Origin of the sequence: Microbacterium dextranolyticum, from assembly GCF_016907295.1 — a bacterium.
Taxonomy (GTDB): domain Bacteria; phylum Actinomycetota; class Actinomycetes; order Actinomycetales; family Microbacteriaceae; genus Microbacterium; species Microbacterium dextranolyticum.
Genome location: NZ_JAFBBR010000001.1, coordinates 2,223,321 through 2,337,352 on the forward strand (window position 1 = coordinate 2,223,321; position 114,032 = coordinate 2,337,352).

At 70.5% G+C, this 114,032-nt stretch carries 101 protein-coding genes, 1 tRNA gene, 2 pseudogenes and 1 riboswitch (2 of these 105 cut by a window edge); of the genes and pseudogenes, 41 read left to right on the forward strand and 63 right to left on the reverse strand.

The window, feature by feature from the left end:
* The 3 genes in view from pstC to pstB are tightly spaced (at most 16 nt apart) and all read left to right on the forward strand, a layout consistent with a single transcriptional unit that may run on beyond the window.
* On the forward strand, positions 1 to 699 hold the 3' portion of the coding sequence (gene pstC / locus JOE64_RS10280) for a phosphate ABC transporter permease subunit PstC (RefSeq protein WP_204964164.1). It extends 303 nt beyond the left edge of the window; 699 of the gene's 1,002 nt are visible here — the last part of the coding sequence; the start codon falls outside the window, past its left edge; its stop codon occupies positions 697 to 699.
* A complete protein-coding gene (gene pstA / locus JOE64_RS10285; protein ID WP_204964165.1) occupies positions 696 to 1,793 on the forward strand; it encodes a phosphate ABC transporter permease PstA in 1,098 nt (365 codons plus the stop codon). Before pstC ends, pstA begins: the two co-directional genes overlap by 4 nt.
* A gap of 16 nt (positions 1,794 to 1,809) precedes the next feature.
* Complete coding sequence (gene pstB, locus JOE64_RS10290) at positions 1,810 to 2,589, forward strand: phosphate ABC transporter ATP-binding protein PstB (RefSeq protein ID WP_204964166.1); 780 nt, start codon at positions 1,810 to 1,812, stop codon at positions 2,587 to 2,589.
* Between the two features lie 205 nt (positions 2,590 to 2,794).
* Here the strand turns inward: pstB and JOE64_RS10295 are convergent, their stop codons facing one another.
* The 7 genes and pseudogenes from JOE64_RS10295 to JOE64_RS10325 all read right to left on the reverse strand — a co-directional run bounded on the left by JOE64_RS10295 (position 2,795) and on the right by JOE64_RS10325 (position 13,450).
* Positions 2,795 to 3,679: an aminodeoxychorismate lyase gene (locus tag JOE64_RS10295; RefSeq protein WP_204964167.1), complete on the reverse strand. Its 885-nt coding sequence runs from the start codon at positions 3,677 to 3,679 to the stop codon at positions 2,795 to 2,797.
* 291 nt (positions 3,680 to 3,970) lie between these two features.
* Positions 3,971 to 4,609 (reverse strand): DNA-directed RNA polymerase subunit beta, encoded by a 639-nt coding sequence (locus tag JOE64_RS10300; protein ID WP_204964168.1) that lies wholly within the window; start codon positions 4,607 to 4,609, stop codon positions 3,971 to 3,973.
* 265 nt (positions 4,610 to 4,874) lie between these two features.
* Positions 4,875 to 6,126, reverse strand: a pseudogene (locus JOE64_RS10305) (IS3 family transposase).
* A gap of 281 nt (positions 6,127 to 6,407) precedes the next feature.
* Positions 6,408 to 7,316: an endonuclease domain-containing protein gene (locus tag JOE64_RS10310; RefSeq protein WP_204964169.1), complete on the reverse strand. Its 909-nt coding sequence runs from the start codon at positions 7,314 to 7,316 to the stop codon at positions 6,408 to 6,410.
* 285 nt (positions 7,317 to 7,601) lie between these two features.
* Positions 7,602 to 8,630: a 6-phosphofructokinase gene (locus JOE64_RS10315; RefSeq protein ID WP_204964170.1), complete on the reverse strand. Its 1,029-nt coding sequence runs from the start codon at positions 8,628 to 8,630 to the stop codon at positions 7,602 to 7,604.
* 112 nt (positions 8,631 to 8,742) lie between these two features.
* A complete protein-coding gene (locus tag JOE64_RS10320; protein WP_204964171.1) occupies positions 8,743 to 10,902 on the reverse strand; it encodes a DEAD/DEAH box helicase in 2,160 nt (719 codons plus the stop codon).
* A gap of 265 nt (positions 10,903 to 11,167) precedes the next feature.
* The gene (locus tag JOE64_RS10325) at positions 11,168 to 13,450 is read right to left on the reverse strand and encodes a heavy metal translocating P-type ATPase (protein WP_204964172.1); all 2,283 of its coding nucleotides are present in this window, start codon (positions 13,448 to 13,450) and stop codon (positions 11,168 to 11,170) included.
* A 156-nt stretch (positions 13,451 to 13,606) separates the two neighbouring features.
* On the opposite strand from JOE64_RS10325, the gene deoC reads away from it, so the two are divergent.
* On the forward strand, positions 13,607 to 14,323 hold the full coding sequence (gene deoC / locus JOE64_RS10330; RefSeq protein WP_204964173.1) for a deoxyribose-phosphate aldolase: 717 nt from the start codon (positions 13,607 to 13,609) through the stop codon (positions 14,321 to 14,323).
* 7 nt (positions 14,324 to 14,330) lie between these two features.
* On the opposite strand, the gene JOE64_RS10335 is transcribed toward deoC, so the two are convergent.
* From JOE64_RS10335 to truB, 4 genes are all read right to left on the reverse strand, one after another.
* Positions 14,331 to 15,311: a bifunctional riboflavin kinase/FAD synthetase gene (locus JOE64_RS10335; protein ID WP_204964174.1), complete on the reverse strand. Its 981-nt coding sequence runs from the start codon at positions 15,309 to 15,311 to the stop codon at positions 14,331 to 14,333.
* On the reverse strand, positions 15,308 to 15,769 hold the full coding sequence (locus JOE64_RS10340; protein WP_372432903.1) for a hypothetical protein: 462 nt from the start codon (positions 15,767 to 15,769) through the stop codon (positions 15,308 to 15,310). The genes JOE64_RS10335 and JOE64_RS10340 overlap by 4 nt, the downstream gene beginning before the upstream one ends.
* 71 nt (positions 15,770 to 15,840) lie before the next feature.
* The gene (locus JOE64_RS10345; RefSeq protein WP_204964175.1) at positions 15,841 to 16,209 is read right to left on the reverse strand and encodes a hypothetical protein; all 369 of its coding nucleotides are present in this window, start codon (positions 16,207 to 16,209) and stop codon (positions 15,841 to 15,843) included.
* Positions 16,206 to 17,132, reverse strand: a complete 927-nt coding sequence (gene truB, locus JOE64_RS10350) for a tRNA pseudouridine(55) synthase TruB (RefSeq protein ID WP_271202459.1) — start codon at positions 17,130 to 17,132, stop codon at positions 16,206 to 16,208. The genes JOE64_RS10345 and truB overlap by 4 nt, the downstream gene beginning before the upstream one ends.
* Before the next feature lie 43 nt (positions 17,133 to 17,175).
* Here truB and JOE64_RS10355 point away from each other — a divergent pair, with 43 nt between their 5' ends.
* On the forward strand, positions 17,176 to 18,042 hold the full coding sequence (locus JOE64_RS10355; protein ID WP_204964176.1) for an iron-sulfur binding domain-containing protein: 867 nt from the start codon (positions 17,176 to 17,178) through the stop codon (positions 18,040 to 18,042).
* A gap of 71 nt (positions 18,043 to 18,113) precedes the next feature.
* On the forward strand, positions 18,114 to 18,578 hold the full coding sequence (locus JOE64_RS10360; RefSeq protein WP_204964177.1) for a flavodoxin family protein: 465 nt from the start codon (positions 18,114 to 18,116) through the stop codon (positions 18,576 to 18,578).
* 2 nt (positions 18,579 to 18,580) lie between these two features.
* Here the strand turns inward: JOE64_RS10360 and rbfA are convergent, their stop codons facing one another.
* From rbfA to nusA, 4 genes are all read right to left on the reverse strand, one after another.
* Positions 18,581 to 19,015, reverse strand: a complete 435-nt coding sequence (gene rbfA / locus JOE64_RS10365) for a 30S ribosome-binding factor RbfA (protein ID WP_204964178.1) — start codon at positions 19,013 to 19,015, stop codon at positions 18,581 to 18,583.
* Positions 19,016 to 19,160: 145 nt separating this feature from the next.
* A complete protein-coding gene (infB, locus tag JOE64_RS10370) occupies positions 19,161 to 21,962 on the reverse strand; it encodes a translation initiation factor IF-2 (protein WP_204964179.1) in 2,802 nt (933 codons plus the stop codon).
* 91 nt (positions 21,963 to 22,053) lie between these two features.
* Complete coding sequence (locus tag JOE64_RS10375; protein WP_204964180.1) at positions 22,054 to 22,305, reverse strand: YlxR family protein; 252 nt, start codon at positions 22,303 to 22,305, stop codon at positions 22,054 to 22,056.
* A 10-nt stretch (positions 22,306 to 22,315) separates the two neighbouring features.
* A complete protein-coding gene (nusA, locus tag JOE64_RS10380; protein ID WP_204964181.1) occupies positions 22,316 to 23,305 on the reverse strand; it encodes a transcription termination factor NusA in 990 nt (329 codons plus the stop codon).
* Positions 23,306 to 23,435: 130 nt separating this feature from the next.
* Here nusA and JOE64_RS10385 point away from each other — a divergent pair, with 130 nt between their 5' ends.
* On the forward strand, positions 23,436 to 24,038 hold the full coding sequence (locus tag JOE64_RS10385; RefSeq protein ID WP_204964182.1) for an acetate uptake transporter family protein: 603 nt from the start codon (positions 23,436 to 23,438) through the stop codon (positions 24,036 to 24,038).
* Between the two features lie 98 nt (positions 24,039 to 24,136).
* Positions 24,137 to 24,640 (forward strand): pyridoxamine 5'-phosphate oxidase family protein, encoded by a 504-nt coding sequence (locus JOE64_RS10390; RefSeq protein ID WP_204964183.1) that lies wholly within the window; start codon positions 24,137 to 24,139, stop codon positions 24,638 to 24,640.
* Positions 24,641 to 24,652: 12 nt separating this feature from the next.
* On the opposite strand, the gene JOE64_RS10395 is transcribed toward JOE64_RS10390, so the two are convergent.
* From JOE64_RS10395 to JOE64_RS10405, 3 genes are all read right to left on the reverse strand, one after another.
* Positions 24,653 to 25,708 carry an LOG family protein gene (locus JOE64_RS10395; protein ID WP_204964184.1) on the reverse strand — a complete coding sequence of 352 codons (1,056 nt, stop codon included), beginning with the start codon at positions 25,706 to 25,708 and terminating at the stop codon, positions 24,653 to 24,655.
* Between the two features lie 94 nt (positions 25,709 to 25,802).
* Positions 25,803 to 27,416 carry a cellulase family glycosylhydrolase gene (locus JOE64_RS10400; protein ID WP_204964185.1) on the reverse strand — a complete coding sequence of 538 codons (1,614 nt, stop codon included), beginning with the start codon at positions 27,414 to 27,416 and terminating at the stop codon, positions 25,803 to 25,805.
* Between the two features lie 130 nt (positions 27,417 to 27,546).
* Positions 27,547 to 29,313 (reverse strand): proline--tRNA ligase, encoded by a 1,767-nt coding sequence (locus JOE64_RS10405; protein ID WP_204964186.1) that lies wholly within the window; start codon positions 29,311 to 29,313, stop codon positions 27,547 to 27,549.
* A gap of 184 nt (positions 29,314 to 29,497) precedes the next feature.
* Between JOE64_RS10405 and JOE64_RS10410 the strand changes: the two genes are divergently transcribed.
* From JOE64_RS10410 to JOE64_RS10425, 4 genes are all read left to right on the forward strand, one after another.
* Entirely contained in the window at positions 29,498 to 31,093 is a 1,596-nt protein-coding gene (locus JOE64_RS10410; protein WP_204964187.1) for an isocitrate lyase, read from the forward strand.
* Between the two features lie 106 nt (positions 31,094 to 31,199).
* Positions 31,200 to 32,636, forward strand: coding sequence for an RNB domain-containing ribonuclease (locus tag JOE64_RS10415; RefSeq protein WP_271202587.1), 1,437 nt, complete (start codon positions 31,200 to 31,202; stop codon positions 32,634 to 32,636).
* Positions 32,637 to 32,711: 75 nt separating this feature from the next.
* On the forward strand, positions 32,712 to 33,395 hold the full coding sequence (locus JOE64_RS10420) for a GntR family transcriptional regulator (RefSeq protein WP_204964188.1): 684 nt from the start codon (positions 32,712 to 32,714) through the stop codon (positions 33,393 to 33,395).
* On the forward strand, positions 33,392 to 34,420 hold the full coding sequence (locus JOE64_RS10425; RefSeq protein WP_204964189.1) for a 1-aminocyclopropane-1-carboxylate deaminase: 1,029 nt from the start codon (positions 33,392 to 33,394) through the stop codon (positions 34,418 to 34,420). The genes JOE64_RS10420 and JOE64_RS10425 overlap by 4 nt, the downstream gene beginning before the upstream one ends.
* Positions 34,421 to 34,451: 31 nt before the next feature.
* Here JOE64_RS10425 and JOE64_RS10430 read toward each other — a convergent pair whose 3' ends face one another.
* Positions 34,452 to 35,543, reverse strand: coding sequence for a hypothetical protein (locus JOE64_RS10430; RefSeq protein ID WP_204965119.1), 1,092 nt, complete (start codon positions 35,541 to 35,543; stop codon positions 34,452 to 34,454).
* Between the two features lie 201 nt (positions 35,544 to 35,744).
* Between JOE64_RS10430 and treS the strand changes: the two genes are divergently transcribed.
* Positions 35,745 to 37,514, forward strand: coding sequence for a maltose alpha-D-glucosyltransferase (gene treS / locus JOE64_RS10435; protein WP_204964190.1), 1,770 nt, complete (start codon positions 35,745 to 35,747; stop codon positions 37,512 to 37,514).
* A 5-nt stretch (positions 37,515 to 37,519) separates the two neighbouring features.
* A complete protein-coding gene (locus JOE64_RS10440; protein WP_239532159.1) occupies positions 37,520 to 38,944 on the forward strand; it encodes a maltokinase N-terminal cap-like domain-containing protein in 1,425 nt (474 codons plus the stop codon).
* 39 nt (positions 38,945 to 38,983) lie between these two features.
* Here JOE64_RS10440 and ispG read toward each other — a convergent pair whose 3' ends face one another.
* Positions 38,984 to 40,114: a flavodoxin-dependent (E)-4-hydroxy-3-methylbut-2-enyl-diphosphate synthase gene (gene ispG, locus JOE64_RS10445; RefSeq protein ID WP_204965050.1), complete on the reverse strand. Its 1,131-nt coding sequence runs from the start codon at positions 40,112 to 40,114 to the stop codon at positions 38,984 to 38,986.
* A 242-nt stretch (positions 40,115 to 40,356) separates the two neighbouring features.
* On the opposite strand from ispG, the gene JOE64_RS10450 reads away from it, so the two are divergent.
* A complete protein-coding gene (locus JOE64_RS10450) occupies positions 40,357 to 42,300 on the forward strand; it encodes an anthranilate synthase family protein (protein ID WP_204964192.1) in 1,944 nt (647 codons plus the stop codon).
* Between the two features lie 36 nt (positions 42,301 to 42,336).
* Here the strand turns inward: JOE64_RS10450 and JOE64_RS10455 are convergent, their stop codons facing one another.
* Positions 42,337 to 43,719, reverse strand: coding sequence for a M50 family metallopeptidase (locus JOE64_RS10455; RefSeq protein WP_204964193.1), 1,383 nt, complete (start codon positions 43,717 to 43,719; stop codon positions 42,337 to 42,339).
* 118 nt (positions 43,720 to 43,837) lie between these two features.
* On the opposite strand from JOE64_RS10455, the gene JOE64_RS10460 reads away from it, so the two are divergent.
* From JOE64_RS10460 to pflA, 4 genes are all read left to right on the forward strand, one after another.
* The gene (locus tag JOE64_RS10460; protein WP_204964194.1) at positions 43,838 to 44,476 is read left to right on the forward strand and encodes a hypothetical protein; all 639 of its coding nucleotides are present in this window, start codon (positions 43,838 to 43,840) and stop codon (positions 44,474 to 44,476) included.
* 113 nt (positions 44,477 to 44,589) lie between these two features.
* Positions 44,590 to 45,300: a DUF1775 domain-containing protein gene (locus tag JOE64_RS10465; RefSeq protein ID WP_204964195.1), complete on the forward strand. Its 711-nt coding sequence runs from the start codon at positions 44,590 to 44,592 to the stop codon at positions 45,298 to 45,300.
* 176 nt (positions 45,301 to 45,476) lie between these two features.
* Entirely contained in the window at positions 45,477 to 47,738 is a 2,262-nt protein-coding gene (pflB, locus tag JOE64_RS10470; RefSeq protein WP_204964196.1) for a formate C-acetyltransferase, read from the forward strand.
* Between the two features lie 64 nt (positions 47,739 to 47,802).
* Complete coding sequence (gene pflA, locus JOE64_RS10475; protein WP_372432904.1) at positions 47,803 to 48,720, forward strand: pyruvate formate-lyase-activating protein; 918 nt, start codon at positions 47,803 to 47,805, stop codon at positions 48,718 to 48,720.
* A gap of 154 nt (positions 48,721 to 48,874) precedes the next feature.
* Here the strand turns inward: pflA and JOE64_RS10480 are convergent, their stop codons facing one another.
* A complete protein-coding gene (locus JOE64_RS10480) occupies positions 48,875 to 49,972 on the reverse strand; it encodes a 1-deoxy-D-xylulose-5-phosphate reductoisomerase (protein WP_204964198.1) in 1,098 nt (365 codons plus the stop codon).
* A 23-nt stretch (positions 49,973 to 49,995) separates the two neighbouring features.
* Complete coding sequence (locus JOE64_RS10485; RefSeq protein WP_204964199.1) at positions 49,996 to 50,970, reverse strand: FKBP-type peptidyl-prolyl cis-trans isomerase; 975 nt, start codon at positions 50,968 to 50,970, stop codon at positions 49,996 to 49,998.
* A 135-nt stretch (positions 50,971 to 51,105) separates the two neighbouring features.
* Here JOE64_RS10485 and JOE64_RS10490 point away from each other — a divergent pair, with 135 nt between their 5' ends.
* Positions 51,106 to 51,897 (forward strand): lysophospholipid acyltransferase family protein, encoded by a 792-nt coding sequence (locus JOE64_RS10490; RefSeq protein ID WP_271202586.1) that lies wholly within the window; start codon positions 51,106 to 51,108, stop codon positions 51,895 to 51,897.
* Positions 51,898 to 51,923: 26 nt separating this feature from the next.
* Here the strand turns inward: JOE64_RS10490 and JOE64_RS10495 are convergent, their stop codons facing one another.
* Positions 51,924 to 52,424, reverse strand: coding sequence for an OsmC family protein (locus JOE64_RS10495; protein ID WP_204964201.1), 501 nt, complete (start codon positions 52,422 to 52,424; stop codon positions 51,924 to 51,926).
* Positions 52,425 to 52,506: 82 nt separating this feature from the next.
* Here JOE64_RS10495 and JOE64_RS10500 point away from each other — a divergent pair, with 82 nt between their 5' ends.
* A complete protein-coding gene (locus JOE64_RS10500) occupies positions 52,507 to 53,535 on the forward strand; it encodes an asparaginase (RefSeq protein WP_271202585.1) in 1,029 nt (342 codons plus the stop codon).
* A gap of 79 nt (positions 53,536 to 53,614) precedes the next feature.
* Here JOE64_RS10500 and JOE64_RS10505 read toward each other — a convergent pair whose 3' ends face one another.
* The 3 genes from JOE64_RS10505 to JOE64_RS10515 form a co-directional block, all read right to left on the reverse strand.
* A complete protein-coding gene (locus tag JOE64_RS10505; RefSeq protein WP_239531745.1) occupies positions 53,615 to 56,536 on the reverse strand; it encodes an FtsK/SpoIIIE domain-containing protein in 2,922 nt (973 codons plus the stop codon).
* Positions 56,537 to 56,602: 66 nt separating this feature from the next.
* A complete protein-coding gene (locus JOE64_RS10510) occupies positions 56,603 to 57,400 on the reverse strand; it encodes a PP2C family protein-serine/threonine phosphatase (protein WP_204964203.1) in 798 nt (265 codons plus the stop codon).
* A 172-nt stretch (positions 57,401 to 57,572) separates the two neighbouring features.
* On the reverse strand, positions 57,573 to 58,409 hold the full coding sequence (locus tag JOE64_RS10515) for a large exoprotein (protein ID WP_204964204.1): 837 nt from the start codon (positions 58,407 to 58,409) through the stop codon (positions 57,573 to 57,575).
* A 161-nt stretch (positions 58,410 to 58,570) separates the two neighbouring features.
* On the opposite strand from JOE64_RS10515, the gene JOE64_RS10520 reads away from it, so the two are divergent.
* Entirely contained in the window at positions 58,571 to 59,047 is a 477-nt protein-coding gene (locus JOE64_RS10520; RefSeq protein WP_204964205.1) for a DUF4282 domain-containing protein, read from the forward strand.
* A gap of 66 nt (positions 59,048 to 59,113) precedes the next feature.
* Here JOE64_RS10520 and JOE64_RS10525 read toward each other — a convergent pair whose 3' ends face one another.
* The 13 genes from JOE64_RS10525 to prmC all read right to left on the reverse strand — a co-directional run bounded on the left by JOE64_RS10525 (position 59,114) and on the right by prmC (position 70,383).
* A complete protein-coding gene (locus tag JOE64_RS10525; RefSeq protein ID WP_204964206.1) occupies positions 59,114 to 59,863 on the reverse strand; it encodes a YaaA family protein in 750 nt (249 codons plus the stop codon).
* Between the two features lie 93 nt (positions 59,864 to 59,956).
* Complete coding sequence (locus JOE64_RS10530; protein WP_204964207.1) at positions 59,957 to 60,217, reverse strand: F0F1 ATP synthase subunit epsilon; 261 nt, start codon at positions 60,215 to 60,217, stop codon at positions 59,957 to 59,959.
* 1 nt (position 60,218) lies between these two features.
* The gene (atpD, locus tag JOE64_RS10535) at positions 60,219 to 61,673 is read right to left on the reverse strand and encodes a F0F1 ATP synthase subunit beta (RefSeq protein ID WP_204964208.1); all 1,455 of its coding nucleotides are present in this window, start codon (positions 61,671 to 61,673) and stop codon (positions 60,219 to 60,221) included.
* Positions 61,674 to 61,697: 24 nt separating this feature from the next.
* On the reverse strand, positions 61,698 to 62,612 hold the full coding sequence (locus JOE64_RS10540) for a F0F1 ATP synthase subunit gamma (protein WP_204964209.1): 915 nt from the start codon (positions 62,610 to 62,612) through the stop codon (positions 61,698 to 61,700).
* Positions 62,613 to 62,642: 30 nt separating this feature from the next.
* Positions 62,643 to 64,283 carry a F0F1 ATP synthase subunit alpha gene (atpA, locus tag JOE64_RS10545; RefSeq protein WP_204964210.1) on the reverse strand — a complete coding sequence of 547 codons (1,641 nt, stop codon included), beginning with the start codon at positions 64,281 to 64,283 and terminating at the stop codon, positions 62,643 to 62,645.
* Positions 64,284 to 64,298: 15 nt separating this feature from the next.
* Positions 64,299 to 65,087 carry a F0F1 ATP synthase subunit delta gene (locus JOE64_RS10550; RefSeq protein ID WP_204964211.1) on the reverse strand — a complete coding sequence of 263 codons (789 nt, stop codon included), beginning with the start codon at positions 65,085 to 65,087 and terminating at the stop codon, positions 64,299 to 64,301.
* Positions 65,087 to 65,629 (reverse strand): F0F1 ATP synthase subunit B, encoded by a 543-nt coding sequence (locus JOE64_RS10555; protein ID WP_204964212.1) that lies wholly within the window; start codon positions 65,627 to 65,629, stop codon positions 65,087 to 65,089. Before JOE64_RS10555 ends, JOE64_RS10550 begins: the two co-directional genes overlap by 1 nt.
* A gap of 30 nt (positions 65,630 to 65,659) precedes the next feature.
* Positions 65,660 to 65,893, reverse strand: coding sequence for an ATP synthase F0 subunit C (atpE, locus tag JOE64_RS10560; RefSeq protein ID WP_271202584.1), 234 nt, complete (start codon positions 65,891 to 65,893; stop codon positions 65,660 to 65,662).
* A gap of 49 nt (positions 65,894 to 65,942) precedes the next feature.
* On the reverse strand, positions 65,943 to 66,815 hold the full coding sequence (gene atpB, locus JOE64_RS10565; RefSeq protein WP_204964213.1) for a F0F1 ATP synthase subunit A: 873 nt from the start codon (positions 66,813 to 66,815) through the stop codon (positions 65,943 to 65,945).
* A 45-nt stretch (positions 66,816 to 66,860) separates the two neighbouring features.
* Positions 66,861 to 67,484 (reverse strand): Cg1360 family ATP-synthase-associated protein, encoded by a 624-nt coding sequence (locus JOE64_RS10570; protein WP_239531746.1) that lies wholly within the window; start codon positions 67,482 to 67,484, stop codon positions 66,861 to 66,863.
* Entirely contained in the window at positions 67,481 to 68,692 is a 1,212-nt protein-coding gene (locus tag JOE64_RS10575; RefSeq protein WP_204964214.1) for an MraY family glycosyltransferase, read from the reverse strand. The genes JOE64_RS10570 and JOE64_RS10575 overlap by 4 nt, the downstream gene beginning before the upstream one ends.
* The gene (locus tag JOE64_RS10580; protein WP_204964215.1) at positions 68,689 to 69,414 is read right to left on the reverse strand and encodes an L-threonylcarbamoyladenylate synthase; all 726 of its coding nucleotides are present in this window, start codon (positions 69,412 to 69,414) and stop codon (positions 68,689 to 68,691) included. Before JOE64_RS10580 ends, JOE64_RS10575 begins: the two co-directional genes overlap by 4 nt.
* 72 nt (positions 69,415 to 69,486) lie before the next feature.
* Positions 69,487 to 70,383: a peptide chain release factor N(5)-glutamine methyltransferase gene (gene prmC / locus JOE64_RS10585; RefSeq protein ID WP_204964216.1), complete on the reverse strand. Its 897-nt coding sequence runs from the start codon at positions 70,381 to 70,383 to the stop codon at positions 69,487 to 69,489.
* A gap of 123 nt (positions 70,384 to 70,506) precedes the next feature.
* On the opposite strand from prmC, the gene cysK reads away from it, so the two are divergent.
* Complete coding sequence (gene cysK, locus JOE64_RS10590) at positions 70,507 to 71,457, forward strand: cysteine synthase A (RefSeq protein ID WP_204964217.1); 951 nt, start codon at positions 70,507 to 70,509, stop codon at positions 71,455 to 71,457.
* A 139-nt stretch (positions 71,458 to 71,596) separates the two neighbouring features.
* Positions 71,597 to 72,148 carry a serine O-acetyltransferase EpsC gene (gene epsC, locus JOE64_RS10595; protein ID WP_204965052.1) on the forward strand — a complete coding sequence of 184 codons (552 nt, stop codon included), beginning with the start codon at positions 71,597 to 71,599 and terminating at the stop codon, positions 72,146 to 72,148.
* On the opposite strand, the gene JOE64_RS10600 is transcribed toward epsC, so the two are convergent.
* On the reverse strand, positions 72,139 to 72,690 hold the full coding sequence (locus tag JOE64_RS10600) for a TetR/AcrR family transcriptional regulator (protein WP_204964218.1): 552 nt from the start codon (positions 72,688 to 72,690) through the stop codon (positions 72,139 to 72,141). The genes epsC and JOE64_RS10600 overlap by 10 nt on opposite strands.
* 109 nt (positions 72,691 to 72,799) lie before the next feature.
* Between JOE64_RS10600 and JOE64_RS10610 the strand changes: the two are divergent.
* Positions 72,800 to 74,393: pseudogene (locus JOE64_RS10610) on the forward strand (amidohydrolase).
* Positions 74,394 to 74,411: 18 nt separating this feature from the next.
* On the opposite strand, the gene JOE64_RS10615 reads toward JOE64_RS10610, so the two are convergent.
* The 10 genes from JOE64_RS10615 to JOE64_RS10660 all read right to left on the reverse strand — a co-directional run bounded on the left by JOE64_RS10615 (position 74,412) and on the right by JOE64_RS10660 (position 87,035).
* The gene (locus JOE64_RS10615; RefSeq protein ID WP_204964221.1) at positions 74,412 to 74,813 is read right to left on the reverse strand and encodes a phage holin family protein; all 402 of its coding nucleotides are present in this window, start codon (positions 74,811 to 74,813) and stop codon (positions 74,412 to 74,414) included.
* Positions 74,814 to 74,847: 34 nt separating this feature from the next.
* Positions 74,848 to 75,930 (reverse strand): peptide chain release factor 1, encoded by a 1,083-nt coding sequence (prfA, locus tag JOE64_RS10620; protein ID WP_204964222.1) that lies wholly within the window; start codon positions 75,928 to 75,930, stop codon positions 74,848 to 74,850.
* Positions 75,931 to 75,940: 10 nt separating this feature from the next.
* Positions 75,941 to 78,124 (reverse strand): transcription termination factor Rho, encoded by a 2,184-nt coding sequence (gene rho, locus JOE64_RS10625; RefSeq protein ID WP_271202583.1) that lies wholly within the window; start codon positions 78,122 to 78,124, stop codon positions 75,941 to 75,943.
* 152 nt (positions 78,125 to 78,276) lie between these two features.
* Positions 78,277 to 79,224, reverse strand: coding sequence for a homoserine kinase (gene thrB, locus JOE64_RS10630; protein ID WP_204964224.1), 948 nt, complete (start codon positions 79,222 to 79,224; stop codon positions 78,277 to 78,279).
* Complete coding sequence (gene thrC, locus JOE64_RS10635; RefSeq protein ID WP_204964225.1) at positions 79,221 to 80,291, reverse strand: threonine synthase; 1,071 nt, start codon at positions 80,289 to 80,291, stop codon at positions 79,221 to 79,223. The genes thrB and thrC overlap by 4 nt, the downstream gene beginning before the upstream one ends.
* Positions 80,292 to 80,293: 2 nt before the next feature.
* Positions 80,294 to 81,601 (reverse strand): homoserine dehydrogenase, encoded by a 1,308-nt coding sequence (locus JOE64_RS10640; protein WP_204964226.1) that lies wholly within the window; start codon positions 81,599 to 81,601, stop codon positions 80,294 to 80,296.
* On the reverse strand, positions 81,598 to 83,025 hold the full coding sequence (gene lysA / locus JOE64_RS10645; RefSeq protein WP_204964227.1) for a diaminopimelate decarboxylase: 1,428 nt from the start codon (positions 83,023 to 83,025) through the stop codon (positions 81,598 to 81,600). The genes JOE64_RS10640 and lysA overlap by 4 nt, the downstream gene beginning before the upstream one ends.
* 131 nt (positions 83,026 to 83,156) lie before the next feature.
* The gene (locus tag JOE64_RS10650) at positions 83,157 to 83,930 is read right to left on the reverse strand and encodes an LmeA family phospholipid-binding protein (RefSeq protein ID WP_204964228.1); all 774 of its coding nucleotides are present in this window, start codon (positions 83,928 to 83,930) and stop codon (positions 83,157 to 83,159) included.
* Between the two features lies 1 nt (position 83,931).
* Positions 83,932 to 85,599 carry an arginine--tRNA ligase gene (locus JOE64_RS10655; RefSeq protein WP_204964229.1) on the reverse strand — a complete coding sequence of 556 codons (1,668 nt, stop codon included), beginning with the start codon at positions 85,597 to 85,599 and terminating at the stop codon, positions 83,932 to 83,934.
* 590 nt (positions 85,600 to 86,189) lie between these two features.
* The gene (locus JOE64_RS10660) at positions 86,190 to 87,035 is read right to left on the reverse strand and encodes a transglutaminase-like domain-containing protein (RefSeq protein WP_204964230.1); all 846 of its coding nucleotides are present in this window, start codon (positions 87,033 to 87,035) and stop codon (positions 86,190 to 86,192) included.
* A gap of 158 nt (positions 87,036 to 87,193) precedes the next feature.
* On the opposite strand from JOE64_RS10660, the gene JOE64_RS10665 reads away from it, so the two are divergent.
* From JOE64_RS10665 to JOE64_RS10675, 3 genes are all read left to right on the forward strand, one after another.
* Positions 87,194 to 87,266, forward strand: a tRNA-Arg gene (locus tag JOE64_RS10665).
* Positions 87,267 to 87,461: 195 nt separating this feature from the next.
* Entirely contained in the window at positions 87,462 to 87,668 is a 207-nt protein-coding gene (locus tag JOE64_RS10670; RefSeq protein WP_204965120.1) for a hypothetical protein, read from the forward strand.
* 100 nt (positions 87,669 to 87,768) lie between these two features.
* A complete protein-coding gene (locus JOE64_RS10675; protein WP_204964231.1) occupies positions 87,769 to 89,850 on the forward strand; it encodes a bifunctional lysylphosphatidylglycerol flippase/synthetase MprF in 2,082 nt (693 codons plus the stop codon).
* Between the two features lie 17 nt (positions 89,851 to 89,867).
* Here the strand turns inward: JOE64_RS10675 and JOE64_RS10680 are convergent, their stop codons facing one another.
* The 4 genes from JOE64_RS10680 to JOE64_RS10695 all read right to left on the reverse strand — a co-directional run bounded on the left by JOE64_RS10680 (position 89,868) and on the right by JOE64_RS10695 (position 93,269).
* Positions 89,868 to 90,188 carry a DMT family transporter gene (locus JOE64_RS10680; RefSeq protein WP_204964232.1) on the reverse strand — a complete coding sequence of 107 codons (321 nt, stop codon included), beginning with the start codon at positions 90,186 to 90,188 and terminating at the stop codon, positions 89,868 to 89,870.
* Between the two features lie 10 nt (positions 90,189 to 90,198).
* Positions 90,199 to 90,265, reverse strand: a riboswitch (guanidine-III (ykkC-III) riboswitch).
* A 66-nt stretch (positions 90,266 to 90,331) separates the two neighbouring features.
* A complete protein-coding gene (locus JOE64_RS10685) occupies positions 90,332 to 91,645 on the reverse strand; it encodes an MFS transporter (protein WP_204964233.1) in 1,314 nt (437 codons plus the stop codon).
* Positions 91,642 to 92,394, reverse strand: a complete 753-nt coding sequence (gene trmB, locus JOE64_RS10690; RefSeq protein WP_204964234.1) for a tRNA (guanosine(46)-N7)-methyltransferase TrmB — start codon at positions 92,392 to 92,394, stop codon at positions 91,642 to 91,644. Before trmB ends, JOE64_RS10685 begins: the two co-directional genes overlap by 4 nt.
* Positions 92,395 to 92,426: 32 nt before the next feature.
* On the reverse strand, positions 92,427 to 93,269 hold the full coding sequence (locus JOE64_RS10695) for a DUF3097 family protein (protein ID WP_204964235.1): 843 nt from the start codon (positions 93,267 to 93,269) through the stop codon (positions 92,427 to 92,429).
* A 226-nt stretch (positions 93,270 to 93,495) separates the two neighbouring features.
* Between JOE64_RS10695 and JOE64_RS14710 the strand changes: the two genes are divergently transcribed.
* The 4 genes from JOE64_RS14710 (at position 93,496) to JOE64_RS10715 (ending at position 97,828) form a co-directional block, all read left to right on the forward strand.
* Positions 93,496 to 95,520: a TPM domain-containing protein gene (locus JOE64_RS14710; protein WP_271202581.1), complete on the forward strand. Its 2,025-nt coding sequence runs from the start codon at positions 93,496 to 93,498 to the stop codon at positions 95,518 to 95,520.
* Between the two features lie 97 nt (positions 95,521 to 95,617).
* Positions 95,618 to 96,352 (forward strand): PspA/IM30 family protein, encoded by a 735-nt coding sequence (locus JOE64_RS10705; protein ID WP_204964237.1) that lies wholly within the window; start codon positions 95,618 to 95,620, stop codon positions 96,350 to 96,352.
* 148 nt (positions 96,353 to 96,500) lie between these two features.
* On the forward strand, positions 96,501 to 97,382 hold the full coding sequence (locus JOE64_RS10710) for an arginase family protein (RefSeq protein ID WP_204964238.1): 882 nt from the start codon (positions 96,501 to 96,503) through the stop codon (positions 97,380 to 97,382).
* Entirely contained in the window at positions 97,379 to 97,828 is a 450-nt protein-coding gene (locus JOE64_RS10715; RefSeq protein WP_204964239.1) for a Fe-S oxidoreductase, read from the forward strand. The genes JOE64_RS10710 and JOE64_RS10715 overlap by 4 nt, the downstream gene beginning before the upstream one ends.
* A gap of 21 nt (positions 97,829 to 97,849) precedes the next feature.
* Here the strand turns inward: JOE64_RS10715 and JOE64_RS10720 are convergent, their stop codons facing one another.
* From JOE64_RS10720 to JOE64_RS10730, 3 genes are read right to left on the reverse strand one after another with little or no spacing between them, the layout of a single operon-like run.
* Positions 97,850 to 98,335, reverse strand: a complete 486-nt coding sequence (locus JOE64_RS10720) for an SIP domain-containing protein (protein ID WP_204964240.1) — start codon at positions 98,333 to 98,335, stop codon at positions 97,850 to 97,852.
* A 39-nt stretch (positions 98,336 to 98,374) separates the two neighbouring features.
* Positions 98,375 to 99,112 carry a tyrosine-protein phosphatase gene (locus tag JOE64_RS10725; RefSeq protein ID WP_204964241.1) on the reverse strand — a complete coding sequence of 246 codons (738 nt, stop codon included), beginning with the start codon at positions 99,110 to 99,112 and terminating at the stop codon, positions 98,375 to 98,377.
* Positions 99,109 to 99,600, reverse strand: a complete 492-nt coding sequence (locus tag JOE64_RS10730; protein ID WP_204964242.1) for a carboxymuconolactone decarboxylase family protein — start codon at positions 99,598 to 99,600, stop codon at positions 99,109 to 99,111. Before JOE64_RS10730 ends, JOE64_RS10725 begins: the two co-directional genes overlap by 4 nt.
* 105 nt (positions 99,601 to 99,705) lie before the next feature.
* Here JOE64_RS10730 and JOE64_RS10735 point away from each other — a divergent pair, with 105 nt between their 5' ends.
* The 6 genes from JOE64_RS10735 (at position 99,706) to JOE64_RS10760 (ending at position 105,808) form a co-directional block, all read left to right on the forward strand.
* Complete coding sequence (locus tag JOE64_RS10735) at positions 99,706 to 100,626, forward strand: alpha/beta hydrolase (RefSeq protein WP_204964243.1); 921 nt, start codon at positions 99,706 to 99,708, stop codon at positions 100,624 to 100,626.
* A 131-nt stretch (positions 100,627 to 100,757) separates the two neighbouring features.
* Entirely contained in the window at positions 100,758 to 102,263 is a 1,506-nt protein-coding gene (locus JOE64_RS10740; protein ID WP_204964244.1) for an ABC transporter substrate-binding protein, read from the forward strand.
* Between the two features lie 17 nt (positions 102,264 to 102,280).
* A complete protein-coding gene (locus JOE64_RS10745; RefSeq protein ID WP_204964245.1) occupies positions 102,281 to 103,231 on the forward strand; it encodes an ABC transporter permease in 951 nt (316 codons plus the stop codon).
* Positions 103,228 to 104,193, forward strand: a complete 966-nt coding sequence (locus tag JOE64_RS10750; RefSeq protein WP_204964246.1) for an ABC transporter permease — start codon at positions 103,228 to 103,230, stop codon at positions 104,191 to 104,193. The genes JOE64_RS10745 and JOE64_RS10750 overlap by 4 nt, the downstream gene beginning before the upstream one ends.
* Positions 104,190 to 104,978: an ATP-binding cassette domain-containing protein gene (locus JOE64_RS10755; RefSeq protein ID WP_204964247.1), complete on the forward strand. Its 789-nt coding sequence runs from the start codon at positions 104,190 to 104,192 to the stop codon at positions 104,976 to 104,978. Before JOE64_RS10750 ends, JOE64_RS10755 begins: the two co-directional genes overlap by 4 nt.
* Entirely contained in the window at positions 104,975 to 105,808 is an 834-nt protein-coding gene (locus tag JOE64_RS10760) for an ABC transporter ATP-binding protein (protein ID WP_204964248.1), read from the forward strand. The genes JOE64_RS10755 and JOE64_RS10760 overlap by 4 nt, the downstream gene beginning before the upstream one ends.
* 16 nt (positions 105,809 to 105,824) lie before the next feature.
* Here the strand turns inward: JOE64_RS10760 and JOE64_RS10765 are convergent, their stop codons facing one another.
* Genes JOE64_RS10765 through JOE64_RS10775 form a run of 3 tightly spaced genes read right to left on the reverse strand, consistent with a single transcriptional unit; the run spans position 105,825 to position 107,681 of the window.
* Positions 105,825 to 106,448 (reverse strand): GNAT family N-acetyltransferase, encoded by a 624-nt coding sequence (locus tag JOE64_RS10765; protein ID WP_204964249.1) that lies wholly within the window; start codon positions 106,446 to 106,448, stop codon positions 105,825 to 105,827.
* A gap of 10 nt (positions 106,449 to 106,458) precedes the next feature.
* Positions 106,459 to 107,166, reverse strand: coding sequence for a uracil-DNA glycosylase (locus tag JOE64_RS10770; RefSeq protein WP_204964250.1), 708 nt, complete (start codon positions 107,164 to 107,166; stop codon positions 106,459 to 106,461).
* Positions 107,166 to 107,681: a phosphoribosyltransferase gene (locus tag JOE64_RS10775; protein WP_204964251.1), complete on the reverse strand. Its 516-nt coding sequence runs from the start codon at positions 107,679 to 107,681 to the stop codon at positions 107,166 to 107,168. Before JOE64_RS10775 ends, JOE64_RS10770 begins: the two co-directional genes overlap by 1 nt.
* A gap of 51 nt (positions 107,682 to 107,732) precedes the next feature.
* Here JOE64_RS10775 and JOE64_RS10780 point away from each other — a divergent pair, with 51 nt between their 5' ends.
* Positions 107,733 to 109,235 (forward strand): MFS transporter, encoded by a 1,503-nt coding sequence (locus JOE64_RS10780; RefSeq protein WP_204964252.1) that lies wholly within the window; start codon positions 107,733 to 107,735, stop codon positions 109,233 to 109,235.
* Between the two features lie 10 nt (positions 109,236 to 109,245).
* Here JOE64_RS10780 and JOE64_RS10785 read toward each other — a convergent pair whose 3' ends face one another.
* On the reverse strand, positions 109,246 to 110,055 hold the full coding sequence (locus JOE64_RS10785; protein WP_204964253.1) for an SDR family oxidoreductase: 810 nt from the start codon (positions 110,053 to 110,055) through the stop codon (positions 109,246 to 109,248).
* Positions 110,056 to 110,186: 131 nt separating this feature from the next.
* Here JOE64_RS10785 and JOE64_RS10790 point away from each other — a divergent pair, with 131 nt between their 5' ends.
* Together JOE64_RS10790 and metX are read left to right on the forward strand one after the other, a co-directional pair.
* Positions 110,187 to 111,509 carry a bifunctional o-acetylhomoserine/o-acetylserine sulfhydrylase gene (locus tag JOE64_RS10790; protein WP_204964254.1) on the forward strand — a complete coding sequence of 441 codons (1,323 nt, stop codon included), beginning with the start codon at positions 110,187 to 110,189 and terminating at the stop codon, positions 111,507 to 111,509.
* Positions 111,510 to 111,724: 215 nt separating this feature from the next.
* Entirely contained in the window at positions 111,725 to 112,927 is a 1,203-nt protein-coding gene (gene metX, locus JOE64_RS10795; RefSeq protein WP_204964255.1) for a homoserine O-acetyltransferase MetX, read from the forward strand.
* Positions 112,928 to 112,934: 7 nt separating this feature from the next.
* Here the strand turns inward: metX and JOE64_RS10800 are convergent, their stop codons facing one another.
* Positions 112,935 to 114,032, reverse strand: the 3' portion of a protein-coding gene (locus JOE64_RS10800) for an MFS transporter (RefSeq protein ID WP_239532173.1). 39 nt of this gene lie beyond the right edge of the window; 1,098 of the gene's 1,137 nt are visible here — the last part of the coding sequence; its start codon lies off the right edge, out of view — the gene reads right to left on this strand; it ends in the stop codon at positions 112,935 to 112,937.

Consider the following 114,032-nt stretch of genomic DNA (forward strand, 5'->3'; position numbering starts at 1 on the left):
GTCGCCATCGGCATCGCGCTGTTCATCTCGCACTACGCCCCGCGCCGCATCGCCGGCTTCCTCGGCTACATCATCGATCTGCTCGCTGCCGTGCCGTCGATCGTGTTCGGCCTCTGGGGCATCATCGTGATGCGCCCGCTGCTGCTGCCGCTCGCCCAGTTCCTCAACGAGTACCTCGGCTGGATCCCGCTGTTCCAGGGCCCCGTCTCCAGCACCGGCTCGACGATGCTGGCCGGCGGCGTGGTGCTCGCGGTCATGATCCTCCCGATCGTCACCTCGATCACCCGCGAGATCTTCCTGCAGACCCCGCGTCTGCACGAAGAGGCCGCCCTCGCCCTCGGCGCCACGCGCTGGGAGATGGTGCGCCTCGCGGTCATCCCCTACGCGCGCAGCGGTATGGTCTCGGCGACCCTGCTCGGCCTCGGCCGCGCCCTGGGTGAGACGATGGCGATCGCGCTCATCATCTCGCCGAGCCTGATCTTCTCGGTCGCCCTCCTCACGGACGGCTACAACTCGCAGACGATCGCGGCGAACATCGCCCTGAACTTCCCCATCGCCACCGACCTGCAGCGCTCGGCGCTCATCGGCACCGGTCTCATGCTGTTCGTGGTCTCGCTCGCGGTCAATATGCTCGCGCGCTACATCATCGCCGCGACCGGCCCCGGGGCCAAGGGCCGCAAGAAGGGAAAGCGCTCGTGACCGAGATCACCTCGCCCGCGCCGGCATCCACGTCCGCGCTGTCCCTCACCAGCGGTCAGCTTCCCCGCTACATCGAGCCCGTCGCCCTCGCTGCGGCGCTCGCGGTCATCGCGGCGCTGCAGCTGGTCCTCGGCGGCTTCAACGTCGCGACCTGGCTGGTCTTCGGCGCGGTGCTGTACCTCGTCGCGATCGGCGTCTTCTCAACGATCGTCGAGGGCCGCCGCAAGGCCACCGACCGCGTCATCCGCGGTCTCGTCACCGCCGCCTTCGTGCTGGCCGTGGCACCGCTCGTCTCGACGCTGTGGACCGTCGTCTCCAAGGGCATGTCGGTGCTCTCCTGGAACTTCGTCACGCAGGTCGGCGGCACGGCCTTCGACCCGAACACGCTCGCGGTCGTGTCGACGCCCGGAGCCCTCCAGGCGATCGTCGGCACGCTGATCATCACGGGAATCGCGGCCCTCATCTCGGTGCCGATCGGCATCCTCGCCGCGGTGTACCTGGTCGAGTACGCGCAGCCGAACAACCCGCTGCGCCGCGCGATCACCTTCCTCGTGGACGTGATGACGGGCATCCCCTCGATCGTCGCGGGTCTGTTCGCGTTCTCGCTGTTCGCGCTGATCGTCGGCCCGAAGGCGTTCAGCGGCTTCTCGGCCTCCATCGCCCTGTGCGTGCTGATGATCCCGATCGTGATCCGTTCCACCGAAGAGATGCTGCGGCTGGTCCCCGGCGATCTTCGCGAGGCATCCCTCGCCCTCGGCGTGCCCCGCTCGGTGACGATCATCAAGGTCGTGCTGCGCACCGCCGCCAGCGGCATCATCACCGGTGTCGTCCTGGCCGTCGCCCGCGTCGTCGGAGAGACCGCACCGATCTTCATCGCCGCCAGCTTCACCGACAACTTCAACGCCGACCCGTTCAACGGGCCGATGCAGACCCTCCCCGTGATGGCCTACACCGCCTACAGCTTCCCGGGGCAGGACATCGACGCCTCCCAGGCACAGGCGTGGGGCGCGGCCCTGCTCCTGGTCATCCTCGTCGTCATCTTCAACCTGATCGCCCGGATCGTCGCGATGGTCTTCGCGCCGAAGGCACGCTAAGCAAGGAAAGGCACCTGTGTCCAAGCGCATCGAAGTCGAGAACCTGAACGTCTACTACGGTGATTTCCTCGCCGTGGAGGGCGTCTCCATGGACATCGAGCCCCGTGCCGTCACGGCCTTCATCGGCCCGTCCGGCTGCGGCAAGTCCACGTTCCTGCGGACCCTCAACCGCATGCACGAAGTCATCCCCGGCGCCCACGTCAAGGGCAAGGTCCTCGTCGACGGCGACGACCTGTACGGCCCCGGCGTCGACCCGGTGCTCGTGCGTCGCCACGTCGGCATGGTCTTCCAGCGTCCGAACCCGTTCCCCACGATGTCGATCAAGGAGAACGTGCTGGCGGGCGTCAAGCTCAACAACAAGCGCATCTCCAAGAGCGACGCCGACGCGCTCGTCGAGCGGTCGCTGCAGGGCGCCAACCTCTGGAACGAGGTCAAGGACCGTCTCGACAAGCCGGGCGCCGGCCTCTCGGGCGGTCAGCAGCAGCGTCTGTGCATCGCGCGTGCGATCGCCGTCTCCCCCGACGTGCTGCTCATGGACGAGCCCTGCTCGGCCCTCGACCCGATCTCGACCTTCGCCATCGAGGAGCTGATCCAGGAGCTCAAGAGCGACTACACGATCGTGATCGTGACGCACAACATGCAGCAGGCCTCGCGCGTGTCCGACAAGACGGCGTTCTTCAACATCGCCGGTACGGGCAAGCCCGGAAAGCTCATCGAGTACAACGACACCAACGCGATCTTCACGACCCCGTCCGTGCAGGCGACCGAGGACTACGTCTCCGGCCGCTTCGGGTGACGCCCGACGCGACGAACGAGAACGCCGCCGGTCCGATCGGGCCGGCGGCGTTCTCGTTCGCGTTCGCGGTCGCGGTGAGGTCCGGAGGTGCGCTCGACCGTGTGGCGTCCGGGGATGGCGCTCCGTCGCGCACTGCTCGAGAGTGGTGCTCCTTCGCGCGGCGTCCTGCAGCGGCGCTCACTCGCGCGGTGAGCGGGCGTGGTACTCAGTCGCGCGGTGAGAGGAGGTAGCGGTTCATCTCCGCGGTCAGGACGACATCGTGCGGCACGGCGACGTCGTCGATCGCGACGATCGGCGCCGCCAAGCGCACGCTCGAGACCAGCCACGCCGCATCGGCATCCGCGAGATCAGCCGCCGCGATGACGCTGTACCCGGCCGTGTGGCCCTGGGCCTGGAGATACTCGAACAGGCTCAGCTGGGTCGTCCCGTGCAAGATGCCGGCGTTCGGCGCGGGAGTCAGGAAGGTATCGCCGTGCCGCACGATCAGGGTGGCCGTCGGTGCTTCGAGCACGAACCCGTCGCTCGTGATGAAGACAGCGTCATCGGCACCCCGGCTGCGGGCCTCGCGCAGCGCCGCCATGTTGACGGCGTATGAGAGCGTCTTGGCGCCGAGCAGCAGCCAGGGCGCGCGCGCCGGCACGTCGAGCGTGTAGCCGCGGTCGAGCGTGACCACGCGGATGCCGTCGGTGCGTGCTCGCGTGAAATCGGATGCCTCCGCCGCCGTCACCCATGCGGTCGGCGCCGGTCCGTGCTCGACTCCACGGCTGAGGATGAGCTTGATGACCGACTCCCCCGCGCCGCAGTGTTCGGCCGCGAAAAGCACTGCCGCGCGCCATTGGGCGAGGTTCGGCGCCGGCAGGTCGCAGATCCGCGCCGAGTGCGCGAGCCGCTGGAGGTGCGCCTCGACTTCCTGCGGGTGACCGTCGACCACACCGATGGACTCGAAGATGCCGTCACCGCGCTGCGTGCTGAGCTCGCCGACAGTCAGCGCGGGTGCGGCAGGATCGATCGCGGTGAAGGTGTCGGCGACATCCGTCCGCGTGTCGTCGTCCGATACGGGGTCGATCATGAGAGCGAAGCGCCAGGCCATGAGCCGAGCCTACGCCGCACGGCGGCGCGGTGAGCGGCTCGCGGGAATGCTGGCACGGTGCGCTCGGTTACACTGGAACAGCCGGGCCGCAGTAACCCCGGGCTCCATCTTTCGCCGCTCTGAGCGGCCTCGCGCCGAGAGGCGTTCTGCGGCCCGGCGCTTCTCTGTCCGGCCATCCGCCGGGCATCGTGGCATCCGCCCGAGTGCTCTTCGAGCCGCCCGAGCCGCCCGAGCGTGAACCTCCGCGTTCGCGCGTCGGCGTCTGCGGGGCGGGTCGCGGTCGGGGCGTGGTCAGGTCAGTGCATCGCGGCGCCACAGCGCGGCGCACGTGCTCAGCTCGGCGGCGTACGTATCGAGACGCAGCGCTCGGGTGGTGAACGCGGTGGCGCGTTCGGGCTCGGTCGCATCGTGATCCTCGGCGACGTCGAGCGCTCCCGCGGCCTCGACGCGGCAGAAGGATGCTGCGCGCTCCAACGCCACCGCGAAATCACCCGTGAACACGCCGCGCAGGATCTCGTCGACGAGCGCCATGAGCTCCTCGGGGCCGGCGGGCTGAGGTGCGCCCGCGACGACGACGTCGACGCCGTGTCGCAGTGCACGCCCCCGCTCGTACAGCAGGGCCGCGGTGCGGGCGTCGTCTCGCACCATCAGCTGCAGCAGGTAGAGACGCCACAGAGCGCCCGGAAGCGAGGATGCCGAGGCATGCGACCACAGCTCCGCGAGGGTGTCGATGCCGTGCGCATCGGTGAAGGTCACGAGCCGCTCGACGACGCCTTCCGACGGCTCGTCGCGCACCCGGGTGAGAAGGGCCGATGCGGTGGCGTGCGCCGCCCGCGACACTTCCGCGGGATCGGTCGAGCCGAACCGGCGATCGAATGTCGATGCCGGCCGCTGGACGGGTCGGTGGAAGTCGCGCCGCTCGTCGCTCATCCCTCCAGGGTACCGGCGCCCCGTGCCCGGCGGCCGCGCCCCGGCCCCTCGGCCCCGGCCCCTCGGCCCCGGCCCGTCGGCCCCGGCCCGTCGCCCCCGGCCCGTCGGCCCCGGCCCCTCGGCCCCGGCCCGTCGGCCGCATAACCTCGACCCCGTCGCCTGGCCCTGCGTCCCAGTTTCTGCTTTCGGTAAACCGTGTCCCACTTTCGGCAGACCGTGTCCCACTTTCGGCAAGCCATGTCCTGAATCGGCCTGACTTTTGTTCCTATCGGGAGCCTTGTCCGACAGGTGTCGGATTGGCTGATTCTTGGTCAGCGTAATACGCCTGTTCGACTTCGAGGGGGGTGCGCATGTCGAGCTCGCCGTGGAGTCGGGAGTTGTTCCACCACCACACCCATTCGAGGGTCGCGAGTTCGACCTGCTCGACTGTGCGCCAGGGTCCGCGCTGGCGGATGAGGGGTCTGCCCCGAGTTCGGTCTTGTAGAGGTTGTTGATCGCCTCGGCGAGGGCGTTGTCGTAGCTGTCGCCGACGGTTCCGGTGGAGGGCACCGCGCCGAGTTCGACGATGCGGTCGGCGTAGACCATCGCCATGTAGTTCGACCCGTGGTCCGAGTGATGCGTCAGCCCGGTGAGGTCGCCGCCCGCGCCCCAGGCGGCCATGTCGAGCGCCTGCAAGGGCAGGATCTCCGCTCTCAGCGTCGATGCAACGTTCCAGCCCACGATGCGTCTCGAGTAGACGTCGGTGACGAACGCGACGTAGGCGAACCCGGACCAGGTGGCGACGTAGGTGACGTCGCAGACCCAGAGCCGTCGCGGCGCTGGTGCGGTGAAGCGGCGGTTCACGAGATCACTCGGCAGCACGGTGGTCGTGTCGGAGCGGGTCGTGAACACGCGCTTCGACTTGCGGACACCGCGAACCCCGGCGAGGCGCATGAGGCGTTCGGTCTGGTCGCGACCGATGTCCCAGCCTTGCCGTCGCATGAGGGCGTGCATCTTCCGTCGCCCGTAGACGCCGTAGTTCTCCGCATGCAGCCGGGCGATCTCGGGCACGAGCAGATCATCCTGCAGCTGCCGCGCGGACGGCGCGCGGCCCACCGCGGCGCGATAGCCGCGTGAGGTGAAGAATCCTCTCACTGCCGGTCGCAGGACCTGGCAGATGAGCTCGACCCCGAAACGATCCCGGTGTTCGTTGACGAACCGGATCATCTCGTCGAGGGGTGGTCGAGCTCCTTCGCGAAAAAGATGCTCGCAGCCCTGAGGATCTCGTTCGCCTTCCGCAACTCCGAGACCTCCTTCTGCAGCCGCTTGATCTCCGCCGCCGCATCCGTCGTCAACCCGGGCTTCACGCCCGCGTCGACCTCGTAGCGGCGCTGCCAGAGGCGCAGTGTCTCCGGGCTCATCCCGAGCAGCCCGGCGACGTGACGGACCGCGCTCATCATGTTCGGGTGCGACGGCCGCGTCTCCGCGAGCATCCGCAACGCCCGCTCACGCATCTCCGGCGAATACTTCCTGTTCATCGAGTTCCATCCTTGCTTGAAGAACGGAACGAAAGTCAGGCCGATTCATCCCACAATCTGTCGCGCACCAGGCATCCACACGACAGAAACTGGGACACGGCCCGACCAGCAACCGTCTCTGCAGACCATGTCCCACTTTCTGCAGACCGTGTCCCACAATCTGTCGCGCACCAGGCATCCACACGACAGAAACTGGGACACGGCCGACGCGCGAGTGAGCACCGAACAGGATGCGTGCCAGTCACGGCACCACGCGGCCCATCGCGCCGTGCGAACGGCGTTCAGCGACCCGCTGTCCACCCCGCGCGCCGAAGCGCGTCACGCACCAGTGCGACGGCCGCCTGCTCGTCACCCATCATGTGGTGGCTGAGAACGCGCACGTGGTCCCAGCCTTGTACGCGGATCGCGCTCCAACGGTCGGCGTCGCGCGCGAACTGGGCGGCGTCCTCCGCATGCACCCGGCCGTCGTACTCGACGGCGACACGGTAACGCGGGAAGGCGAGATCGAGCTCCGCAACGAAGGTGCCCCGGGTTGTGAAGAGCTCCCACCCCGTCTCGGGCTCCGGCAAGCCCGCATTCACAAGAAGAAGTCGAAGCCGTGTCTCGCGCGCCGAACGCACCCCACCGCGCGCGGCGGTGAGCGCGTGAGACAGGCTCCCGCCGCGCAGATCGCCCATCATCCGCGCTTCGTGTCGCAACTCGGATGCCTCGACGCCACGTTCCTGCAGCAGGAAATCCGCGGCGGCGACGAGGTCACCGAACGACCAGCGCGTGCCGGCTTGGCGCCAGGCGCGCACGGGGTCCTCGACGGGCAGCCCGTCGATCCATACGAACGCGGGCGCGCGCAGCTGCAGACGGTGTCCGACGACGCCACGGGTACGAGGCTCTCTCGCCGGACGATACGCCGAGACGTGGATGCCCGGCGCATACGGCCACTCGGGTAAAGGTGCGCCGACCAGCGCGAGGGCCGTTTCATGGCTGAAGAACTGGCCGTCGCGAAGCCGCGGGGCGAACGCCCGGCATCGCTCCAGCAGCGCACCGGCGCTTACCGCCCCTCGGGCGCGAACACCATGGAACGGGCGGCTCAGCGTCCGAGTCCGCAAACGCCCGGGGGCGACTCCCGCCGCGAGCGCCTGCGCGACGCTGAACGCCTGAGGAAGCTCGGCCGGAAGCTCGACGCGCGATGACATCCCCTCATGCTCGTCGTGCAGGCATCGGGCCCCGGCCGCACCCTCGGCATCCGTGGACAATCACGACGCCGATCGGGATGGGGAGGGAGGATGCCTCCCGCATCCATGTCCCACTTTCTGTCGTTCGGATGCCTCGGAAACGACCGAAAGTGGGACACGGCCCTCAGAAAGTGGGACACGGCCCGCAGAAATCGGGACACGGGGCGCCCGCAGAAATCGGGACACGGCCCGCACACGCGAACCGCCCGGGCGACGAGACGGTCGCCCGGGCGGTTCGGAGGTGAATCAGCCGAAGAGGGCGGCGGCCTCTTCGTAGCGGTAGATCGGCACGGTGTTGAGCTCGCCGAGCGCCTCGGCGAACGGCACACGGACGATGTCGGTGCCCTTCATCGAGACCATCTGCCCCCATGCCTCTTCCGCGACAGCGTCCGCGGCATGCAGGCCGAGGCGCGTCGCGAGGACGCGGTCGAAGCCCGACGGCGAACCGCCGCGCTGGATGTGACCGAGGACCGTCGCACGGGTCTCGATGCCGGTGCGGCGCTCGATCTCGGGTGCGAGGACCTCGCCGATGCCGCCCAGGCGCGGGCGGTTGAACGCGTCGAGACCCTTGTCGCTGTACGCCTCGTCCATGCCGGTGAGGGTGAAGCCCTCCGACACGACGACGAGGGGCGCGCGACCGCGGTCGTGCGCCTTCTGCACCTGGTCGACGATCTCGTCGATCGACATCGGCACCTCGGGGATGCAGATGACGTGAGCGCCCGCGGCGATGCCGGAGTGCAGGGCGATCCAGCCGACGTGGCGGCCCATGACCTCGGCGACCATGCAGCGCTGGTGCGAGTCGCCGGTCGTGCGGAGGCGGTCCATCGCGTCGGTGGCGATGTTGACGGCCGTGTCGAAGCCGAACGAGTAGTCGGTGGCGCGCAGATCGTTGTCGATCGTCTTCGGCACACCCATGACGTTGATGCCGTCGTTCCACAGGCGGTTCGCGGCCGCGAGGGTGCCCTCGCCGCCGATCGCGATGATGCCGTCGATGTGGTGACCGTAGAGCGTCGCCTTGATGTTGTCGGCGCCGCCGCGGGGGCCCTCGTAGGGGTTCGTGCGCGACGTGCCGAGGATCGTGCCGCCGACCTTGGACAGCCCCTTCACCTCGTGGCGCGTCAGCGGGAAGAAGTCGCCGTCGACGACACCGCGCCATCCGTCGCGGATACCCACGAACTCGATGTTGTAGTTCGTCGTGCCCTTGAGCACGACACCGCGGATGACGGCGTTCAGACCGGGGCAGTCGCCGCCGCTGGTGAGGATGCCGATCTTCATGGGGAGGATCCTTCGGGTAGAGGGTGGTGAGACGGCGACACTGCCTCATCCGACACTATCGCCGGATGAGGGGGTGCTGCCACCGCATCCGCCGTCGATAACGACGACGAGATCAGGCGGCGCCGAGCGACTGCCGCAGCAGGTGCATGAGCGCCGACAGCTGGACCGAATCGCTGGATGCCGGGTCGATCTGCTCGCCGTCCAGCGCACGCGCCGCGAGCGACTGCTTCGAGTCGATGAGCTCGGCGATCTTCGTGTCGATCGTGTGCGCGGCGATGATGCGCCAGGCCGTAACGGGCTCTTCCTGTCCGATGCGGTGGACGCGGTCGATCGCCTGCGTCTGCTCGGCGGCCGTCCACGACAATTCGGCGAGGACGACGTTCGAGGCGGCCTGCATGTTGAGGCCGACACCGGCCGCGGTGAGCGAACACACCGCGATCGCCACATCGGGATCGGAGTTGAACGCGTCGATGGCGTGCTGGCGCGCCGGCGTCGTCTGGTCTCCGCGGATCGAGATCGTGCGCAGCCCCGCCGCGGCGAAGTGCGCTTCGGCGGTGTCCATGACATCGATGTGCTTCGCGAAGAAGACGACCTTGCCGACCGACCGCTGCAGCTGCACGGCGTAGTCGGCGGCGAGAACCGCCTTGGCCTGACCGATACGACGCACCATCGTGAAGACGTTGTCGCCCCCGGCAGCGGCCGCCTTCGACTCTTCGAGTTCGCCGTGCGCGACGAGTCGGACGATGTCCTCGTCGACCTCGCCGATGAGCACCTTGTCGCCCCGCGCCTCGATGATGCGGCGGTACTTCGCCGCGAGTCGCTCGCCGAGCTCGCGCTCGGCGGCGCGGATCGAGCGGCCGTAATCGTCGTCGAGCTCCACAGGGAGATCGGCGACGAGCTTGTCGGGCAGGTCGGCGGCGACGTCCTTCTTCTTGCGTCGCACGATGCCCATCGAGATGACGGCGTCGCGCGCCTCGGGATAGAAGGCCTTGTCCGCCGGGGTGAAGCCCGTGGCATCCAGTTTCGCCATCAGCTCCGGACCCGGCTTCTCGCCGTTCGTCCAGCCGAGGAAGCGCCAGATCGCATCGAAGTCCTCGACGTCGTTGATCAGCGGCGTTCCGGTGAGGGCGAGCATGAGGGGGTTGTGCACCTGCTCGCGGATCCGCGCACCGAGCGCCAGCACGTTCTGCGAACGCTGCGAGGTGAGGTTCTTGATGAAGTGCGCCTCGTCGACGACCATGCCCTTGAGCCCCAGCGATCCGAGCCACGACAGGTGGCGGTCGAGGACCTCGTAGTTGACGATGAAGACGTCCGCGAAGGCGTCGACGGTCGCCCCGTCGCCGTGGATGACGGTCGCGCGGCGCTGCGGCGTCCACCGCTCGACCTCGCGTGCCCAGTTCATCTTGACCACGTTCGGAACGACAGCGAGCAGCGGGTAGGCGCCGGCGACGGATGCCGCCAGCACCGACTGCGCCGTCTTGCCGAGTCCGGGCTCGTCCGCGAGCAGGAACGACCGGTGCCCCTCGCGGACCGACTCGAGGAACCGCGACTGGTGCGGCATGATCTCCAGCCCCTTGGGCGAGAGGCGGTCGAACTCCGGCACGACCGGCAGCTCCATCGAGGCGGATGCCCCGCCGGCGCCGATCTCGAACGCCTTGTAGAGGGGCCCCATGAGCTCCCAGCCATCGAGTCGACGACGGGCGGTGGATGCCGGTGCACGCAGCGTCAGGTCGGGGGCGAGGAAGGGGTTCGATTCGCGACGCGCCTCGACCTGCGGCGGCGTCACCTGGCGCTCGGCGAGCGCTGCCGGCACGACGGGGGTCTGCACGGGGGCGACATCGGTGATGATGAGCTCGTCTTCGGGCAGATCGGCACCCGACTCGAGCAGCCAGTCGCGGCGCATCCGCTTGGCGACCGGCGACGCGGCCTGGTCGACCTCGAGGAGCTGGATGAGCGAGGTGTCGCGCGCGGCGGTCTTCGCCAGGATCGTGGCGACGCCGTCGAGCCGTTTGAGAAGCTCGGCGCGCGCCGCGGTCGGCACGGCCTCGTCGGCTTTGACGCGGGCGCGCTCCTCACGCACGAGGAAGGCGATGACCTGGAACTTCACGCGGTTGGTCGGCCCGAGCTTTCCGCGCTGGGCCTTGGCTTCGACCTCGCGCACCTTGCGGGCGAGGATCGGGATGAGGGGCGCGTCGTCGTCGCGACGCGCCGAAGAGCCTCGACCCGACGCGCTGCGACGACGGGCGGGGGCGGTGGATGCCGTGGTCGGCATGCTCCTCCTGAGCGTATGCCGCCGGTCGAGAACCGGCGGGCCGCCATCCGGGATGCGGGTGACGGATCGGGTCCACGGCGGATGCCGCGGCGAGAACGTGAGGCGCGACGGTCCGGCTGCGGGCACTCGCTTCTGCGAGCTGCGGCGACGAACGCGGTCCTCGCCTGCCAGTGTACCGCTCCCCCGCCGAGAAACCAGTTCCGACGCGAGACACCACGCAGGAGATGATTTCTCGGCGGCGAGGTGGTTTCTCGGTGCGCGGACGTCAGCGCGCGGTGCGCAGGCGCAGGCTGTTGAGCACCACGAAAACGCTCGAGAACGCCATGGCGGCCCCGGCGATCATCGGGTTGAGCAGTCCGAGCGCCGCCAACGGCAGTGCCGCGACGTTGTACGCGAACGCCCAGAACAGATTGCCGCGGATGATCCGCATCGTGCGGCGGCTCAGCGAGATCGCGGTGACGACCGGCGCCAGTCCGGTCCCGGCGAGGGCGATGTCACTGGCGTGCATGGCGGCGTCCGCGCCTCCCCCCATGGCGAGACCGAGATCGGCCGTCGCGAGGGCGGCGGCGTCGTTGACGCCGTCGCCGACCATCGCGACGCGGTGACCCCCGGACTGCAGCCGTCGGATCTCGATGACCTTCTCTTCGGGCAGCACGCCCGCCACGACGTGGTCGATACCCGCTGCTGCGGCGGCGGCCCGGGCGGCACCCTCATTGTCGCCGGTGAGCAGGCGGACATCGAGCCCCATCGCCCGCAGCCGTGCGACGGTGTCGGCGCTGTCGGGGCGCACACGGTCGGCTACGGCGATGACCGCGCGCACCCGGCCGTCCCAGCCGGCGACGACCGCCGTGGCTCCCGAGGCTTCGACCGTCTCGACCGCCGCGCGGACGGCATCCGGAAGCCCTGCTGCGATCTCCGCGGCGAAAGCGGGCCGCCCGGCGAACACATCACGCCCGTCCACGACCCCCGTGACGCCGCGACCGGCGAGCCCCGCGAACCCCTCCGCCGGCGCATGATCGGTGGTCAGCGCGGCCACGGCACGGGCGATCGGATGCTCCGATGCCTGCTCGAGCGATCCGACGAGGCGCGCGATCTGCGCGTCGTCGGCGCCGTCGAAGGAGGTGACGGATGCGACCGACATCTCGCCCGCCGTCAGCGTGCCCGTCTTGTCGAGGACGATGGTGTCGATGCGCTCGGCGGATTCGAGTGCCTCGGGGCCGGTGATGAGCACACCTAACTGCGCTCCACGTCCTGTTCCCACGAGGATCGCGATGGGCGTCGCGAGTCCGAGCGCGCACGGGCAGGCGATGATCAGGACGGCGACGGCGGCGGTGAAGCCCGCCGCGACGCTTTCTCCGCTGAATCCACCCGCGATGATCCACACGGCCAGCGTGAGCAGCGACAGGGCGATGACGACGGGCACGAAGACCCCCGAGATCCGGTCGGCGAGGCGCTGCACGCGGCTCTTGCCTGCCTGGGCGTCCTCGACGAGTCGGGCAAGGTGCGCGAGTCGGGTGTCGTCTCCGATCGAGGTCGCGACGACGACGAGGCGGCCGTCGGCGGCGAGCGTTCCTCCTGTGACGGCGCTTCCCTCGGATGCCTCAACGGGCGCCGACTCGCCGGTGATCATGCTCTCGTCGAGCGAGGCGTGACCGGAGAGGACGCGCCCGTCGGTGGCGACCTTCTCGCCCGGGCGTACGACGAAGCGATCGCCGACGCGCAGACGCTCGACGGGGAGTCGGGAGCCGTCCTCGAGTTCGACGTCCTTCGCCGCCAGTTCCATCAGCGAGCGCAGCGCCGCCCCCGCCGTGCGCTTGGAACGCTGCTCGACGAAGCGCCCGAGCAGGAGGAACACCGTGACCGCGGCGGCGACTTCGAAGTAGACGAGCGTGGAGGGGTCGTGCACCGGGCCGAACAGCCCCGTGTCGTGCGTCATGCCGATGCGCCCGGCGGTGCCGAACACGAGCGCCCACACGCTCCACAGATAGGCGGCGCCCGTCCCGAGGGTGATGAGGGTGTCCATCGTCATCGCCCCGTGCCGCGCGTTCGCGAACGTCGCACGGTGGAACGGCCATCCGCCCCAGAGCACCACGGGAGTCGCGAGGACGAACGAGACCCATTGCCATCCGGGGAACTGCCACGCCGGCACCATCCCGAGCACGACGACGGGCACCGCGAGCACAACGCTCACCAGGAGCCGGGTGCGCAGGGTCGTGGCTCCGGCATGGTCCTCGACGTCGTGCACATGGCTCGAGGCGTGATCGTCGCCGTGCGCACCGTCGTGACGCCCGTGTGCGGTGTCGGGGGCAGACGGCGTCCCTCCGCGACGGAGGGACGCCTCGTATCCGGCTTCGCGCACGGCCGCGACGAGGGCAGACGGGTCGAGCTCTGCGGGATAGTCGACGCGTGCGGATTCGGTCGCCAGGTTCACGCTCGCCTGCACGCCGTCGAGCCGGGTGAGCCGCTTCTCGACGCGCGCGACACAGCTCGCGCAGGTCATGCCGTCGATGTCGAGAACTGCCTCGGCACGCCGTTCGTCGACCGTCATCGCGCACTCTCCGCAGAGGCGACCGGCGCGGGGCGCCGGCGGGTGGACGTGTGCTCGGACATCGGTACCTCCTCAGGCGGCCGTCGCGTGCGCGGCGGCTCACTCCCTCCGAACATGATACCCCCCTGGGGTATTCCCCCAGCGTACCCTGGAGCCATGACACGCCTCACCGAGCGAGACCTCGCCGCGACCATCGACCACGCCATCCTCAAGCCGCAACTGGCGCGCGCCGACGTGGACGCGGAGCTCGACGTCGTCACCGCCTGGCGGGTGCACAGCGCGTGCGTGCGCCCGAGCGATGTCGCCTACGCCGCAGAGCGTCTCGCCGGCACCGGCGTGGCCGTGTGCACGGTGATCGGGTTCCCGCACGGCACCACGTCGACGGCCGCGAAGGTGGCCGAGGTGACACAGTCCCTCGCCGACGGCGCGGACGAGGTCGACATGGTGATCAACATCGGCGCGCTGCGCTCGGGCTTCGACGACGCTGTCCTCGCCGACATCGCCGCCGTGGTCGAGGCGGCATCCGGACACATCGTCAAGGTGATCCTCGAGACCTCGCTCCTCGACGACAAGCAGATCGCCCGCGGCAGCCGGCTGAGCGAGCAGGGCGGTGCGGACTTCGTGAAGACGTCGACGGGCTTCGCCGGCGGCGGCGCCACGGTAGCCCACGTCGAGCTCATGCGCGCGAGCGTCGGGCCGGACGTGCAGGTGAAGGCCTCGGGCGGCGTGCGCAGCTACGCCGACGCGCTGGCGATGCTCGCCGCCGGAGCAACGCGGCTCGGCACGAGCGGGAGCGCCGTGATCCTGAGCGAGGCGCGGCGCGTGGATGCCGGTGGCGAGGCCAGCGGAGAGGTCGACGCGACCTCGTACTGACGACGACTCAGGCCCGCAGAGCCTGTCGGACCCGGTCGACGTCGTCCGTCATCTGCGCGATGAGGCGCTCGATCCCCTCGAAGGCGACCATCCCGCGGATGCGGTGGGTGAACTGCACCTGGACCCGGTGACCGTAGAGGTCGAGGTGCGTCTCGTCCAGCACGTACGCCTCGACCTGTCGGGCGTGGACGTCATCGAACGTCGGGTTGGTGCCGACCGAGATGGCGGCCGGGTAGCGCGTGACGGCGATCGCCGCGTCGGGAGGCATCGGCGCCGTCGCCGTCAGAGGCCCGAGATCGACCAACCACCCGGCGTAGACGCCGTCCGCGGGGATGAACCCTTCGGCATCCGGCGACAGGTTCGCGGTGGGGAAACCGAGCTCGCGGCCACGCTTGAGGCCGTGCACGACCTCCCCTTGCACGGCGTGCGGCCGCCCCAGCAGCCGCGCGGCGTCTTCGACGTCGCCGGCCGCCAGCAGATCGCGCACCCAGCTGGATGACACGCGCCGCCCGCCGCCCTGCACGTCACCGACGACATCGACGTCGAAGCCGTACTCGGCACCCAATGCGGTCAGCGCCGCCGGATCCCCCGCTCCCCCGCGTCCGAAACGGAAGTCGTCGCCGACGAGCACCATGACGACGCCGAGGGCATCGACGAGCACGTGTTCGACGAAGGCGCGCGGCTCGAGGTCGGCGAGGCTCTCGTCGAAATGCAGCACGAGGGCGGCATCGACCCCCGCCACGGCAAGCAGGTCGAGCTTCTGATCCACGCCGGATAGCGGTTCCGGACACAGGTCCGGGCGCAGAACGCTCAACGGATTGCGGTCGAACGTGACCGCCACGACCCGCGCGCCGGCCTCGGCCGCCGCAACGCGCGCCCGGTCGATGACGGCGCGGTGCCCCGAGTGCACCCCGTCGAACTTGCCGATCGCGACGACGCTCGGCCCGAAGCCGTGCGGCACCTCGGCCGGAGAGCGGAAGACGATCACCAGCTCGACCTTCCTGCCGTCGCCGCATCCGATACTCGCTCCGTGGAGCGGCCGGCCGATCGCAGCCACCACAGCCCCACGAACGGCAGCACCAGCGGCACCCAGAAGTACCCGAACCCGAATCCGGACCACACCGTCGCGTCGTGCAGGAAGAGCTCCGGGTGCGTGAGACTCAGCGCACCCACGACGAGCACGCCGACCAGCTCGAACGCGATCGCGATCCACGCGACGACGTACCACGCCGGCGAGTCGGACTTGACGAGCGCGACGGTCGCCAGCACGTACACGACGGCGGCGACGGCCGACAGCGTGTACGCGAGCGGGGCGTTGCCGTAGTCCTCGAGGATCTGCACGGCGGACCTTCCCGTCGCCGCGAGCGCCATGATCGCGTAGACGACGACCAGGACGCGGCCGACACCGGTCATCCGGGTGGGCGCGGGATCGACGATCGAAGACATGACCTGTCCATGATAGGCGGCGGCACGCACCTCGGCCCGGCCCCGGTCGGCCGCGGCGAGGATCGTGCCGATCACAGCGGAGGGGTCGTCCAGATGACGTTCATCCGCCACACCATGACGGCCACAGCCAGCGCGGCGACACCCATGATGACGGTGCTCCAGCGGCTGCGCTCGACCAGCGCCCAGAGCACCGCCAGCGGCGGGATCAGGACGGCCGAGACCAGATACACCCAGAACTCGATGAGACTGCCCAGGGCCGGGTTTCCGGTCAACGGCGCGACGACCGCGACGACGACCTGCACGACGAGTAGAAGCGTGATGAGCGCCATCCCGCCCACCGTGACATCACCCGGGCGACGGCCCGCGAGCCCGGCGCCGAGGGCCACGAGGCCGGCGATCACGGCGACGGCGACCTGGACGAGCGTGAACCACAGGATCACGACGCGTCCTCGGCCATGTTCATGGTGCTCTTCACGTCGGCACCGCGCCGCTCGACGATGCCGACGAGCCGCCCCGCGGGGTCGACGGCGGCCGGTGTGGGCGTCGGCATCCCCTCGAGCCGGGTGGCCGCACCGACGAGGCGCTTGCCGTGCCGCAGGTCGCGGGCTTCGTCGGCGGTGACGGCGAGAGCGCCCAGCACCGACGCGGCGACGTCGGCAGAGCCGAGAAGCGCCGTGTCGGCGGTGACCTCGACGACCGCATCCGACACGGAGAAAGGGCCGATGCGGGTGCGGCGCAGCGCGGTCAGGTGGCCGCCGACGCCCAGATCTGCGCCGAGGTCGCGGGCGAGGGCACGGATGTACGTCCCGCTCGAGCAGTCCACGACGACATCGAGGTCGACGACGCCGCCGTCCCGCCGTGTGGCGCGCACGTCGAAACGGCTCACCGTCACGGCGCGCGGCTTCAGCTCCACCTGCTCGCCCGCGCGGGCCAGATCGTACGCGCGGCGGCCGCCGACCTTGATCGCCGACACGGTGCTCGGCACCTGCGAGAGCTCTCCGGTCAGCGCCGCGATGCCCGCCGCGATCCGCGCGTCGGTCACCGCCGCCACGGCGTCGGCATCCGCTCGTGCGGTCTCCGCGCCGTCGGAGTCATCCGAATCAGTCGATACGCCGAGCCTGATCGTCGCCTCGTAGGTCTTGTCGAGTCCCACGATGTAGGTCAGCAGACGCGTCGCGGGGCCGACACCGATGACCAGCAGCCCCGTCGCCAAGGGGTCGAGCGTTCCGGCATGCCCCACCTTGCGGGTCTGGAGGGCGCGGCGGACACGAGCGACGATGTCGTGGCTGGTGAGGCCGCCGGGCTTGTCGACGAGCAGGATGCCCTGGGGCGGGGGCACCGACACAGGCGCGGAGTGAGTCACCGCCCCAGCCTACGGTGGCGGGGGAAGGACGTAGGCTGTGCGGATGCCCGACCTCGCGACTCCGCTGATCGCGTGGTTCCGGCACAACGCCCGCGACCTGCCGTGGCGCGCACCGGACTTCGGGGCGTGGGGCGTGCTGGTGAGCGAGTTCATGCTGCAGCAGACTCCGGTGACCCGCGTGGTCCCCCGCTTGGAGGAATGGCTGACCCGGTGGCCGACGCCCGCGGCGCTGGCGACCGAGCCTCCGGCGGAAGCGGTGCGCCAGTGGGCGAACCTCGGGTACCCGCGCCGCGCGCTCTGGCTGCACCGCGCGGCGGTCGAGATCGCCGAGCGCCACGGCGGCGTCGTGCCCCGCGACGTCGACGCGCTTCTCGCGCTGACCGGCATCGGCGACTACACCGCGCGGGCGGTGGCGGTGTTCGCCTACGGTGACCGGCATCCCGTCGTCGACACGAACACGCGCCGTGTCATCGCCCGCGCCGTCGGCGGATGCGCGCAGCCGAATCCGCCGAGCCCCCGGGATCTCGTCGCCATGTCGACTCTCCTGCCCGACGGCGACGACGATGCGGCCGTCGTGAACGCGGCCGCGATGGAGCTCGGGGCCCTCGTCTGCACAGCGCGCGCCCCGCGCTGCGAGTCCTGCCCGATCGCGGATCGCTGCGCATGGCGCGCGGCCGGATACCCCGACACCGGCGACACGCGACGGCGTCAGGCCCGCTACGAGGGCAGCGATCGTCAGGCCCGCGGTGCGGTGATGAAGGTGCTGCGGGATGCCGCGCCGGAACCTGTGGCGGCGATGACCGCGATCCCGGACTGGCCCGATCCTCGTCAACGCGATCGCGCGATCGATTCGCTCATCGCCGATGGACTGATCGAGGCATCCGACGGGCTGCTGCACCTGCCGCGCTGAGCCGTCTGCGCGATGGGTTCTTCCGGCTCGTAGCCCCGCGGCCTGTCACGGCGAGGCGTACCGTGCCGCCCATGAGCGCACTCGTCGTCTACGAATCGCACTTCGGCAACGGACGACGCATCGCTACGGCCATCGCCGACGAACTCGACACGGAGGCCGTGCCCGTGGCGTCCGCTCCGGATCTGCTGCCCGAAGAGATCGATCTGCTGGTGGCTGGCGGCCCCACGCACGGCCTCACCCTCTCCACCGCCGCCTCGCGCGCGAGCGCGCACGAGGACGGAGGCGCGGAGGGTGTCGGCGGCCTGGCGGAGTGGCTGACCACCGTCGCCGTCGGACCTGCCCCGAGGGTGGCCCTGTTCACGACGCACACGAGCCCGCTGTCGGGATCGGCGGCGAAGGCCGCGAAGCGGCTGCTGAGCCGCCGCGGTGTGCCCACCGAAGCCGTGACCGCGTTCCTCGTCGGCGGCAAGACCGGTCCCCTCCGAGAGGGAGAGCTCGAGCGCGCCCGCGCCTGGGCGCGTTCGCTCCGCGGCTGACGTCAGTCGTCCGCGGACTCGTCGCGCGGCTTGACGTAGGGATCGGCGTCGCCCGCGAACGCCGCACCGGCGGCAAGCCCGGCGACGGCGGCATCCCGCTCCTGCGCCTCGCGCAGGAGATCGGCGATGTGCCCGGCACTGTCGGGCAGCGCGTCGGGAATGAACTCGAGTGACGGCGTGAGCCGGATGCCGAGCTGCTTACCGACCTCGCTGCGGAGCATCCCGGTAGCCGCCTTCAGCGCGGCTGCGGAGTCCTCACGCGCCGTGTCGTCCCCGTAGACCGTGTAGAACACCGACGCGTGCTGCAGGTCGCCCGTCACACGGACGTCCGTGATCGTGACGAATCCGAGCCGCGGGTCGCGCAGCCCCTTCTCGAGACGCTCCGCGATGAGCACGCGGATGCGATCCGCCAACCGTGCCTGCCGTTCGTTCGACATCTTCTCTTTCCCTCACTTCATTCGAGCGGGTGGTTCGTGGGCCGAGAGCGGCGGAGCCGGTCGCGCCGCGGAGGCAATTGGGGAAGGGGCCCCATTCTTGCCTCCGCGGCGCGACCGGCGCAGCCGGAGCCGCAACACCAGGGGATCAGCCGCGCGGCTTCTCCACCATCTCGGTCGTCTCGATCTCGTCGCCGATCTGGATGTCGTTGTACTTGCCGAGGCCGATACCGGCTTCGAAGTCGGTGCGCACCTCGGTGACGTCGTCCTTGAAGCGGCGCAGCGACTCGATCTGCAGGCCGTCGGCGAGGACGACACCGTCGCGGATGACGCGTGCCTTGGCGTTGCGCGTGATCGTTCCCGACCGCACGATGACACCGGCGATGTTGCCGAACTTCGAGGAGCGGAACACCTCGCGGATTTCGGCGACACCCGACTGGACCTCTTCGTACTCCGGCTTGAGCAGGCCCTTGAGCGACTGCTCGACGTCGTCGATCGCGTTGTAGATGACCGAGTAGAACCGGACGTCCACACCCTCGCGGGCGGCGCGCTCGCGCGCCTTCGTGTCGGGACGGACGTTGAAGCCGATCACGATCGCGTTGTCGATCGTGGCCAGGTTGATGTCGGACTCGGTGATCGCACCGACACCGCGGTGGATGATGCGCAGCTGCACCGAATCGTCGACCTCGATCTTGAGCAGCGATTCCTCGAGCGCCTCGACGGCACCGGAGACGTCACCCTTGATGATGAGGTTGAGCGACTCGACCTTGCCCTCTTCGAGAGCGCGGGTGAAGTCCTCGAGCGAGATGCGCTTGCGGGCCTTGGCCAGCTGGGCGTTGCGCTCGGCGGCCTCGCGCTTCTCGGCGATCTGGCGCGCCATGCGGTCTTCGTCGGTGACGATGAACGTGTCGCCGGCGCGGGGCACCGAGTTCAGACCCTGCACCTGCACCGGACGCGAGGGGTACGCCTCGTCGACCGCGTCGCCGTTCTCGTCGATCATGGCGCGGACGCGGCCGTAAGCCGTTCCCGCGACGATCGCGTCGCCGACGCGGAGCGTTCCCGACTGGATGAGCACCGTGGCCACCGAACCGCGGCCCTTGTCGAGCTTCGCTTCGATCGCGACACCGCGTGCCGCCTTGTTCGGGTTCGCCGTGAGGTCGAGTCCCGCGTCCGCCGTGAGGAGCACGGCGTCGAGCAGGTCCTGGATGCCGATGTTCTGACGCGCGGACACGTCGACGAACATGACGTCCCCGCCGTACTCCTCGGCGACGAGGCCGTACTCGGTGAGCTGCTGGCGCACCTTCGCCGGGTTCGCGTCGGGCTTGTCGACCTTGTTCACCGCGACCACGATCGGCACGTTCGCCGCCTGGGCGTGATTGAGGGCCTCGACCGTCTGCGGCATGATGCCGTCGTCCGCCGCGACCACGAGGATCGCGATATCGGTGACCTGCGCGCCACGGGCACGCATGGCGGTGAACGCCTCGTGACCCGGGGTGTCGATGAAGGTGATGGCACGCTCGTTGCCGTCGTGCTCGGTCCACACCTGGTAGGCACCGATGTGCTGCGTGATGCCGCCGGCCTCGCCCGCGACGACGTTCGTCTGGCGGATGGCGTCGAGCAGTCGCGTCTTACCGTGGTCGACGTGGCCCATGACGGTGACGACGGGCGGACGGATCTCAAGATCGTCCTCGCTCTCGGCTTCGAGCTCGGCCTCGAGGTCGAGACCGAAGCCTTCGAGCAGCTCCTTGTCCTCGTCTTCGGGAGAGACCATCTGGATCTTGTAGCCGAGCTCGGCACCCAGGACCTCGAAGGTCGCCTCGTCGAGCGATTCGGTGGCTGTCGCCATCTCGCCGAGGTTGAAGAGGATCGTCACGAGCGTGCCGGGCTGCACGGTGTAGCCGCGGATCGCCTCGAGCTTGTCGGCGAAGTCCGCGATGGATGCGCCGCGACGCAGGCGGATGATCTCGCCGTTGCCCTTCTGGACGTTGACGCCGCCGACGACCGGGGCATCCCGCATCTCGAATTCTTGCCGCTTCGCCCGACGCGACTTGCGCTGCTTGCTCTTGCCGCCGCCCTTGCCGAACGCACCGGCCGTGCCGCCGCCGGGGCCGCGTCCGCGACCACCGCCGCCACCGGGACGACCGGCGAAGCCGCCGGGGGCGCCGCCGGGCGCGCCGGGACGCTGGAAGCCGCCCGCACCGCCGGGACGGCCGGGACCACCGGGACGCTGCTGGAACGGAGCGCCGGGACGACCGCCGCCGCCGGGACGACCCGCGCCACCCGGGCGCGGGGCACCGGGACGGGGCGCGCCGGGACGGGGCGCCTGCGGACGCGGGATGTTGCCGGGGTTGGGACGCTGGCCCATGCCCTGCGCCGACGCGAACGGGTTGTTCCCGGGACGAGGGCCGGCGGGACGCTGGCCCATGCCCTGCGCCGACGAGAACGGGTTGTTCCCGGGGCGAGGCGTGCCGCCCGGGCGCGGAGCGCCCGGCGTCGGGGCCCCTGGGGCCGGAGCAGCGGGAGCCGCGGCGGACGGAGCCGCAGCGGCGGCGCCGGTCGCCGGAGCGTTCGACGCGGGCGCCGACGGGGCCGCGGACGCCGCGGGGGTGGCCGCCGGCTTCGCCGGACCGGGCTTGACCGCCGGCGTGGCCGACGCGGACGGGGCGGGCGCGGGGGCCGACGGCTTGGCCGGGCCCGGGCGCGCGCCGCTGGTCGGGCGTGCGGACGGCGCCGGCTTGGCGGCGGCCGCGGGGCTCGCGGATGTCGCGGGGGCGGACGATGCCGCCGCCCCGTCGGCCTGGAGGGCCGCACGGAGCTTTCGCGCCACGGGGGGCGCAATGGTCGATGAGGGACTCTTGACGTATTCGCCGAGTTCCTTCAGCTTCGCGAGGGCGACTTTAGAGTCGACGCCGATCTCGGAAGCGATCTCGTGCACGCGTGGGTTTGCCACAATTCTCCTGTCTGAGGTCTACCCGGACAGGGCAGACCTCTACTTGCGGACGGGTCTCATTTCGAGCCGTTCACTTCGTGTCCATAGCCGTTCAGCCTTTTCGCTGGTGGGTTTCTTGAAAGGTCTGCGTGTCCAGTTGCCCGGACACTCGCAGTGCGCGTCCGAAGGCGCGGCGCCGGATGGCGGTATCCACACACGCGTGCGTGTCATGCACCCACGCGCCCCGCCCCGGGAGGGCGGCTTCCTCGTCCGCGACGAGGACTCCGTCTCGCTCCACCACTCGCAGGAGGGCGGACCGGGGGGCACGCGCGCGGCATCCCACGCACGTTCGAACGGGTTCCATCCTACCCCCGTCAGGCGTCCTCGAGAATCGAGTCGGGCTGGATGTCGATCTTCGCGCCCGTGAGCTTGGCCGCCAGACGAGCGTTCTGCCCTTCCTTGCCGATCGCGAGCGACAGCTGGTAGTCCGGGACGAGCGCGCGCACGGCCTTGGTGTTCGCATCCAGCACGAAGCTCGAGGTCACCTTCGCCGGGGAGAGCGCATTGGCGACGAACTTGGCCAGCTCGGGGTCGTAGTCGACGATGTCGATCTTCTCGCCGCCGAGTTCCTCGGTGACCGCGCGGACGCGGCGGCCGAGCTCGCCGATGCAGGCGCCCTTCGCGTTGATCGCGGGATCGGTCGCGGTGACGGCGATCTTGGTGCGATGACCGGCTTCGCGCGCGAGAGAGGTGATCTCCACGAGACCCGACGCGATCTCGGGGACCTCGAGGGCGAAGAGCTTGCGGACGAGGCCCGGGTGCGTCCGCGACACGGTGATCTGGGGGCCCTTGAGGCCCTTCGACACCGACGTCACGTACACGCGCAGACGTGCGCCGTGCGGGTACTCCTCCCCCGCGACCTGCTCCTCGGGAGGAAGGATCGCCTCGACGGTGCCGAGGTCCACGTGCACCATCCGCGGGTTCGGACCCTGCTGGATCACTCCGGCGACGATGTCGCCCTCCTTGCCGCGGAACTCGCCGAGGATGGCGTCGTCGGCGATGTCGCGCAGTCGCTGGCTGATGACCTGCTTGGCGGCGAAGGCCGCGATGCGGCCGAAGTCCTCGGGCGTCGACTCCTCCTCGCCCACGACGAGGCCGTCCTCGTCTCGGAGCGGGATGAAGACGGCGACGTGACCGGTCTTGCGGTCGAGGACCGCGCGCGCTCCCTCGGGGAGTTCGCCATCCGGCGACGTGTGCTTGGCGTAGGCGGTGAGGATGGCCTGCTCGATGATGCGCACGAGTTCGTCGAAGGGGATCTCCTTCTCGCGCTCGACGGTCCTCAGCAGTCCCAGATCGATGTCCACGGGGTTCCTCCCTATTCAGCTCTCGGTACGGGATCGCCCCCGCTCCATCCTCACGACTTTACCGGATCGGCGGGGTCCGGTCGGTGCATCCCCTCTCGGATCTGCGGCACCCCGTCGCTAGGGTGGGCGCATGAGCAGCGACCGTCGATCCGCGCGCACCACGGCCGATCCCGGTCTCATCGGGCTTCTGGGCTTCGTCATCGCCACGTTGACGGCGCAGCTGGCACACCTGGGCGTGCAGAGCGAGAGCGCCGTCTTCTGGGTCGGCGCGGTCTTCGGCGGCATCGTGCAGGTGACGGCGGGAATGCTGTCCTACTTCGCGGGTGACGATTTCCACTTCATCGTCTACAACGCCTTCGGTTGGTACTGGATCTGCATGCCCGGCTTCCTTCTCGGCGGCGAACTGGGCTTCTTCGAGGTGAGCGGGCCCGTCCGGCCGCTGTTCTCGGTCATGTTCGCGATCATCGCGTTCGGGTTCGTCTTCGCCGGAGCCATGCACAACACGGTCCTCCCGCTCACGCTCATCTGCGTCAGCGTCGGCCTCGCCCTCGAGGGCTTCGGCACGATCTCGGAGTCGGATCCGCTCGGCACGGTCGGGGTGTGGTTCCTGCTCGCGGCCTCGGCTCTGGCGACCTATCTGCTGATCGAGAAGTTCTACCTGCGCACGATGGGCCGCCGCGTCGTGCCGCTCGGGCCTGCGTGGATCTCGGCCGGGGCCGATCCGACGCCCTGAGCGTCGCAGATGCCACGCCGTCCGGACCGCAGCCGACCGCTCCGATGGGCCTGTCAAGCCCCTGTTCGAGACGCGGCGGAACGCGCATCCTCGGGGGCATGACAGAGATCAGTGGAACCGACGCCCGTGCCCGCGTGAAAGAGCTCGTCGAGAACATCGACTTCACGATGCTCACGACCGTCGACGAGGACGGGAACCTCGTGTCGCGCCCGATGTCGACCCGGCAGATGGACGACAACGGAGACATCTGGTTCTTCACCTCGGAAGACACCGACAAGGTCGACGAGGCGCGGGCGCACCACGAGGTGGGCCTGTCGTACTGCGATGCGAAGGGCATGCGCTACGTCTCGGTGGCCGGACGCGCCGGCATCGTCCACGACCGCGCGAAGATGGAGGAGCTCTACTCCCCCTCCCTCGACATCTGGTTCGAGGAGGGCCTCGACACCCCGGGCATCGCGCTTCTGAAGGTGACGCCGGTCGTGACGGAATTCTGGGAGCCCGCGAAGGGCAAGATCGCGATGGCCGCCGGAATGCTGCGCTCCCTCGTCACGAAGGACACCCCCGACGACGACATCATGCATCACGGGCGCATCGCCGACTGAGCGGCACCGGGGCTATGCGGGCCGCCCGACCGCCGGCGCACTCGGCAGCGAGTTGACGGCGCCGATCAGCTGGAACAGGTCGCCGACCCGGTGGGAGTCGTACCGCATCACGAGGCGGGGCGCCTCCACGGTGTCACCGTCCTCGATCTCGGCCTTGAGCGGCCCTCGGCGCTGGATGTCGCCGGCGGTCAGCCACGATCCGAACCGTGCGTTCAGATCCGCGACCTCGGCGTCGGTCGGCTCGGCGCGCAGACGCAGCACGAGGCGCTGACGTACCCACCGCAGCGAGACGAAGTTGCGATAGAACCCGGTGATCTCCGCCACCGCGGCATCCACCGAATCGGTGATCAGCACTCGTGCCAGATCGTCCGGCGAGATGACCCCCTCGGGGATCAGCTGTTCGTCGGCGAAGCGGCGCAGGCCGTCCCAGAATCCGCCGCCGGGGCGATCGAGCAGCACGATGGGGGTGGGGGCGGCCTTGCCGGTCTGCTGCAGGGTGAGCAGCTCGAACATCTCATCGAGCGTCCCGAATCCACCCGGCATGCACACGAAGCCGCTCGATTCCTTGACCAGCATCAGCTTGCGGGTGAAGAAGTACTTCATGACGACGTTCCGCGCGTGCGAGGCGATGACGGCGTTGGGCTTCTCTTCGAACGGCAAGCGGATCGAGACCCCGAGTGAGTGCTCGGGGCCGGCGCCTTCCGCGGCGGCCTGCATGATCCCAGGGCCCGCTCCCGTGACCGTCATCCACCCGTGCCCCGCGAGGGCCGACGTGAGCTCCACCGTGAGTCGGTACAGCTCGGACTCGGGCGCGGTGCGCGCCGAGCCGAAGACCGTCACCTTGGGCATGCCTCGATACGGGGCGAACAGCGCGAAGGCGGCACGCATCTCGGTGAGCGCGGCCGAGGTGATCTTCAGGTCGAGACGGTCGCTGTCGTCGAGACCGAGGCCGACACCGGTCGCGAGGATGCGGGCGATCAGGTCGGCGTCCTGCGTGATGCCCGCATCGGCGATCAGGCGGCGGATGTCGGCGGTCGCGTCGGAGGAAACAGTGGGCCCGGATGCCATGCACCCAGCCTGTCACTCGGACCCACGTTCCGGTGAACGATCGGCGAACGACTCCGGCGATGCCCGCGCCCCGAACGAACGCCGGAACGCGGACTCAGCGCGCCGCGACGGTGAGAGTCGGGCTCGACGGCGCAGCGGATGCGTCCACCTGCAGCCCCACGCGGACCGTCTGACCCACCGAGAGCGGGCCCGCCCAGTCCCTGCCGGTGCACGTGATCGTGCCCGAGGCGATGTCGCACGACATACCCCAGGAGTTCACGATCCGCCGCGCTGCCGGAGACGGCCACGACACGGTCCACCCCGATACGGCCCGAGACGCCGTGACGACGAAGTCCGCGACGTACCCGTCCTGCCATGCACTCTGCAGGTTCCACGTCGCCGTGACCGATCCGCCGGTGACGGGACCGGGGGTCGGCGTCGGGGTCGGGGTGGGGGTGGCGGTCGGCTTCGGAGTCGGCGTGGCAGTCGGCGACGCGGTCGGCTTCGGAGTCGGCGATGCCGTCGGCTTCGGCGTCGTGGTGGGGGTCGCGGTCGGCTTCGGCGTCGGGGTCACGGCTCCGGCACCCAGGAGCGGTGCGAGCGCGGTCAGTTTGGCGGTCTGCGGCGTCTTCCAGTCGTCCTTCACGAGGCCACCGGTGTCGCCGCTGTTCGGGTTGAACGACCAGTAGCCGTAGCTCATGCCGGTCGTCGACAGGTACGACACCATCGCCTGCAGCCACTGCGCGTCGCTCGAGGTCTCGAGCTTCGTTCCGAACTCGCCGACGAAGACGGGTGCGATGCCGTTCTTGGCGAGATACCCCCAGTTGGCGTCCCACACCGCGGCGAGGTTGTTCGGATAGTTCGGCGCCGAGAACCACGACTGCCCGTACACGGACGCCGGGTAGTCGTGCGGCGAGTAGACGAGCTGATGGGGAACGGCGAGATCGACAGGGGCGGTACGGGCATCCTTCAGCCCCCCGCCCCACCATGTCGTGCTGCCGTCGCCCTGGCGCTCGACACCCTCGACGACGATCAGCAGGTGCGGGTTGACGGCGAGCACCGCGTTGCCCGCGCGGGTCGCCGCGGCACGCCAGTCGCGCGCCGGGTCGCCGCAGCCCCAGCACGCCGGACCGTGCGGCTCGTTGTGCAGATCGACGCCGATGACGGTGGGGTCATCGCGATAGCGCTTCGCGAGCGCGGTCCAGTCGTCGATCCACCGCTGCTCGCCGTAGGTCGAGGTGTACCACAGCTCCGACTGCCCGGAGGAGTCGATCCGATGCCGGTCGAGGATCACGCGCAGCCCGTGTGCCGCCGCCCGGGCGACGACGGTGTCCATGAGCTGCTGCGGAGTCTGCGAGACCAGGCCGGGGTTGCGCCACGCGTCGATCGACGACGTCGAGGTGCCCGCGAGGCACTGCGTCGAGAACGGCAGACGCACCGTGTTGAAGCCCATCGCCGCGATCTGCGCGAGCCCCTCGTCGAGCGTGATCGACCAGAGCCCGTGCGGGGCGCAGTTGGGGGTCTCCAGTCCGAACCAGTTCGCCGCCTTGACGGTGAACGTGGTGCCGTCGGATGCCACGATCCGGCCGCCGTCCGTGTGCAGCCACCCGGTGGGGGCGGCCTGCACGGCAGTCGGGGCGCACAGCGCGAGGGTGAGCGCGAGGACGAGGCCGACGCGCGTGACGAACCTGCGCGTGACGGAGCGGGTCTGGGGGGAACGCAGGGTCATCTCGGCCTCGTATCTCGGGGCGGCGGGGGGCGCGAACCGCGAGACGAAGCCGGTTCGGGATCATCGTAGCGGCGCGGCCGAGCGGCCGCGCACCGGCGATTCCCGTCGGCGATGCGTGTGGGCGTCGCGGTCAGCGCCGCGCGAGCCGAGCGACGGCGTCGCCCGCGGAGAGCGTCGTCCGCTCCCCCGTCCGACGCTCCCAGAGCTCGACCTCGCCGTCGGCCGCGCCGCGCCCGACGATGACGATCCACGGCACGCCGATCAGCTCGGCGTCGCCGAACTTCACGCCGGGCGACACCTTGGGACGGTCGTCGTAGAGCACGTCGAGACCCGAGGCATCCAGCTGCGCCGAGACGTCCGCGGCGAGCGCGAACGCCGCCTCGTCGCGACCGGTGGCCACGACCTGCACGTCGAAGGGCGCGACCGACTCGGGCCAGATGAGGCCCTTCTCGTCGTTGTTGAGCTCGGCGATGATCGCGAGGATGCGCGTGACACCGATGCCGTAGGAGCCCATCGTGACCGTGACGAGCTTGCCGTTCTCATCGAGGACTTTGAGCCCCAGCGCCTCGGCGTACTTGCGGCCGAGCTGGAAGACGTGGCCGATCTCCATGCCGCGCGCCAGGTGCACGGGGCCCGAGCCGTCGGGCGCCGGGTCGCCGCCCCGTACGGTGGCGATCTCGACGAAGCCGTCGGCGTCGAAGTCGCGCCCGGCGACGAGCGAGTGCACGTGCTTCTGGTCGATGTTGGCGCCGGTGATCCAGGCGGTGCCCTCCACGACGCGCGGGTCGAGCAGGTAGCGGATGCCGGTCGCCGACTCTTCGCCGAGGATCGCGCCCTCTTCCGACCACGGGCCGATGTAGCCCTTCACGAGCAGCGGGTGCTTCTCGAAGTCCTCGGGGGTGGCGGGTGCGACCTCGGCCGGCGCGAACGCGACCTCGGCGCGCTTGTCGTCGACGTCGCGGTCGCCGGGGATGCCCACGACGACGAGCTCGCGCGTGCCGTCGAGATGCGTGAGGGCGAGCACCACGTTCTTCAGCGTGTCGGCGGCGGTGTAGGCGCGCTCCGTCGTGTCGAGCACCGCGTTCGTGTGCGCGACCAGCGTGTCGATCGTCGGCGTGTTCGGCGAGTCGAAGATCACCGGGGTAGGCAGGCCCTCGAACGGGATCGGTGCGGGGGCGATCGTCTGGAAGGCCTCGACGTTGGCCGCGTAGCCGCCGTCGGAGCGGACGAAGGTGTCTTCGCCGACGGGGGTGGGGTGCAGGAACTCCTCCGACTTCGAGCCGCCCATCGCACCGGCATCCGCCTGCACGATCGCGTACTCGAGGCCGAGACGCTGGAAGATGCGCTCGTACGCGTCGCGCTGCGCCTGGTAGCTGGCGTCGAGACCGGCATCGGTGTAGTCGAAGGAGTAGGCGTCCTTCATCGTGAACTCACGGCCGCGCAGGAGGCCCGCGCGGGGGCGCGCCTCGTCGCGGTACTTGTCCTGGATCTGGTACAGCGTGACCGGCAGGTCCTTGTACGACGAGTACAGGTCCTTCACGAGAAGGGTGAAGGCCTCTTCGTGCGTCGGGGCGAGCAGGTAGTCGCCCCCCTTGCGGTCGTTCAGGCGGAAGAGCAGGTCGCCGTACTCCTCCCAGCGACCGGTCGCCTCGTAGGCCTCGCGGGGCATCAGCGCGGGAAAGTGCACCTCCTGCGCACCGGCGGCGGCCATCTCCTCACGCACGACCGTCTCGATCCGCGCCTTCACGCGCAGGCCCAGCGGCAGCCACGCGAAGATGCCGGCCGCCTGCGGCCGGATGTAGCCGGCGCGGATCAGCAGCTTGTGACTCGCGACCTCGGCACCGGCCGGGTCTTCGCGGAGCGTGCGGACGAAGAAGGAGGAGAGACGGGTGACCACGATCCCCCAGTCTACGGACCCGCCGCGGGACGCCCCGCGCGGGCGCGCTCATTTGCAGAACCGGAAGAACGCACGATCTTCACACCGGTTTTCTTCCGAAGAGCAGGGTTTCTTGGCTGAGAGTGGAACCACCTCGACGAGCTCCCCGCCACGGCGGCGGGAACACCAGCGAAAAGGAACCATCATGACCGCGTACCACGACACCCTCCGCGCCACCCGCGCCCTCACCGACGAGCACGGGTCCAGCTGGGACGCCATCGACCCCGAGTACGTCGCGCGGATGCGACTGCAGAACCGCTTCCGCACGGGCCTGGAGATCGCGCAGTACACCGCCGACATCATGCGCCGCGACATGGCGGAGTACGACGCCGACTCGTCGGCGTACACGCAGTCGCTCGGCGTCTGGCACGGCTTCATCGGGCAGCAGAAGCTCATCTCGATCAAGAAGCACCTGAAGTCGACGAAGGGGCGCTACCTCTACCTCTCCGGGTGGATGGTCGCCGCCCTCCGCTCCGAGTTCGGCCCGCTCCCCGACCAGTCCATGCACGAGAAGACAGCCGTCCCCGCGCTGATCGAAGAGCTCTACACCTTCCTGCGCCAGGCCGACACGCGAGAGCTCGACCTGCTGTTCACGCAGCTCGATCGCGCCCGGGCCGCCGGCGATGAGACGGCGGTCGAGTTCATCCAGTCGCAGATCGATGCCTTCGAGACCCACGTCGTGCCGATCATCGCCGACATCGACGCCGGGTTCGGCAACCCCGAGGCGACGTACCTGCTGGCCAAGAAGATGATCGAGGCGGGCGCCTGCGCCATCCAGATCGAGAACCAGGTGTCGGACGAGAAGCAGTGCGGTCATCAGGACGGCAAGGTCACCGTGCCGCACGAGGACTTCATCGCGAAGATCAATGCCGTCCGCTACGCCTTCCTCGAGCTCGGGATCGACAACGGCATCATCGTCGCCCGCACCGACTCGCTGGGCGCGGGACTGACGCAGAAGCTCGCCGTCACCCAGCGCCCGGGCGACCTCGGCGATCAGTACAACTCCTACCTCGACGTCGAGGAGATCTCCGCAGACGACCTCGCCAACGGCGACGTGGTGATCAAGCGGGGCGGCCGGCTCCTGCGGCCGAAGCGCCTGCCCAGCAACCTGTACCGCTTCCGGGCGGGCACCGGCGAAGCGCGGTGCGTGCTGGACTGCATCACCGCGCTGCAGCACGGCGCCGACCTCCTGTGGATCGAGACGGAGAAGCCGCACGTCGCCCAGATCGCCGGGATGGTGGACGAGATCCGCGCCGTGATCCCCGACGCCAAGCTCGTCTACAACAACAGCCCGTCGTTCAACTGGACGCTGAACTTCCGCCAGCAGGTCTACGACGCGCTCGTGGAGCAGGGCGCCGACGTGTCGGCCTACGTGCGCGACGAGTTGATGAGCCCCGAGTACGACGACACCGAGCTCGGACGCCTCGCCGACGAGAGGATCCGCTCGTTCCAGAAGGATGCCTCGGCGCGCGCGGGCATCTTCCACCACCTCATCACCCTGCCGACCTACCACACGGCAGCGCTGTCGACCGATGACCTGGCGAAGGGCTACTTCGGCGACGAGGGCATGCTCGCCTACGTCTCCGGTGTGCAGCGTCGCGAGATCCGCGAGGGCATCGCCACGGTCAAGCACCAGAACATGGCCGGCAGCGACATCGGCGACAACCACAAGGAATACTTCGCCGGCGACGCGGCCCTGAAGGCCGGCGGCGCGCACAACACGATGAACCAGTTCGGCTGAGCGCATCGCACCGGATGCCGGGGGCCTCGCATCGGCGGGGACCCCGGCATCCGGCATGCATCGACGCCTCAGGGTCGGGTCACGGCCGCGCGCCTACACTGACGGCGTGACCACGCGACGCGCCCGGATCATGTCCACGACGACCCGCGGCGAGCTCGCCGCCTCGCTCGCGGCCCTGCGGCGCTCGCTCGATCTGCCGGCCGCGTACCCCTCCGCGGCCCTCGCCGAAGCCGAGCGGGCCGCCGACACCGTACCGACGGATCCGACAGCCGCTGTCCTCGCCGACCTCCGGTCGATCCCGTTCCTGACGATCGATCCGGAAGGATCGACGGATCTCGACCAGGCGCTGCACCTGGAGCGCACGGCGAGCGGTGGCATCCTGCACTACGCGATCGCGGACGTCCCCGCCTTCGTCACGCCGGGCGGTGCGCTGGATGTCGAGACGCGCAGGCGGGGCCAGACGATCTATGCGCCCGACGGGCGGATCCCCCTTCACCCCGAGGTGATCAGCGAGCACGCGGCATCGCTCCTGCCCGGCGTCGACCGTCGCGCCTACGTCTGGCGATTCGTGCTCGACGACGGTGCCCGTCCCGTCGAGACGACCCTGACCCGGGCCGTCGTGCGCTCGGTGCGCCAATGGTCGTACGTCGAGGCCCAGGCCGCGATCGACGACGCCACGGCGCCCGAAAGCCTGCGCTCGCTGGTCTGGTTCGGCAGCGAGCGTGCGGCGCGCGAACGGGAACGCGGCGGCGCGAGCCTCAACATCCCCGAGGCGCGCATCGTCGTCGACGGCGACGGATATCGGCTCGAGCTCGAGGCGGAGGTGCCGCTCGAAGACGCCAACGCGCAGGTGTCGCTGCTGACCGGCATGGCCGCCGCCGACATCATGCTGCGCGGGCGGATCGGCATCCTCCGCACGATGCCGCCCGCCGCCCCCGACGACATCGCGCGCTTCCGCGCGCAGACGGTCGCATTGGGACTTCCGTGGCGAACGGACGTGCCGTACGGCGAGTACCTGCAGTCGCTCGACCGCTCCCCCGCCGCCCGTGCCGTCCGGGAGTACGCCGGCGGTCTCTTCCGAGGAGCCGGCTACGCGAGCTTCGACGGCGAGCCGCCCGCCCAGACCGATCAGGCCGCGATCGCCGCGCCGTATGCGCACACGACCGCGCCGCTGCGCCGCCTCGTCGATCGGTGGTCGCTCGTCGTCTGCGAGGCGCTCGCGAACGATCGCGAGGTGCCGGAGTGGGCACGCGCCTCGCTCGCCGAGCTCCCCGCGCTCATGGCACGCAGCTCGGCGGTGACGTCGCGGTGGGATGCCGGTGCCCTCGACCGGGTCGAAGCCGCCGTCCTCTCGGGGCGCGAGGGCGAGGTGTTCGAGGGGGTCGTGCTGGCCGTGCGCGGCGACGGCATCCGCGTGCAACTGCTGTCTCCGCCCGTCGAGGCCAAGGTGCCCGGCATCACCGCCGCGCCGGGCGACTCGGTGCGGCTGCGCCTCGTGGCGGCCTCGATCGGCGACGGCACGCTCCGCTTCGCGGCCGCGTGACGACGCGACGAGTCCGCCGACGACGGATCCGCCTGGCTCTGGGTAGGCGCGCCCATCTGCGATATATTGCATATCGTGCCCCTTTCCGTCGCTCCCCTTTCTCGCACACTCCTGCGCGACGACATCCTGTCGAGGCTCCGCGACGCGATCGTCGACGGTTCCCTCGCCCCCGGCGAGCAGCTACGCGACGGGGATCTGGCCGAGCGCCTCGGCGTGAGCCGCACGCCGGTGCGCGAGGCGCTTCTCGAACTCGCACGTGCGGGCCTCGTGCGCAGCACGCCGGGCCGTTCCACGGTCGTCGCCCCCCTCGAAGACCGCGCGATCCTCGACGCGCAATCCGTCGTCGCCGCCATGCACGGCGTCGCGGCACGTGAAGCGGTCGCGCGGCTGACGCCGGCAGACCTCGACGAGATGCGGGCGGCGAACGCCGACTTCACCGCCGCGCAACGTCGCGGCGACCTCGACGCCGCCGTCATCGCCGATGCACGATTCCACGCGGTCGCGGTCTCGGCGTGCGGCAACGCGGCCGTCGCGGGCGTGCTCTCCCAGTACGAACCCGTCCTCCGACGCGCCGAGCGCCTGCGCTTCGGCTCGCATGAAGGCGCCGAATCCGCCGAACGCCATGCCCGCCTCATCGCGGCATGCGCGGACGGCGACGCCGAGGCCGCCGCCCACCTCGCCGAACAGACCTGGCGGAGCCTCTCGCTCGCGCCGCGGACCGACACCCACCCCACACCGACCGAGGAGCACCGACCATGAAGCTGCACGAGTTCCCCCGCCACCCGCTCACGTTCGGGCCGAGCCCCGTGCATCACCTGGCACGGCTCAGTCGACACCTCGGCGGAGCGCAGGTCTGGGCCAAGCGCGAGGACGTCTCGAGCGGCCTGGCCTTCGGGGGCAACAAGACGCGCAAGCTCGAGTACATCGTGCCCGACGTGCTCGCCTCGGGGGCCGACACCCTCGTCTCGATCGGCGGCTACCAGTCCAACCACACCCGCCAGGTCGCCGCCGTCGCCGCCCATCTGGGGCTGAAGGCCCGTCTCGTCCAGGAGAAGTGGGTCCCCTGGGACGATCCCACGAACGACCAGGTCGGCAACATCCTCCTCTCGCGCATGATGGGCGCCGACTCACGCCTCGACGACGCCGGTTTCGACATCGGCATCCGCGACTCGTGGAAGCAGGCCCTCGCCGAGGTCGAGGCCGCCGGCGGCGTGCCGTATCCGATCCCCGCCGGAGCCAGCGAGCACCGGCTCGGAGGCCTCGGCTTCGCGAACTGGGCGTTCGAGGTCGCCGACCAGGAGAAGCAGCTCGGCGTCTTCTTCGACACGATCGTCGTGTGCACGGTGACGGGATCCACCCACGCCGGCATGATCGCCGGGTTCGCAGCCCTCGAGGAGCTCACGGGCATCCGGCGTCGGGTGATCGGCATCGACGCCTCCGCGACGCTGCAGAAGACCCGCGACCAGGTCGCACGGATCGCCCGGCACACGGCGGAGCTCATCGAGCTCGGTCGCGACCTGCGTGACGACGAGATCCAGGTGCTGGAGGGCTGGGCGGGCGAGCTGTACGGCATCCCCGTCGACTCGACGATGGATGCGATGGCTCTCGGCGCGCAACTGGAGGCGATGATCACCGATCCGGTCTACGAGGGCAAATCGCTCGCCGGGCTCATCGATCTGGTGCGCACCCACGACATCCCGGCCTCGTCCACCGTGCTGTACGCGCACCTCGGCGGCCAGCCCGCGATCAACGCGTACCACTCCCTCTGGGACCCGTCCGTCTGACGCGTCGAGCCCTCGCCGCCGCGGCGGGCCCTCACCCGTGCGCGAGGGCGGCGAGGGCCCGACCCGCGACGTCGAGTGACGCCTCTCGCCCGCCGACGCGGACGCGGATCAGATTCGTGCCGTCCGTCGCGACCAGCCGGTCACCCACGAAAGAAGAACCCGTCATCACGGTGAGCCGGGCGTCGGTCGCGCCGTCCAGGTGCGTCCGATCGCCGGCATCGGCCGACACGGTCGGCCACATCCAGGCCCCGCCCGGCTGCAGCGTCACCGAAATCAGCCCGTACGTGCCGCCGGTGACGGCGTCGTCGCCCGGCCCGAACTGACAGAACTGCTGGACCCCGGCGTGCTCGAAGAGGTCGTCCTCGGGCTGGCGCGAGCCCTCCCAGTACCCCGACCAGTAGCCCTCGCCGATGACCTGCTCGAGAGCCATCCGTGCGCCCAGAGCCGTGCATTCCGTGATCTTCCACCGCGGGGCCGTCGGCGCGAGGGGAACCGGCTCCGGAAAGGCCGTCGCATTCGCGGCGACGTCGTCGAGCAGCGACGACATGACGTCGACGGGAGCCTGCTCACCCTCCTCCATCGGCGAGGACGCGACCATGACCCACAGTCCCCCGACCGTGCGACCCCAGCGGCAGACGCGCGTGTCGTAGTTCCACTCGCACGCGGGCTCGGCGAGCGCCGCCGTCACGGTCGGGGCGGCTACCTGCCGAGGCAGCGCGAACACGGTCCAGGCACGCCCCGTCCGCGACGAGTCCGTCTTTTCGAACCAGGTGCATCTCAGGCCGCCCGCCGTTGCTTCGGGCCCCGGCGGCGCCGTGGTGGTCTCGGCTCCCGCGACATCGGCCAGCTGCTGCGAAAGCCACACCGACTGCTCGAGTGCCCCCGGCCCGACGCGGGCGTCACGCTGCGACGGCGTGAGCATCGCGTCGCACTGTCCCCCGAACGCGACCGTCCACGCTGCCGCCGTCGGCGAGGGTGTCGCCGACGCGCTCGGCGGCGTCGACGACGTCACCTGTCCCGACGGCGCGGGGTCGGCCGCCGACCCTGTCGCGGCGCAGCCGGTGACGCCGAGGACGACCACGATTCCCAGGGCGGAGAGGGCACGGAGCGCGGGGGCGATCATGCTCTCATCGTGGCACCGTCGCGCCGTCCGCACGTGGTGCGGTCGGCAACGATTCCGTCACGTCCCTCCCGCGCAGCATCGGCAGAGGTCGAGGAGCACCGCACCTCGTCACTCGTAACACCCCCGCCGATATCGATCAAGGGCGTGCGGCGGGCGCGCATCTGTAGCAGATTGGGATCATCCGAGGCGAAGGATGACTGCATGAGCGACCCCACCGAGCCGGCCCCGTACACAGCGTCGATCCCGATCCTCACTCAGGAGCCGTTTCCGGACACGCCGGGAAGCCCCTCACCGGAGTGGTTCAAGACGGCCGTCTTCTACGAGGTGCTGGTGCGCTCGTTCCATGACTCCGATGGCGACGGCACGGGAGACTTCCGCGGACTCATCGGGAAGCTCGACTACCTCGAATGGCTCGGCGTCGACTGTCTCTGGGTGCCCCCGTTCTTCCCGTCGCCGCTGCGCGACGGAGGCTACGACGTGTCGGACTACACCGGCATCCAACCGGGCCTCGGCACCATCCAGGACTTCCAGGACTTCCTCGACGCGGCGCACCGGCGCGGCATCAAGGTGATCATCGACTTCGTCATGAACCACACGAGCGACGAGCATCCGTGGTTCCAGGCGAGCCGCACCGACCCGACGGGGCCCTACGGCGACTTCTACGTGTGGAGCGACACCGATCAGCTCTACGACGACGCGCGGATCATCTTCGTCGACACCGAGCCGAGCAACTGGACGTGGGATCCGGTGCGGCAGCAGTACTTCTGGCACCGGTTCTTCTCGCACCAGCCCGACCTGAATTTCGACAACCCGCGCGTCGGCGAGGCGATGCTGGAGGCCATGCGCTTCTGGCTCGACATGGGGCTCGACGGGTTCCGGCTCGACGCAGTGCCGTACCTGTTCGAACGCGAGGGAACGAACGGCGAGAACCTGCCCGAGACCCACGAGTTCCTGCGGACCGTGCGCCGGTTCGTCGACGACAACTACCCGGGCCGCGTACTGCTGGCCGAGGCCAATCAGTGGCCCGCCGACGTCGTCGACTACTTCGGCGACCCGGAGGTCGGCGGGGACGAATGCCACATGTGCTTCCACTTTCCGGTGATGCCGCGCATCTTCATGGCGGTACGACGGGAATCCCGCTATCCGATCAGCGAGATCCTCGCCGAGACGCCGCCCATCCCCGCCGGATGCCAGTGGGGCATCTTCCTGCGCAACCACGACGAGCTCACGCTCGAGATGGTCACCGACGAAGACCGCGACTACATGTGGCACGAGTACGCGCAGGACCCGCGGATGAAAGCGAACATCGGCATCCGTCGCCGCCTCGCCCCGCTGCTCGACAACGACATCGACCGCATCGAGCTGTTCACGGCTCTCCTGCTGTCACTGCCCGGATCGCCCGTGCTGTACTACGGCGACGAGATCGGCATGGGCGACAACATCTGGCTCGGCGACCGTGACGGCGTCCGCACGCCGATGCAGTGGACGAGCGACCGTAACGCCGGGTTCTCGAGCGCGAACCCCGGGCGGCTGAACCTGCCGCTCGTGCAGGACCCCGTCTACGGGTACCTCGCCGTCAACGTCGAGGCACAGCAGGAGGATCGTTCCTCTCTTCTGCAGTGGACGCGGCAGATGATCCAGGCCCGGAAGCGCCACCCGGCGTTCGGGCTCGGCAGCTTCAACGACCTCGGCGGGTCGAACCCGGCCGTACTCTCGTACTCGCGGGAGCACACGAACGCGGACGGCAGCGTCGACGTGATCCTGTGCGTCAACAACCTGTCGCAGTTCCCGCAGCCGGTCGAACTCGACCTGCGCAGGTTCGAGGGGATGACGCCGGTCGAACTGGTCGGCGGTGTGCCGTTCCCCCGCATCGGCGAGCTGCCGTACCTGCTGACGCTGGGCGGACACGCGTTCTTCTGGTTCCAGCTGCACGCGCCGGCCGACGAGCCGGCGGAGGGAGGACTGCTGTGATCGAGATGGACCATGCCACGCTCGAGGCCTACCTCGTGCGCACCCGCTGGTTCGCGGGCAAGGGGCGCCCCTTCACCGTGACCGACGCACGCACGCTCGGTGTTCTGTCGGGCCGGACCGCGCTGCCCGATGTCGCCGTGTGCCTCGTGACGGTGACGTACACCGACGACGAGGACGGCTCGGAGCGCTATCAGGTACCGCTGGCGCTGTACGACGAGATCGAGGACCGCATCGGCCACGCCTACGTCGGACCGACGGAGTACGAGGGGCGCACGCGGCACCTCTACGACGCGCTGCACGACCGTGATTCGATGCAGTGGTGGCTCGACGGATTCGTCGGGGCCGAGCCCCAGGGCTCGACCGATGTCGGCGGCCTGCGCTTCCGGCGCGTGAGCGGCGGCGATGCGCTCGATCCGGGCCTGCGTTCCTCGCCGATGACCGGCGAGCAGTCGAACTCGTCCGTGCGGTTCGACGACGTCGCGATCATGAAGCTCTTCCGCAAGGTGAGCCCCGGCGTCAATCCGGATATCGAGATCCACGATGAGCTGACCCGCGCCGGTTCCCCGCACGTGGCGACCCTGTACGGCTGGGTCGAGACGGAAGTCGACGGACAGACGGTCCAGCTGGCGATGCTGCAGGAGTTCCTGCGCACAGCCACGGACGGCTTCGAACTCGCCCTCGGCAGCGTTCGTACTCTCCTGGCCGATCCGGAGCAGGGCGTCGACGGCTCGGGAGGAGACTTCGCCGGCGAAGCCGCGCGTCTCGGCGAGGCGCTGGCCGACGTGCATGACGTGCTCCGCCAGACCTTCCCCGCCGAGCGTCGAGGCCGCGACAGCACCGCGGAGCTCGCCCGCGCCATGTCGACGCGGCTGGACGCGGCGCTGCGGGTCGTGCCCGATCTCGCGCACGTCGCACCGCGCCTGCGCGCGCTCTACGCGGCCGTGTCCGACACGGAGGGGCTCGACGTGCAGCGCATCCACGGCGATCTGCATCTCGGGCAGACGCTGCGCACCGCCCACGGCTGGCGGATCGTCGACTTCGAGGGAGAACCCGGGCGACCGTTCGAGGAGCGCTCTCTGCCCGACTCGCCGCTGCGCGACGTGGCCGGAATGCTCCGCTCGTTCGACTACGCGACGGGTGTCGTCGAGATGTCGCGCGCGCCCTCGAGCGCGCAGGAACGCGGCGAGCGCTCGGAACAGGCCCGTCGGTGGTCCGAGCGCGCGCAGCGAAGCTTCGTCGACGCCTACCTGGCGGCTCTGGACGAGATGGACGGCGGCGCTCGGTCCGACCGCGACGCGCTCGCGCGGCGGACGCTCCTCGACGCGTACGTGGCCGACAAGGCGGTCTACGAGGTCGTCTACGAGGCGCGGAACAGACCCGCGTGGGCACCGATCCCGATGGGGGCGCTCACGGACCTCGCCGAACGGTGACCGGACGGTGCGTCGCCCGCGCGGCGGACGGCGACCGACTCAGGCGGTGACGACCTGCGCCGTGCCGAGCGGCGCGTCGGGGCCCATCTCGTCGGCGAGGCGGTTCGCCTCTTCGATGAGGGTCGCGACGATCTCCGACTCGGGCACGGTCTTGATGACCTCGCCCTTCACGAAGATCTGCCCCTTGCCGTTGCCGGATGCCACGCCGAGGTCGGCGTCGCGGGCCTCACCGGGCCCGTTGACGACGCACCCCATGACCGCGACGCGCAGCGGCACCGTCATGTCCTTGAGGCCCTCGGTCACGTTGTCGGCGAGCGTGTAGACATCCACCTGCGCGCGACCGCACGACGGGCACGAGACGATCTCGAGCTTGCGCTCGCGCAGGTTCAGCGACTGCAGGATCTGGTGGCCGACCTTGACCTCTTCGGCCGGGGGGGCCGACAGCGAGACGCGGATCGTGTCGCCGATGCCTTCGGCGAGCAGGATGCCGAACGCGGTCGCGCTCTTGATCGTGCCCTGGAAGGCGGGTCCGGCTTCGGTGACGCCGAGGTGCAGCGGCCAGTCGCCCCGCTCGGCGAGCAGGCGGTACGCCTTGACCATGACGATCGGGTCGTTGTGCTTGACCGAGATCTTGAAGTCGTGGAAGTCGTGCTCTTCGAAGAGGGATGCCTCCCACACGGCGCTCTCCGCGAGCGCCTCGGGGGTCGCCTTGCCGTACTTCTCGAGGAGCCGACGGTCGAGCGATCCGGCGTTCACGCCGATGCGGAGCGACACCCCGGCATCCTTCGCAGCTTTCGCGATCGCGCCGACCTGATCGTCGAACTTGCGGATGTTCCCCGGGTTCACCCGGACGGCGGCGCACCCGGCGTCGATCGCCTGGAAGACGTACTTCGGCTGGAAGTGGATGTCGGCGATGACGGGGATCTGGCTCTTCTTGGCGATGATGTGCAGCACATCGGCGTCGTCCTGGCTGGGCACGGCCACGCGGACGATCTCGCAGCCGGATGCCGTGAGCTCGGCGATCTGCTGGAGGGTCGCGTTGATGTTGGTGGTCGGCGTCGTGCACATCGACTGGACGCTGATCGGAGCGTCGCCGCCGACCAGGACCTTGCCGACCTTGATCTGGCGGCTCTTGCGACGCGGGGCGAGGACTTCCGGCACGCGGGGCATCCCGAGGTTCACTGCTGGCACCCCCACAGCCTACGCCGCGGAGCCCGTGCGGGGGCTCCGTGCGTGGCACGGGGCCGGAAGCCCCACGCCGTTCTGCTATCGTGACCGCATGTTCGCGAACGCCTCCTGGTGGCCCACCCGCTGAGGCGGTGTGTTCGCGACCTTCGACACTGACCGCCCTCGAGGCGGTCTTTTCGTTCCCGGACGAACGCAGCCCGCCCGACCTGAAGAAAGGCCCGGCGATGACCCCGAGCCCCTCCCCGCTGGAGTCCGCGCTGCGCGCCGGACGTCCCTTCGCCCTGATCGCCCGCGATGCGGAATCGGTCGAGCTGCTCACCGGCGACGTCGTGGACGTCGACCTGCTGGCCGACATCCCGCTCCATGACGCCGCAGGGACACCGCGCGAGGTTCTCGCGCTCGTTCCCTATCGCCAGGTCGTCGAGCGCGGCTTCGAGTGCCACGACGACGCCGCTCCCCTGCGCTGCCTCCTCGTCGACACGCACCAGAGACTGCCGCGGCAGGCCGTGCTGGCGGAGCTGCCGACCGAGCCGGTGGCCCTCGCCGACGCCGGGTTCGATGTGTCCGACACCGACTACGCCGACATCGTCCGCACCGTCATCGCCGACGAGATCGGCCGCGGCGAGGGTGCGAACTTCGTCATCCGACGCGACTTCACCGCCGCCGTCGACGTCGACCCGCTGACGGCGGGGCTGACATGGTTCCGTGCCCTGCTCGAGCACGAACGTGGCGCGTACTGGACGTTCCTCGTCTCGACGCCCGGCCACCTCACCGTCGGAGCCAGCCCCGAAGCGCACGTGAGCGCGTCGGGCGGGATCGTCACGATGAACCCGATCTCGGGCACGTTCCGCCACCCGGCCGGGGGCGCGACGGCCGCGACCCTCACCGAGTTCCTCTCCTCCACGAAGGAGACCGAGGAGCTGTTCATGGTCGTGGACGAAGAGCTCAAGATGATGTCGGCCGTCTGCAGCGACGGCGGCCGGATCACCGGCCCGCACCTCAAGGAGATGTCGCGACTCACCCACACCGAGTACATGCTGCGCGGTCGCAGCGCCATGGACCCGCGCGAGATCCTGCGCGAGACGATGTTCGCCCCGACGGTGACAGGGTCTCCGATGCAGAACGCCTGCACCGTGATCAAGCGTCACGAACGGGCTCCGCGCGGGTACTACTCCGGGGTCGCTGCCCTGTTCACGCCCACCGCCGACGAGGCGGCCGACGGCACGGGACACGACCTCGACGCCCCCATCCTCATCCGCACCGCCTATCTCGTCGACGGCCGTCTGCGCGTGCCGGTCGGCGCGACCCTCGTACGCCACTCGGACCCCGACGGAGAGGTCGGCGAAACGCACGGCAAGGCCGCGGGCGTCCTGGGTGCGATCGGCGCGATCCCGCGCGACGAGGTCGCCGAGCGCGCGGCGCTCGATGAGGATGCTCCCGTCGGCGAGCGTCGCGCCCTCGCCGACGATCCCGACATCGCCGCCCTCCTGGCGGCGCGCAACGACCGACTGGCACCGTTCTGGCTGAACCCGCAGGACACGCCGGATGCCATACCGGTGCGCCGCGCCACGGGCGCCGGTCGCACCGCGGTCGTCGTCGACGCCGAAGACCGGTTCACCACGATGCTCGCGCACCAGCTGCGTCACCTGGGCTTCGATGTGACCATCACGCCGTGGAACGACGCGGACCCGTCCGCGCTCGAGCGCGCTGACGTCGTGGTGGCCGGTCCCGGCCCGGGCGATCCGCGCGATGAGGCGAGCCCGCGCATCGCACGGATGCGCGCCGTCGTCGCCGCACGACTCGCCTCCGGTCGCCCGCTGCTCGCGGTGTGCCTCAGCCACCAGATCCTCGCCGACACGCTCGGCATCGCCCTCGCTCCGCTCGGATCGCCCCACCAGGGCCTGCAGAAGACCGTCGAGGTGTTCGGTCGCCCGGCATCCATCGGGTTCTACAACACCTTCACGGCGCGCGTCGCCCCGGGAACCTTACGCCTGGGCGCCACCGAGATCTCGGCCGATCCGGCCTCGGGCGACGTCTACGCGCTGCGCGGCCCCGGCTACGCCTCCGTGCAGGGGCACCTGGAGTCGATCCTGTCGCGTGATGGACTGGAGACGCTCGACCGGCTGCTGACGCACGCGTTGGCGCCCGTCCTTCAGGAGAAGCCCTGACGGCTCGGACACCGGGCGCGGAGCGAGCGCCCGGTGTCAGCCCAGCAGCTGCACCGGGTTGACGATATCGGCGAGCATCAGCACGCCGCCCATGAGGATCAGGGCGATCACGACCACGAACGTGACCGGGACGAGCCGTGTCGCGTCGACCGGGCGCGGCGGCGGTCGCCGGAAGAGCTTCGCCACCGTCCGTTTCGCCCCGTCCCACAGAGCGACGACGACGTGTCCGCCGTCGAGCGGCAGCAGCGGGATCAGGTTGAAGACGAAGAGTGCGATGTTGAGCGCGCCGAGCACGCTCAGGATGCCGGCGATACGGTTGAGCACCGGTGCGTCTCCGGCCGCGACCTCGCCGGCGAGCCGGCCGGCGCCGACGACGGACATGGGGCTGTTCGGGTCGCGCGCCTGCCCCGTGACGATGTCGACGGCCGTCTGATAGACCCGCACGGGCAGCTGCCACATGATGCCGACGACCTGACCGGTCTGCGCGAGCGCGGCCTGCGGCCCGGCCCACAGGGGCTGGTGCACGTACTCGACGGTCGCGGTCATGCCGACGAAGCCGACCTCCGCGGTCTGCGGACGGCCATCCGGCCCCGCCACCTGGCGCTCGGCGAGCATGGGGGTCACTTGCAGCGTCTGCTGACGTCCGTCGCGGTCGACGACCACGGTCAGGGCGCGGCCGGGAGAAGCCTGGATGATCTCCGACGCCTGCGCGAACGTGTCCACCGGCGTTCCGGCGACCGAGACGATGACATCGCCCGGCTGCAGTCCCGCGGCGGCCGCAGGCGACGCGGGATCGTGCGGAGTGCAGTCGGTCTGCGCGCTGCCGGCGGGCAGGGCGCACGCGCTGACCGCCGCGATCGTCGTGGTCGCCGTCTGCACGCCGATCCCGGTGACGGCGATGCCGAAGAACACCATCGCGAGCAGCAGGTTCATGACCGGGCCGCCCAGCATGACGACGACGCGCTTGAGCACGGGCAGCTGGTAGAAGAACGGACGGTCGCCTTCGCCGACGAGCGTCTCCTCGTTGGCGGTGCGGGCATCTTGCACCATCGCCGCGAAGAACCGGCCGGTGCTGCGTCCCTCGCCGGCGGAGAGGGCCGCGTCCCCTTCGGCGCCGACGCGCACGTCGACGCCGCGGACCTCATCCGCACCGGGTGCACGATGGGAGCCCGACTCGGGCGAGGGCGGATACATGCCCGCCATCGAGATGTAGCCGCCGAGGGGCAGTGCCTTGACGCCGTACTCCGTCTCGCCGAAGCGCCGCGACCAGAGCGTCGGGCCGAAGCCGATCATGTAGCGGCCGACTCGCACGCCGAACGCCTTCGCGGGCACCAGATGTCCGATTTCGTGCAGGGCGATCGAGATCGCGAGCCCGACGACGAGCAACGCGACCCCGAGGACGAAGGCGATGACGGTCACAGCAGGCGACGCTACCGCGGGCCGCTTTGAGTTTGCCGTGCCGCACCCGCCGCGGGGGCGGCGAGCGAGCACGTGGTGGCGGCGGGCACGGCACGACGGCTCGATTAGGCTTCTGACCGTGGAGACCGGCCCCGAACACGCGCGCGTGCGCCGCGTTCGTGCTGTGCGCGGCACCGCGGCCTCGGCGATCGCCGTCCTCTTCGCGGCGACGGCCCACACCCTCGCGGGCGGGCACGCTCCGCCCGTGTGGCTGGTCCTGGGCGTCGCCGTGCTCGCCGCCCCGTTGTGCGTGATGCTGGTCGGACGACGCCGAAGCCTCATCGGCCTCGCGGCGGCGGTCGGCTCGGCCCAGGCGGTGCTGCACGTGCTGTTCAGCCTCGTCGGCGACGGCTCCGGCGCCGCAGCGCCGCTCGCGCACCACGTCCACGGCCTTCCGGCGATCCCGCTCGCGTCGGCATCGGGCGGCGCATCCGCCGCGACAGGCGCCGTGTCGCTGTTCGACGCAGTGATGATGATCCTCGGGCACGCGTCCGCGGCGCTCATCACCTTCGCTGCGCTCGCCTGGGGCGAACGCCTCGCCGTGGCGATCGCCCGCGGCATCCGACGCCTGTTCGGCAGGATGCCGACACCGCATCTTCGGGCGCCGGTCGCCACCACGACGGTCATGGTGCCGCGCCGTGCGCACGTCGCCGCCTTCCTCCTCTGTGTGACGCGCCGCGGGCCTCCCGGATGCCCCGCATCCGTCCCCGCCGTCTGATCCGGATCATCCGGGCCTGCGGCTGTTCGTCGCCGCCTCGCATCCGAGTGCGACGAGCCGTTCCGCGCGGCGTTCACCGCGCGCCATCGACATCACAGACAGAGAGACCTTCCATGTCCACCATCACGCCCCCGCGCCGCCCGGCGCGTCTTCCGCTCGTCGTCACCGGGATCGCGGCCGGCGCCGCTCTGGTGCTCGCCGCCCCGCTCGCCGCCTCGGCGCACGTCCACGTCACGCCCGAAGAGTCCGCCGCCGGCGCGACCACCCGGCTCGGGTTCTCGTTCAGCCACGGCTGCAACGACTCGCCGACCACCGCGGTCGTCTTCACGATCCCCGAGGGTGTCGACGGGGTCACACCGGTCGTCGACGGCGCCTGGACGATCTCGCGCCAGCTCGGCGACGACGGCGTTCCCACGCAGGTCACCTACACCGCGATCACGCCGATCGAGTCCGGGACGTCGGCGACCCTCTCGCTCGACGTCATCTTCGCCGCGTCGGCCCAGAACACCTCGGTGGCCTTCCCCGTGCTGCAGAAGTGCGTCACCGGTCAGACCGATTGGTCGCAGGTCGCCGCAGCAGGTCAGACCGAGGACGACCTCGCCTCACCGGCGCCCGTCGTCGCCGTCGGTGCCGCCTCCTCCGAGACCGGGCACGGCCACGGCTCCTCGGCCGCTGCCGACGACCATGACGCGGCCGCGGCGGGCGACGCGCATGCGGACCCTGCCGGCGACGCGGATCCGGTCGCACGCTGGCTGAGCGGTGGCGCTCTGGTGGCCGCCGTCGCCGCGCTCGTCGTCGCCCTTCTGCGACGCCGCCGCAGCTGACATCTCGCTCGCGGACCTTTGTGGTCTTACCACAAAGGTCCGCGAGCTCTACCCTGCTGCCGTTGTCGCTTTCCGACGGATTCTCTTAGTGGTCTGACCACAGGACTAGTCTGAGATCACGGTCCACACGGATGGGTGCGGACCGATCCCACGAGGATCGTAAGGAAGCGAAGACCATGACCACCGTCACCCCCACAGCGCAGGACGCCCTCCCCGCCGCCTGGACCGGATTCACCGCCGGCCCCTGGCAGGACGAGATCGACGTGCGCGACTTCATCCAGCGCAACTACACGCCGTACGCGGGTGACGCCTCGTTCCTCGCCGGCGCCACGGCCCGCACCACCCGCATCTGGGACACGCTGTCGGCGATGTTCCCCGAAGAGCGAGAGCGCGGCATCTACGACGTCGACGCACACACTCCCGCCGGCATCACCGCGCACGCCCCCGGCTACATCGCGCAGGACGACGAGGTCATCGTGGGCCTCCAGACCGATGCGCCGCTGCGCCGCGCGATCATGCCCAACGGCGGATGGCGCATGGTCGAGGGAGCACTCGAGACCTACGGCTACGAGGTCGACCAGACGCTCAAGACGGTCTTCAGCAACTACCGCAAGACGCACAACCAGGGCGTGTTCGACGTCTACTCCCCCAACGTCCGTGCGGCCCGCAGCTCGCACGTCATCACCGGACTCCCCGACGCCTACGGCCGCGGCCGGATCATCGGCGACTATCGCCGCGTCGCGCTGTACGGCGTCGACCAGCTGATCGCCGCCAAGAAGGTCGACAAGCTGGGCCTGGACACGACCCCGTTCACCGAGACCGTCGTCCGCGAGCGCGAGGAGCACGCAGAGCAGATCCGCGCGCTGCAGGAGCTCAAGCAGATGGCCGCCTCGTACGGCTACGACATCTCGGGCCCCGCGAAGACCGCGAAGGAAGCCGTGCAGTGGCTCTACTTCGCCTACCTCGGCGCCGTCAAGGAGCAGAACGGCGCCGCCATGTCGCTCGGCCGCACCTCGACCTTCCTGGATGTCTTCATCCAGCGCGACCTCGAGGCGGGAACGCTCACCGAGACCGAGGCCCAGGAGATCATCGACGACTTCGTGATCAAGCTGCGCATCGTCCGGTTCCTCCGCACGCCCGAGTACGACTCCCTGTTCTCCGGCGACCCGACCTGGGTCACCGAGACGATCGGCGGCGTCGGCGAGGACGGTCGTCCGCTGGTGACGAAGAACTCCTTCCGCTACCTGCAGACGCTCTACAACCTCGGCCCGGCTCCCGAGCCGAACATGACGGTGTTCTGGAGCCCGGCGCTGCCCGACGGCTTCAAGGACTTCTGCGCGCAGGTGTCGATCGACACGTCGGCCGTCCAGTACGAGTCGGATGAGATCATCCGGCCGGCCTGGGGCGACGACGCCGCGATCGCCTGCTGCGTGAGCCCGATGCGCGTCGGCAAGCAGATGCAGTTCTTCGGCGCTCGCGTGAACCTCGCCAAGACGCTGCTGTACGCGATCAACGGCGGACGCGACGAGGTCTCGGGCAAGCAGGTCTCGCCCGTCGCCGCACCGGTCGGTGACGGACCGCTCGACTACGACGACGTCATGGCCCGTTTCGACGCGACGATGACGTGGCTCGCCGAGACCTACGTGGAGGCCCTCAACTGCATCCACTGGTCGCACGACAAGTACGCGTACGAGCGGCTCGAGATGGCCCTGCACGACAAGGATGTACTGCGCACCATGGCGTGCGGCATCGCCGGTCTCTCCGTCGCCGCCGACTCGCTGTCGGCGATCAAGTACGCGAAGGTCACGCCGGTCCGCGATGAGCGCGGCATCGTCGTCGACTACGTCACCGAAGGCACCTTCCCCACGTACGGCAACGACGACGACCGGGCCGACGGCATCGCGGTCGACCTCGTCGAGCGCTTCATGGCGAAGATCCGCAGCCACCCCATGTATCGGAACGCCCTTCCGACGCAGTCGGTGCTGACGATCACCTCGAACGTCGTCTACGGCAAGGCCACGGGCAACACCCCCGACGGTCGCCGTGCCGGCGAGCCGTTCGCTCCGGGCGCCAACCCGATGAACGGACGCGACACGCACGGCATGCTCGCCTCGGCGCTGTCGGTCGCCAAGCTCCCCTACTCCGAGTCACAGGACGGCATCTCGCTCACCAACACGGTGGTCCCGGCCGGCCTCGGCCGCACGAAGGCGGAGCAGGTCGCGAACCTCGCGGGTCTGCTGGATGCCTACGTCGGCTCGCACGGCTATCACATGAACGTCAACGTGCTCAACCGCGAGACGCTCGAGGATGCCATGGAGCACCCGGAGAACTACCCGCAGCTGACGATCCGCGTGTCCGGCTACGCCGTGAACTTCGTGCGACTGACGCGCGAGCAGCAGCTCGACGTCCTGTCCCGCACATTCCACGGCTCGATGTGACCGGTCCCGCACCGATCACGAACGAACACCCACACGAGAGAAGCTGAGGACCATGGCCGCGACGATGCTCCGTCGCCACGCATGCAACGTGGTGCCTTCCTCCCTCCCCGATGACGCGGTGCGCCTGGAGGTCCCCCTCCCGGCGCCCGCCCATCGGCGGGCGGGCGCCGGCCTCGACGGTCTGGAGACCTCCGACGTCGACCACCACGAGAGGCTGACGGCCATGCGCGAGGGCCGCCTCGGCTCCGTGCACTCGTGGGAGCTGGTCACGGCGGTCGACGGCCCGGGAACGAGGCTGACCACCTTCCTCAGCGGATGCCCGCTGCAGTGCCTCTACTGCCACAACCCCGACACGATGGCGATGAAGGAGGGCTCGCCCGTCACGAGTGACGAGCTGCTCGCGCGCATCGCGCGCTACACGGCCGTCTTCCGCGCCACCGGCGGCGGGATCACCCTCTCCGGAGGAGAAGTCCTCATGCAGCCGGCCTTCGCCGCACGTATCCTGCGCGGCGCGAAGGAGCTCGGCATCCACACCGCGCTCGACACCTCGGGCTACCTGGGCGCCGCGGCGACCGACCAGATGCTCGACGACACCGACCTCGTGCTGCTGGACGTCAAGAGCGGCGACCCGGACACCTACCGGCGCGTCACGAGCCGCGAGCTCGCGCCCACGCTGGCCTTCGGCCGGCGCCTGGCCGAACGGGCGGACGGACCCGAGGTCTGGATCCGCTTCGTCCTCGTCCCCGGACTCACCGACGACCCGGACAACATCGAGAAGGTCGCCGAGTACGCGGCCTCGCTCAACGAGATCCGGCCGGGAACCGTCAGCCGCGTCGAGGTGCTCCCGTTCCATCAGATGGGCCGGGACAAGTGGGCGAGCCTCGGACGCACCTACGAACTCGACGGCACCGAGCCCCCCACCGCCGCGGCCACCGAGAGCGTACGGGAACGCTTCCGGGCGCACGGTCTCACGACCTACTGACATCCCGCTTCGCGCTCGCCGTCGCCCCATCGCCGGCGCGACGCCGCCGACCCACCACGAAGCGGGTCAGGATCAGCCCGCCGCCCCATCCCCGGCGGGCTGATCGCCTTCTCGCGTGCGAGAACGGATGAACGGGCGCTGAGCCCGCGCGACCTCAGGCGGCCGAGATCCGACGATCGGCCTCCGCGCGAGCCCAGCGCTCCGCTTCGACGAGCGCGTCACGGGACAGCTCGTCGGGGGCCGAGTGCGCCTCGACGACCGCACGCACCGTGTCGAGGATGCCCAGGAAGCCCAGCGCCCCCTCGTGGAACGCATCGACGGCCTGCTCGTTCGCCGCGTTGAAGACCGCCGGGTACGTCCCGCCCGCGCGGCCCACCTGTTTCGCGAGCGCGACCGAGGGGAAGGCGTCCTCGTCGAGCGGCTCGAAGGTCCAGTTCTGGGCGGTCGTCCAGTCCAGCGGCGCTCCGACGCCGGCGACCCGGTGCGGCCAGTCCACACCGAGCGAGATCGGCAGACGCATGTCGGGCGGGGATGCCTGCGCGATAGTCGATCCGTCGACGAACTCGACCATGGAGTGGACGATCGACTGCGGATGCACGACGACGTCGATCCGGTCGTAGTCGACGCCGAACAGCAGGTGCGCCTCGATGACCTCGAGACCCTTGTTCACCAGCGTGGCGGAGTTCGTCGTGACCACACGGCCCATGTTCCACGTCGGGTGGGCGAGGGCCTCCGCCGGCACGACCGAGCGCAGCTCGCTCCGGGAGCGGCCGCGGAAGGGACCGCCGGAAGCGGTCAGCACCAGCCGACGGACCTCGCCGGCCGTCCCCGAGCGCAGCGCCTGGGCGATCGCCGAATGCTCGGAGTCGACGGGCACGATCTGCCCCGGAGCGGCGAGCGCCGTGACGAGAGAGCCGCCGACGATCAGCGACTCCTTGTTGGCGAGAGCGAGGGTGCACCCCGTCTCGAGAGCCGCGAGGGTCGGGCCGAGTCCGATCGAGCCGGTGATGCCGTTGAGGACCACATCGGCCGGGACGTCGCGGATGAGCCGCTCGACGTCTCCGATCGCATCCGGACCGCCGCCGAGAGCGGTGTGCGCGACGTCGAACTCTTTCGCCTGCGCGGCCAGCAGCTCCGCATTCCGCCCGGCGGCGAGACCCACGACCTCGAACCGGTCGCGGCGCTCGCGGATCACGTCGAGGGCCTGCGTCCCGATCGAGCCAGTGGAACCGAGGATCAGAACGCGACGCATGGCGTCAGCCTATCCGTCGTCGCCTACTGCGTCGGCTGGGCCTTCTGCGCAGCGATGATGTCGATGACGAAGACGAGGGTGTCGCCCTTGAGGTCCTTGTCGTTGATCTGACCATCGCCGTAGCCGTCCTTCGGCGGGATGACGACGAGCACCTGAGAACCGACGGTCTGCCCCTCGAGCGCCTTGGTGAACCCGGGGACGAAGCCCGTCGTCCGTCCCGCGTACGGCGCAGCGCTCGCCCAGGTATCGCCGCCGTCGAATAGCTTCCCGGACGACCAGCGTGCGCCGCGGAACTGGATCAGCACGGAGTCGCCCGACTGAACCGTGTAGCCGTCGCCCTTCTTGAGCGTCGCGACCTCGGTTTCGGCGGGCGGCGTCGCGGACGTGTCGATGGTGATGTTCGGGGTGCCATCGGCATCCAGGGTGACGGTGGGCATGCCCGCGACGGGCGCCTGCTGGGCACCCCAGGCAGCTGTCGGCACGACGGCGAGGAGATCGACCACGTACACCTGGGCGGAGGCATTTTCCGAGGCGGGGAAAGCCGCGACGACGCGGGCGCCGGGCTTCGCGCACCCAAAGAGCTTCCCAATCGGGTTGTCCGCGGAAATCTGCTGCGGCAAGCTTGATGCGGGCTCGTACCCCTGCTCGCCGAGCTTCTGGCCGGTCGAGGCGTCGTACGCCGTAAGCCCGAAGGAGACGAAGTCTCCGGCCTTCACTGCCGTGCCCGACCCGCCGGCGATCTGTGTGACCTGAAGCGCAGACACCTCCAGCGGTGAGGTGAACTCCACACCGGCCGCTGGCTTGCCGATGTCACCGGTCACCGTGACGGCATCGGATGCCGCACCGGCCGCGGCCTGCGCCGCGCAGAGGTCTACGGCGGCCGAGGCGCTCGGCTGCGGCGCATCCGACGGCGTCGCTGTTCCCCCGCCGGCGCAGCCGGCGAGCAGGAGCGCCGACAGGGCGGCAGCGGACAGGGCGGCGAGCGGGCGCAGGCGCACGGGATGACCTCACAGGGTGGTGGAGCGGGGATGGCCGGAGGAATCCGACAGTGACATCCTGGCCCATCTTCTTCTGTTCCCGCTGTGAGGCGGGCCATGCACGGACCGGAATGCGATCGGGACTACGATCTACGGGTGACGCAAGAGCAGGTCAGCGCACCCGACGCGCCCGAGCCCTCCGCTTCTCCCTCCTCGGACGAGGTCGCCGGAGTCGGTTTCACGTACTACTTCGGTCGCGCCGTCCTCGTGCCCCTCACCCGGTTGATCTACCGGCCACGCATCGAGGGCCGCGGCAATATCCCGCGCAAGGGCAAGGTCATCTTCGCGAGCAATCACCTGTCGTTCATCGACTCCCTGATCATCCCGATGTTCGCCCCGCGCCCCGTCTATTTCCTCGCCAAATCGTCGTACTTCGAGGGCACCGGCTTCCGCGGGTGGGTGAGCCGACACTTCTTCACCGCGATCGGGGCCACCCCGGTCGAGCGCGGCGCCGGACAAGCCGCACTCGACGCGCTCGACCAGCAGCGACGCATCCTCGCATCCGGACGAGCGATCGCGCTGTACCCCGAGGGCACGCGTTCGCTCGACGGCCGCCTCTACAAGGGACGCACCGGCGTCGCCTTCCTCGCGCTCGAAGAAGGTGCGCAGGTCGTGCCGGTGGGACTCATCGGCACGAACGAGGCGATGCCCGTGGGAGCGAAAATGCCGTCGCGGCATCCGCGCGTCACCGTGCGCTACGGCGCGCCGATCGACCTGTCTCACCTCGGACCCGCATCGAGCGGCAAGGCGCGTCGCCTGGCGACCGATGAGATCATGGCCGCCATCCACGAGCTGTCGGGCCAGGAGCTCGCGAACACCTACAACGAGGTCCCGGCATCGAACCCGGTCGAACGCCTCAAGCAGGTTCTTCCGCACGAGCGCCGCTAAGGCGCACGAAACGTCCTGAGCAGGCGTCAGAGGTCTCCGGCAGCCGCGTCGACCGAGGACTCGGCCATCACGATCGCCTCGTGACGCACCGGGAAGGCGACCGAGTTCGCGATGAAGCACCACTCGTGAGCCTGCGCGTGCGCGGCCTCGGCTGCGGGGATCATGGCGGCATCGGCCACGACGACCCGCGGGCGCAGGACGACCTCGCGGAACGCTCCCCCTCCCTTGCCGTCCTCGACCATCGTCCCCGTCGCGTCGTCCATATAGGACACCACGACGACCCCCGCCCCGACGCAGGCGTGCAGATAGGACAGCAGGTGGCACTCCGACAGCGCCGCGACGAGCATGTCCTCGGGGTTCCACTTGGACGCGTCGCCGCGGAACGGCTTATCACTGGATGCCTCGATGAGCGGCTTGCCCTCGACCCGCAGATCGACCGAGCGGTCGTAGCCGCGATAGCCGTCGGTGCCGGCTCCCCTGTTGCCCGTCCACGTGCTGCGCACCTGATAGTGGTGTTCGCCGATCATGCGTCCAGTCTTGCAGCGCACAGCGCCGCGTGGCATCCTGCGGCCTCCGGGGCGGGGCACGCGGCGAAGTAGGCTCCTGTGCGTGGCAGTTTCACCTCACGCATCCGCTTCCCCGTCCGCACACACCGGCACCATCGCGGCCGCCGACGCCGTGGAGCTCGCCGTCGTCGAGCGCGGTGGCTTCGTGGAGTCGCGTCACATCGGCGCCGCACTGGTGCTCGACCCCGAGGGCGTGACGGCGCTCGCGCTCGGCGACGTCGACGCACCGATCCTGCCGCGATCGAGCATGAAGCCGCTGCAGGCGCTCGGATGCCTGACCGCAGGGGCCGAGCTCGACGGCGAACGCCTCGTGCTGGCCACTGCGAGCCACTCGGGGACCGATCGCCATGTCGATGTCGTGCGGGAGATCCTCGCGCAGGGCGGGGTCAGCGAGGACGACCTCGGCTGCCCGCCCGCCTGGCCCGGCGACGGCGCGACGCGTGACGAGCTCATCCGTGATCTGGGGCAGCGTCAGCGGATCCGCATGACCTGCTCGGGCAAGCACGCCGCGATGCTGCTGGCGTGCTCGGTGAACGGCTGGGACCTCGCGGGCTACCTCGACCCGGCGCACCCGCTGCAGGTCCACATCCGCGAAGTCGTCGAGCGGCTCACGGGCTCGCGCGTGACGACGACGGCGATCGACGGATGCGGCGCGCCGGTCTACGCCATGAGCCTCACCTCTCTCGGGCGCGCCGTGCACCGCATCGGCACGTCGTCGGAGCGTTCGCCCTTCGCCCTGCATCGCGCGGCGGGAACCCTCGTGCGCACGGCGCGCGAGCACCCGTGGGCGATCGAGGGCGACGGCATGCCCGACACGATCGTGATGGAGCGGCTCGGCGTGTTCACCAAGTTCGGCGCCGAGGGCGTCATGATCATGGTGGCGCCGAACGGCACCACCGTCGTCGTCAAGGTGCTCGATGGAAGCCGCCGCGCGACGACCGCGATCTCCCTCGCCCTGCTCGAACGCGTCGGTGCGCTGCCCGCCGATCAGGTGGCCGACACCCTCGCACGACTGCCGCTGGCGGTGTCGGGCGGGGGCAGGGACGTCGGCCGCATCCGCGCCACGGTCTGAGTTCGCGCTCGCCTTCCCCGCCGGGGAGAGCCGCCCGCGCGAGCGTCGGCGCCGGTACCCCCGCCGGGGTCGCGGTCGCTCAGGCAGGCACAGTGACGCGACGCACATCCGTGTCGGGCAGGACCGCCCACGCCCGGCGCGCCCCGGGTGCCGCGTACGGCGGGAGGTCCCGGCGTCCGGTCAGTGCGCGGTACTCGGCCGCACATCCCGCGTCAATGACGACCTCGCCGCGGGCACGTGCCTCCGCGAGGAGTCGCCACTGCGCCAGCCACGCCTCGGGCGAGCCGATCAGTACGGTGCCGTCGGTGACAGCGCCGCCGCGTTCCCCCGGCCCGGAGTCGGGGGAACGCGGAGCGGACGCCGCGGCATCCTCGAGCGCGCGTACGGCGAACCCGTCGGCCTCGAGGGCGGCGGCGACGGCATCGGAACGGGCACCCGCCGGCAGGATGAGGCCGCTGAGGCCTCTTGCGGTGGGATGCCAGCGCGGCGCCGTCCTCTCGTCCTCCGCCTCGATGCTCGGGCGCCGTCGCCGCCCCGCGGTCTCCGGCGCCGCGCTCTCCGTGCGGGATGTCGGCGTGCCCGCGGTCTGCGCGGCGACCGTCTCGCCCGGCGTGGCGAACTGCACGAGGGTGCGCCCCCAGCGTCCGCGCCCCGGCCGAGAGTCCGCGATGAAGTCCGCGGACTCTCCGCCCGCGGCGACGTGGTCCGCACGAGACGGCAGCGGCAGGATCGCACGCGCGGGCAGCAGATCGATCACCCGTCCGACGGGGCCTGCGACCCGCGGGGCGGAGACGACCAGGGCGATGCCGCGACCGCGTGCCTCGCGGGCGGTGCGCTCCAGCGTCGCCGTCCACGCGGCGGCGTAGTCGGCGGGAAAGCGTCCGGCAATCGCATCGGCGTCGTCGACGAGCACGACGGTCCCGGGCGGGACCGTGTCGAGCCCGAGCAGCATGTCCCAGGCGCGCTCGAGATCCGCGGGCACCCACATGCTCCGCGCGGCCTGCGCAGCGACGGCGCGCAGCACCGTCGTCCGCCCGCTGCCGGCCCCACCGACGACGGCGAACCCGGCGCTCCCTTCCGTCAGCGCGATCACGCGCTGACGTTGATGCTCCGGTTCATCGGCGATTCCGAGGAGGATGCCCGAACCTGCCCGATCCGACTCGAACGCCCGTCCGCGCACCTCCGGCACGCTCACGTGGTCGGGCAGCGGCGGCAGCCACGGCCGTCGCGCCGACTCTACCCCGACGGACTCCGCGAGAAGCGCGGCGAGGGTGTCGTCTCCGCATCGCGCGATGCGCACCGTCTGCGGGCCGTTGTCGGCAGCCCGCCGCACGAGCGCGGTCCCGCGTGCGGCGGGGCCACCGGGCAGGCGCACGGCATCGTCGTCGCCGATGACCGTGCGCGAGTCCGCGGCATCCGTCACCCGCAGCGCGATCCGCAGCGGCGCGTTGGCGAGAACGCCGTCGCGGAAGGCGCCTGCCGCGCGCTGCGAGGCGAGGATCAGATGCATGCCGAGCGCACGGCCGCGTGCCGCGATGTCGGCGAACAGCTCGTGCAGCTCGGGACGAGCCGCCACGAGTGCCGCGTACTCGTCGACGACGATGACCAGCCGCGACAGCTTTCCGACGGCCTCTGCGATGTCGCGCGCGCCGTGCGCCTCGAGCACCCGCTCTCGATGACGGATCTCGGCACGCAGGCTGTCGACCGCGCGCACCGCCCTGGTCTCGTCGAGGTCGGTGAGCACGCCGGTGACGTGCGGCAGGGGTGCGAGGGCGTCGAACGTGCGCCCTCCTTTGAAGTCGACGAGAAGGAAGGACACCTCGTGCGGTGAGCGGCCCCGGCACATCCCGACGATCCACGATGTCAACAGCTCGCTCTTGCCCGAACCGGTGACCCCGATCACGACGGCGTGCGGACCGTCGCCGACGAGATCCAGCGCGACCGGCTCGCCCGCGCTGATCCCCACCGTGGACGCGAGCGAAGCCACGCCCTCGGACGGTGCGACGGGGAGCTCCGCAAGGGCCACCGCACCGTCGACCCGCTGCCCGAGGGTCGCCGCGCGCTCACTCAGAACCACGGCGAGCCGCGCCGCCTGTGTGTGGGACAGCGCCTCCACCCGAACACGGCGGGACTGTCCGGCATGGTCCAGTCGAGCCTGGCCTGCGCCGTCGAGTGTGAGCACCGCGGCGCAGCGGGGCGGGGGCGGGGCGCCTTCGGCGACCTGCACGATCGGCACCTCGACATCCGCCGGGATCGGACGGTCGCCGTTTCCGATGAGCACCGCCGCTCCACGGGTCGCGTCGGCGTGCGGCAGGGCGAGCCCGCCGCCCGCCACCGCCGCATCGCCGCATCCGCCGCGAAGCGGTGCGGACAGGCCGCCGATGAGTCGCACCTGTCCGGGAGGATGCGCCAGGCACACCTGCAGGACGAGCGCCCGCACGACCGCGGCCGCCCAGACCGGGGGCCCGGCGACGGCGATGCCGGCCGACAGCGGAACGGTGATCGGCATTTCTGCGAGCATCCGCGCACGGCCGCGCAGCTCGCGTGCTTCCGCGGTCTCGGCCTCCCCATCGAGTCGCACAGAGCTGCGCCCCTCTCCCCTGCCCACCACGATCACGTCCGCACGCCCGGGGACGACGCGCCACACCTCGGTCGGATCGTCGGCATAGCCCGCGACATCCGGCGTCGCGTGCCACGCGCGTCGACGCTCATCGTCGTGGCGTGCCTCGAGGTCCACGGCGAGCTGAGCAAGATCCGTCGCGGCCTTGCCCCGTGCCCGACGGCGGGATCGGCGCGAGCTGCGGACGGCGTCGACGAAGGATGCCGCGGCCATGAGCGGGCCGAGCGCCGCGAACCACAGCGCCGACGGCGAGCCGGTCAGCTGCCACAGGACGACGGCACCGACCACCGGCACGATCGCAGCGGCGACGGGCAGTGAGGGCCTCGGCGGCGGGACCGGTCGGGGAGGAAGCCGAAGCGGCTCGTCGACGTCGTCGTTCATGCGCGACAGTCAACCGGCCGCGCGGCGTCGCCAGTGCGTGATCCGCGAAACCGTGGAGTATCCGGCTCAGTCCTCGGCTGGGGAGGGCGCGCCGTCGAACGTCCGGTGCACGTTCAGAACGATGATGGTGACGTTGTCGCGACCACCGTTCTCGAGCGCCGCCTCGAGCATGTCGTCGGCCGCGTCGGTGGGGTCGTCGTGCTGCAGCAGGAAGTGCAGGATGCCGTAATCGGTGAGCTCCTTGGTGAGCCCGTCACTGCAGACCACGAATCGGTCCCCGTCGACGACCTCGAGCCGCACGTAATCGGGAGCGACGGCGTCGGAGGGCCCCACCGCCCGTGTGATGACGTTTCCGTAGGGGTGATTCTCGGCCTCTTCCGGCGACAGTCGGCCGGCGGAGATGAGCTCCTGCACGACCGAGTGGTCGGTCGTCACCTGCGCCAGCGCACCGTCGCGGAAGAGGTAGACCCGCGAATCCCCGATGTTCAGCGTGACCCACGTCGGCTCGGGGTCGGACAGGTCGAGGTACACGCCGGTGACGGTCGTGCCCGTACCCTCGTCAGTCGTTTCGGGGTGGCTCGCAATGTCGGCGACCGCACGAGAGAGGGCCTTCTCGATGGTCTTCGGGGTGACCTCGCCCGTGATCGCCACGGCGGTGAGTCGCTCGACGGCGCTGGCGCTGGCGATCTCGCCGCCGATGTGCCCGCCCATGCCGTCGGCGACGACGAACAAGGGGTACTGCGCCAGAACGGCGTCCTGATTGGCCTCACGGCGGCGCCCGCGGTGGGTCACTTCGGACCACCGGAGTTCGAGCGCACCGTCGGCCAGGGGGACGGTGCGCGACTGGGTCGCGGCTTCGGGCACGGTCACACTCTAGTGGACGGCTCCCCCGCGCATCGGCGACGGGCGGGATCGCCGCCTCTTCGCGTCGCGGATGCAATCCGCGCACGGCACTCGGCATGTACGACACCGGGGTCACACGCAGCACGCACCCGCATCGGCGAGGGCGTGCTGCGTGTGCGCGAAGGCGCGACGCTCAGGGGCGCTGCTGGCCGTCGCCGGGGGCGACCGGCGGGTCCTGCGTCGGCGGCGCGACCGGCGGAGGCGTCACGGACGGCGCAGCGGCGGGAGGCTGGTACGCGGGAGGCTGGTACGTCGGCGGTGCCGCGGGCGGCTGATACCCGGCGGGCGGCTGATACCCGGCGGGCGGCTGGTACGCGGGAGGCTGGTACGTCGGCGGTGCCGCGGGCGGCTGATACCCCGCGGGCGGCTGATACCCCGCGGGCGGCTGGTAGCCCGCGGGCGGCTGGTAGCCCGCGGGCGGCTGGTAGCCGGCTGCAGGAGCGACGGGACCGGCTGTCGGCTGCACGGGAACGCCCTGCCACACCGTACGGTCGGCGAAGAAGCCGTTGTCCGCCCACGACGCCGGAGCGATGTTCGGGTTCCACCGCGACTTGTCGAAGGCGTTGATGCCGAGCCACACGATCGACAGGAAGAGGTAGAGGACGACCCACACCGGCTCCTTCTGCAGCTTGAGTCCCACGCGCCACGCCGCCATCGCGGTCGACACGACGATGAGCACGCTGCCGAGCCAGCCCAGTCCGACAGGTGCGAGGATGACCGCGGCGCCGAACCCGATGAGCGGCACCCAGGGGCTGAGGTCTCCGAGCTTGGCGAACACCATGAAGTTGTAGATCGGGACCCAGGCGCGCCATTGGCCCTGCACCCCCGCCTTCTGGAAGATCTTGCCCAGGAACAGCGCGCTCAGAACGTAGTAGCCGACCGCGAACACGAAGCTGAGCAGACCGAGGACGAGCGCCGCGAACACCACCGCGCCGCTGTCGGAATAGTTGGTGATGGATGTCCCGTACATGGGGTGAGCCTTCCCGCAGCCGCGGCCGCATCTGGGCGCCGAGAACGCCCGCCTGAGGGTCATCGTAGAGCCGCGGAGACCATCGGCACCATACCTGCGACCTCGCGCGCCTGAGGCCGCCTCGATAGCCTGACCACAGGCATCCCTCCGGAAGGACTCCCATGACCGATCCTCAGCCCACGCCGCCGCCGCTCCCCGACGTGCCCGCAGCCGCGGCGGCGCAAGAAGCCGCGCAGGCAGATTCGACCCCCGGCGTCGCCGGCGTGGACGACACCGGAGTCCCCCGCCTCGTCGGCGACCTCGACGACATCGGGCGAGGGTTCCTCTCCGCTCTGTTCGACATCACGTTCACGCGCTTCATCACGCGGCGTCTGGCGAGCGTCTTCTTCCTCGTCGGGCTCGTCGCGATCGGCATCGCCTTCGTGTCGACGGTGGCCGGCGGTCTCATCTCGGGGATCGGTGCTCTCCCCTGGAATCCGGGCGGCGGCATCGCCCTCATTCTCTCCACGGTCATCGTCGTGCCGGTGCTGGCCTTCTTCGCCGTCGTGCTGCTGCGCTTCGTGATCGAGGCGGGCGTAGCCCTCGTCGCGATCGCCGAGAACACCGAACGCACCGCAGCGAACACGCGCCGCGACTGATCCGGCGCGGCACGCCGCCGACCGCGTCGCATCGCGTCGAGGCGAGCGCACGGGGCGCGCGGAGCGTCAGACGACGAGGTCGATCTCGCCCGTAGCGCCCGCGCGCACCTCGAGCTCCACGGACTGCGCCCACCGGACGAATCCCGCGACGGTGCCGATACGCGGCCTCTCGAGCGCGAGGCGCCGGACGAGATCGCCCTTGGCGTGCTTGTTGAAGTGGTTGAGGGCGCGAACGGTGCCGTCGCCGCCGTCGCTGACGACGCGCAGATAGACCGAGGGGATGCCGGTGGGCACCGGTCCGAGCGCCGCGTACGCCTCGGACCGCAGATCGAGCACGATGCGTGGTGACAGCTCGGCGAGGGCCGCGGTCGTGGCATCCGCCCACACGCGGCGCAGCGCCGGGACGCCGGGCAGCGAGGTCCCCGCCGAAAGGCGGTAGGCCGGAAGGGGATCGAGCGCGCCCACCGGCCCGAAGGGCGCGGAGTGGATCAGCACGTGCGCGCCGAGCCAGCGGCGCGCCGGGGTCGGGAGCGACCCGGCATCCAGCGCATCGAAGAGCACGCCGGTGTAGCGGTCCACGGCGGGAAGGGTGGGCGCCGTCCGCAGCGCGGCGTTGGCGGCGATGTCGCCGCGCTGGCGCGCCGAGAGCTTCAGCACCCGCGCCGCGGCGTCCTCGTCGGCGCTCAGCGCGACGAGAGCGTCGATCATCGCCTCGCGCTGCGGGGCGAGCGTGGGCAGGGCGAGGGCGCCGAGGTCGAAGGGACGCCCCTGTCCTCCGGGACGCTTGGTCTCGGACGGGGGCAACAGGATCAGCATGCGGCTCCGATACAGCGAAAAACCACCCTCTGCGTGAGAAACCTCCGCAGGGGTGGTTTCTCGCGCAGAGAGTGGTTTCTCAGCGGGTGAGGCTCAGGACTGCAGAGCGGCGTGACCGGCCACGATGGTGAGCTCGTCGCCCTCCATCGAGAGGAACCCGTCCTGCGCCGACGCGACGACCTTCGAGCCGTCGGCCTGCGTGATGCGGACCTGGCCCTCGGCGAGGATCGCCAGCACGGGCTCGTGCCCGGTCATGAAGCCGATCTCGCCCTCGACGGTCTTGGCGACGACGAGGGATGCCTCACCGTGCCAGACCTCCTCCTCGGCGGAGACGAGGGTGACGGTCAGCGCCATGTCAGCTGTTCTCCTTCTGGATCTTCGCCCACTTCTCTTCGACGTCGGAGATGCCGCCGACGTTGAAGAAGGCCTGCTCGGCCACGTGGTCGAAGTCACCCTTGACGATCGCGTCGAACGACTCGATGGTCTCCTTGATCGGGACCGTGGAGCCCTCGACGCCGGTGAACTTCTTCGCCATGTAGGTGTTCTGCGAGAGGAACTGCTGAATGCGGCGCGCACGCGAGACGACGATCTTGTCCTCTTCGGAGAGCTCGTCGACACCGAGGATCGCGATGATCTCCTGCAGTTCCTTGTTCTTCTGCAGGATCTGCTTCACGGCGGTGGCCACGCGGTAGTGGTCCTCACCGATGTAGCGCGGGTCGAGGATGCGGCTCGTCGAGGTGAGCGGGTCGATGGCCGGGTACAGACCCTTCGACGCGATCTCACGCGAGAGCTCGGTCGTCGCGTCGAGGTGCGCGAAGGTCGTGGCCGGGGCCGGGTCGGTGTAGTCGTCGGCGGGCACGTAGATCGCCTGGAGCGAGGTGATCGAGTGACCACGCGTCGAGGTGATGCGCTCCTGGAGCACACCCATCTCGTCGGCGAGGTTGGGCTGGTAACCCACCGCGGAGGGCATGCGGCCGAGGAGGGTCGACACCTCGGAACCGGCCTGCGTGAAGCGGAAGATGTTGTCGATGAACAGCAGCACGTCCTGCTTCTGCACGTCGCGGAAGTACTCCGCCATCGTCAGGGCCGACAGGGCGACGCGCAGACGCGTCCCCGGCGGCTCGTCCATCTGGCCGAAGACGAGGGCGGTCTTGTCGAAGACGCCCGCCTCCTCCATCTCGCCGATGAGGTCGTTGCCCTCACGGGTGCGCTCGCCGACACCGGCGAACACGGAGACACCACCGTGGTCCTGGGCGACGCGCTGGATCATCTCCTGGATGAGGACGGTCTTGCCGACACCGGCGCCGCCGAACAGACCGATCTTGCCACCCTGCACGTACGGGGTGAGCAGGTCGATCGACTTGATGCCGGTCTCGAACATCTCGGTCTTGGACTCGAGCTGGTCGAAGTTCGGCGCCTGACGGTGGATGCCCCAGCGCTCGGTGATCTCGACGGTCTCGCCGGGCTCGAGGTTGAGGATGTCACCGGTGACGTTGAACACCTTGCCCTTGGTGACGTCGCCGACGGGCACCGAGATGGGGCCGCCGGTGTCGCGCACCTCCTGGCCGCGGACCATGCCGTCCGTGGGCTTCAGCGAGATGGCGCGAACCAGGTCGTCACCGAGGTGCTGCGCGACCTCGAGCGTGATCTCGGTCGCCTCGTCGCCGATCGTGATCGTCGTCTTCAGCGCGTTGTAGATGTCGGGGATCGCATCGTGCGGGAACTCGATGTCGACGACCGGGCCGGTGACGCGTGCGACGCGCCCGACGACCGTCGTCTCGGCCTTGTCGGCGGTGGCGGTGGCAGTCATTGTCTGTCTCTTTCGGTGGGAACGTTACTTGCCGGACGCCAGGGCGTCGGCGCCGCCGACGATCTCGGCGATCTGCTGGGTGATCTCGGCCTGACGCGCGTTGTTGCGGAGGCGCGTGTAGTCGGTGATGAGCTTGTCGGCGTTGTCGCTCGCGCTCTTCATCGCCTTCTGGGTCGCCGCGTGCTTGGCCGCCGACGACTGCAGCAGCGCGTTGAACACACGGCTCTGCACGTACACCGGCAGGAGCGCGTCGAGGACGACCTCGGGACTCGGCTCGAACTCGTACAGCGGGTAGACCTGCGAGGCGGATGCCGCGGCATCCGTCACCTCGTCGGCCTCGACGACCTCGAGCGGCAGCAGACGCACGGTCTGCGGCTCCTGGGTCATCATGCTCACGAAGCGGTTGTACACGAGGTGGATCTCGTCGACGCCGCCCTCTTCGTCGCCGCCGCGGTCGTAGGCGTCCAGAAGAGCGCCCGCGATCTGCTCGGCGGTGTTGAAGTGCGGGGTGTCGGTGTCGCCGACCCACTCCCCTGCCGCCGCCATACGACGGAACTGGAAGTAGCCCACGGCCTTGCGCCCGACGAGGAAGTACTCGACCTCCTTGCCCTGCGAGCGCAGGAGCTCGGCCAGCTGCAGACCTTCGCGCAGGATCTGCGAGTTGAACGCGCCGGCGAGACCGCGGTCGGAGGCGAAGATGACGACCGCCGAACGGCGGATCGTCTCACGCTCCGTGGTCAGCGGGTGCTGGGTGTTGGAATGCGTCGCCACGGCGGAGACGGCCCGCGTCACGGCCCGCGCGAAGGGCGAGGACGCGCGCACGCGCGCCATCGCCTTCTGGATGCGCGAAGCCGCGATGAGCTCCATCGCCTTCGTGATCTTCTTGGTCGTCTGAGCAGAAGCGATCTTCTGCTTGTAGACCCGGAGTTGTGCGCCCATGGATTCTCGGTTTCAGGTCGACGCCCGGCCTCAGCCGCGGCGACCCTTGACGATCTGCTCCTGGTTCACGTCCTCCTCGTGCGCCGACGCGACCTCTTCGTGACCGGGCTTGTTGATGGCCTGGCCCTTGCCGCCCTGGAACTCGAGGATGAACGCGTCGGTCACCTTCTCGAGCTCGGCGACCGTGGCGTCGTCGAGGACGTTCGTGTCGCGGAGGGTGGTGAGGATCGTCGTGTTGCGCTTGAGGTAGTCGAGCAGGTCGCGCTCGAAGCGGAGCACGTCCTCGACAGCGATCGTGTCGAGCTTGCCGTTCGTACCGGCCCAGATCGAGACGACCTGCTCCTCGACGGGGTACGGGTCGTACTGGGGCTGCTTGAGCAGCTCCGTCAGACGCGCACCGCGCTCGAGCTGGCGACGCGAAGCGGCGTCCAGGTCGGAGGCGAACATGGCGAACGCCTCGAGCGAGCGGTACTGGGCGAGCTCGAGCTTCAGCGTGCCGGAGACCTTCTTGATCGACTTGACCTGGGCGTCACCACCGACGCGCGAGACCGAGATTCCGACGTCGACCGCGGGGCGCTGGTTGGCGTTGAACAGGTCGGACTGCAGGAAGATCTGTCCGTCGGTGATCGAGATGACGTTCGTCGGGATGTAGGCCGACACGTCATTGGCCTTCGTCTCGATGATCGGGAGTCCCGTCATCGAGCCGGCACCCAGCTCATCCGAGAGCTTCGCGCAACGCTCGAGCAGACGCGAGTGCAGGTAGAAGACGTCACCGGGGTATGCCTCGCGGCCCGGCGGACGACGAAGCAGAAGGGACACGGCACGGTAGGCCTCGGCCTGCTTCGACAGGTCGTCGAAGATGATGAGGACGTGCTTGCCGCCGTACATCCAGTGCTGGCCGATGGCCGAGCCGGTGTAGGGGGCGAGGTACTTGAAGCCGGCCGGGTCGGAGGCGGGAGCGGCCACGATCGTCGTGTACTCCATCGCGCCGGCATCCTCGAGCGCACCCTTGACGGAGGCGATCGTGGAGCCCTTCTGACCGATGGCGACGTAGATGCAGCGCACCTGCTTGGAAACGTCGCCGGAGTCCCAGTTGGACTTCTGGTTGATGATCGTGTCGATCGCGATCGCCGTCTTGCCGGTCTGGCGGTCGCCGATGATGAGCTGGCGCTGGCCACGACCGACGGGGATCATCGCGTCGATAGCCTTGATGCCGGTCTGCATCGGTTCGTGCACCGACTTGCGCTGCATGACGCCCGGCGCCTGCAGCTCCAGCGCGCGGCGACCCTCGGTCGCGATGTCGCCGAGACCGTCGATCGGGTTGCCGAGCGGGTCGACCACGCGGCCGAGGTAACCGTCACCGACGGCGACCGACAGGACCTCACCGGTACGGGTGACCTTCTGGCCCGCCTCGACGCCGGAGAAGTCGCCCAGGACGACGACACCGATCTCGTTCTCGTCGAGGTTCAGCGCGAGGCCCTCGACGCCGTTGGCGAACCGGACGAGCTCGTTGGCCATCACGCCGGGAAGACCCTCGACGTGGGCGATGCCGTCCGCGGCGTCCACGACGGTGCCGACCTCGGTCGCCGCGGCCCCGGTGGGCTCGTAGGCGGCGACGAAGTCTTTCAGCGCGTCACGGATGACATCGGGGCTGATGGTGAGATCTGCCATGGTGTTCCTTCTGTTCTAGCCAGCGAGGCGCTGGCGCAAGTCGTTGATTCGGGAGGAGACGGTGCCGTCGATGACGTCGTCACCGATCTCCACGCGCATACCGCCGAGGACCTTCGGGTCGACGACGACGTTCACCGCCACGTCGGCGCCGTAGCGGGCGCTCAGCGCCGTCGCCAGACGCTCCCGCTGCGTGGCATCCAGGTCCGCGGCGACGCGGACGGTGGCGACCTTCTTGCCGCGCTGGTCGGCGACCAGTCGCAGAGCACGGTTCAGAAGGGCGCGGACACGCCGTTCACGCGGCTGCTGCACGAGCTGCGCCGCGATGAGGGTGGTGGCCTCGCCGGCGCGACCGTTCAGCAGCTTCTCGACGAGCACCCCCTTGGCCGAGGCGTCGCCCAACCGGCTGCCCAGTGCGAGCTCCAGTTCGGGGTTCGCGGCGACGGTGCGAGCGACCTGGAACAGCTCGCCTTCGACGTCTGTTCCCGGTGCCCCCAGCGCCGCTGCACGGATTGCCAGCTCCTCGATGCCCGAGATGAGGTCCTCCGTGGAGGACCAGCGCTCGGACACCGCCGTGACCAGCAGCTGCACCGTGACGGGGGCGAACCCGGCGAACACGGCGCGGGCGACCTGCGCTCGCGCCGCGGCGGGTGCACCCCACGCGGAGAGCGCGCCGCTCAGCTGCGCCGAGTCGGCGATCTCGCGCGCGGCTGCGAACAGCTCGCGGGCGATCGAGAGATCGCTCACGCTCGCCGCCGACAGCTCCGCCGTGGTCGTCGCCAGTGCCTGAGTGGTCGCGCTTCCCATTACTTCGCCTTCTCGAGGTCGGCGAGGAAGCGGTCCACGACGCCCTTCGCCTTGGCGTCGTCGGAGAGCGACTCGCCGATCACACCGCCGGCCAGGTCGAGGGCGAGCGTGCCGACCTCGCTGCGCAGCGACACGAGCGCCGACTGGCGCTCCGCCTCGATCTGCGTCTGCGCGGCAGCGGTCACACGTGCGGCTTCGGTCGATGCGGCATCCTTCGCCTCGGCGACGATCTTCTTGCCGTCCTCACGGGCGGCATCGCGGATCTCGCCGGCCTCCTTGCGGGCCGCCGACAGCTGCGCCGTGTACTCCTCGAGCGCGGCCTCGGCCTTGCGCTGGGCCTCGTCGGCCTTCGCGATGTTGCCCTCGATGGCGGCGGCGCGCTTGTCGAGCAGCACCTTCATCTTGGGAAGGGCGACCTTCCAGACGACGATCAAGATGACGATGAAGCAGACACCCGACCAGATGATGTCGTACCACGCGGGGATGAGCGGGTTGTGCGCCTCGCCCTCTTCCGCGGCATACGTGACAAGAGCGTTCAGCATCCTGTCTCCTTAAGAACTGGTGGTGGCGACTTACTGGAAGATGAAGCCGGCAGCGATGCCGATGAAGGCGAGCGCCTCGGTGAAGGCGATACCGATCCACATCAGGACCTGCAGGCGACCGGCCAGCTCGGGCTGACGGGCGACGCCCTCGATCGTCTTGCCGACGACGATGCCCACGCCGATGGCGGGGCCGATGGCGGCGAGGCCGTAGCCCATCGTCGCGACGTTGCCCTTGAGCTCGGCGAGAACCGTAATTGCGTCCACGGGTTGTTTCCTTTCGGGGTTGGGTGGGAGAGGCGGAAGCCTCGCCCGCTCAGTGCTCTTCTGCCACCGCGAGCTGGATGTAGACCGCGGTGAGGATGGTGAAGACGTAGGCCTGGAGGAAGGCCACCAGGATCTCGAACAGGGTGAAGGCCAGACCGAAGGCGAGCGAACCCGCCGCCAGAGCCGACCACCAGCCGCCGAGGGTGATGAGGAAGAACTGCGTCGCCGAGAAGAACAGCACGAGCATGAGGTGCCCGACGATCATGTTCATCAGCAGTCGGAGAGTCAGCGTCACGGGCCGGATGATGAAGGTCGAGAGGAACTCGAGGGGCGTGACGATGATGTAGAGGAAGGGCGGGACACCCGCGGGGAACAGCGCGTTCTTGAAGAAGTTCTTGGGGCTCTTCTTCATACCCGCGTAGATGAAGGTCACGTAGCTCACGACCGCCAGCAGCAGAGGCACGGCGATGATGCTGGTTCCGGCGAGGTTCAGGAACGGGATGATGCCTGTGATGTTGAAGAACAGGATCATGAAGAACATCGTCGTCAGGATCGGCAGGAAGCGCTGACCGTCCTTCTTGCCGAGCAGGTCCTCGGCGATGTTGACGCGGACGAAGTCGAGTCCCATCTCCACGAGGCTCTGGAACCGGCCGGGGACGACGCGCATATTGCGGGTGCCGAGCCAGAGGAGGACGATCACCGCGACCGTCGCCAGGATCTGGATCAGGTGGATGCGGGTGACCGGGAGGCCTGCGACGGAGAAGAGAACGTCGGGGAAGAACTCATCGATGGACGGGCCGTGGAACTGCCCGCCGTCTTCGGCGGTTTTGGCGATGATTGTCGCAGCGTGGGTAAACAGCGCGGGCTCCAGCTTCGGGGCACCGGAAAGGACCGGGGCGACGATGGTCGGTGTGAGCGTCACTGCGCACGCGATTCGCGAGGCGCGATCGGGCGCAGAGACAGCCTATCAGTCTTGAGAGTGGCTCTCATCCGCAGGACGGGCGGCGGGCCGCCCCTCCCCCTTTTCTCCGGGTGTCGGGGTGTCGACCTCGTCATCGACACCATCGACGACCTGGGCGACGCGGGACGAGTACCGCGCTTCGTCGACGACATCGGCCAGCGTCGGCAGCGACGTGTCGCCGACGTGCGGCACGCGCATCTTCAGCATGACGACGAGGTCGACGGCGAGCGAGGCCAGCACGCTCACGACGAGCGCCACGAAGAACACCGTCCCGTTCAGCCATGCCGCTCCTCGCAGGACGAGCAGCACGACGATGAACAGGGCGAACTTGACGATCCATCCGCCCATCACGGAGCCGAAGAAGATCGGCACGTAGAGCGGGTCGCCGTACCAGCGGTTGGCGACGAGGATGGTCCCCGCCGTGAGTCCGAGGAACACCGCCGCGAGCAGTACCGCGATCAACGCACTCCAGAGCCCTGACGTCCCGGCCACCGCGAGTCCGATCAGGGCGCCGGCGATCGCGAGGGCGAGCGCGACGGCACCCGACCACAGGAGGGTGGTGCGCAGCAGTCGGTTGGAGGAGACCTCTCGGGGTGCCGACGGGGTCTTCTGTCCTGATGCCTCGGTCATGCGTTCCTCTGCGGATCGCCGACCGGCGCGCCGGTCGGATGGGTCGGGTCGATGGGCGGGGTCGGGGCGGCGCGTCGGCGCCGCCCTCCTCCGGAGGGCAGGGCGGTCACGACCACGCAGGCCGCGACGCCGACGAGCAGATAGACGATGCCCAGGCTGTAGTCGCCGGGCCAGTTCTGGGTGGTGCCGAGGTACATCATGAGCACGCCGACCGAGACGACCGCCGTCCAGGCGTAGAAGACGAGCACGGCGTCGCGGTCGCTGTGCCCCATGTCGAGCATGCGGTGGTGCAGATGTTTGCGGTCGGGAGAGAACGGCGAGAGCCCCTTGCCCATACGGCGCACGACTGCCATACCGAAATCGAGCAGCGGCAGCAGCACGACGACGACGGGGAGCAGGATGGGGATGAACGCACCGAGGAGCTGCGAGCGGCCGAACACGTCGTTGTCGCCGAGCAGGCTCGTGGGCAGGTTGCCGGTGAAGACGATCGCCGCGGATGCCATCAGCAGGCCGATCAGCAGAGCGCCGGAATCCCCCATGAAGAGCTTGGACGGGCTCCAGTTCAGCGGCAGGAAGCCGACGCACACGCCGATGAGGACGACGGCGATGAACGACGCGAGGCTCGAGTAGCTCGACGCACCCGTGTCGCGGGCGACCATGTAGGAGTACACGAAGAACACCGTGTTGGAGATGAGCGCGACGCCGGCGACGAGTCCGTCGAGACCGTCGATGAAGTTCACCGCGTTCATGACGATGACGATCGCGAGCACCGACAGCGCGAAACTCACCCAGCTGGACACGACGATCAGGCCGCCGAGCGGGATCGCGAAGATCTGGATGCCTCCGAAGCCGACCACGATGCCGGCGGCGAGGAACTGCGCACCGAGCTTGATCATCCAGTCGAGGTCCCACAGATCGTCGGCCACGCCGACGACGACGATGAGGGTGGCGGCCCCGAGGAGCGACCAGATGACCGCGGGCTCGCTCCAGAAGATCTGGAAATACGGGATGCGCGAGGACAGCGCGAAGGCCGCCAGCACGCCCAGATACATCGCCACGCCGCCGATCCGCGGCTTCGGCGTGCGGTGCACGTCGCGGTCGCGGATCTCCGGGTACAGCCGGTAGCGCAGACCGACGCGCCACACGATGGCGGTCAGCACGAGGGTCGCGACGGAGGTCAGGACGACCGTGAGGACGTAGAACTTCACGCGGGGCCGCCCGGCGGCACCGCGGTGTCGTCCCGGGCGGCGTCGGAGTCGTCGTCGGGGTCCGACTCCAGCAGGTCTCCGAGCACCTCCCGCAGCCGGGCGCGCGTGAGCGCGCCCTCGCGGAGCACACGGACGGGGCGTACGCTGCCGGCGACGAGGCCCGTCGCGTCGACGATGGTCGAGGCGCGACCGGTGGACACCGGCCCCCCGTCGAGGTAGACCGACACCGAGTCTCCGAGCATCTCGACGGCTCCGTGGACGTCCAGCGCTGCCGGTCGCCCGGTCAGGTTCGCGCTCGAGACGGCGAGCGGTCCGCACTCCTCGAGCAGTTCCAGGGCGATGCGCTCGGCGGGCATCCGCACCGCGACGGTTCCCGCCGTGTCGCCGAGATCCCATGACAGAGAAGGCTGCGCGGGGAGCACGATCGTGAGTCCCCCGGGCCAGAACGCCTCGACGAGCCGTTCGACCGGCTCGGGCACCTCTGCGACGAGCGCACGCATCGTGGCGACACCGGCGACGAGGACGGGCGGCGGCGACTGGCGGCTGCGGCCCTTGGCGGCGAGCAGACGGGCCACGGCGGGAGCGCTGAACGCATCGGCACCGACGCCGTAGACGGTGTCGGTGGGCAGGACGACCAGCTCGCCCCGACCGATCGCCTGACGTGCTTTGCGCATGCCGGGAAGCAGCTGCTCGGCATCGCGGCAGTCGAAGAGGTCATACATAGCGCGTCCAGTCTACGGCGGGCGGCTGTGCGCCCGCGGGGCGATGCGCCTCGCCTGCGCGAGGCGGGCCGCTCAGGGGCGCAGCGCCGTCGTCGCCCGGTCGCGCGACGTGAGGTCGGGGTGGGTGGCGGCGGCCCGCCAGCCCGCTGCGGTGAACAGCTCGCGGATGGCGGCGCCCTGCCACTCACCGTGCTCGATCACGATGAGGCCGCCCGGGCGCAGCAGCCGCAGCCCGACGTCGGAGAGGATGCGGACGACATCCAAGCCGTCCTCACCGCCGTACAGGGCCGACGGCGGATCCCAGAAACGCACCTCGGGATCGCGCGGGATCGCCGCGTCGGGAACGTAGGGCGGATTCGACACGAGCACGTCGACGCGGCCGTCGAGGTCGGGAAAAGCGGATGCCAGATCGATGAACGCCAGCCGCGCGGCGGGCGCCAGAGCGGCGAAGTTCTCCTTGGCCCAGAGGAATGCGGGGACGGCGTTCTCCGCCGCGTGGACGCGCGCGTTCGGCACTTCCGTCGCCATCGCGAGCGCCAGGGCACCCGACCCGGTGCCGAGGTCGACGGCGATCGGCGCAGGCTCGGCGGTGGCACGGAGCGCGTCGATGGCGAGCTGAGCGACCATCTCGGTCTCGGGGCGCGGCACGAACACGCCGGGGCCCACTCGCAGTTCCAGATGCCGGAAGGGCGCGAGCCCGGTGAGATGCTGCAGCGGCTCGCGCGCGGCGCGGCGCTCGATCAGGCTCTCGAACTCGTCCAGGTCGCCCTCGAACGCACCGCCGCGCAGAGAGATCGCGGCCAGTTCGCCCCGGGAACGGCGGGACACGTGGGCGGCGAGGAGCTCGGCATCGACCTCGGGGGTCGGATCCCCTGCGGCGGCGAGGACGGATGCCGCCGTCCGCAGCACGTCCGAAAGAAGAGGATCTGCGGGGGCGGACGGGAGAGCGGGTTCGTGCGACGTGGACATGAGTGGTTCCAGACTACCGACGCGGGAGCGGGCGGCTCTGTGACGATTCGTCACATTCAGCGCTCACATCGCCTCGCCGCATAGGCTCGTCACTGAATCCGAGAGCCCCACGAAAGGTACTCCATGTCCGGCATCCATCCCGACATCACCAGCGCATTCGGCAACACTCCCCTCGTGCGGCTCAACCGCATCGCCGAGGGCCTGCCGGGCACGATCCTCGCCAAGCTGGAGTTCTACAACCCCGCGTCCTCCGTCAAAGACCGCCTGGGCATCGCCATCGTCGACGCCGCCGAGGCCTCGGGCGAGCTGAAGCCCGGTGGCACCATCGTCGAGGGCACGAGCGGCAACACCGGCATCGCGCTCGCCATGGTCGGCGCGGCGCGCGGCTACAAGGTGATCCTCACGATGCCCGCCTCGATGTCGATCGAGCGTCGTCTCCTTCTGAAGGCGTACGGCGCCGAGCTCGTGCTCACCGAGCCCGCTCTCGGCATGAAGGGCGCGGTCGCCAAGGCCGAGGAGATCGCCGCCGAGACCCCCGGCGCGATCCTCGCGAAGCAGTTCGCCAACGAGGCGAACGTCGCGATCCACCGCACGACCACGGCGGAGGAGATCCTTCGCGACACCGAGGGCGAGATCGGCTACTTCGTGGCCGGTATCGGCACGGGCGGCACCATCTCGGGCGTCGGCCAGGTCCTCAAGGAGCGCGTGCCCGAGGCGAAGATCGTCGCCGTCGAGCCCGCCGACTCCCCGCTGCTGACCAAGGGCACCCCCGGTCCGCACAAGATCCAGGGCATCGGTCCGAACTTCATCCCGCCGATCCTCGACCAGGGCGTCATCGACGAGGTCGTCGACGTCGAGTTCGACGACGCGATCCGGGTCGCCCGCGAGGTCGCGACGACCGAGGGCATCCTCGTCGGCATCTCTTCCGGCGCGGCCATCTGGGCGGCGCTCCAGGTCGCCGCGCGGCCCGAGGCCGAGGGCAAGAACATCGTGGTGATCATCCCCTCGTTCGGCGAGCGGTACCTCTCCACCGCCCTCTACGAGCACCTGCGCGACGAACCCGCAGGAATCTGACGCGCGGGTTCCGTATCATCGGCCGCGGGCATCGGCATCCGTCGACGCCCGCGGCCGTGCCCGTGCCGGGTGCGCCCCGCTCCAGATCGAGAGGACCCCAGTGACGCGCGAGTCTCCCCGTTTCGGCTTCCTCGCCCGCATGCGTGAAGACGTCACCGCAGCGCGGCTGCGCGATCCCGCGGCACGCAGCAGCGCGGAGATCGCGGTGCTGTACTCCGGCCTGCACGCCATCTGGTCCTACCGGATCGCGCACGCGCTGTGGAGTCGGGGGCTGCGCTTTCCCGCTCGCGCCCTGTCTCAGTTCACGCGCTGGCTCACCGGCGTCGAGATCCATCCCGGCGCCGTGATCGGACGCCGCTTCTTCATCGATCACGGGATGGGCGTCGTGATCGGCGAGACCGCCGAGATCGGCGACGACGTCATGCTCTACCACGGCGTCACCCTCGGCGGACGTACCCGCGAGGGCGGCAAGCGCCATCCCACGCTCGGCGACGGCGTCGCCGTCGGGGCGGGCGCGAAGATCCTCGGCCCGATCACGATCGGCGCGGGATCAGCGGTCGGCGCGAACGCCGTCGTCACCCGGGATGCGCCGGAGGACTCGATCATGGTGGGCGTCCCCGCCAAGGTGCGCTCGCGCCGGTCGGGAGAGGACACCCGGGCGCTTCTCACGACGCCCGAGTACTACATCTGAGGAGCGCGCAGCCCGTCCTCGACCACGGCGGCGACCGTTCTCCACGAACCGTCGGGAAGCGGCGCATCCATCGTCAGCACGACGGCGGCGCACAGGGCCCGGAAGGCGTCGACGTCGATGCCGGGGCGCAGCAGGCCGCGCGAGGTGTCGCGCGCGATCAGCTCCTCCAGATCGCTGCGGTGCGCCCGCATCGCGTCGTGCACGAGTGACGCCTCGCCTCGGGGCGCGGCAGCCAGGGCGAAGCGCAGCGTGGCATCGGCGGCGGCGCGATCGACATAACGATGCAGGAGCGCGACGACGTCACCGTCGGGTGTGGGATCCGCGACCAGAGCGGCGGTGACCTCGCCGAACGCCTGCAGGGTCCGCGCACCGATGGCATCCAGCAGCGCCGGCTTGTCGGGAAAATGGCGGTACAGGGTTCCGACCCCGACGCCGACCGCCTGTGCGATCTCCTCCATCGACGCGGCGGGCCCGGACGTCGACAGCACGGATGCCGCGTGCTCCAGAATCCGTTCGCGATTGCGTCGTGCGTCCGCTCGCACCCCGGCCTCCCCTCGTCCGCACCCCCGAGGGGGTCTTGCGTCGTCACCGGACGCGGCCTATCGTAACAAACGGAATACCTATTCCGTTTGTGTTCGAGAGAGAAGACCGATGCCCCGTTCCGCCCAGACGATCATCGAAACCCGCGACGGCGAGGGCCTGCGCACCGCGATCGCCGTCGCGGACGGCACGATCGTCGCTCTCGCGACGGGTGACGTCGACGACCTTCTCTCGCGCTGGCGCTCGTCCGACACGGAGCACGTCCGCCTCGACGGGGTTCCTCACCCCGCCTTCATCGACACCCACAACCACCTCGTGCTCACCTCGGCCAATGAGCTGGGCGTGCCGATGTCTGCTCGCCGCAGTGTCACCGACATCCTCGAGGGCATCCGCGAACGCGCCGCGATCACCCCCGCCGGAAAATGGATCGTGACGGCCGCCGACTGGCACGAATCCCTCGTGGCCGAGGGCCGGCTGCCCTGGGCGAGCGAGCTCGACGCCGCGGCCCCCGACCACCCCGTGCTGGTCCAGCGCCGGGGGGCACAACGGCTCTGCCAGCACCGCCGCCCTGCACCTCGCGGGCATCGGCGCCTCCACACCCGACCTCGCCGGCGGCGTCATCGTGCGCGACTCCCGCGGGGTGCCCCAGGGTCCGCTGCAGGATGAGGCACTCGTCGCCGTCCAGCGCCTGATTCCGGCTCCCGCCGCGGAGCGCCTCGTCGACGGCATCGACGTGGTCTCGGCACGCTACCGCGACCACGGTATCGGCGTCGTCCGCGATGCCGCCGTGACCGTGTCCGACTGGGGCGCGCTGCGCACCGCCCACCAGGACGGGCGGCTGCACGTCCGCACACGCGCGATGATCTACAGCCCGGCGAGCGCCATCGCCGCCGCGGGCGGGATCGACGCGTACCTCGACGGCCTCGAGGCGCAGGGCGTGCACCCCGACGCCGGCGACGACATGCTGCGGGTGTGGGGCCTGAAGATCCTGCTCGACGGCGGAGTGGAGGCAGCCGCACTCGCCGAGCCGTTCGCCGACCGCCCCGGCTTCGCGGGAACTCTGCTGGCCGACGAAACCGAGACGACGGCGATCGTCTCGGGCTGTGTGCGCCGTGGCTGGCGCGTCGGCGCGCACGCAATGGGCGAGCGGGCGATCCAGGTCTTCCTCGACGCCGTGCAGGCCACACGTGCCGCCGGACTCGCGCCGGCGTTCGGACAGGTCGTCATCGAGCATGGAGCGCTGATCACGGCCGCTCAGCGTCACCAGGCGAAAGAGGCCGGCGTACCGCTCACCTGCCAGCAGGCACTGCGCGACGGTCTGATCGGCCCGTTCCTGCACGCGCTCGGACCCGCGCGCGTCGCGCGGATGTTCCCGTGGCGCTCGCTTCTGTCCGATGGAGTCGACGTGAGCGCCGGGACGGATCATCCGATCGGCCCGCTCGATCCACTTCAGAGCCTGATCGGCATGACGACCCGCCGCACACGCGCGGGGGTTCTCGGCGACGACGAGGCGATCGATCGGACGAGCGCACTGCGGCTCTACACCGCGGCCGGGGCGCGTCTGCTCGGCGGCGGGATCACCGGATCGCTGTCGGTCGGTTCGCCCGCCGACATCGTCGTCTGGCCGATCGATCTGGCCACGGCATCCGACGGCGAGCTCACCGGAGCGAGCCCGGTCGCGACGTGGGTGGCGGGGCGTCGCTGATGGCTGCGCCGCTCCGCATCAGCTGCGACGCTCCTGCACCTTCTTCTTCAGGAACAGCGCCGGCAGCAGGAAGGTGGCGATCGCCGTGACCACCCACACGATCATGGGCGCGACGATCCAGGTCCACCACGGCTGACCGATCGTGAGGCCCGCATTCGGGATGATCGCGGTGACCAGGAGCGCGACGAACGTGGAGACGATGCCGATGCCCCCGAGGAAGGCGGGCGCGTTGCGCTGGGCGACGCGGGCGAGCCAGGGTGCCAGCACGCTCTGCAGGACGGCGAAGATCACGATCGCGAGCACGAAGCCGCCGGGGTTGCGCCAGTCGACGGTGAACCCGGGCAGCACGAGGTCTGCGACGAGCAGACCGACGGCGGCGGAGACCAGGAAGATCAGCGCGCGGAGCAGGAACATGATCATGACGCGAGCGTAGCGCCCCACGGCTCCAGTCGCGTCAGGATCCGTGCACGCCCACAGCGGCGAGCCGCGCCTCTTCGTCGGTCGCGATGGCCGACTCGATGATCGGGCCGAGGGCCCCGTCCATCACCTGATCGAGGTTGTACGCCTTGTAGCCGGTGCGGTGGTCGGCGATGCGGTTCTCGGGGAAGTTGTACGTGCGGATGCGCTCGGAGCGGTCCATCCCCCGGATCTGCGACCGCCGAGCATCGGATGCCGCGGCATCCCGCTCCTCTTGCTGCTTCGCGAGCAGGCGGGCGCGCAGCACGCGCATACCGGCCTCGCGGTTCTGCAGCTGGCTCTTCTCGTTCTGCATCGACACGACGATGCCCGTGGGGACGTGGGTGATGCGGACGGCGGAGTCGGTCGTGTTGACCGACTGCCCGCCCGGGCCCGACGAGCGGAAGACGTCGATCTTCAGATCGTTGGCATCGATCTGGATCTCTTCGGGCTCATCGACCTCGGGAAAGACGAGCACGCCCGTCGTGGACGTGTGGATGCGCCCCTGCGACTCGGTGGCGGGAACCCGCTGCACACGGTGCACGCCGCCCTCGTACTTGAGGTGCGCCCAGACCCCCTGCGCGGGATCGCTCGAGGAGCCCTTGATGGCGACCTGGACGTCTTTGAAGCCGCCGAGGTCGGACTCGTTGTGTTCGAGAAGCTCCGTCTTCCATCCCATGGACGCGGCGTACTGCATGTACATGCGCAGCAGGTCGGCGGCGAACAGCGCCGACTCGGCGCCGCCCTCCCCCGCCTTCACCTCGAGGATGACGTCGCGCGCATCGTCGGGGTCGCGCGGGATCAGCAGACGCCGCAGCTTCTCCTGCGCGGCCGAGAGCCGCTCTTCGAGAGCGGGCACCTCCTCGGCGAAGGCGTCGTCCTCGCGGGCGAGCTCACGCGCGGCCTCGAGATCGTCGCCTGCGGCACGCCAGGCGTCGTGCGCGGCGACGATTCTCGAGAGCTCCGCATAGCGCCGGTTGACGCGCTTGGCGCGCGCCGCATCAGCGTGCACCGCGGGGTCGGAGAGTTCCTCCTGGACCGCTCGGTGCTCGTCGATCAGCGTCTGGACGGATTCGAACACGACGACCCGCTCAGCGGATGCTGTTCTCGTGCCCGTGGCCTCCGGCACCGTGCCCGTTCGCGGGGGCGGGGATCGACTTCTGCATCTGCACGAGGAACTCGACGTTGGACGAGGTCTCCTTGAGCTTGCCCAGCACGACCTCGAGGGCCTGCTGCGGGTCGAGGCCGGCGAGGGCGCGACGCAGCTTCCAGGTGATCTTGACCTCGTCGGAGCTCAGCAGCATCTCTTCGCGACGGGTGGAGGACGCGTTCACGTCGACCGCCGGGAAGATCCGCTTGTCGGCGAGCTGACGCGACAGGCGCAGCTCGCTGTTGCCGGTTCCCTTGAACTCCTCGAAGATGACCTCGTCCATCTTGGAGCCGGTCTCGACCAGCGCCGTGGCGAGGATCGTGAGCGAGCCGCCGTTCTCGATGTTGCGCGCCGCGCCGAAGAAGCGCTTGGGCGGGTAGAGCGCCGAGGCATCCACACCGCCGCTCAGCACGCGACCGGAGGTCGGCGCCGAGATGTTGTAGGCGCGCCCGAGGCGGGTGATCGAATCGAGCAGCACGACCACGTCGCGACCGAGCTCGACGAGGCGCTTGGCACGCTCGATGGCGAGCTCGGCGACGGTCGTGTGGTCCTCGGCCGGACGGTCGAAGGTCGAGGCGATGACCTCGCCCTTGACCGTGCGCTGCATGTCGGTGACCTCTTCGGGCCGCTCGTCGACGAGCACGACCATGAGGTGCACCTCGGGGTTGTTCGTCGCGATCGCGTTGGCGATCTGCTGCAGCACGATCGTCTTGCCCGCCTTGGGGGGCGCGACGATGAGGCCGCGCTGGCCCTTGCCGATGGGGGCGACGAGGTCGATGATGCGCTGGGTGAGCTTCTCGGGGGCGGTCTCCAGGCGCAGGCGCTCCTGCGGGTAGAGCGGCGTCAGCTTGCCGAACTCGACACGGGTCGCCGCGTCGTCGACCGACAGGCCGTTGATCGCATCGACCTTGACGAGCGCGTTGTACTTCTGCCGGCTCGACTGCTCGCCCTCGCGGGGCTGCTTGATGGCTCCGACGACGGCGTCGCCCTTGCGCAGGTTGTACTTCTTGACCTGGCCGAGCGAGACGTAGACGTCGCTGGTGCCGGGCAGGTAGCCGGTGGTGCGCACGAAGGCGTAGTTGTCGAGCACGTCGAGGATGCCCGCGATCGGGATGAGGACGTCGTCCTCGCCGATCTCGGTCTCGAACTCGTCGCCGTTCTGCGCCTGTCCGCGGCGCTTGTTGCGCTGGCGTCCGCGGCCCGTGCTCTGCTGGTCGTCGGCGTCACCCTCGGAGGCCTCGGGACCTGCGTTCTGGCCGGCCGGTGCTGCGGTGTTCTGAGCGTTCTGCGCGCCCTGGCCATTCTGGGCGCCCTGGCCGTTCTGACCGTTCTGCGCGTTCTGGCCGTTCTGCGCGGCATCGGTCTTCTGGCCGCGGCCACGGCTGCGGCTGCGCGATCGGCTGCGACTGCGGCTGGGGGTCTCGCCCTCGGTCGCACCGTCCGTGTTCTCAGCGGTCGCCTCGGACGGCGCATCGGTGGCGTCGCCGCTCTCGGCGGGCGCCTCGGCGGCCTGGTCGCCCGCGGGGGCGGCGGCATCCGGGGCGGACTCGGCGGTCGCCTCCTCGGCCGGCGTCGCAGCCTCGGTCACGGCAGCGTCGACGGCGGTGTCCGTCGCCGGAGCCTCGACCGCGGGAACCTCCGCGGCGGGAGCCGCGTCCGCCGCGGGGGCCTCGACATCCGCCGTCGCGTCGGCGGGCTTCTCGGCCGGCACATCGGTGCTCTTCGCCCGACGCGGTGCGCGCTTGCGGGGCGCCTTCACGGGCGGGGCCTCGACGACGGGCTCGGCGGCGACCGGCTCGGCCGGTGCGGCGTCGGACGATGCCTCGGCCTCAGGCGCGGGGGTCTCGGTGGCGGCCTCGGCTGATTCCGCCGGAGCGTCGGCCTCGACGGGGACGGTCTCGGCGTGCGCCTCGGGCTCGGCCTCGGCCGGGGCGGCCTCGACGGCATCCTCGGCCTCGACGGCCTCCTCGGTCTCGGCCGACACGGCCTCGGCGGACGCGATCTGCGCGGCGTCGTCCGTCACGACATCCGCGACAGGGGTCTCGGGGGTGGGAACCGTCTCGACTGCGGCGTCCTCGCGCGCAGCGTCGACGTTCTCGGTCTGGATCTCGGAGAGTGACTCCACGAGGTCTCCTTCACTGGGAATAGTGGACATGACAGGTCCGCACGGGCGCCGTCCACGACAGGCGCCGACACGATACGCTTCAGAGCCCGTTCAGGGCGTCGGGAAGCAGGGGTGCTGTGCAGGGGTTCGCAGAATTGCGACGGAGGCCAGACTCACGGACGTGCCGCGGAACCCTCCGTATGGTCCCTCACTGTACCACCCCTCACATCGACGGCGAGCATCAGCGGCTCCCACGGAGTGTCCGAAACGGATGCCGCGACGCGCGCCGCGTCGAGCCGGCGGCCGGGGCCGTCGGCCAGCACGAGGACGCTCGGACCGGCACCCGAGACGACCGCCGCGAACCCCTCGGCGCGCAGTCCGCGCACCAGCGCGTCGGTCGCGGGCATCGCCTGCGCACGGTAGGACTGATGGAGCTTGTCCTCGGTCGCCGCGAGCAGCAGTTCCGGGCTCTGGGTCAGCGCCGCGATCAGCAGCGCCGAGCGCGACACGTTGAACACCGCGTCCTCACGCGTGACCTGCAGCGGGGCGAGCCCGCGCGCCACCGAGGTCGACATCGTGAACTCGGGCACGAAGACGAGCGGCGATACGCCGCGGTGCACCAGCAGCTTCTTGTGCTGCGGGCCGTTCTCGTCGATCCACGCGATCGTGAGACCGCCGAACAGCGCCGGCGCCACGTTGTCGGGGTGCCCCTCGAGTTCCGTGGCCAGGCGCAGCAGCGTGTCGGGGCCGAACTCGACCTCGCCCGACAGCAGGCCCTTCGCCGCGAGCAGACCCGCCACCACGGCGGCGCCCGACGAGCCCATGCCGCGACCGTGCGGGATCGTGTTCACGGCTTCGAGGCGGATGCCCGGAAGCTCGCGGCCCACGGCCGCGAACGCGTACGCCATCGAACGGACGACGAGATGCGAGGCATCCCTCGGCACGTCTGCGGCGCCTTCGCCCGTCACGAGGATCTCGAGACCGGGCTCGGGCAGGGACGTCACGACCAGCTCGTCGTAGACGCTCAGCGCGAGGCCGAGCGTGTCGAACCCGGGTCCGAGGTTCGCGCTCGTCGCGGGGACGCGGATCGCGACAGACCGCGGGTGCACCGCGTCGCTCATGCCAGGTCGAGCACGGAGGCGACCTCCGAGGTGGACGCGTCGACGACGGTCGGGGTGACCTCCGACCCGTCGGCGTTGCGCAGCGCCCACTGCGGGTCCTTGAGGCCGTGACCGGTGACCGTGAGGACGACCTTGGCGCCCGCCGGGATGACACCGGCCTCGGCACGGTCGAGCAGACCCGCGACGCTGATCGCCGAACCCGGCTCGACGAACACGCCGACGGTGCCCGCGAGCAGCTTCTGCGCGGCGAGGATCCTGTCGTCCGAGATCGCGCCGAACCAGCCGTCGGTCGCGTCGCGCGCCTCGAGGGCGAGCTGCCACGAGGCGGGGTTGCCGATCCGGATGGCGGAGGCGACCGTCTCGGGGTTCTTCACGACCTCCCCGCGCACGAGCGGCGCGGAGCCCTCGGCCTGGAAGCCGAACATACGGGGGACGCGCGTCGAGACGCCGCGCTCGGCCTCTTCGCGGTAGCCGCGCGTGTAGGCGGTGTAGTTGCCGGCGTTGCCCACCGGGATGAAGTGGAAGTCGGGGGCATCCCCGAGCTGCGAGACGACCTCGTAGGCGGCCGTCTTTTGGCCCTCGATGCGATCGGGGTTGACCGAGTTGACGAGGTGCACCGGGTAGTTGTCGGCCAGCTCGCGCGCGATCTCGAGGCAGTCGTCGAAGTTGCCGCGGATCTGGATGAGCCGTCCGCCGTGGATGACGGCCTGGCTGAGCTTGCCCATCGCGATCTTGCCCTCGGGCACGAGGACGGCGGCCGTGATGCCGGCGTGGGCGGCGTACGCCGCGGCCGACGCGGAGGTGTTCCCCGTCGACGCGCAGATGACGGCCTTGGCCCCGTGCTCGACGGCGCGCGAGAGCGCCACGGTCATGCCGCGGTCCTTGAACGAGCCCGTGGGGTTCATCCCCTCGAACTTGACGTAGACATCGGCGCCGGTGCGCTGCGAGAGCGCCGGTGCGGGGATGAGCGGGGTGCCGCCCTCACCGAGGGTGACGACGGTCGACGCGTCGGTGACGCCCAGACGGTCGGCGTATTCGCGGAGGACTCCGCGCCAGACATGTGCCATGTTCAGTCTCCTTCCATCCGCAGCACCGAGGCGACCCGGTCGACGACGCCGCTGGAGGCGAGTCGTTCCACCGTGTCACCGAGATCCTGCTCGAGTGCAATGTGGGTGCCGATGACCAGGCGCGCCCGCGCGGTCCCGTCACCCGGGATGATTCTCTGCTCGACCGTGGCGATCGAGACGTTCCCGTCGGCGAGGATGCCGGCGACGGTCGCGAGCACGCCCGGCCGGTCGTCGACTTCGAGGGTGATCTGGTAGCGCGTCGTCGCGCGTCCGATCGGCAGCAGCGGCAGGTTCGCGCGGGTGGACTCCCCCACGCCGACGCCGCCGGCGATGTGCCGTCGTGCGGCGGAGACGACGTCTCCGAGCACGGCCGAGGCCGTCTGCACGCCACCGGCGCCCGCGCCGTAGAACATGAGGTCGCCCGCGGCCTCGGCCTGGACGAAGACGGCGTTGTTCGCGCCGTGGACGCTCGCCAGCGGATGCGTCCGGCGCACGAGCGCCGGATGCACCCGGACCGAGATCGCCTCGCGTCCCTCGTCGGTGCGCCGCTCGCACACGGCCAGGAGCTTGACGACGTACCCGGCGGCGCGCGCCGATTCGATGAGCGCGGCATCCACCTGGGTGATCCCCTCGCGGTGCACGGCGTCGAGCGGAACGGTCGTGTGGAAGGCGAGGGAGGCGAGGATCGCCGCCTTCTGCGCGGCGTCGTAGCCCTCGACGTCCGCGGTGGGGTCGGCTTCGGCGTACCCGAGGCGCTGGGCGTCGGCGAGGACGTCGGCGTAGTCCGCGCCCTCGAGGTCCATGCGGTCGAGGATGTAGTTGGTCGTGCCGTTGACGATCGCGAGGATCCGCTGCACGCGATCGCCGGCGAGCGAGTCCCGGAGCGGCCGGATGATCGGGATCGCCCCCGCGACGGCCGCTTCGTAGTGGACGGAGGCGCCGACCTGGTCGGCCGCTTCGAACAGCTCGGGGCCGTGGGTGGCCAGCAGCGCCTTGTTCCCCGTGACGACGTCCGCACCGGCGTTCAGCGCCTGCAGCAGACGTGTCCGTGCGGGCTCGATCCCGCCCATGAGCTCGATCACGATGTCGCTGCCGACCAGCAGCGTCTCGGCATCGGTCGTGAGCAGCTCGCGCGGGATGTCGGTGTCGCGGGGCGCGTCGAGATCGCGGACGGCGACGCCCACGAGGTCGAGCCGGGCTCCGGCCCGGTCGGCGAGCTCGTCGCCGTGGCGGAGGAGGAGCGCGGCCACCTGCGAGCCGACGGAGCCCGCACCCAGCAGCGCCACGCGGAGGCGGCGGTCGTCGGTCATTCGGTGTCCTCGGTCGGGGTGGGGATGCCGGCGTCGCGCGCCAGCAGGTCGTCGATGGTCTCGCCGCGCACGATCACCCGGGCGGTCCCGCCCGCGACGGCGACGACGGGCGGGCGCGGCACGTAGTTGTAGTTGCTGGCCAGCGAGAAGCAGTAGGCACCGGTGGCGGGCACCGCGAGCAGGTCGCCGGGGGCGACGTCGCCGGGCAGGTACTCCGCGTCGACGACGATGTCGCCCGACTCGCAGTGCCGACCGACGACGCGGCTGAGCGCGGGCGCGGCGGCCGAGGTGCGCGAGGCGATCCGAGCGGAGTACTGCGCGCCGTAGAGGGCGGGGCGCGCGTTGTCGCTCATGCCGCCGTCGACGCTGACGTAGAGACGGGTGACGTCCTCGGATGCCCGCACCGGCTTGACCGTGCCGACCTCGTAGAGGGTGACGCCGGCGCGACCGACGATCGAGCGGCCGGGTTCGAAGGCGAGGCTCGGCAGCGGCACATCGCGCGCCGCGCATTCACGCGCCACCGCGTCGACGATGCCGTCGGCGAGGTCTTCGATCGCGGTCGGGGTGTCGACCGAGGTGTAGGCGATGCCGAAGCCGCCGCCGAGGTTCAGGACGGCGAGCTCTCCCCCGGCGCGCAGGTCCGCGTAGAGGTCGACGAGCCGGGCCGCGGACTCGGCGAACCCGCTCGTGCCGAAGATCTGCGATCCGATGTGGCAGTGCACCCCGGCGAGGTGGAGCGAGGGCAGCTCGCGGATGCGCCGGGCGACGGCGGGGGCATCCGTCAGCGCGAACCCGAACTTCTGGTCCTCGTGCGCCGTCGCGAGGAAGTCGTGCGTCTCGGCGTGCACGCCCGTGTTGACGCGGATGAGGACCTTCTGGGCGGTGTCACCGACGAGGCCTCGCGCTGCGGCGATCTCGGCGACCCGCTCGATCTCGATCACCGAGTCGATGACGATCGTTCCGACGCCGATCTCCACCGCGCGCTCGAGTTCGGCACGCGACTTGTTGTTGCCGTGCAGGCCGATGCGCGCGGGCTCCGCCCCGCCCGCCAGCGCGACGGCGAGCTCGCCGCCGGTGGCGACGTCCACCGCGAGCCCCTCCTCGGTCACCCAGCGGACCACCGCAGTCGAGAGGAACGCCTTGCTCGCGTAGTAGACGCGGGCCTGGATGCCATGCCGTGCGGCCGCGGCCTCGAACGCCGCGCGCACGCGGCGGGCACGAGCCCGGACGCCGTCCTCGTCGAGGACGTAGAGCGGGGTGCCGAACCGCTCGCGCAGCTCGGCGACGCCGATGCCGCCGATGTGCAGTGCACCCTCGGCATCGCGGGTCGCGGATTCCGGCCAGACGGAGGCGACGAGCTCATTGGCGTCACGGGGCGCGACGAGCCATTCCGGCACGAGCGGGCGGTCGGGAACGGCGGACACGGGAGGGCACCAATCGTGTGGGGTCGGGCTGCCGTCGGTCACGTCACGCCCGGCAGTCATAGAAGTCTAGGGCACGCCCGCATACCGCCTCGCGCATGCGACACACCGGTGTCGGAACGGCCCGGTCCGGGTCAGGCGCAGGTCCCTCGGTGGTCCGCCGCGCCGGGCTGCAGGATCGAGCTGTCGATCTCGAAGCGGGCGATGAGCGAGGCATCCCGCACTTGGACGCCCGTCAGGCGCACGGCCTCGGGCAGATACGACGCGATGCACACCTTCCAGTCGCGCACGACCGTGCGCGCGACGGCGCCGAACTGGTCGACGAGGATGTCGGCCGAGACCTCGGCGTCGCCGAGGCGCAGCGTCGTCGGCGTGAGCACGAGATCCGTGCCGGACACGCCGGGGGTGAGTCCCACGCCGACCGGCACCGTGAGGGCGAACAGCGGGATGTCCATGGCCACGTCGATCGTCGGCGCCGCGAGGCTCACCGTGTCGGCCGGAAAGCCGTCGACGCCGCGCAGGAGGTCGCGCAGCTGCGCCTGGTCCAGCGTGACGCTGGCCTGTGCGCCGCTCCAGTCACCGCCGCGGATCGGCACGTCCTGGGCTGTGACGACGACATCGGCGGTGAGCGCCGCACCGCCGTCCTTCTGCTGCAGCGTCACGTCGTCGGACGAGATCGTGACGCTTCCGAGGCTTCCCACGACCAGCTGCGGCAGGATGGGCCCCGGAACATCGACGTCGATGCGTTGATCCGCGCGCAGATCGAGACCCCGCACGACCTGCTCCCGGATCGTGCGCTCGACCACGCCGCGCGCGATGTACTCCCCCGCGAACCACGCCGCGACGGCGAGACCCGCCACCGCGATGAGGGCGACGAGCCAGGGCCAACGACGGCGGCGCTCGCTCATGTCACATGCGCTCCGGTGCACTCACTCCGAGCAGGTCGAGGCCGTTGCGCAGCACCTGGCCCGTCGCGTCGTTCAGCCACAGGCGCGTGCGGTGCAGGTCGGTGACCTCCTCGTCGCCGAGCGGCGTGACGCGGCAGCTGTCGTACCAGCGGTGGTAGAGGCTCGCGAGCTCTTCGAGGTAGCGCGCGACGCGGTGCGGTTCGCGCACCTCCGCCGCGTAGGCGACCACCCGCGGGAACTCCTGCAGCGCCCCCAGCAGTGCCGACTCGGTCTCGTGGTCGAGCGTCTCGGGTGCGAACGCGCTGCGGTCGACGCCGGAGTCGGCGGCGTTGCGGGCGACGTTGTGCGTGCGCGCGTGGGCGTACTGCACGTAGAAGACGGGGTTGTCGTTCGTGCGCTTCTGCAGGATCTCGGGGTCGAGGGTCAGCGGCGAGTCGGCGGGGTAGCGGGCGAGCGAGTAGCGCAGCGCATCGGTACCGAGCCAGTCGCGCAGGTCGTCGAGCTCGATGATGTTGCCCGCGCGCTTGGACAGGCGTGCGCCGTTGACCGAGACGAGCTGCCCGATGAGCACCTCGATGTCCTTCTCGGGGTCGTCGCCCGCGGCGCCCGCGAGCGCCTTGAGGCGGTGCACGTAGCCGTGGTGGTCGGCCCCGAGCAGGTAGATCTTGTGGCGGAAGCCGCGGTCGCCCTTGTTGAGGTAGTACGCGGCATCGGCAGCGAAGTAGGTGTACTCGCCGTTCGAGCGGCGGATGACCCGGTCCTTGTCGTCGCCGAAGGCGGTCGTACGGACCCACACCGCGTCGTCGGCGTCGAAGACGTGGCCCTGCGCGCGCAGGCGCTCGACGGCCTCGTCGACGAGGCTCGGCTCGCCGGAGGGTCCGTGCGCGTGCAGGTCGCGCTCGCTGAAGAAGACGTCGAAGTGGACGTTGAACTTCTCCAGCGAGGCCTGGAGGTCGGCCAGCTGCAGGCGGTAGGCGATGTCGCGCGCCTGGGTCTCCTGCTCGTCGAGAGAGAGGTCGAGGATGCCCGGGAGCTCCGCGACGACGCGGCGTCCGAGCTCGTCGATGTACGAGCCCGGGTAACCGCCCTCGGGGGTCGGCTCGCCCTTGATCGAGGCGAGGACGGAGCGGCCGAAGCGGTCCATCTGGGCACCGGCGTCGTTGACGTAGAACTCGCGCACGAGGGTCGCGCCGCTCGCGAGCAGCACGCGGGCGATCGCGTCGCCGAGCGCCGCCCATCGCGTGTGGCCGATGTGCATGGGTCCGGTGGGGTTGGCGCTCACGAACTCGAGGTTGATGCTCGCACCGCGCTGGGTGTCGTTCGTGCCGTAGGCGGCTCCCGCCTCGACGATCGTCTTCGCGAGGGCGCCGGCTGCCGCGGCATCCAGTCGGATGTTGATGAAGCCGGGCCCCGCGACCTCGACGCTCGCGACCCCGTCGGTCGCGGCGAGCGCGTCGGCGATCTGCTGCGCGAACTCGCGCGGGTTCGCACCCACCGCCTTGCCGAGCTTCAGCGCCGCATTGGACGCCCAGTCCCCGTGGTCGCGGTTGCGGGGGCGCTCGAGCGGCAGGTCGGCGGCGGTGAGGCCGACGCTCGACCCCTCGCGTCGGGCCTCGGCGAGCGGGACGATGACGGCGAGCAGGGCTTCAGCGAGGGCATCCGGATTCATAGCCCGTCAAGTCTACGGGCGCAGCCCTGGGTCCCCGCTCGGCGCCTGCTCGTCGGTCGGGGCGGGGTGGGCCGCGCGTGGTCTGCCGGGCGGGGGGCGGGCTCTCGTGCGGCCGCTTGCCGCGGGCGTGGGTCCCGTGTGCCCGGCAGGCGGGTTCGGGGTCTCCTGGGGTCGCCACCCGCACGGTTTGGGGTCGCGTGCGGCCGCTCGCAGCTACGCGAAGTGACCCCACGCGACCCCGAACCTGCGCCGACGATCCACGACAGCCCGACCCGCCAAAGCGTGGGGCCTTCGTGACCATGTGGTGGAGTGTGGGGTCGCTTGTGCCCGGCAGGCGGGCTTGGGGTCCCCTGTGCCCACACAGTGGAGTGTGGGGTCGCTTGTGCCCGCACGGTGACGTTCGGGGTCTCCTGGGGTCGCCACCCGCACGGCTTGGGGTCGCGTGCGGCCGCTCGCAGCTACGCGAAGCGACCCCACGCGACCCCGAACCTGCGCCGACGGTCCACGACAGGGCAGAGAGCAGAGGGCACACGGCACAGAGCCAGTCCAGAGCGCACAGACAGAGGCCGAGGCCCCGCACGCGGTGACGGTCAGGCGAGCTGGACCGGCTCGGCGAGATCGTCGAGGTCGGGGTCGGATGCCGCAGCGGCGGCGTAGAGCGCGTCGACATCCGAGGCATCCGCGGGCACGACGCACGCGTCGACGTGCATGCGCTGAAGGCCGACGTAGCCCCCGTGATAGCTGAGGAACGCACAGTCGGCCGCGTCGCGCCCCGTGGCGATGCGCACGAGCGAGCGCCGGTTCGACAGGCGCGTGGCGTCGATGACGTACCACGAGCCGTCCACGTACGCCTCGGCCACCGCATGGAAGTCCATCGGGCGCAGGCCCGGCGCGAAGCACGCCGCGTAGCGGGCGGGCATGTCCATGGCGCGCAGCAGCGCGATGACGACATGCGCGTAGTCGCGGCAGACGCCCTGACCGGTCATCAGGGTGGTCACCGCCGAGTCGGTCCCCTGACTGAGCCCCGGGGTGTACGTCGTGCTCGTCGCGACGAACTCGCTGACGGCGGTGACGAGATCCATGCCGTGCAGCCCGCGGAACTGACGGCGCGCCTGCGAGAAGACCTCGTCGGACTGGCAGTAACGACTCGGGCGCAGATACGTGATCGCCTCGAGGTCACTCGTGGCGCGTTGGGCGACCTGTCCGTCGATGTGCGCCTCGTACCGCACGGTCAGCAGCCCCGACTCGCCCACCAGCCGGTGCAGACGACTGCCGGATTGGTCGACGATCTCGGTCGGTGTGTACACGCGATCGCCCTGCGTGAACGTCAGATCCTCACGGATCACGGGCGCCGGTTGGGCCGCCGTGATCTGGAAGATCAGGTCGACGGATGACCCCAGTTCCAGGTCGAGTTCGGCGGTCACGATGCGTTGCACCGAAGTATCCTCGCACGCCCGGGAGCCCTGTCGGCGCGCGGACACCGACGAGGTTTCCGGGGGCGGGGAAAGTGGCTCGACCCACGACCGGCGAGACGACGTTCTCACCTCGGATGCGTCGGTCCGCACCCCGCCGCGGTGATACCCTCGATCGGTACGCCTCCGTAGCTCAGGGGATAGAGCGTTGGTTTCCGGTACCAAAGGTCGCAGGTTCGATTCCTGTCGGGGGCACAGTGAACGTGGTCGGTCGGGCGCATGCGCCACGCGAGTCGTCGCGCACGCCCCAGCGTCGCCCCGGGCACCTCGACGGCGGTGACCGCCCCGTGAACCCCCGAACGACAGCCGCATGGGAATCATCCCCGAGATGGATGCCCCTCACCCCCGAGACCGACGCGCACCACGGTGGCCTGTTCGTACCGTCGGATCATGGCCACTGCGAGCATCCCCGCCCTCTTCTCTCCGCGCACCTCCGCGCGGCGCACTCCGCTGCGCGAGCGGGTCTCCGCGGCCGGAGCCGCGGTGCTGTCGATCATCGGATCGATCGGCGCGATCGCACTCATCGTCCTGGCGCTGCTGGTCGTCCCCGTCGCGGCGGCGCTGGCATTCGGTCCCGCGCTGCTTTCCCGACTGTGAGCGGCATCCGCCTCCTCGGCCCGGCGGACTCGCCGCGAGCAGCCTCCTGCCGCGACGCGACGTGTCGCGCGGCCGCTCCCCCTCTCGATAGCGTGGCATCATGACCGAACCCACGGCGCGAGCGCGATCCCGCCGTCTGCTCGGCATCCTCACCCGCACCCCCGCGACCCTCGTCACCCTCGTGATCCTGCTCGTCGTCGGGGTGGTCTCGCGCGGGCTGTGGGAGCCGTTCGTGGAGAGCCCCGGCATGGATGTCTGGGCCTTCGGCCTGCCGGCATTCGACGAGGGCCGCTGGTGGACCCCCGTGACCGGTGCGTTCCTGGTCGTCGAGCCGTGGGTCTACCTTCCCACGCTCATCGGGATGGCCGCACTGGGGCTACTCGAGTACCTGCGCGGATGGCGCGTCGCGCTCGGGTACTTCTGGATCGGGCAGCTGTTCGGTGTCTTCGGCGCCGCACTGCTGCTCGGCGGGCTGCGGCTGTTCAGCGGCTGGGCGTGGGCGCAGGAGATCGCCGGCTCGCTCGATGTCGGCCCCAGCGCCGGTGCGCTCGCGTGCGTCGCCGCGCTCGTGGGCATCGCCCGCGCCCCCTGGCGGACACGCGGCTGGATGGTGCTCCTGACCGCGATCATCGTCGGCGTCCTCATCTTCGGCACCGTGGCCGACCTCGAAGACCTCGTCGCCGTCCTGCTGATCCTGGTCGTCGACCGCACCCTGCGCCCGCAGCGCGCGACCGTGCGCGAGCAGCGCTTCGTCGCGTTCCTCGGCATGCTCGTGTTCGTCGCGATCGAAGTCATCCTCGCCCTCGTGCCCACGGACGGGCCGTTCGGCGCCACCGACCCGCTCGACGGCAACTGGTGGTCCACAGCGATCGACGTCGTCGTCGTCATCATCATCGCCAACGGACTTCTCCAGGCCCGACGCTGGGCCTGGGTGATCGCACTGATACTGATGTCCATCAATGTGCTCAGCGCGATCGGCCTCGCCCTGCTGCTGCCGGTCATCGGCGACCCGGAGCTCGACGCCGACGCGACTCTCCTCGGCGATGTCTCGCTCGAGATCGGCGCGGGCTTCCTCTCGCTGCTGATGCTCGTCTACCTCTTCAGCGTCCGCGGCGCCTTCGCAGGGCATCGGCGCATGACGATCGGCGCGAACACGGAGCCCACGATCGACGAGGTCGCCGCGCTCGTGCGTCGCTCGGGCGGCGGGACGCTCTCGTGGATGTCGACGTGGGAGAACAACGACTACTTCCGCTCCTCGACGGGCATCGTCGCGTTCCAGAAGCGGGCGGGCGCGGTCATCGCCCTCGCCGACCCGCTGGGCGTCGAGCAGGGACGCGCCCGTTCGGTCGTCGAGTTCATCGACGCCGCCGAGCACGCCGGGCTCGTCCCCTGTTTCTTCAGCGCGAGCGAGGCGACCCGCGCCGCGGTCCCCGCCGGCTGGCGCTCGCTCGTGGTGGCCGACGACACGATCGTCGACCTGCCCGGGCTCGCCTTCACCGGCAAAGCCTGGAACTCGGTGCGCACGTCGATGAACAAAGCCGCGCGCGAAGGGATGACCTTCCGACTGGCGCGTCTGCACGATGTGCCGTGGGGCGTGCGCGCTCAGCTCACCGCGATCTCGGAGCAGTGGGTCGGAGACAAGGACCTGCCCGAGATGCGCTTCACCCTCGGGACGCTCGCGGAGGCCGAAGACCCCGAGGTGCGCATCGCCCTCGCCGTCGACCCGCACGGGACGATCGACGGATTCCTCTCGTGGCTGCCGATCTACGGCGAGAACGGCGTGCGCGGCTGGACGCTCGACCTGATGCGACGGCGTGAAGGCGGATTCGGACCGGTCATGGAGTACCTGATCGCTTCTTCCGCCGTCGCCTTCCGCGACGAGGGCGCCGAGATCATGTCGCTCTCGGGTGCGCCCCTCGCGCACGAGTACCCGTCCGAGGCCACGATGATCTCGACGCTGAGTGCCCGACTGTCGGACGGGCTGGAGCCGGTATACGGCTTCCAGTCCCTGCACCGGTTCAAGGCCAAGTTCCAGCCGCGCTACGAGACGCTCTACCTGCTGTACCGTGACGAGGCCGACCTGCCGCGCATCGGCGCGGGGCTCACGCGCGCGTTCCTGCCGGATGCCACGACCCGCCAGTTCGCCCGCGCGGGTCTCGAGCTGGTGCGCGGCGCGGACTGACCGCACCGCCGGCGCGCTCAGTGCTCGCCGACCAGCTTCAGCCCCACCACGCATCCGACGAGCCCCACGATCAGCAGCACGCGGACGAGCGAGACCTGTTCGTCGCCCGTGATCATGGCGTACGCGACGGTGAGGGCGGCGCCGATGCCCACCCAGATGGCGTAGGCGGTGCCGGTCGAGATGTCGCGCATGGCCCACGCGAGACCGCCCATGCTGGCGACGAGCGCGACGCCGAAGACGATCGTCGGACCGAGCTTCGTGAAGCCCTCCGACTTGCCGAGCGCGGTAGCCCAGACGGCTTCGAGAACACCGGAGACGATGAGGATGACCCACGACATGATGCGACCTTTCGGCCAGTCTTGTCGCTCGCCGGGTACTGGGATCCCTCGTCCGGAAACCCTGTGCGGGGTCTGGTGAGAGCATATCCCGTCATTCTGAGCATCGGCCGGGCATACGGCGGCCCCGGGCCGGAGGCATCCGCTCACACCGCGGCGGCCGTCCCCCCGCCGTCGTCGAGAGGATGGGCGATCTCGTCCTGCGGCATGCGCGCCACCCAGAGCACGATGAACGACAGGACGAACGGCGCGACGCCGGCGACGACGAAGATCACCGGGACGGGCACCACGGTCGCCAGCGGCCCGGCGAGCGCCATGGACAGCGGCATGAGGGCGAGCGAGACGAAGAAGTCGAGGCTCGAGATCCGGCCGAGCATGTGCCGGGGAACCCGTCGCTGCAGCAGCGTGCCCCAGATGACGTTGCCATAGCTGAAACCGAACCCGCACGCCAGGCCGCACAGCGCCATCAGCCAGTACTGATCGGTGAGACCGATCACGACGAACGGCAATGTGCTGACGCCCCAGACCAGGGTCATCGCGGTGAGGTAGCGCCGCGGCATCCGCAGCGAGGAGACCACGATCGAACCGACCACACCACCGGCGCCGAAGCAGGCCAGCAGGAAGCCGAACAGCCGTGGATCGTCACCGAAGCGGTCGCGCGTCACGAACGGCAGCAGCACCTCCTCGGGGCCTATCGTGAGGAGCACCCAGATCGTGGCGAACAGCAGCGTGCAGAGCAGCCACGGGGTGCGCACCGTGAACTGCACCGCCTCGACCAGGTCGTGCCGGATGCCTCGGGCCGAGGAACGCTCAGCCGCCTGCTCGGGCGCGGCACTCTCGGGCGCCGCGGGCTCCGGTCGCAGCCGCAGGAGCAGCACGAGCGCGAGCCCGTGGGCGATCAGAACCGCCGTCGCCGCCTGACTCGGGATGAGCGCGGCGAGCAGAAGCCCGGCCATCGCGGGCCCGGCCGCCTGCTGCAGCGCAGGCCTGATCGCCCCCTCCAGTCCGTTCGCCGGCAGCAGGTGCTCCGCCGGCAAAATGCGGGGCAGGATCGCGCTGTAGGCCGGAAAGAAGAACCCCGCGACCGCGCCGAGCACGAAGGAGACCGCCGCCAGGTGGGCGATCGTGAGCGCGCCGAACTGACCGGCGATCACCACGGATCCGACCGCGAGCACGTTGAGGGTCTCGACGGCGCGCAGGATCACGCGCCGCGGCAGGCGGTCGGCGGCGATGCCGCCCGGGATCGCGGATGCGAGCAGTCCGATCGCGTTGGCGGCCGCGACGACGGAGAGCTGGACGGGGTCTTCATCGATGCGGATGACGGCGAACACCATGACCACGGCCCACATGCCGGCCGCCGACACCGAGAGGACGACGGCGCCGAACAGGATCCGGAACTCACGCTGCGCGAGCGGACGCACGGCCCGCCAGCGGTCACGCGCAGGTGGGGCCGCGTTCACGGCCGGGCGGCGGCGGCGCGCGGCGCGCGGCGATACACGAGGTCGCGGATGTCGCGGCCCTTGGCGATGCCCTTGCGCTCGAACGCGGTCATCGTGCGCCCGTCGAATCGCGGCGCCCACTCCCCCGCGAAGGCCGGGGCGAAGCCCTCGGCGTCCGCCATCACGTCGCGCATCTGCAGCGCGTAGTCTTCCCAGTCGGTCGCGAGGCGCAACAGGCCGCCGTCACGGAGCGCGCGCGCCGCGAGCGGCGGGAACACGGGGGCGATCAGACGCCGCTTGTTGTGCTTGGACTTGTGCCACGGATCGGGGAAGAAGATCCATACCTCGTCGACGCTCGCCTCGGGCAGTAGGTGCTCGAGCACCTCGGGGGCGTTCGCCTCGACGAGGCGCAGGTTGCGGATGCCGGCGCGGTCGGCGTCGAGCATCGTGCGGGCGAGCCCTGCGCGGAACACCTCGACCGCGAGGAAGTCGGTGCCGGGTGCCTGCGCGGCCGCGTGCACGATCGCGTGCCCCTGCCCCGATCCGATCTCGACGATCAGTGGCGCGGTGCGTCCGTACGCTTCGGACGGGGCAAGAGGGCTCCCCGGCAGGATGCTGGTGGCCGCGGCATCGCGCTGCACGTCGATGACGTAGCGGGGCGACAGCTCCGCCCAGGCGCGCTCCTGAGCGTCGCTCATGCGCCCGCTGCGTCGCACGAACGAGACGGGCTTGTCGCGGAAGCGCGGGGTGTTCTCTGTCTCGTTCGGCATCCGTCCAGGGTACCGGGGGCACTCGACGCGGGTCAGGCGGTGACGAAGTCGATGAGCTCCTCGACGCGGCCGAGCAGGGCCGGGTCGAGGTCGCGGTACGTGTGCACCGAGGCGAGGATGCGCTGCCAGGTTCGGGCGATGTCGGCCTGGTCGTCGGCGGGCCAGCCGAGGGCGCGGCTCACACCGACCTTCCATTCGATCCCCCGCGGCACCGGCGGCCAGGACGCGATGCCGAGCGACTCCGCGCGCACGCACTGCCAGACGTCGATGTGCGGATGCCCGACGATGCGCACGTGCGCGCCGTGCGGCCCCCGCGCCACGGCCTCGGCGATGCGCGACTCCTTCGACCCCGGCACGAGGTGGTCGACCAGCACCCCGTAGCGACGCCCGGGTCCGGGCGGCTCGTCACGCAGCACGGACTCGAGCAGGTCGACCCCCTGCAGGTACTCCACGACGACACCCTCGACACGGAGGTCGTCACCCCACACCTTCTCCACGAGCTCGGCGTCGTGCCTCCCCTCCACGAGGATGCGCGAGGCCCGGGCCACACGCGCCCGCGCCTCGGGCGCCGCGAACGAACCCGACGCGGTGCGCGCCGGCGCGGCGGGCGCCGCACGGGGGACGACGAGCCGGACGGCCTCACCGTCGATGAGAAAGCCCCCGCCGAGGGGGAAGAGTCGTCGGCGCCCCCGCCGGTCCTCGAGTTCGACGGTGCCCGACTGCACGCGCACGACGGCGCCGCAGTAGCCGTCGGCGGCGACCTCGACGACGAGGTCGTGCTCAGCGGGCACGTCCTTCACCTGCCGGCGCCCGGCATCGCGCCACCCTGCGGCCAGGACATCGCCGCCGTATCGATCGAATCCGTCGTGATCCATGTCTCCTCCGAAGGCGACACCCTACCCGGAGCGGTGCCGCGGGCACGGCAGCGACTCCCGGATCGACTCACCCGGCAGCGGCACGCGCGGGGTGCGGCCGATTCGCGGCATCCTCTCTGCGATCTCTCTGGGGCGGTGCCCCGCTCCGCCTTTCGCCGCATGCCGGAAGCGGCATAGGATCGGGCGAGGGGGCCCACGCGGCGGCCTCGCGAGGAAGGATGACGCTGTGCGTTCGCGTGTGATTCTGGCCCTCGCCCTGGCCGCGGCCCTCGTCTTAGGCGGCGCCGCAGCGGCCTCGGCGGTCGACCCGGTGAGCCTGCGGGGCTCGCACGTGCTCGACCAGTCGGACGTGCTCTCGGATGCCCAGGAATCGAGTGTCGACGCGCGGTTGCGCTCGCTGTCGTCGACCTCCGCTGTGGACCTCTGGGTCGTCTATGTGCCGACGTTCACCAATCCGTCCGACCCCGAGAAATGGGCGAACGCGACGGCGGAGGCCAACGGCCTCGGCCCGAACCAGTACCTGCTGGCGGTGTCGACCGACGGGCGCCAGTACTACCTGTCGGGGTATTCCAAAGGCCCCGTGAGCGAGCAGCAGCTGACCTCCATCGAGCAGCAGCGGATCGGGCCGGCCCTCGCATCGGGCGACTGGGAGGGCGCCGCCGCGGCCGCGGCCGACGGACTCGCCGACGCCGTCGAGGGCGGATCGGGCTCGGCGGTCGGCGTCGTCCTGCCGATCCTGCTCGTCGTCGTGGTTCTGGCTCTGGCCGGACTCGTGCTGTGGATCGTGCTCCGCTCCCGCCGCGCGCGCACGGACGGTCACGGCGGCGCGCTCGTGCCGGGATCGTCGGCGCCGTCCGGGCCGCCCGACCCGCTCGCCGGCGTTCCGACGGCCGAACTTGCGCAGCGCGCCTCGTCCGCACTCGTGCAGACAGACGACGCCATCCGCACGAGCGATCAGGAGCTCGGATTCGCCCGCGCCCAGTTCGGCGACCAGGCGGTGACCGAGTTCGAGCAGGCCCTCGCGCAGGCGCGGCGGAACCTCGACCAGGCGTTCGAGCTCAAGCAGCGCCTCGACGACGACGTTCCCGACACCGAGGCCGAGGTACGCGCCTGGAACGCGCGGATCATCGACCTGTGCGCGCAGGCGAACAGCGGACTCGACGAGAAGGCGCAGGCGTTCGACGAGCTGCGCCAGCTCGAGCAGAACGCCCCCGAGGCCCTCGCACGCGTGCAGGAGAAGCGCCAGAGCGTCGGAGCCCAGCACGCCGCCGCCGTCGCAGCCCTCACCGCCCTGCAAGCGTCCTACGCTTCCGCCGCCCTCGCGACGATCGTCGACAACCCGACGCACGCGGCCCAGGATCTGAGTTTCGCCGACGACCAGTTGGCCGCCGCCGCGAAAGACATCGGCGCCGGCGACGGCGCCGCAGCAGCCGTGGGCATCCGTTCCGCCGAGGACGCGGTCGCCCAGGCCGAGCTGATGCATACCGCGATCGAGAAGCTCCGCGTCGACCTCGCGCAGGCGGAGGTCGACGCGAACGCTCTGGTCGCCGAGGTCGGTCACGACATCGGAACCGCCAGTGGGCTGCCCGACCCCGACGGACGCCTGGCTGCGGTCATCGCCTCCACCCGCGCGCAACTGGATGCCGCCACCGCTCTCCTCTCCGGACCGCAGAAAGACCCGGCATCCGCCCGCGCGGCGCTGGACGCCGCCAACGCCCAGATCGACGCGGCCGTCGCCGGCGTGCGCGACGCGCAGGAGCAGGCCGCCCGCGCGGCGCAGCAGCTCGGCATGCTCCTGACGCAGGCACAGGGCCAGGTGTCGGCCGCCGAGGATTTCATCACCTCGCGGCGCGGCGCGATCGGCGCCGAGGCCCGCACCCGCCTCGCCGAGGCCGGCGCCACACTCGTGCAGGCCCGGCAGCTGCAGCAGAGCGACCCCGCACAGGCGCTGTCGTACGCGCAGCGCGCGAACGACCTCGCCGCTCAGGCGATCCAGTCCGCCCAGCGCGACGTCGGCGCCTTCCAGGGCGGCGGTATGTTCGGCGGCGGATCCTCCGGCGGAGGAGGCGGCAACATGATGGGCGCCGTGCTGGGCGGCATCGTCATCAACTCGCTCCTGAACGGTGGCCGCGGCGGCGGCTCGTTCGGCGGTGGAGGCTTCGGCGGCGGACGCCCCAGCGGCGGCGGATCGGGCCCCGGAAGCTTCGGCGGCGGCGGTACCCGCAGCCGCCGCGGAGGAGGCCGCTTCTGATCCTCCGTCCGCGACCGACCACGCGCCCCGCCCGCCCCTGAGACCACCCACGACATCTCCGTCCCGCGAGGACACACCCGTGACGAAAGGAAACCCGATGGCAAAGCAGTCCATCTTCGGCCGCATCTCGACGCTCGTGAAGGCGAACATCAACGCGATGCTCGATTCCGCCGAAGACCCGCAGAAGATGCTCGACCAGCTCGTGCGCGACTTCACCAACAACATCGCCGACGCCGAATCGGCGATCGCCGAGACGATCGGCAACCTGCGCCTGCTCGAGCGCGACCACGAGGAAGACGTGCGCGCCGCCGCGGAGTGGGGCAACAAGGCCCTCGCCGCGAGCCGCAAGGCCGACGAGCTGCGCGCGACCGGCGCCGCGGCCGACGCCGACAAGTTCGACAACCTCGCCAAGATCGCCCTGCAGCGTCAGATCAGCGAGGAGAACGAGGCGCGCGCCGTGCAGCCGACGATCGCCGCGCAGACCGAGGTCGTCGACAAGCTCAAGGACGGCCTCAACGGCATGAAGCAGAAGCTCGAAGAGCTGAAGTCGAAGCGCAGCGAGCTGCTCGCCCGCGCCAAGACCGCCGAGGCCCAGAACAAGGTGCACGACGCCGTCAAGTCGATCGACGTCATGGACCCGACCAGCGAGATCGGCCGGTTCGAGGACAAGGTGCGCCGCCAGGAGGCCCTGGCCGCGGGCAAGGCAGAGATCGCGGCATCCTCGCTCGACGCGCAGTTCAACCAGCTCGAAGACGTGGGCGAGCTCACCGAGGTCGAGGCGCGCCTGGCCGCGCTGAAGTCCGGCGGCACTCCCGCAGCCCTCGAGCAGTAATCACATCCCGCGACACCTCCCGTCTGTACGCTTTCGCGCCGCGAAACGTGACAGACGGGAGGTTTCGCGTCGGGGCCCGGCGCCGGTCGGACGGCGCCCGCGCGAGGCGCGGGCGCACAGGCAGGCACGAAAAGGTAAGGAGGGGATCGTGTCACGGTTCCTGGTGGTGCCGCAGTGGCAGGGGTCTCCCGCCGCGCGGGCGATGCTGCTCGTCGACGGCGCCGAGGCGATCGCCGGCGACCTTCCCCGTGCGAGAACGGTGCGGGTCGAGGTGCCCGCGTCGGCGGGCGAGTCCCTCGACACGGGCATCCGACGATTCAGCGCCCTCGCCCGCAGCCGTGACGCTCTGCTCGACGCTCTCGCCGCGGCAGACTCCCCCGCGACTCCGGGCGACGACGATGCGGATGCCGGGGCTCCCGCCACGGCGGACGAGAACGTCATCGTCGTCGGCGGCGACTGCGGGGTGGCGGTGCCGGCGATCGCCCACGCCGCGTCGCGGCACGACCGGCTCGCGGTCGTGTGGTTCGACGCGCACGGCGACCTGCACACCCCCGAGACCTCACCGTCCGGCGCCTTCGCGGGCATGGCACTGCGCGCGGTCGTCGACGACCTGCCGCTCGGCGTCGCCGCGTCCGGCTCGGGCGGCATCCCCTCGGATCGGGTCGTGCTCGCCGGTGCCCGCGACCTCGATGTCGCCGAGGCGGTGGCTCTCACACAGCTCGGTCTGACCCATCTCGCTCCCGACGCACTCGAGGACCCCGCGAGCCTCCGCTCCGCACTCGAGGGCACGGGCGCGACCGCCGTCTACATCCACGTCGACCTCGACGTGCTCGACCCCGCGGTCATCGGCGGCGTCGCCGACCCCGTCCCGTTCGGGCTCTCGCTCGAGACGCTCCTCGCCGCGATCCGCACGGTGCGTGCGCGGCTGCCCCTCGCCGGCGCCTCCCTCGCGGGTTTCGCACCGGCCTCCCCCGCCGCCGCGGTGGACGACCTCGGCACGATCCTGCGGATCGTCGGGGCGCTGACGTGATCGCGCGTCCGCCGGCGGGCTGGCGCGAGCGCGCGGATCGCGCCGTGGCCCGGGGTGCGGCGCTGGACGACCTCATCCCCCGGGTGCTGCTCGATTCCCCCGTGAGCCTTCTCGGCTACGCCTGGGGAACCACGATCGGCTGGGCGTGGGGAGGCCTCTGGTCCACGGGCCGCGTCGAGCGCCGCGGCGGGCTCTGGGTGTTCACCGGCATGCCCGGCTGGACGTTCGGGCGCGGCGGCGTGTGCGTAGGCGGCTGCTACCTCACCGGGGACGCCCGCGTGACGGACGCCGTGCTCCGCCACGAAGCGGTGCACGCCCGTCAGTGGCGCCGGTACGGCTTTCTGATGCCGCTGCTGTACCTCCTGGCGGGGCGGAACCCGCTGACCAACCGATTCGAGATCCTGGCCGGGCTCGAAGACGGCAACTACGTGCCTCGCGGGGTCTGAAGAGAGCGCGGCGAGCGCGCGTCAGTGGGCGGTCGCGAGGCCGAAACGCGCCGGTGTGTGCACCGCGGACTGGTCGACGCCGAGGGTGCCGGTGAGGTGGTCGGCGATGTCGGCCGTGCCGAGGAATCCCCCGAGCAGGTGGATGCGTGTGGCGCAGGCCTCGTCGGCATCCGTGCACAGCATCTCGTCCGCCCACGCGATGACCGCGCGGGCCAGCGCCTGACCGGGGGCGCAGGCGCGGCCGGTCCCCGGGTCGCCGGTGCGGGCCGATCGGTCGAGCCACGTGACGATCATCCGGGCCGGAACGGTGAGATCGAAGATCCACGAGGCATCCGGAACCTCGACGAACACGCGCCCCGTCGAGCAGATCGGCAGGGTCGCCACGAGCGTCTCGAGATCGACGAGGGACGTCTCATCGGCGGTGATCAGCTGCTGCACGCGCGCGTGCCGCGACGCCCTGCAGGCGGCGGCGTCGTGGGTGACGACGGACTCGATCAACGTGGCCATGATGCCCCCATCATACTCCCGCTTTAGGGGAGCCTTACCTCAGGTGGGGGAGCCGTCGATGAGGATGCCCGCGAGCGCGTCGAGCTCATCCGTCCGCAGACCGTGCGCGCGCAGGTAGTCCGCGGCCGAGCCGAAGCGCTCGTCGACGCCGGTCAGAAGCTCGCGCATCACGGGCGCCGGCGACCGCGTCGCGAGCTGCTCGAGATGGCGCGCGTCGGGGTGCAGAGCGCGCAGGAACGCCACGACGCGTGCGTTGCGCTCGGGCGGCAGCAGATGCTCGGTGCGCGCATAGTCGGCGACGATCGCCTCTTTGTCGACACCGACGGCCGCCAGCAGGATCGCCACCGCCACGCCGGTGCGGTCCTTGCCCACGGTGCAGTGCACGAGCACCGGATGCCTCTCGATCACCGAACGGGCGATGAGGACGAGGCGATCGGCGGCCCCGTCGACGAGGGCGCGGTACATGTCGGGGAGCGTGATGTCCTCGATGAAGAAGGATGCCGCGGAGCCGAGGAAGAGCGGCGCGTGCACGGTGTCGAGGTCGAGCCCGGTTACCAGACTGGGCTCGGCGGCGATCTCCTCATCGGCGCGCAGATCGACGATGCGGCGCACACGCAACCCGGCGAGGTCGGCGCGTCCCTCCCCGGTGAGGCCGGCGAGGTTCCCCGAGCGGAAGAGCACGCCCGTGCGCGTTCGCCCACGGTCGGCGGGTAGCCCGCCCGTATCGCGGAAGTTGAGCGCCCCCGCCACGCGCGCAGGCTCGGACGCTGCGCTCACGCGCTCTCGCTCGCCGCGGGTCCCCCTCGCCGCGGCGGCACCGGGTACTTGCCGGCGATCGTGATGCGGTTGAACGCGTTGATGGCCACCAGCAGCCAGCTCAGCGCGACGTACTCCTGTTCGCTGAGGATGCCGCCGACATGGTCGTAGACCTCGTCGGGAATCCCCTCCTCGTGGATGAAGACGTAGCTCTCGGCGAGCTCGAGCGCGGCGCGCTCGCGCGCACTGAACACGCCGGATTCGCGCCAGGTCGCCAGTTGCGCGATCTCGTCCGCCGTGAGCCCGGCCGCGACGCCGCGTTCGACGTGCACACGCACGCAGTAGGCGCAGCCGTTCAGCTGCGACGAGTGGATGAGGGCGATCTCCTTCAGCCGATCGTCGATGCCGGCCTCGGCCGCGATCCGGGCGGCCGTCTGCGAGAACGCGTCGAGGGCGTCGTAGGCGGGACGGGCCGAGCGAGAAAGGTGGACACGGCGTTCGGCGCTCATGTCCCCACCCTAGCGACGGGGTCGCCCCCTGGGCACGGAGGTCGACGTCGGGCCTGCGCACCCACCCGGGTGCCGCTCGGGCGCCCGGTACTGGACAATGGCGGGATGGCAGACGAGTTCTCCTTCCTGGCCGCGCAGGCCGCCGATCTCGGCGTCACTCCCCCACCGGTGCGTAGGCTCACCCATCCTCTGCCCGACGGCCGCGTCGTGAGCGCCCTGCAGTACGGGGACGCGGCGACCGGTGCGTACCCGCCACCGCGCGTCACGTTCCTGCACGGCGCGGGGCTCAACGCGCACACGTGGGATACGACGGTGCTCGCTCTCGGGCGCCCTGCACTCGCGCTCGATCTCCCGGGCCACGGCGACTCGTCCTGGCGCGCCGACGCCGCCTACACCGCGACGCACCTCGCGGCCGACATCGCCGACGCGGTCGCGGAGTGGACGGATGCCCCGCAGGTTCTCGTCGGCCAGTCGCTCGGAGGACTCACGGCGGCGGCACTGACCCGCCTGCGCCCCGACCTCGTCCGCTCGCTCGTGATCGTCGACATCACCCCGGGCATCGACCCCGATGCCGGTGCCGCTCAGATCGCGGCCTTCTTCGCCGGGCCGACCGACTGGGCCCGTCGCGACGAGCTCGTCGAGCGGGCGCTGGCGTTCGGCCTCGGTGGCACCCGCGAGGCCGCGACACGCAGCGTCTTCCTCAATTCGCGCGTGCGCGCCGACGGGCGTGTCGAGTGGAAGCATCACTTCGCGCACCTCGCGAATGCGGCGCCGGCGGGCACGGCATCCGATCGGGCCGCCCTGCGCAGCGCGATCTCGGCATCCGGGTGGGAGGATCTCGCCGCCGTCTCCGCGCCCATCGTCCTCGTCCGCGGCGAGCGCGGCTTCGTGACGGCGCCCGACGCCGAGACATTCCGCACGCATGCCCCCGATGCGACGATCGTCGTGGTTCCCGCGGGGCACAACGTGCAGGAGGAGCTGCCCGTCCCACTCGCCGCACTGGTGGTCGACGCCCTCGACGAGTGAGGCGGACGGACGATGACGCCGGATGACCGAGGCCCGGGCGCAGGAGCCTAGGCTGTAACGCGCACCGCGTCCGCGGACGGGCGGGACAGCAACCCGATGCCCGTCCCCCGCCCCTGCGAAAGGAACCTCACATGCCTCGTCGTGTCACCCTCGCCGCCGCGCTCGTCGCGGTCGGTGCCCTGCTGCTGTCCGCCTGCTCGGCCGGCACCTCCCCCTCGCCGTCCGATTCCTCGGCCGGACCCGCCGATCCGAACGCCTCGGTCGCGGTGCGCCTCGTCTCGGAGCCCGGCAACCTCGACATCCGCCAGACCGCCGGCGCAGCACTGGATCAGATCCTGATCGACAACGTCTACCAGGGCCTCGTCTCGCGCACCCCCCAGCAGGAGATCGTCGACACCCTCGCGACGAAGCACACGGTCTCCGGCGACGGACTCACCTACACCTTCACCCTGCGCGACGGCGTCACCTTCCACGACGGTCAGCCGCTGACTCCCGCCGACGTCGTCTGGTCGCTCCAGCAGGTGAAGGCGAACGCGGCGTACCGCGACTCCGACCGCCTCGCGCGCGTCAGCTCGATCGCCGCGAACGGTCAGGACGTCGTCCTGACACTGAGCGAGCCCGACTCCACGCTGCTGTGGAACCTCACCGGCCGCGCCGGTCTCGTCCTGAAAGAGGGCGACACGATCGACCGCAAGACGAAGGCGAACGGCACCGGACCGTACACCCTCGCGAGCTGGAAGCAGGGCGATTCCATCACCCTGAAGCGCAACGAGTCGTACTGGGGCGACAAGGCGAAGGCCGCCGAGGTCGTGCTCGATTTCATCCCCGACAACCAGGCGGCCCTGAGCGGCGCGCTCGCGGGCGAGCTCGATGTCGTCACCGGCTTCGATGCGACGCTGAAGAGCCAGATCGAGGCGAACGGCACCTTCTCCCTCGTGCTGGGGGCCTCGACCGACAAGGGCACCCTCGCGATGAACGCCACGCACGGCAAGCTCTCCGACGTCCGCGTGCGCCAGGCCATCCGTCAGGCGATCGACAAGAAGTCGATCGTGCAGGCGCTCGGCGCCGGCCAGACCCTGTACGGGCCGATCCCGGAACTCGACCCCGGCTACGAGGACCTCTCCTCGACGGCGCCGTTCGATCCGGATGCCGCGCGCAAGCTGCTCGCCGAGGCCGGAGCGTCCGACCTCACCCTGACCCTCACGATCCCCGCGTTCTACGGGACGACGGTGTCGCAGATCCTCGTGTCGAACCTGCACGACGTGGGCATCACGCTGAAGGTCGCCCAGGTGGAGTTCCCGACCTGGCTGAAGGACGTCTACACGAACAAGGACTACGACCTCAGCTTCGTGCTGCACACCGAGGCGCGCGACTTCGAGAACTGGGCGAACCCGGACTACTACTTCACGTACAACAACCCGAAGGTGCAGGACCTGTACGCCCAGTCCACTCGCGCCACCGACCCGGCGACCTCGGCCGATCTGCTGAAGCAGGCCGCGAAGATCGTCGCGGACGACCAGGCCGCCGACTGGCTGTACAACGGGGCATCCGTCGTCGCGGTCGGCACGAACGTCACCGGATTCCCGTCCATCAACGTCAACGAGCGCATGGACCTCGCCCAGCTCGCCAAGAGCTGACGGGACGAGAGATCGGGGTGATCCGCTACGCGCTGACCCGACTGGCCCTGCTGGTGCTGGGCCTGTTCGTCGCCAGCGCGCTGATCTTCCTGACGCTGCGCATTCTGCCCGGCGATGTGGCGCAGCTCATCGCCGGGCTGAACGCGACTCCCGAGCAGGTCGAGGCCATCCGGGAGCATCTGGGCCTGTCCGACCCGCTGCCGGTGCAGTACGCCGCGTGGATCTCCGGCGTACTGCACGGCGACCTCGGCACGTCGCTGCTGACGGGGTCGTCCGTCGCGGGCGAACTCGCGCAGAAGGCGCAGGTGACCATCCCCCTCGGCCTCATGGCGATGACGGTCGCGATCCTCGTCGCCCTGCCCTTCGGGGTGATCTCGGCGATGCGCCGCGGTCACGCCGACGGCACCGCGCTCAGCATCGGTGCCCAGACCGTGGCGGCCGTGCCGGTCGTCTGGGCCGGGATGATGCTCGTCGTCGTCTTCGCCGTCTGGCTCGGCTGGCTGCCGGCGCAGGGCTTTCCACGCGGCGGCTGGACCGATCCCGGCGCCGCGGTGCGCGCGCTGTTGCTGCCGGCGGTCACGATCGGCGTCGTCGAGGGCGCCATGCTCATGCGGTTCGTCCGCTCGGCCACCCTGCAGGCGACCGGGCAGGACTTCGTCCGCACCGCCGCCGCGAAGGGCCTCACCCGCACGCAGGCGCTCCTGCGCCACGGCCTGCCCACCGTGGGGCTCTCGATCATCACGGTGCTCGGACTCCAGGTCGCGGGGATCATCGTGGGCGCGGTCGTCATCGAACAGCTGTTCAGCCTGCCGGGCATCGGTCGGATGCTGGTGGCCGACGTGGGCAATCGCGACCTGCCGAAGGTCCAGGGCGAACTGCTCGTGCTCACCGGTTTCGTGCTGGTCGTCGGATTCGTCGTCGACCTCGTGCACCGCGTGATCGACCCTCGGCAGCGGGAGGCGGAATGACACCTCGGCAGATCCGTGACGCGGATGACGGCGACGCCGCCCGCCTCGGCGCAGATCCCTCCCCCCGCTCGCGCCGCACGCGGCGGGCCCGCCTCGCGTGGCTGGGGCGGCTGTGGGCGCTGTCGACGGGGCGCTTCGGCATCGTCGTGGTCGTCGCCATCGGGCTCACCGCGCTCGTGGCGCGGTTCTGGACGCCGTTCGACCCCCAGCGGGTCGATGTCGCCGCACGGTGGGATGCCCCCGGCATCCCCCATCTGCTCGGCACCGACGGTTCCGGACGCGACATCCTGAGCCTGCTCATGGCCGGCGCTCGCACGACCGTGTGGGTCGCACTCGGCGCCGGCGTGGTGGCGACCCTCCTCGGACTGGCGCTGGCGGCCCTGGGCGCACTCACGACGCGCTGGGTGCGCGAGGGCGTCGCCGTGGCGGTCGACATCCTCATCGCGTTCCCCGTGCTGCTCATCGCGATGATGCTGTCGTCGGTCTGGGGCGGATCGCTCTGGGTCGTGATCGTCTCGGTGGGGATCGGGTTCGGCGTGAACATCGCACGCGTCACCCGGCCGGAACTGCGACGCGTGCTGCACAGCGATTTCGTGCTGGCCGGACGCGCATCGGGGCTCACGCCGTTCCAGAACCTGTGGCGCCATCTGCTGCCCAACGTCGCTCCCGTCTTCATCGTGCAGCTGTCGTGGGGCATGGCCGTCGCTGTGCTCGCCGAGGCCGGCCTCAGCTACCTCGGGTTCGGCGCTCCGGTGACCGAGCCGAGCTGGGGACTGCTGCTGAAAGAGCTGCAGCAGTACATCTCGGTGCACCCGCTGACCGTGGTCTGGCCCGGCCTCACGATCACCCTGACGGTGCTCGGACTCAACCTGCTGGGCGACGGTCTGCGCGAGGCGACCGACCCCACGCTCGCGCGCCGGCGCAGCGCCGCCCGCACCCACACGCCGGCGGTGATCGCATGAGTCTCGACGTCCAGGACCTCGTCATCGAGATCGACGGCGCACGTCTCGTCGACGGCGTCTCGTTCACGGTGCCCGACGGCGCACGGCTGGGCCTCATCGGCGAATCGGGCTCGGGCAAATCGCTCACCGCGCTCGCGATCCTGGGCCTGCTGCCCGAGGGCGCCACGGCCACCGGCAGCATCCGCTGGGACGGCCGCGAGCTGATCGGGCTCCCCGACCGCGACCTCGCGAGGCTGCGGGGCGACGAGATCGGGATCGTCTTCCAAGAGCCGCGCACCGCGCTGAACCCGATCCGCACCGTGGGGCGCCAAATCGCCGAATCGGTGCGCATCCACGAGGGCGTGGGGCGACGCGAGGCATCCGCGCGGGCCATCGCCGAAGCCGAACGCGTGCACCTGCCCGACCCCGCGCAGATCGTGCGACGGTATCCGCACCAGCTTTCCGGCGGGCAGCGTCAGCGTGTCGCGATCGCGATGGCGCTGGCATGCCGGCCCCGGCTGCTCATCGCGGACGAGCCGACCACGGCGCTCGACGTCACGATCCAGGCCGACGTCCTCGACCTGCTGAACGGCCTGGTCTCTCGAGACGGCATGTCGCTCGTGTTCATCACCCACGATCTGGCGGTCCTCTCGCAGGTCGCCACCGACGCCGTCGTGCTCGAGCACGGGCGCGTCGTCGAGGCCGGCCCGCTCTCGCAGCTGCTCACGACTCCCCGGTCGGCCGTGACGCAGGGGCTGCTGCGCGACGCGACCGCGACCCTGTGGAAGCCGGGAGGGGCGCGATGAGCAGATCCGACGAGACGCGAACCGACCGCGCCGAGCCGGACGTGCTGCTGCGCGGGCGCGGACTCGGACGCGCCTTCCGGCAGCGCGGATCGGGCCTGTTCGAACGTGCCCGCACCACGACGGCGCTCGACGACGCCGACATCGACGTGCGGGAGGGCACGGCCGTCGGCATCATCGGAGAGTCCGGCTCGGGAAAGTCGACCCTGGTGCGGATCCTGTTGGGGCTGGATGCCCCGACGACCGGCACCGTCGAGTTCGACGGCCGCCCCGTCGACGCCCGCGCGGACGCCCGGTCGCTGCACTGGCTCCGCCGCGCGACCGGCATCGTCTTCCAGGATCCCTACGCGTCTCTCGATCCCCGGATGAACGTCGGGCGCATCGTCGGCGAGCCGCTGTGGGCGCTGGGGATCGCGGGCGATCGCCGCGCCCGTGTGCGCGAGGTGCTGGTCGATGTCGGCCTCGAGGCAGAGATGGCGACCCGATACCCGCACGAGTTCTCCGGCGGGCAGCGCCAGCGGATCGCGCTCGCCCGCGCGCTCGTGCACCGGCCGCGTCTGCTCGTCGGGGATGAGCCGCTGTCGGCCCTCGACGTGACGGTGCGCGCCCAGATCCTCGAGGTGCTGCGCGGACTGCGCGCCGCGCAGGATCTCACGCTGCTGATGGTCTCGCACGACATCGGCGTGGTGCAGAACCTCTGCGACGAAGTCATCGTGATGAAAGACGGCCGCATCGTCGAGGAGGGCCCGACCGAGAAGGTGCTGCTCGCCCCGCAGGTCGCCTACACCCGGCGACTGCTCGCGTCTATCCCCGTCATCGATCCGCCGCGCTGAGCACGATCGACGCCGCTCAGTCGGTGCGTGCGCGGCCGAACAGAGAGCGCTTCTTCTTGATCGGCTTCAGCTGCTTCTGCAGGTAGACCGTGCCCAGCCACCGGCCGAACTTGAAGCCGACGCGTCCCATCCGCCCTACCTCGACGAAGCCGAGCCGCTCGTGCAGGGCGATGGATCCCTCCGCACCCTTGTCGCTGATGACCGCCACCATCTGGTGGATCCCCGCCTGCTCGCTGGCGGCGATGAGCGCTTCGAGGAGCGCCCGCCCCAGTCCCTTGCCGGTCGCGGCGTGGCCGAGGTAGATGGAGTTCTCGACGCTGTAGCGGAAGGCCGACTTCGCCGACATGGGCTGCACCAGCGCGTACCCGAGGATCTGGCCCGTCGGCGACTCGGCGACCAGGAACGGCATGTCGAGCTTCTGCAGATGGGCCACCTTCTCGCGCCACTGCGCGAGGGTCCACTTCTTCTCATCGAAGGTCACGACGGAGTTCGTCACGTAGTGGTTGTAGATCTCGCGGATGTCGGGGATGTCGGATGCCCGGACGGGCCGGATCTCGTACGCGAACGGACGCTCGCTCTCGACCCGGCGCAGGTGCGCGGGGAGGCGTCGGCGCGTCTTGTCGTACTCCTCTTCCAGCATGGGCGTCAGCCTACGCGGCGGGCGCCGACGCGGTCACGCGCCAGTCCACGGGGGCGGCGCCCTGCTCGACGAGCAGCGCGTTGGCGCGCGAGAACGGCTTCGAGCCGAAGAAGCCGCGGCTGGCGGACAGGGGTGACGGATGGGCCGATTCGACGGTCGGCGTCGCGCCGAGGAGCGGGCGCAGGCTCGCGGCGTCGCGCCCCCACAGGATCGCGACGAGAGGGGCGTCCCGCGCAACGAGGGTGCGGATGGCGTGCTCGGTGATCTTCTCCCAGCCCCACCCGCGATGCGAGGCGGGAGCGCCCGGGGCGACGGTCAGCACCCGGTTCAGGAGCATGACCCCCTGGTCGCTCCAGGCCGACAGGTCGCCGTGCGGTGCACGGGGGATGCCCAGATCGCTCTCGAGCTCGGTGTAGATGTTTCCGAGGCTTCGGGGCACCGGGCGCACGTGCGCGTCGACGGCGAAGGACAGACCGATCGGATGCCCCGGCGTCGGATACGGGTCCTGCCCGACGATCAGGACACGGACCTCGCTCAGCGGGCGGGCGAACGCGCGCAGCACGCGGTCGCCGGCGGGAAGGTAGCCGCGCCCCGCCGCCGTCTCGGCGCGCAGCCTCTCGCCGAGAGCCGCGATGTCGGGCGCGACGGGTGCGAGCGCCTCGGCCCACGAGGGGTGGACGAGCCCCGCCGCGCCGAGCTCGTCGAGGCTCATCGCCATCAGGCGCTCGCCTCGCCGCCCGCGTCCTCTTCGGCGACCGTCCCGCGGGCCGACCACGGGAAGTCGATCCAGCGGTCGGTCTCGCGCCACGAGTAGTCGGGCGTGGCGACCGATCCGGGCTTGGTGTAGATGCAGACCGAGCGGACATCCGCATCGGCGTCGCGCAGCATCTTCACAGCGAGCGCGAGCGTGCGCCCGCTGTCGGCGACGTCGTCGACCAGCAGCACGCGCTTTCCGGGCAGGTAGCCGAGGTCGAGGTCGGGCGGGAGCAGTTCGGGGGCCTCGAGCACGGTGCCGATGCCGGTGTAGAACTCGACGTTCAGCGCACCGCAGCTCTTGACCCCGAGGCCGTAGGCGACCGCTCCGGCGGGAAGGAGCCCGCCGCGGGCGATCGCGACGACGACGTCGGGCACGAAGCCGTCGGCCAGGATGTCGCGGGACAGCGCCCGCGTCGCGTCGCCGAACCCTTCCCAGGTGAGGATTTCGCGTTCAGGGGCGGGCGTCTCGGAAGTCACCCCTCCAATGTAGAGCCCCGATCGGGTACGGCCCTCCCTAGACTGAGCGCCATGTCTTCCTCGCCCGCACCGCGTACCGTCTCGGCGGGGACCGGCAGCCTGCGCACCTCCGCCCTCGGGGTGACGGCGGGACTCATCGGCTGGTTCGTCGTCGTCGAGCTCGTCAGCGGCATCCTGCAGGGCTACTACGTGCCCCTCTTCAGCGACATCGTCCTCTCCCTCGGGATCCACGACTCCGACGTCAACTGGTTCGAGGCCGCGCAGCTGCTGCTCTCGGCCCTCGTCGTCCCCGTGCTCGCCAAGCTCGGCGATCTGTACGGGCACAAGCGGATCCTTCTGATCGCGGCGATCCTCACCGCGGGCGCGACCTGGTGGGTCGCCTTCGCCGCCTCGTTCTGGTCGTTCCTCATCGCCTGGGCGCTGCAGGGCTTCTACGTCGTGTGGCTGCCGCTGGAGATCGCGCTCATCTTCGAACGCGGCCGACGCCGGCAGCACGGCACGTCCACCACGCGACGGGCGGCCGGACTCCTCGTCGTCGGGCTCGAGGCGGGCGCGATCATCGGTGCTCTGGCGGCCGGTCGCGTCTTCGCGGCGACCGGCGATCTCACCACGACCCTCGTGGTACCGGCCGTCGCCGTCACACTCGTCGCCGTGGTGATCTGGCTCGGCGTGCCCGAATCGACGCCGCACGTCTCGCCCGACGGTCCGCGCTCACTCGACACGTGGGGCTTCGTGATCCTCGCCTGGGGACTGCTCCTGATCACGGGAGGCCTCGCCTGGATGCGCATGATCGGCGAGCTCCGTCTCGATGCCGGCGCCTGGTGGTGGGTCGTGCTGCTGATCGCCGCGGGCATCGGGGTGCTGGTCTGGTTCGTCGTCTACGAGCGGCGGCAGAAGGACCCCGCGATCGACATCCGCGTGCTCGCACGGCCGGAGATGTGGCCGGTGCAGGTGACCGCGTTCCTGATCGGGATCAGTCTGCTGGGTGCGCAGGGTCCGCTGTCGACCTACGCCGGAACGGACCCCGCGCTCGGGTACGGGCTGGGGTTGGATGCCACCGACCGCTCGAACCTCATCGGCGTCTACCTCGTCTCACTCATCGTCGGCGCCGTCGCGTTCGCTCTCACCTCGCGGCGGGCGAGTCCGCGCGTCGTCCTGATCATCGCCGCTCTTCTCGTCGGTGTCGGGTACGCACTGTTCCTGCCCTTCCACCTCGAGACCTGGCAGGTCATCGTCAACCTCTCGATCGCCGGGATCGGTGCGGGAGCGCTGGTCGGCGCACTCCCGGCGGCGGCCGCAGCGGCCGCGCCGATGGGCCAGACCGGCATCGCCTCGGCGCTCACCAACACGACCAAGACGATCGGCGGCACGTTCGCGTCAGCCGTCTTCGGCGTGGTGCTCGCCGCGGGGGTCGGAACCGTGGCGAGCCAGACCGCGGCATCCCTCGGCGGCTACCTCACCGTGTGGACGGTCTGCGCCGCCGGCGGGTTCATCGCCGCGGTGCTGCTGCTGTTCGTGCCGAAGGTGGCCTTCGCCGACGGCGCATCGAGCTGACCCGGCCGTCTCAGGCGCGGGGGCGCAGCGGGCCTCGCGCCAGAAGATGCTGCGCGGACTGGGCGACGGGCCGCATCGTCACGAGGTCGAGGTTCACGTGCCCCGGAGCGTTGAGGGCGTACGCGATGACATCGGCGACGTCATCGGCGGTGAGGGGGTTCTCGACGCCGTCGTAGACCTTCTCGGCGCCGGCCTGGTCTCCGCCAAGGCGATTGAGGGTGAACTCCGGCGTATAGACCATTCCCGGCGCGATCTCCGTGACGCGCAGCGGCTCGCCGTTCAGCTCGAGCCGCAGGGCGTGGACGAGCATCGACTCGCCCGCCTTGGCGGCGTTGTAGCCCGCGCCGCCCGGGTAGGCGGCCTGCGCGGCGGTCGAGGTGACGTACAGCAGGTCGGCGTGGCCGGTCGTGCCCGCACCGCCGGCGGATGCGGCGGCACGGCGCAGCAGCGGCAGCAGCGCCGCCGTCACCAGCTGCGCCGACAAGACGTTGACCTCGAACATCCAGCGCCAGTCGGCGGGGCGGCCGTCTTCGACGCGATCGGTGCCGCGGGCCCCGCCCGCGATGTGCACGAGCGCGTGGACGTCTCCGGTCGCCTCGAGGTGCGCGGCGAGCGCCGCGACGTCGGCCTCTCGCGTGAGGTCGGCGGCGAAGGATGCCGACCCGATCTCCGCGTCGAGGGCGTCGAGCCGGTCGGCTCGGCGAGCGACGCCCACGACGTCCCAGCCGCTCGCGCGGAGGGCACGGGCTGCGGCATCTCCGATTCCGGAGCTGGCCCCGGTCACCACGGCACGTCTGGTCTGATTCGGCTGGGTCGTCATGCGCCCCACGCTACCGGCCGCGTTCGTTACGTCACATTTCCCGATCGTTGTTGACAGCGGACGCCGACCGTACTCTCGGTCGTGGCCGCGGCATCCGTCGCCGTCTTCCCGATCTTCCGCAGGAGCCCGACATGTCCGCAGCCGAGAACTGGCGCTTCGAGACCACGCAGATCCACGCGGGCGCTCAGCCCGACCCGGTCACGAAGGCGCGCGCCACGCCGATCTACCAGACGACCTCGTACGTCTTCGACAACGCCGATCACGCGGCGAACCTGTTCGCCCTCGCCGAGTTCGGCAACATCTACACCCGCATCCAGAACCCGACGCAGGATGTCGTCGAGCAACGCGTCGCGGCGCTCGAGGGCGGCACCGGCGCCCTGCTGGTCGCCTCGGGCCAGGCCGCCGAGACCTTCGCGGTGCTCAACATCGCCGAGGCCGGCGACCACATCGTCTCGTCGTCGTCGATCTACGGCGGCACGTACAACCTCTTCAAGTACACCCTCGGCAAGCTCGGGATCGACGTCACGTTCGTCGAGAACCAGGACGACCCCGAGGAGTGGCGCCGCGCGGTGCGCCCGAACACGAAGCTCTTCTTCGCCGAAACGATCGGCAACCCGAAGATCAACGTCCTCGACATCCGCTCCGTCGCCGACGTCGCGCACGAGGCGGGCGTCCCCCTCATCGTCGACAACACGATCGCCACCCCCTACCTCATCCGTCCGTTCGAGCACGGCGCCGACATCGTGGTGCACTCGGCGACGAAGTTCCTCGGCGGACACGGCACCGTCATCGGCGGCGTCATCGTCGACGGCGGCACGTTCCCGTGGACCGAGCACGCCGACCGGTTCCCCGGCCTCACGACGCCCGACCCGTCGTACCACGGCGCCGTGTACACCCAGGCGGTCGGCGACGCGCTCGCCTATGTCATCAAGGCCCGCGTGCAGCTGCTGCGCGACCTCGGTGCGGCCATCTCGCCGCAGAGCGCATGGCTGCTCATCCAGGGCATCGAGACTCTGTCGCTGCGCGTCGAGCGCCACGTGCAGAACGCGCAGGAGATCGCCGAGTGGCTCGACGACCGTGAGGACATCGCGTCGGTGAACTACTCCGGCCTGCCCAGCTCGCCCTGGTACGCCGCCGCGAACAAGTACGCCCCGAAGGGCGTCGGCGCCGTGCTCTCGTTCGAGCTCAAAGGTGGCGTCGAGGCGGGGCGTGAGTTCGTCAACTCGCTCGCCCTGTTCAGCCACCTCGCCAACATCGGCGACGTGCGCTCGCTGGTCATCCACCCCGCCTCCACGACGCACTCGCAGCTGACCCCCGAGCAGCAGCTCACGGCGGGCGTCACGCCCGGCCTCGTGCGCCTGTCCGTCGGACTCGAGAACGTCGACGACCTGAAGGCCGACCTCGAGCAGGCCCTCGCTGCCGCGCGTCGGGTCTCCGAGGCCGCTCGCGCCTGAGGCATCCCTCGCCTGGCACGTCACGAGCCTGAGGCATCCCTCGCCTGTGTCATGCGCCTGAGGGGTCACGAACTCCGCAGAATGCCACGTACTCCGCACCCGATCACCGCATCGGGTGCGGAGTACGTGCGTTTCTGCGGGCTTCGTGCGCGGGAATGCACCCCGCGCACGTAACACGACGGCGGGCGCGCGCGGCACCCGCGAGAATGGATGCCATGGACTGGCAGGCCTCCGAAGACACGGTGCCCTCGGCTCCGATCTCAGAAGCCGACGCGCGGCTGCTGCGCGCCCGTCCGCCCGCGAGCGGCGCGTGGCGCGACGGAGACCCCGCGGGCGGGCGCGGATTCGCCGCGCTGGGCGCCTTCCGCACCGAGAACGGCCAGGGGCTGCCGTTCGCACGCCTCGCCTACGAGGCGTGGGGCGAGCTCAACGCCGCTCGTGACAACGCGGTGCTGATCCTGCACGCCCTCACCGGCGACAGCCATGTGCGCGGAGAGGCGGGGCCCGGGCACCCCACGGCAGGCTGGTGGGAAGACGTCGTCGGGCCCGGTGCCGCGATCGACACCGACCGCTGGTTCGTCGTCGCGCCGAACATGCTGGGTGGATGCCAGGGTTCGACCGGCCCCTCCTCGATCGGGCCCGACGGGCGTGAATGGGGGCCCCGGTTCCCGTACCTGACGATCCGCGACCAGGTGGCGGCGCAGGTCGCGCTCGCCGACGACCTCGGCATCGGCCGCTGGGCGGCCGTGATCGGCGGCTCGATGGGGGGCATGCACGCGCTGGAGTGGGGCGTCGGGCATCCGGATCGCCTCGAGCGCCTCGCGGTGCTCGCCGCTCCCCCGACGACCACGGCCGATCAGATCGCGCTCAACTCAGTGCAGCTCGAGGCGATCCGCATCGACCCCCGCTTCGCCGGCGGCGAGTACTACGACGCGCCCGACGGCGAGGGACCGCACCGCGGGCTCGCCCTGGCACGTCGGATGGCGCTGCTGAACTACCGCAGCCCGGTCGAGCTGAACCTGCGGTTCCAGCGATCGTGGCAGTCGGGCGTCAGCCCCCTCGGCGGCAGCGGCCGCTTCGCCGTCGAGAGCTACCTCGACTTCCACGGCAACAAGTTCACCCGCCGCTTCGACGCGAACAGCTACCTCACGCTCGTCGAGGCGATGAACTCGCACGACATCGGTCGCGATCGCGGCGGTGTCGAGGATGCCCTCGCGCGCGTGACGGCGCGGACGCTCGTCCTTGGCATCGACAGCGATCGCCTCTTCCCGGTCGAGGGCCAGGAGCGCATCTTCCGAGGCATCCGCTCGACGATCGATCCCGAGACGGTCGTCCTCTCGAGCGACTTCGGCCACGACGGATTCCTCATCGAGACCGCCGTCGTCGGCGCGCACCTGCGCCGCCTGCTCGAGGACTGAGCCCGCGTCACACCGCGGTGCGCCGGCGCGCGTCGACGGCGAAGCTCACGAGAGCGAGCACGAGGCCGGATGCCGCGAGCAGCGCCCCGACCCAGACCGGTGCCACGAAGCCGAACCCCGCGGCGATGACGACGCCGCCGAGGAAGGCCCCGGTCGCGTTGCCGATGTTCAGGGCGGAGTGGTTGAGCGCCGCGGCGATGGACTGGTTGTCGCCGGCGACATCCATGAGCCGCGTCTGGATGGCCGGGCTGATGACCGACGAGACGAAGCCGACCGCGAAGACGAACACCGCGAGCGAGACGATCCACGCCGAGGTGAGCGCCAGCAGAACCTGCACCACGACGAGCGCGGCGAGACCGACGAGGATCGTGCGCCGCAGGTCGATGTCGGCGAGCCGTCCGCCGACGAGGTTGCCGATGGTCATGCCGAGCCCCATGACGATGAGGACGAGGGGGACGGCCCACTCGGGCGAGCCGGCCACCTCGGTGACGATCGAGGCGATGTAGCTGTAGGCGGCGAAGAAACCGCCGAAGCCGATCGCACCGATGCCGAGCGTGAGCCACACCTGTCCGATCCGGAAGACCCCGAGTTCGGCGCGAAGCGTGCGACCCGGGTCGCCCGCATGAGCAGGCACCGAGAAGAAGATGAGCACGGTGGCGAGGGCGAAGATGCCCGCGACCAGGGCGAACGCCGTGCGCCAGCCGAACTGCTGGCCGAGGAAGGTGCCCACGGGCACCCCGACGACGTTCGCGATCGTGAGGCCGGTCAGCACGAACGCCACGCCCTGGGCGCGCTTGCCCGGCCCGAGGACGTCGGCGGCGACGAGGGCGCCGATGCCGAAGTAGGCACCGTGCGGCAGGCCCGCGAGGAAGCGCGACGCGGCGACCAGCTCGAAGCTCGGCAGCAGGAAGGTGAGCGCGTTGCCGATCGTGAGAGCGGCAGCGAGGGCCACCATCACCCGGTGGCGCGGGTACTTCGCCACGGATGCCGCGATCGTCGGAGCACCCACGACGACGCCGAGCGCGTACAGGGTGATGAGCCACCCGGACTGGGCGATGGCGGCGTCGGGGTCGGTCGCCGACAGGGCTGGCAGCAGGTCCGCGGA

Bases quoted from the DNA above. Each gene is read 5' to 3' on its own strand.
- JOE64_RS10765 (WP_204964249.1), bottom strand. From the start codon at position 106,448: ATGCTGGAAGAGGAGTACGACAAGACGCGCCGACGCCTCCCCGCGCAC.
- atpA (WP_204964210.1), bottom strand. From the start codon at position 64,283: ATGGCAGATCTCACCATCAGCCCCGATGTCATCCGTGACGCGCTGAAA.
- JOE64_RS10640 (WP_204964226.1), bottom strand. From the start codon at position 81,601: ATGACCGACGACCGCCGCCTCCGCGTGGCGCTGCTGGGTGCGGGCTCC.
- JOE64_RS10410 (WP_204964187.1), top strand. From the start codon at position 29,498: ATGACCGCGTACCACGACACCCTCCGCGCCACCCGCGCCCTCACCGAC.
- JOE64_RS10395 (WP_204964184.1), bottom strand. From the start codon at position 25,708: ATGGCATCCGGGCCCACTGTTTCCTCCGACGCGACCGCCGACATCCGC.
- JOE64_RS10755 (WP_204964247.1), top strand. From the start codon at position 104,190: ATGAGTCTCGACGTCCAGGACCTCGTCATCGAGATCGACGGCGCACGT.
- prmC (WP_204964216.1), bottom strand. From the start codon at position 70,383: ATGTCCACGTCGCACGAACCCGCTCTCCCGTCCGCCCCCGCAGATCCT.
- JOE64_RS10440 (WP_239532159.1), top strand. From the start codon at position 37,520: ATGGACCATGCCACGCTCGAGGCCTACCTCGTGCGCACCCGCTGGTTC.
- JOE64_RS10530 (WP_204964207.1), bottom strand. From the start codon at position 60,217: ATGGCGCTGACCGTCACCCTCGTCTCCGCCGAGGAGGAGGTCTGGCAC.
- JOE64_RS10465 (WP_204964195.1), top strand. From the start codon at position 44,590: ATGTCCACCATCACGCCCCCGCGCCGCCCGGCGCGTCTTCCGCTCGTC.
- JOE64_RS10750 (WP_204964246.1), top strand. From the start codon at position 103,228: ATGACACCTCGGCAGATCCGTGACGCGGATGACGGCGACGCCGCCCGC.
- JOE64_RS10295 (WP_204964167.1), bottom strand. From the start codon at position 3,679: ATGGCCTGGCGCTTCGCTCTCATGATCGACCCCGTATCGGACGACGAC.
- JOE64_RS10480 (WP_204964198.1), bottom strand. From the start codon at position 49,972: ATGCGTCGCGTTCTGATCCTCGGTTCCACTGGCTCGATCGGGACGCAG.
- pflA (WP_372432904.1), top strand. From the start codon at position 47,803: ATGCTCCGTCGCCACGCATGCAACGTGGTGCCTTCCTCCCTCCCCGAT.
- JOE64_RS10615 (WP_204964221.1), bottom strand. From the start codon at position 74,813: ATGATCATGTTCCTGCTCCGCGCGCTGATCTTCCTGGTCTCCGCCGCC.
- JOE64_RS10735 (WP_204964243.1), top strand. From the start codon at position 99,706: ATGGCAGACGAGTTCTCCTTCCTGGCCGCGCAGGCCGCCGATCTCGGC.
- JOE64_RS10355 (WP_204964176.1), top strand. From the start codon at position 17,176: ATGCCCGACCTCGCGACTCCGCTGATCGCGTGGTTCCGGCACAACGCC.
- thrB (WP_204964224.1), bottom strand. From the start codon at position 79,224: ATGAGCGACGCGGTGCACCCGCGGTCTGTCGCGATCCGCGTCCCCGCG.
- JOE64_RS10550 (WP_204964211.1), bottom strand. From the start codon at position 65,087: ATGGGAAGCGCGACCACTCAGGCACTGGCGACGACCACGGCGGAGCTG.
- atpD (WP_204964208.1), bottom strand. From the start codon at position 61,673: ATGACTGCCACCGCCACCGCCGACAAGGCCGAGACGACGGTCGTCGGG.
- metX (WP_204964255.1), top strand. From the start codon at position 111,725: ATGGACTGGCAGGCCTCCGAAGACACGGTGCCCTCGGCTCCGATCTCA.
- JOE64_RS10675 (WP_204964231.1), top strand. From the start codon at position 87,769: ATGACCGAACCCACGGCGCGAGCGCGATCCCGCCGTCTGCTCGGCATC.
- JOE64_RS10520 (WP_204964205.1), top strand. From the start codon at position 58,571: ATGACCGATCCTCAGCCCACGCCGCCGCCGCTCCCCGACGTGCCCGCA.
- JOE64_RS10360 (WP_204964177.1), top strand. From the start codon at position 18,114: ATGAGCGCACTCGTCGTCTACGAATCGCACTTCGGCAACGGACGACGC.
- JOE64_RS10695 (WP_204964235.1), bottom strand. From the start codon at position 93,269: ATGGATCACGACGGATTCGATCGATACGGCGGCGATGTCCTGGCCGCA.
- trmB (WP_204964234.1), bottom strand. From the start codon at position 92,394: ATGCCGAACGAGACAGAGAACACCCCGCGCTTCCGCGACAAGCCCGTC.
- JOE64_RS10515 (WP_204964204.1), bottom strand. From the start codon at position 58,409: ATGTACGGGACATCCATCACCAACTATTCCGACAGCGGCGCGGTGGTG.
- JOE64_RS10375 (WP_204964180.1), bottom strand. From the start codon at position 22,305: ATGGAACCCGTTCGAACGTGCGTGGGATGCCGCGCGCGTGCCCCCCGG.
- JOE64_RS10760 (WP_204964248.1), top strand. From the start codon at position 104,975: ATGAGCAGATCCGACGAGACGCGAACCGACCGCGCCGAGCCGGACGTG.
- JOE64_RS10320 (WP_204964171.1), bottom strand. From the start codon at position 10,902: ATGCCGACCACGGCATCCACCGCCCCCGCCCGTCGTCGCAGCGCGTCG.
- JOE64_RS10495 (WP_204964201.1), bottom strand. From the start codon at position 52,424: ATGATCGGCGAACACCACTATCAGGTGCGCAGCACGTGGACGGGCAAC.
- JOE64_RS10385 (WP_204964182.1), top strand. From the start codon at position 23,436: ATGAGCAGCGACCGTCGATCCGCGCGCACCACGGCCGATCCCGGTCTC.
- rbfA (WP_204964178.1), bottom strand. From the start codon at position 19,015: ATGTCGAACGAACGGCAGGCACGGTTGGCGGATCGCATCCGCGTGCTC.
- thrC (WP_204964225.1), bottom strand. From the start codon at position 80,291: ATGGCACATGTCTGGCGCGGAGTCCTCCGCGAATACGCCGACCGTCTG.
- JOE64_RS10425 (WP_204964189.1), top strand. From the start codon at position 33,392: ATGAAGCTGCACGAGTTCCCCCGCCACCCGCTCACGTTCGGGCCGAGC.
- JOE64_RS10720 (WP_204964240.1), bottom strand. From the start codon at position 98,335: ATGGCCACGTTGATCGAGTCCGTCGTCACCCACGACGCCGCCGCCTGC.
- ispG (WP_204965050.1), bottom strand. From the start codon at position 40,114: ATGCCCCGCGTGCCGGAAGTCCTCGCCCCGCGTCGCAAGAGCCGCCAG.
- JOE64_RS10340 (WP_372432903.1), bottom strand. From the start codon at position 15,769: ATGTCTTCGATCGTCGATCCCGCGCCCACCCGGATGACCGGTGTCGGC.
- epsC (WP_204965052.1), top strand. From the start codon at position 71,597: ATGCGTGAAGACGTCACCGCAGCGCGGCTGCGCGATCCCGCGGCACGC.
- JOE64_RS10670 (WP_204965120.1), top strand. From the start codon at position 87,462: ATGGCCACTGCGAGCATCCCCGCCCTCTTCTCTCCGCGCACCTCCGCG.
- JOE64_RS10650 (WP_204964228.1), bottom strand. From the start codon at position 83,930: ATGAGCGAGCGCCGCCGTCGTTGGCCCTGGCTCGTCGCCCTCATCGCG.
- cysK (WP_204964217.1), top strand. From the start codon at position 70,507: ATGTCCGGCATCCATCCCGACATCACCAGCGCATTCGGCAACACTCCC.
- JOE64_RS10430 (WP_204965119.1), bottom strand. From the start codon at position 35,543: ATGATCGCCCCCGCGCTCCGTGCCCTCTCCGCCCTGGGAATCGTGGTC.
- JOE64_RS10785 (WP_204964253.1), bottom strand. From the start codon at position 110,055: ATGACGACCCAGCCGAATCAGACCAGACGTGCCGTGGTGACCGGGGCC.
- pflB (WP_204964196.1), top strand. From the start codon at position 45,477: ATGACCACCGTCACCCCCACAGCGCAGGACGCCCTCCCCGCCGCCTGG.
- JOE64_RS10655 (WP_204964229.1), bottom strand. From the start codon at position 85,599: ATGAATCCGGATGCCCTCGCTGAAGCCCTGCTCGCCGTCATCGTCCCG.
- JOE64_RS10315 (WP_204964170.1), bottom strand. From the start codon at position 8,630: ATGAAGATCGGCATCCTCACCAGCGGCGGCGACTGCCCCGGTCTGAAC.
- JOE64_RS10580 (WP_204964215.1), bottom strand. From the start codon at position 69,414: ATGTATGACCTCTTCGACTGCCGCGATGCCGAGCAGCTGCTTCCCGGC.
- treS (WP_204964190.1), top strand. From the start codon at position 35,745: ATGAGCGACCCCACCGAGCCGGCCCCGTACACAGCGTCGATCCCGATC.
- JOE64_RS10780 (WP_204964252.1), top strand. From the start codon at position 107,733: ATGTCTTCCTCGCCCGCACCGCGTACCGTCTCGGCGGGGACCGGCAGC.
- JOE64_RS10680 (WP_204964232.1), bottom strand. From the start codon at position 90,188: ATGTCGTGGGTCATCCTCATCGTCTCCGGTGTTCTCGAAGCCGTCTGG.
- JOE64_RS10390 (WP_204964183.1), top strand. From the start codon at position 24,137: ATGACAGAGATCAGTGGAACCGACGCCCGTGCCCGCGTGAAAGAGCTC.
- JOE64_RS10540 (WP_204964209.1), bottom strand. From the start codon at position 62,612: ATGGGCGCACAACTCCGGGTCTACAAGCAGAAGATCGCTTCTGCTCAG.
- JOE64_RS10740 (WP_204964244.1), top strand. From the start codon at position 100,758: ATGCCTCGTCGTGTCACCCTCGCCGCCGCGCTCGTCGCGGTCGGTGCC.
- JOE64_RS10505 (WP_239531745.1), bottom strand. From the start codon at position 56,536: ATGAACGACGACGTCGACGAGCCGCTTCGGCTTCCTCCCCGACCGGTC.
- JOE64_RS10770 (WP_204964250.1), bottom strand. From the start codon at position 107,166: ATGGCGATGAGCCTCGACGAGCTCGGCGCGGCGGGGCTCGTCCACCCC.
- JOE64_RS10525 (WP_204964206.1), bottom strand. From the start codon at position 59,863: ATGCTGATCCTGTTGCCCCCGTCCGAGACCAAGCGTCCCGGAGGACAG.
- JOE64_RS10555 (WP_204964212.1), bottom strand. From the start codon at position 65,629: ATGCTGAACGCTCTTGTCACGTATGCCGCGGAAGAGGGCGAGGCGCAC.
- JOE64_RS10705 (WP_204964237.1), top strand. From the start codon at position 95,618: ATGGCAAAGCAGTCCATCTTCGGCCGCATCTCGACGCTCGTGAAGGCG.
- JOE64_RS10300 (WP_204964168.1), bottom strand. From the start codon at position 4,609: ATGAGCGACGAGCGGCGCGACTTCCACCGACCCGTCCAGCGGCCGGCA.
- JOE64_RS10400 (WP_204964185.1), bottom strand. From the start codon at position 27,416: ATGACCCTGCGTTCCCCCCAGACCCGCTCCGTCACGCGCAGGTTCGTC.
- JOE64_RS10310 (WP_204964169.1), bottom strand. From the start codon at position 7,316: ATGTCATCGCGCGTCGAGCTTCCGGCCGAGCTTCCTCAGGCGTTCAGC.
- JOE64_RS10570 (WP_239531746.1), bottom strand. From the start codon at position 67,484: ATGACCGAGGCATCAGGACAGAAGACCCCGTCGGCACCCCGAGAGGTC.
- JOE64_RS10450 (WP_204964192.1), top strand. From the start codon at position 40,357: ATGACCCCGAGCCCCTCCCCGCTGGAGTCCGCGCTGCGCGCCGGACGT.
- deoC (WP_204964173.1), top strand. From the start codon at position 13,607: ATGACACGCCTCACCGAGCGAGACCTCGCCGCGACCATCGACCACGCC.
- JOE64_RS10325 (WP_204964172.1), bottom strand. From the start codon at position 13,450: ATGACGGTCGACGAACGGCGTGCCGAGGCAGTTCTCGACATCGACGGC.
- JOE64_RS10730 (WP_204964242.1), bottom strand. From the start codon at position 99,600: ATGAGCGCCGAACGCCGTGTCCACCTTTCTCGCTCGGCCCGTCCCGCC.
- JOE64_RS10790 (WP_204964254.1), top strand. From the start codon at position 110,187: ATGTCCGCAGCCGAGAACTGGCGCTTCGAGACCACGCAGATCCACGCG.